This window comes from Pseudomonas sp. BT76 TE3572 (assembly GCF_050435365.1).
Lineage (GTDB): Bacteria > Pseudomonadota > Gammaproteobacteria > Pseudomonadales > Pseudomonadaceae > Aquipseudomonas > Aquipseudomonas fluorescens_W.
Genome location: NZ_JBNDKE010000001.1, coordinates 569347 through 682585 on the forward strand (window position 1 = coordinate 569347; position 113239 = coordinate 682585).

Annotated in this window: 104 protein-coding genes and 4 pseudogenes (1 of these 108 cut by a window edge); 41 read left to right on the plus strand and 67 right to left on the minus strand. The window is 57.3% G+C overall.

Annotated features, from left to right (window positions below; all coding sequences use genetic code 11):
• Positions 1-118 precede the first annotated feature (118 nt).
• Complete coding sequence (gene radC / locus ABH912_RS02635; RefSeq protein ID WP_429509524.1) at positions 119-613, minus strand: RadC family protein; 495 nt, start codon at positions 611-613, stop codon at positions 119-121.
• Between the two features lie 524 nt (positions 614-1137).
• Here radC and ABH912_RS02640 point away from each other — a divergent pair.
• Together ABH912_RS02640 and ABH912_RS02645 are read left to right on the plus strand one after the other, a co-directional pair.
• Positions 1138-1326: a hypothetical protein gene (locus ABH912_RS02640; protein ID WP_429509525.1), complete on the plus strand. Its 189-nt coding sequence runs from the start codon at positions 1138-1140 to the stop codon at positions 1324-1326.
• A gap of 93 nt (positions 1327-1419) precedes the next feature.
• Entirely contained in the window at positions 1420-1683 is a 264-nt protein-coding gene (locus ABH912_RS02645; RefSeq protein ID WP_429509526.1) for an antitoxin Xre/MbcA/ParS toxin-binding domain-containing protein, read from the plus strand.
• Between the two features lie 92 nt (positions 1684-1775).
• On the opposite strand, the gene ABH912_RS02650 is transcribed toward ABH912_RS02645, so the two are convergent.
• From ABH912_RS02650 to ABH912_RS02690, 9 genes are all read right to left on the minus strand, one after another.
• On the minus strand, positions 1776-4625 hold the full coding sequence (locus tag ABH912_RS02650) for a conjugative transfer ATPase (RefSeq protein ID WP_429509527.1): 2850 nt from the start codon (positions 4623-4625) through the stop codon (positions 1776-1778).
• Positions 4625-5050 carry a TIGR03751 family conjugal transfer lipoprotein gene (locus tag ABH912_RS02655; protein WP_429509528.1) on the minus strand — a complete coding sequence of 142 codons (426 nt, stop codon included), beginning with the start codon at positions 5048-5050 and terminating at the stop codon, positions 4625-4627. Before ABH912_RS02655 ends, ABH912_RS02650 begins: the two co-directional genes overlap by 1 nt.
• Positions 5028-6461, minus strand: a complete 1434-nt coding sequence (locus tag ABH912_RS02660) for a TIGR03752 family integrating conjugative element protein (RefSeq protein ID WP_429509529.1) — start codon at positions 6459-6461, stop codon at positions 5028-5030. The genes ABH912_RS02655 and ABH912_RS02660 overlap by 23 nt, the downstream gene beginning before the upstream one ends.
• Positions 6451-7344, minus strand: coding sequence for a TIGR03749 family integrating conjugative element protein (locus ABH912_RS02665; protein ID WP_429509530.1), 894 nt, complete (start codon positions 7342-7344; stop codon positions 6451-6453). Before ABH912_RS02665 ends, ABH912_RS02660 begins: the two co-directional genes overlap by 11 nt.
• Positions 7341-8024, minus strand: coding sequence for a PFL_4703 family integrating conjugative element protein (locus ABH912_RS02670; protein ID WP_429509531.1), 684 nt, complete (start codon positions 8022-8024; stop codon positions 7341-7343). Before ABH912_RS02670 ends, ABH912_RS02665 begins: the two co-directional genes overlap by 4 nt.
• Positions 8021-8419 carry a TIGR03750 family conjugal transfer protein gene (locus ABH912_RS02675; RefSeq protein ID WP_429509532.1) on the minus strand — a complete coding sequence of 133 codons (399 nt, stop codon included), beginning with the start codon at positions 8417-8419 and terminating at the stop codon, positions 8021-8023. The genes ABH912_RS02670 and ABH912_RS02675 overlap by 4 nt, the downstream gene beginning before the upstream one ends.
• A 12-nt stretch (positions 8420-8431) precedes the next feature.
• Positions 8432-8731, minus strand: coding sequence for a TIGR03745 family integrating conjugative element membrane protein (locus ABH912_RS02680; RefSeq protein ID WP_429513012.1), 300 nt, complete (start codon positions 8729-8731; stop codon positions 8432-8434).
• A gap of 75 nt (positions 8732-8806) precedes the next feature.
• Entirely contained in the window at positions 8807-9040 is a 234-nt protein-coding gene (locus ABH912_RS02685; RefSeq protein WP_429509533.1) for a TIGR03758 family integrating conjugative element protein, read from the minus strand.
• On the minus strand, positions 9037-9372 hold the full coding sequence (locus ABH912_RS02690) for an RAQPRD family integrative conjugative element protein (RefSeq protein ID WP_429509534.1): 336 nt from the start codon (positions 9370-9372) through the stop codon (positions 9037-9039). The genes ABH912_RS02685 and ABH912_RS02690 overlap by 4 nt, the downstream gene beginning before the upstream one ends.
• A gap of 209 nt (positions 9373-9581) precedes the next feature.
• Here ABH912_RS02690 and ABH912_RS02695 point away from each other — a divergent pair, with 209 nt between their 5' ends.
• Positions 9582-9947 (plus strand): histone-like nucleoid-structuring protein, MvaT/MvaU family, encoded by a 366-nt coding sequence (locus ABH912_RS02695; protein ID WP_429509535.1) that lies wholly within the window; start codon positions 9582-9584, stop codon positions 9945-9947.
• 77 nt (positions 9948-10024) lie between these two features.
• On the opposite strand, the gene ABH912_RS02700 is transcribed toward ABH912_RS02695, so the two are convergent.
• The 23 genes and pseudogenes from ABH912_RS02700 to ABH912_RS02810 all read right to left on the minus strand — a co-directional run bounded on the left by ABH912_RS02700 (position 10025) and on the right by ABH912_RS02810 (position 29590).
• Positions 10025-10774: a TIGR03747 family integrating conjugative element membrane protein gene (locus ABH912_RS02700; protein WP_429509536.1), complete on the minus strand. Its 750-nt coding sequence runs from the start codon at positions 10772-10774 to the stop codon at positions 10025-10027.
• Positions 10771-12909, minus strand: coding sequence for a type IV conjugative transfer system coupling protein TraD (traD, locus tag ABH912_RS02705; RefSeq protein WP_429509537.1), 2139 nt, complete (start codon positions 12907-12909; stop codon positions 10771-10773). Before traD ends, ABH912_RS02700 begins: the two co-directional genes overlap by 4 nt.
• A 2-nt stretch (positions 12910-12911) precedes the next feature.
• Complete coding sequence (locus ABH912_RS02710) at positions 12912-13340, minus strand: integrating conjugative element protein (RefSeq protein ID WP_429509538.1); 429 nt, start codon at positions 13338-13340, stop codon at positions 12912-12914.
• On the minus strand, positions 13337-13852 hold the full coding sequence (locus ABH912_RS02715) for a transglycosylase SLT domain-containing protein (protein ID WP_429509539.1): 516 nt from the start codon (positions 13850-13852) through the stop codon (positions 13337-13339). Before ABH912_RS02715 ends, ABH912_RS02710 begins: the two co-directional genes overlap by 4 nt.
• Before the next feature lie 44 nt (positions 13853-13896).
• A complete protein-coding gene (locus tag ABH912_RS02720) occupies positions 13897-14616 on the minus strand; it encodes a TIGR03759 family integrating conjugative element protein (protein ID WP_429509540.1) in 720 nt (239 codons plus the stop codon).
• A gap of 9 nt (positions 14617-14625) precedes the next feature.
• The gene (locus ABH912_RS02725) at positions 14626-15270 is read right to left on the minus strand and encodes a hypothetical protein (protein WP_429509541.1); all 645 of its coding nucleotides are present in this window, start codon (positions 15268-15270) and stop codon (positions 14626-14628) included.
• The gene (locus ABH912_RS02730; protein WP_429509542.1) at positions 15267-15794 is read right to left on the minus strand and encodes a PilL N-terminal domain-containing protein; all 528 of its coding nucleotides are present in this window, start codon (positions 15792-15794) and stop codon (positions 15267-15269) included. Before ABH912_RS02730 ends, ABH912_RS02725 begins: the two co-directional genes overlap by 4 nt.
• Positions 15795-15978: 184 nt before the next feature.
• On the minus strand, positions 15979-16281 hold the full coding sequence (locus tag ABH912_RS02735) for a hypothetical protein (RefSeq protein WP_429509543.1): 303 nt from the start codon (positions 16279-16281) through the stop codon (positions 15979-15981).
• 135 nt (positions 16282-16416) lie between these two features.
• Positions 16417-16926, minus strand: a complete 510-nt coding sequence (locus ABH912_RS02740; RefSeq protein ID WP_429509544.1) for an STY4534 family ICE replication protein — start codon at positions 16924-16926, stop codon at positions 16417-16419.
• 133 nt (positions 16927-17059) lie between these two features.
• Positions 17060-17473, minus strand: a complete 414-nt coding sequence (locus ABH912_RS02745; RefSeq protein ID WP_429509545.1) for a hypothetical protein — start codon at positions 17471-17473, stop codon at positions 17060-17062.
• Between the two features lie 249 nt (positions 17474-17722).
• Positions 17723-18940 (minus strand): DNA cytosine methyltransferase, encoded by a 1218-nt coding sequence (locus ABH912_RS02750; protein ID WP_429509546.1) that lies wholly within the window; start codon positions 18938-18940, stop codon positions 17723-17725.
• Between the two features lie 463 nt (positions 18941-19403).
• On the minus strand, positions 19404-21419 hold the full coding sequence (locus tag ABH912_RS02755; protein ID WP_429509547.1) for a DNA topoisomerase III: 2016 nt from the start codon (positions 21417-21419) through the stop codon (positions 19404-19406).
• 282 nt (positions 21420-21701) lie between these two features.
• Positions 21702-22100 carry a single-stranded DNA-binding protein gene (locus tag ABH912_RS02760; protein WP_429509548.1) on the minus strand — a complete coding sequence of 133 codons (399 nt, stop codon included), beginning with the start codon at positions 22098-22100 and terminating at the stop codon, positions 21702-21704.
• Positions 22097-22609, minus strand: coding sequence for a DUF3158 family protein (locus ABH912_RS02765; RefSeq protein WP_429509549.1), 513 nt, complete (start codon positions 22607-22609; stop codon positions 22097-22099). Before ABH912_RS02765 ends, ABH912_RS02760 begins: the two co-directional genes overlap by 4 nt.
• On the minus strand, positions 22606-23403 hold the full coding sequence (locus ABH912_RS02770; RefSeq protein WP_429509550.1) for a PFL_4669 family integrating conjugative element protein: 798 nt from the start codon (positions 23401-23403) through the stop codon (positions 22606-22608). Before ABH912_RS02770 ends, ABH912_RS02765 begins: the two co-directional genes overlap by 4 nt.
• Before the next feature lie 159 nt (positions 23404-23562).
• Positions 23563-24705: an STY4528 family pathogenicity island replication protein gene (locus ABH912_RS02775; protein ID WP_429509551.1), complete on the minus strand. Its 1143-nt coding sequence runs from the start codon at positions 24703-24705 to the stop codon at positions 23563-23565.
• A 4-nt stretch (positions 24706-24709) separates the two neighbouring features.
• Positions 24710-25272: pseudogene (locus ABH912_RS02780) on the minus strand (DUF2857 domain-containing protein).
• Between the two features lie 12 nt (positions 25273-25284).
• Positions 25285-26844, minus strand: coding sequence for a ParB family protein (locus ABH912_RS02785; RefSeq protein WP_429509552.1), 1560 nt, complete (start codon positions 26842-26844; stop codon positions 25285-25287).
• Positions 26844-27059: pseudogene (locus tag ABH912_RS02790) on the minus strand (ParA family protein); the annotation flags it as partial. The gene ABH912_RS02785 and the pseudogene ABH912_RS02790, both read right to left, overlap by 1 nt.
• 11 nt (positions 27060-27070) lie before the next feature.
• Entirely contained in the window at positions 27071-27286 is a 216-nt protein-coding gene (locus ABH912_RS02795) for an AlpA family transcriptional regulator (RefSeq protein WP_429509553.1), read from the minus strand.
• Positions 27287-27398: 112 nt separating this feature from the next.
• A complete protein-coding gene (locus ABH912_RS02800; RefSeq protein WP_429509554.1) occupies positions 27399-28103 on the minus strand; it encodes a hypothetical protein in 705 nt (234 codons plus the stop codon).
• Between the two features lie 255 nt (positions 28104-28358).
• A complete protein-coding gene (locus ABH912_RS02805; RefSeq protein ID WP_429509555.1) occupies positions 28359-29249 on the minus strand; it encodes a LysR family transcriptional regulator in 891 nt (296 codons plus the stop codon).
• Between the two features lie 77 nt (positions 29250-29326).
• The gene (locus ABH912_RS02810) at positions 29327-29590 is read right to left on the minus strand and encodes a hypothetical protein (protein ID WP_429509556.1); all 264 of its coding nucleotides are present in this window, start codon (positions 29588-29590) and stop codon (positions 29327-29329) included.
• Positions 29591-29913: 323 nt separating this feature from the next.
• Between ABH912_RS02810 and ABH912_RS02815 the strand changes: the two genes are divergently transcribed.
• On the plus strand, positions 29914-30732 hold the full coding sequence (locus ABH912_RS02815; RefSeq protein WP_429509557.1) for a helix-turn-helix domain-containing protein: 819 nt from the start codon (positions 29914-29916) through the stop codon (positions 30730-30732).
• Positions 30733-30931: 199 nt separating this feature from the next.
• On the opposite strand, the pseudogene ABH912_RS02820 reads toward ABH912_RS02815, so the two are convergent.
• Positions 30932-31084, minus strand: a pseudogene (locus ABH912_RS02820) (IS5/IS1182 family transposase); the annotation flags it as partial.
• 9 nt (positions 31085-31093) lie between these two features.
• The gene (locus ABH912_RS02825) at positions 31094-32563 is read right to left on the minus strand and encodes an efflux transporter outer membrane subunit (protein ID WP_429509558.1); all 1470 of its coding nucleotides are present in this window, start codon (positions 32561-32563) and stop codon (positions 31094-31096) included.
• A gap of 87 nt (positions 32564-32650) precedes the next feature.
• On the opposite strand from ABH912_RS02825, the gene ABH912_RS02830 reads away from it, so the two are divergent.
• From ABH912_RS02830 to ABH912_RS02850, 5 genes and pseudogenes are all read left to right on the plus strand, one after another.
• Positions 32651-33271 carry a TetR/AcrR family transcriptional regulator gene (locus ABH912_RS02830; RefSeq protein WP_033060762.1) on the plus strand — a complete coding sequence of 207 codons (621 nt, stop codon included), beginning with the start codon at positions 32651-32653 and terminating at the stop codon, positions 33269-33271.
• Positions 33272-33449: 178 nt separating this feature from the next.
• Positions 33450-34571 (plus strand): efflux RND transporter periplasmic adaptor subunit, encoded by a 1122-nt coding sequence (locus ABH912_RS02835; RefSeq protein WP_429509559.1) that lies wholly within the window; start codon positions 33450-33452, stop codon positions 34569-34571.
• Positions 34568-37654 carry an efflux RND transporter permease subunit gene (locus tag ABH912_RS02840; RefSeq protein WP_429509560.1) on the plus strand — a complete coding sequence of 1029 codons (3087 nt, stop codon included), beginning with the start codon at positions 34568-34570 and terminating at the stop codon, positions 37652-37654. The genes ABH912_RS02835 and ABH912_RS02840 overlap by 4 nt, the downstream gene beginning before the upstream one ends.
• Positions 37655-37698: 44 nt before the next feature.
• A complete protein-coding gene (locus tag ABH912_RS02845) occupies positions 37699-38478 on the plus strand; it encodes a thioesterase family protein (RefSeq protein WP_429509561.1) in 780 nt (259 codons plus the stop codon).
• Between the two features lie 81 nt (positions 38479-38559).
• A pseudogene (locus tag ABH912_RS02850) lies at positions 38560-38868 on the plus strand (OmpP1/FadL family transporter); the annotation flags it as partial.
• Between the two features lie 212 nt (positions 38869-39080).
• On the opposite strand, the gene ABH912_RS02855 reads toward ABH912_RS02850, so the two are convergent.
• Positions 39081-39686 carry a TetR family transcriptional regulator gene (locus ABH912_RS02855; RefSeq protein ID WP_033060767.1) on the minus strand — a complete coding sequence of 202 codons (606 nt, stop codon included), beginning with the start codon at positions 39684-39686 and terminating at the stop codon, positions 39081-39083.
• 131 nt (positions 39687-39817) lie between these two features.
• Between ABH912_RS02855 and ABH912_RS02860 the strand changes: the two genes are divergently transcribed.
• The 4 genes from ABH912_RS02860 (at position 39818) to ABH912_RS02875 (ending at position 43768) form a co-directional block, all read left to right on the plus strand.
• Entirely contained in the window at positions 39818-40900 is a 1083-nt protein-coding gene (locus ABH912_RS02860) for an alkene reductase (RefSeq protein WP_429509562.1), read from the plus strand.
• A gap of 51 nt (positions 40901-40951) precedes the next feature.
• Positions 40952-41740, plus strand: a complete 789-nt coding sequence (locus ABH912_RS02865; RefSeq protein WP_033060770.1) for an SDR family NAD(P)-dependent oxidoreductase — start codon at positions 40952-40954, stop codon at positions 41738-41740.
• A gap of 38 nt (positions 41741-41778) precedes the next feature.
• Positions 41779-42639, plus strand: a complete 861-nt coding sequence (locus tag ABH912_RS02870) for an alpha/beta fold hydrolase (protein ID WP_429509563.1) — start codon at positions 41779-41781, stop codon at positions 42637-42639.
• A 127-nt stretch (positions 42640-42766) separates the two neighbouring features.
• Complete coding sequence (locus ABH912_RS02875) at positions 42767-43768, plus strand: NADP-dependent oxidoreductase (RefSeq protein WP_429509564.1); 1002 nt, start codon at positions 42767-42769, stop codon at positions 43766-43768.
• Positions 43769-44092: 324 nt separating this feature from the next.
• On the opposite strand, the gene ABH912_RS02880 is transcribed toward ABH912_RS02875, so the two are convergent.
• A complete protein-coding gene (locus ABH912_RS02880; RefSeq protein WP_429513014.1) occupies positions 44093-45226 on the minus strand; it encodes a lactonase family protein in 1134 nt (377 codons plus the stop codon).
• Between the two features lie 240 nt (positions 45227-45466).
• Between ABH912_RS02880 and ABH912_RS02885 the strand changes: the two genes are divergently transcribed.
• Positions 45467-46768, plus strand: coding sequence for an Nramp family divalent metal transporter (locus tag ABH912_RS02885; protein WP_429509565.1), 1302 nt, complete (start codon positions 45467-45469; stop codon positions 46766-46768).
• A gap of 45 nt (positions 46769-46813) precedes the next feature.
• Here the strand turns inward: ABH912_RS02885 and ABH912_RS02890 are convergent, their stop codons facing one another.
• From ABH912_RS02890 to ABH912_RS02905, 4 genes are all read right to left on the minus strand, one after another.
• Positions 46814-47770, minus strand: coding sequence for a 2-hydroxyacid dehydrogenase (locus tag ABH912_RS02890; RefSeq protein WP_429509566.1), 957 nt, complete (start codon positions 47768-47770; stop codon positions 46814-46816).
• A gap of 33 nt (positions 47771-47803) precedes the next feature.
• The gene (locus ABH912_RS02895; RefSeq protein WP_429509567.1) at positions 47804-48568 is read right to left on the minus strand and encodes an SDR family oxidoreductase; all 765 of its coding nucleotides are present in this window, start codon (positions 48566-48568) and stop codon (positions 47804-47806) included.
• Positions 48569-48609: 41 nt separating this feature from the next.
• Positions 48610-49302, minus strand: a complete 693-nt coding sequence (locus ABH912_RS02900) for a fumarylacetoacetate hydrolase family protein (protein ID WP_429509568.1) — start codon at positions 49300-49302, stop codon at positions 48610-48612.
• Between the two features lie 98 nt (positions 49303-49400).
• Positions 49401-50750 carry an MFS transporter gene (locus ABH912_RS02905; protein WP_429509569.1) on the minus strand — a complete coding sequence of 450 codons (1350 nt, stop codon included), beginning with the start codon at positions 50748-50750 and terminating at the stop codon, positions 49401-49403.
• 585 nt (positions 50751-51335) lie between these two features.
• On the opposite strand from ABH912_RS02905, the gene ABH912_RS02910 reads away from it, so the two are divergent.
• Positions 51336-52268 (plus strand): helix-turn-helix transcriptional regulator, encoded by a 933-nt coding sequence (locus ABH912_RS02910; protein WP_033060783.1) that lies wholly within the window; start codon positions 51336-51338, stop codon positions 52266-52268.
• 4 nt (positions 52269-52272) lie between these two features.
• On the opposite strand, the gene ABH912_RS02915 is transcribed toward ABH912_RS02910, so the two are convergent.
• Positions 52273-52638, minus strand: coding sequence for a response regulator transcription factor (locus ABH912_RS02915; protein ID WP_429513016.1), 366 nt, complete (start codon positions 52636-52638; stop codon positions 52273-52275).
• Positions 52639-52682: 44 nt separating this feature from the next.
• A complete protein-coding gene (locus ABH912_RS02920; protein WP_429509570.1) occupies positions 52683-53675 on the minus strand; it encodes a response regulator in 993 nt (330 codons plus the stop codon).
• A gap of 353 nt (positions 53676-54028) precedes the next feature.
• Between ABH912_RS02920 and ABH912_RS02925 the strand changes: the two genes are divergently transcribed.
• Positions 54029-59083, plus strand: coding sequence for a trifunctional serine/threonine-protein kinase/ATP-binding protein/sensor histidine kinase (locus tag ABH912_RS02925; protein ID WP_429513017.1), 5055 nt, complete (start codon positions 54029-54031; stop codon positions 59081-59083).
• A 55-nt stretch (positions 59084-59138) separates the two neighbouring features.
• On the opposite strand, the gene ABH912_RS02930 is transcribed toward ABH912_RS02925, so the two are convergent.
• From ABH912_RS02930 to ABH912_RS02950, 5 genes are all read right to left on the minus strand, one after another.
• Complete coding sequence (locus ABH912_RS02930) at positions 59139-59639, minus strand: helix-turn-helix transcriptional regulator (RefSeq protein WP_033060789.1); 501 nt, start codon at positions 59637-59639, stop codon at positions 59139-59141.
• Positions 59640-59861: 222 nt separating this feature from the next.
• Positions 59862-60974 (minus strand): alkene reductase, encoded by a 1113-nt coding sequence (locus ABH912_RS02935; RefSeq protein ID WP_429509571.1) that lies wholly within the window; start codon positions 60972-60974, stop codon positions 59862-59864.
• Between the two features lie 150 nt (positions 60975-61124).
• Positions 61125-63362 carry a molybdopterin cofactor-binding domain-containing protein gene (locus ABH912_RS02940; RefSeq protein WP_429509572.1) on the minus strand — a complete coding sequence of 746 codons (2238 nt, stop codon included), beginning with the start codon at positions 63360-63362 and terminating at the stop codon, positions 61125-61127.
• Positions 63359-63832 (minus strand): (2Fe-2S)-binding protein, encoded by a 474-nt coding sequence (locus ABH912_RS02945; protein WP_429509573.1) that lies wholly within the window; start codon positions 63830-63832, stop codon positions 63359-63361. The genes ABH912_RS02940 and ABH912_RS02945 overlap by 4 nt, the downstream gene beginning before the upstream one ends.
• A complete protein-coding gene (locus tag ABH912_RS02950; RefSeq protein WP_231670577.1) occupies positions 63829-65028 on the minus strand; it encodes a c-type cytochrome in 1200 nt (399 codons plus the stop codon). Before ABH912_RS02950 ends, ABH912_RS02945 begins: the two co-directional genes overlap by 4 nt.
• A 377-nt stretch (positions 65029-65405) precedes the next feature.
• On the opposite strand from ABH912_RS02950, the gene ABH912_RS02955 reads away from it, so the two are divergent.
• Both ABH912_RS02955 and ABH912_RS02960 read left to right on the plus strand, forming a co-directional pair.
• On the plus strand, positions 65406-66605 hold the full coding sequence (locus ABH912_RS02955; RefSeq protein ID WP_429513019.1) for an MFS transporter: 1200 nt from the start codon (positions 65406-65408) through the stop codon (positions 66603-66605).
• 100 nt (positions 66606-66705) lie between these two features.
• A complete protein-coding gene (locus ABH912_RS02960) occupies positions 66706-67623 on the plus strand; it encodes a LysR family transcriptional regulator (RefSeq protein ID WP_033060795.1) in 918 nt (305 codons plus the stop codon).
• Positions 67624-67794: 171 nt separating this feature from the next.
• Here ABH912_RS02960 and ABH912_RS02965 read toward each other — a convergent pair whose 3' ends face one another.
• From ABH912_RS02965 to ABH912_RS02975, 3 genes are all read right to left on the minus strand, one after another.
• A complete protein-coding gene (locus ABH912_RS02965; RefSeq protein WP_033060796.1) occupies positions 67795-69210 on the minus strand; it encodes an amino acid permease in 1416 nt (471 codons plus the stop codon).
• A gap of 172 nt (positions 69211-69382) precedes the next feature.
• Positions 69383-70435 carry an ornithine cyclodeaminase gene (locus ABH912_RS02970; RefSeq protein ID WP_429509574.1) on the minus strand — a complete coding sequence of 351 codons (1053 nt, stop codon included), beginning with the start codon at positions 70433-70435 and terminating at the stop codon, positions 69383-69385.
• 51 nt (positions 70436-70486) lie between these two features.
• A complete protein-coding gene (locus tag ABH912_RS02975) occupies positions 70487-71521 on the minus strand; it encodes a histone deacetylase family protein (protein ID WP_429509575.1) in 1035 nt (344 codons plus the stop codon).
• A gap of 119 nt (positions 71522-71640) precedes the next feature.
• On the opposite strand from ABH912_RS02975, the gene ABH912_RS02980 reads away from it, so the two are divergent.
• The 8 genes from ABH912_RS02980 (at position 71641) to ABH912_RS03015 (ending at position 80698) form a co-directional block, all read left to right on the plus strand.
• The gene (locus tag ABH912_RS02980) at positions 71641-72141 is read left to right on the plus strand and encodes an Lrp/AsnC family transcriptional regulator (RefSeq protein WP_033060801.1); all 501 of its coding nucleotides are present in this window, start codon (positions 71641-71643) and stop codon (positions 72139-72141) included.
• A 247-nt stretch (positions 72142-72388) separates the two neighbouring features.
• Complete coding sequence (locus tag ABH912_RS02985) at positions 72389-73666, plus strand: cystathionine gamma-synthase family protein (RefSeq protein ID WP_429509576.1); 1278 nt, start codon at positions 72389-72391, stop codon at positions 73664-73666.
• Positions 73667-73816: 150 nt separating this feature from the next.
• Complete coding sequence (locus tag ABH912_RS02990) at positions 73817-75247, plus strand: amino acid permease (protein ID WP_033060804.1); 1431 nt, start codon at positions 73817-73819, stop codon at positions 75245-75247.
• 60 nt (positions 75248-75307) lie between these two features.
• On the plus strand, positions 75308-76198 hold the full coding sequence (locus ABH912_RS02995; protein WP_033060806.1) for a LysR substrate-binding domain-containing protein: 891 nt from the start codon (positions 75308-75310) through the stop codon (positions 76196-76198).
• 16 nt (positions 76199-76214) lie between these two features.
• Positions 76215-77594, plus strand: coding sequence for a threonine synthase (thrC, locus tag ABH912_RS03000; RefSeq protein ID WP_429509577.1), 1380 nt, complete (start codon positions 76215-76217; stop codon positions 77592-77594).
• Between the two features lie 22 nt (positions 77595-77616).
• A complete protein-coding gene (locus ABH912_RS03005; RefSeq protein ID WP_046053060.1) occupies positions 77617-78054 on the plus strand; it encodes an Lrp/AsnC family transcriptional regulator in 438 nt (145 codons plus the stop codon).
• 177 nt (positions 78055-78231) lie between these two features.
• A complete protein-coding gene (locus tag ABH912_RS03010; RefSeq protein WP_429509578.1) occupies positions 78232-79275 on the plus strand; it encodes a homoserine dehydrogenase in 1044 nt (347 codons plus the stop codon).
• A 10-nt stretch (positions 79276-79285) separates the two neighbouring features.
• Entirely contained in the window at positions 79286-80698 is a 1413-nt protein-coding gene (locus ABH912_RS03015) for an aldehyde dehydrogenase family protein (protein WP_429509579.1), read from the plus strand.
• 108 nt (positions 80699-80806) lie between these two features.
• On the opposite strand, the gene ABH912_RS03020 is transcribed toward ABH912_RS03015, so the two are convergent.
• From ABH912_RS03020 to ABH912_RS03075, 12 genes are all read right to left on the minus strand, one after another.
• The gene (locus ABH912_RS03020; protein WP_429509580.1) at positions 80807-81622 is read right to left on the minus strand and encodes an HpcH/HpaI aldolase/citrate lyase family protein; all 816 of its coding nucleotides are present in this window, start codon (positions 81620-81622) and stop codon (positions 80807-80809) included.
• The gene (locus ABH912_RS03025) at positions 81619-82461 is read right to left on the minus strand and encodes an FAS1-like dehydratase domain-containing protein (RefSeq protein WP_429509581.1); all 843 of its coding nucleotides are present in this window, start codon (positions 82459-82461) and stop codon (positions 81619-81621) included. Before ABH912_RS03025 ends, ABH912_RS03020 begins: the two co-directional genes overlap by 4 nt.
• A 25-nt stretch (positions 82462-82486) precedes the next feature.
• Positions 82487-83443, minus strand: coding sequence for an electron transfer flavoprotein subunit alpha/FixB family protein (locus ABH912_RS03030; RefSeq protein WP_429509582.1), 957 nt, complete (start codon positions 83441-83443; stop codon positions 82487-82489).
• A complete protein-coding gene (locus ABH912_RS03035) occupies positions 83444-84193 on the minus strand; it encodes an electron transfer flavoprotein subunit beta/FixA family protein (RefSeq protein WP_033061955.1) in 750 nt (249 codons plus the stop codon).
• Between the two features lie 63 nt (positions 84194-84256).
• Positions 84257-85459, minus strand: coding sequence for a CaiB/BaiF CoA transferase family protein (locus ABH912_RS03040; protein ID WP_429509583.1), 1203 nt, complete (start codon positions 85457-85459; stop codon positions 84257-84259).
• A gap of 19 nt (positions 85460-85478) precedes the next feature.
• Positions 85479-86642: an acyl-CoA dehydrogenase family protein gene (locus ABH912_RS03045; protein WP_429509584.1), complete on the minus strand. Its 1164-nt coding sequence runs from the start codon at positions 86640-86642 to the stop codon at positions 85479-85481.
• 66 nt (positions 86643-86708) lie between these two features.
• On the minus strand, positions 86709-87305 hold the full coding sequence (locus tag ABH912_RS03050) for a thiamine pyrophosphate-dependent enzyme (RefSeq protein ID WP_008146637.1): 597 nt from the start codon (positions 87303-87305) through the stop codon (positions 86709-86711).
• Positions 87293-87832, minus strand: a complete 540-nt coding sequence (locus ABH912_RS03055) for a thiamine pyrophosphate-binding protein (RefSeq protein ID WP_003442221.1) — start codon at positions 87830-87832, stop codon at positions 87293-87295. The genes ABH912_RS03050 and ABH912_RS03055 overlap by 13 nt, the downstream gene beginning before the upstream one ends.
• Before the next feature lie 172 nt (positions 87833-88004).
• Positions 88005-89219 (minus strand): pyridoxal phosphate-dependent aminotransferase, encoded by a 1215-nt coding sequence (locus ABH912_RS03060; RefSeq protein WP_429509585.1) that lies wholly within the window; start codon positions 89217-89219, stop codon positions 88005-88007.
• Positions 89216-89854: an RraA family protein gene (locus ABH912_RS03065; protein WP_429509586.1), complete on the minus strand. Its 639-nt coding sequence runs from the start codon at positions 89852-89854 to the stop codon at positions 89216-89218. Before ABH912_RS03065 ends, ABH912_RS03060 begins: the two co-directional genes overlap by 4 nt.
• Positions 89854-90516 (minus strand): RraA family protein, encoded by a 663-nt coding sequence (locus ABH912_RS03070; protein ID WP_429509587.1) that lies wholly within the window; start codon positions 90514-90516, stop codon positions 89854-89856. Before ABH912_RS03070 ends, ABH912_RS03065 begins: the two co-directional genes overlap by 1 nt.
• Positions 90516-91181: an RraA family protein gene (locus ABH912_RS03075; protein ID WP_429509588.1), complete on the minus strand. Its 666-nt coding sequence runs from the start codon at positions 91179-91181 to the stop codon at positions 90516-90518. The genes ABH912_RS03070 and ABH912_RS03075 overlap by 1 nt, the downstream gene beginning before the upstream one ends.
• Positions 91182-91286: 105 nt before the next feature.
• On the opposite strand from ABH912_RS03075, the gene ABH912_RS03080 reads away from it, so the two are divergent.
• Together ABH912_RS03080 and ABH912_RS03085 are read left to right on the plus strand one after the other, a co-directional pair.
• Positions 91287-92180 carry a LysR family transcriptional regulator gene (locus ABH912_RS03080; RefSeq protein ID WP_046053074.1) on the plus strand — a complete coding sequence of 298 codons (894 nt, stop codon included), beginning with the start codon at positions 91287-91289 and terminating at the stop codon, positions 92178-92180.
• Positions 92181-92316: 136 nt separating this feature from the next.
• Positions 92317-93132, plus strand: a complete 816-nt coding sequence (locus ABH912_RS03085) for an alpha/beta fold hydrolase (protein ID WP_429509589.1) — start codon at positions 92317-92319, stop codon at positions 93130-93132.
• A 44-nt stretch (positions 93133-93176) separates the two neighbouring features.
• Here ABH912_RS03085 and ABH912_RS03090 read toward each other — a convergent pair whose 3' ends face one another.
• A complete protein-coding gene (locus ABH912_RS03090; protein WP_429509590.1) occupies positions 93177-94553 on the minus strand; it encodes an MFS family transporter in 1377 nt (458 codons plus the stop codon).
• 505 nt (positions 94554-95058) lie between these two features.
• On the opposite strand from ABH912_RS03090, the gene ABH912_RS03095 reads away from it, so the two are divergent.
• A complete protein-coding gene (locus tag ABH912_RS03095) occupies positions 95059-95982 on the plus strand; it encodes a LysR family transcriptional regulator (protein ID WP_046053078.1) in 924 nt (307 codons plus the stop codon).
• A gap of 176 nt (positions 95983-96158) precedes the next feature.
• Complete coding sequence (locus tag ABH912_RS03100; protein ID WP_429513021.1) at positions 96159-97268, plus strand: MFS transporter; 1110 nt, start codon at positions 96159-96161, stop codon at positions 97266-97268.
• 90 nt (positions 97269-97358) lie between these two features.
• Here ABH912_RS03100 and ABH912_RS03105 read toward each other — a convergent pair whose 3' ends face one another.
• The gene (locus ABH912_RS03105; RefSeq protein ID WP_429509591.1) at positions 97359-98237 is read right to left on the minus strand and encodes a LysR family transcriptional regulator; all 879 of its coding nucleotides are present in this window, start codon (positions 98235-98237) and stop codon (positions 97359-97361) included.
• A 147-nt stretch (positions 98238-98384) separates the two neighbouring features.
• Here ABH912_RS03105 and ripC point away from each other — a divergent pair, with 147 nt between their 5' ends.
• Positions 98385-99221, plus strand: coding sequence for an itaconate degradation C-C-lyase RipC (gene ripC / locus ABH912_RS03110; protein ID WP_429509592.1), 837 nt, complete (start codon positions 98385-98387; stop codon positions 99219-99221).
• 18 nt (positions 99222-99239) lie between these two features.
• Here the strand turns inward: ripC and ABH912_RS03115 are convergent, their stop codons facing one another.
• Complete coding sequence (locus ABH912_RS03115; RefSeq protein WP_033062199.1) at positions 99240-100142, minus strand: LysR substrate-binding domain-containing protein; 903 nt, start codon at positions 100140-100142, stop codon at positions 99240-99242.
• Positions 100143-100304: 162 nt separating this feature from the next.
• Between ABH912_RS03115 and ABH912_RS03120 the strand changes: the two genes are divergently transcribed.
• The 3 genes from ABH912_RS03120 to ABH912_RS03130 all read left to right on the plus strand — a co-directional run bounded on the left by ABH912_RS03120 (position 100305) and on the right by ABH912_RS03130 (position 103890).
• Entirely contained in the window at positions 100305-101471 is a 1167-nt protein-coding gene (locus ABH912_RS03120) for a CaiB/BaiF CoA transferase family protein (protein WP_429509593.1), read from the plus strand.
• On the plus strand, positions 101468-102307 hold the full coding sequence (locus ABH912_RS03125; RefSeq protein ID WP_429509594.1) for an FAS1-like dehydratase domain-containing protein: 840 nt from the start codon (positions 101468-101470) through the stop codon (positions 102305-102307). Before ABH912_RS03120 ends, ABH912_RS03125 begins: the two co-directional genes overlap by 4 nt.
• 212 nt (positions 102308-102519) lie before the next feature.
• The gene (locus tag ABH912_RS03130) at positions 102520-103890 is read left to right on the plus strand and encodes an MFS family transporter (protein ID WP_033061972.1); all 1371 of its coding nucleotides are present in this window, start codon (positions 102520-102522) and stop codon (positions 103888-103890) included.
• Positions 103891-104017: 127 nt separating this feature from the next.
• On the opposite strand, the gene ABH912_RS03135 is transcribed toward ABH912_RS03130, so the two are convergent.
• Complete coding sequence (locus ABH912_RS03135; protein WP_429509595.1) at positions 104018-104920, minus strand: LysR family transcriptional regulator; 903 nt, start codon at positions 104918-104920, stop codon at positions 104018-104020.
• A 117-nt stretch (positions 104921-105037) separates the two neighbouring features.
• Here ABH912_RS03135 and ABH912_RS03140 point away from each other — a divergent pair, with 117 nt between their 5' ends.
• From ABH912_RS03140 to ABH912_RS03170, 7 genes are all read left to right on the plus strand, one after another.
• Positions 105038-106228, plus strand: coding sequence for a CaiB/BaiF CoA transferase family protein (locus tag ABH912_RS03140; protein ID WP_429509596.1), 1191 nt, complete (start codon positions 105038-105040; stop codon positions 106226-106228).
• A 14-nt stretch (positions 106229-106242) separates the two neighbouring features.
• The gene (locus ABH912_RS03145) at positions 106243-107211 is read left to right on the plus strand and encodes a hydroxymethylglutaryl-CoA lyase (protein ID WP_429509597.1); all 969 of its coding nucleotides are present in this window, start codon (positions 106243-106245) and stop codon (positions 107209-107211) included.
• On the plus strand, positions 107208-107603 hold the full coding sequence (locus ABH912_RS03150) for a VOC family protein (protein ID WP_033061977.1): 396 nt from the start codon (positions 107208-107210) through the stop codon (positions 107601-107603). The genes ABH912_RS03145 and ABH912_RS03150 overlap by 4 nt, the downstream gene beginning before the upstream one ends.
• Complete coding sequence (locus ABH912_RS03155; protein WP_033061978.1) at positions 107600-108541, plus strand: D-2-hydroxyacid dehydrogenase; 942 nt, start codon at positions 107600-107602, stop codon at positions 108539-108541. The genes ABH912_RS03150 and ABH912_RS03155 overlap by 4 nt, the downstream gene beginning before the upstream one ends.
• Positions 108542-108763: 222 nt before the next feature.
• Entirely contained in the window at positions 108764-110095 is a 1332-nt protein-coding gene (locus ABH912_RS03160; protein ID WP_429509598.1) for a dicarboxylate/amino acid:cation symporter, read from the plus strand.
• Positions 110096-110380: 285 nt separating this feature from the next.
• Entirely contained in the window at positions 110381-111880 is a 1500-nt protein-coding gene (locus ABH912_RS03165) for an ATPase domain-containing protein (RefSeq protein WP_033061979.1), read from the plus strand.
• A protein-coding gene (locus ABH912_RS03170) for an ATP-binding protein (RefSeq protein WP_429509599.1) crosses the window boundary here: on the plus strand, positions 111870-113239 show its 5' portion. Its footprint extends 745 nt past the window's final position; 1370 of the gene's 2115 nt are visible here — the first part of the coding sequence; it begins with the start codon at positions 111870-111872; its stop codon lies beyond the right edge, outside the window. The genes ABH912_RS03165 and ABH912_RS03170 overlap by 11 nt, the downstream gene beginning before the upstream one ends.

Consider the following 113239-nt stretch of genomic DNA (forward strand, 5'->3'; position numbering starts at 1 on the left):
CTTAAACTCGTGAGGAAGGTTCCCGCCTTCACTCATCCATTCGTCCTTGAGTGCAAAAAAAAAGCGCCCTGAGGGCGCTTTTGAGCGAGGTTCTAGCCCCTTCAGCTGTATCAACAACCTAGATGAGGCCGGCTTCTGCAAAGGAGTAGGGTTCGCCTTCGCCTATGATGAAGTGATCGACAAGTCGAATGTCCATTCGGGGGAGCCAATCTTTCAGGAGGGCAGTGATGTTTTTATCCTGTTGAGTCGGTTCTGTGTCTCCAGAAGGGTGATTGTGAGCGACGATAATCGCGGCGCTGTTGAGCTCTAATGCCCGCTGCAAGATCCTCCTCGGATACACGCTAACGGCATCTATGGTGCCGCGGAACATTGGCTCGTATGCCATCACCTGTAGACGAGCATCAAGGAAACAGACAGAGAAAACCTCTTGGGTTTCGCCAGCGAGTTTAAGTCGCAGGTACCGACGTACTTCTTGCGGGTTGTCCAGGCAAGGCCCACGTTTGAACATTCGATGCTCCAGAACTGCGATGGCCTGCTCAATCAGCAGGTCTTCCTGGTGTCTGGTATTGTCCTGTGCGACACGCGTATCAGCATTAGGAAACTGTTTAGTCATAGGAACCTCAGAGACGAATAAGAGGTTCCTGCCCCAAGGGGCAGTAACCCCAAGGGAAAATTGATGTCGGTCGGCTCAAGTTGAGCTTGGGAGAAATGGCATCCACCATCGCGCTTGCGATGGCCACTCGCGTAAAAATGGATGCGAGGCGAGTGGTGTTGATCAGCTCAGCAAAGCTAAGCCGTAGCCTTGAAGATCGGGGCTACCTGGGCATGTCGCTGACGGGGCAGCAGGCAAACTTTTGATGCGGTGGATTGTTGAGCACACGGTGGCGCCCGTCGGTATTCAAAGCGAAACACGGTGTTCCCACTTTTTTGAATCAGCCGCTTTCTCAGAGGTGCATCAGGTAGAAACGCTTTCTAGCGCCCGGCTATTCGATACGAATTGGCCTTACGGGCCAGAGATTTGGATGCTTTCTGTTACCTATTGGTGTTGGCTGCTGTAGGCCACCCCACACATAATTCACTTCATGGTTTTTTCGTCAGTAGATGCCCAGAGCGGTGCATCCAGGAGGAGGCGGGCACATGTCAGCCAAGAACATTTGTCGTAAGGAAATCCGGGCGCCTGTCGCTCGAGCCATGGACGTCACAATGATTGCAACGACAGTGGGTGGTGCAGCGATCGCGAATATGATTTTTCCAAGTATCACCAGCGCAATAATTGGTGCAGTCCTCGGTGCAGTCATTGGTTATCGAGCTACAGAATCAGCCTGATGTATTCTGTTTTGGCGGTGTTCCGTGTCTCAGTAACACGAATGCTCCGCCTGAACTGTGATCTTAAGCAGCGAAGCGTGTACCCGCGCCTTAATGCATAGATTGCTAACCTCAAAAGGTGCCTGCGTGACAAAACAAAACCTCAGACCTGCTCCGACTGAACGTCTGAATCGAATTGCTGCAGTTAAACACTTAGCCGAAGAAGTCTTCGAGAGTCGAGAGAGTGCTGTGATTTGGATGTCCTGGCCGAATAAGGCGCTCGGCGGGATTGCACCGGCCAGGTACTGTGAGACTGAGCGTGGCGCCAAGCAAGTCCGCCGTATTCTTAAGGCTTTTGAGTGGAGAGCCGCGGTCTGAGACGACAAGGAGAGCACAGCAGAACCGCGAATCTTGTGGTTCAGTGCATGAGCTCCTCATGCACCAATGGATGTGTCATCGCAAAGTAGATGCTAATCGCTGTCGCTGAACCGTAACGGTTCAATTCCCCGCGCCCGATCGATGTCTTCAGCCACACGTATCGCGGCATCCAGTTCACTGATGCCGTGCTCCTGCATCAGCTTGAAACGGGCTGCTTTTTCTTCTGGCTCAGTCATGGCCATGGCCAGGTACAAGCTCGGTGGCACTGCGCGAAACAGCGCCTCCATTGATTTCGAAAGCACGACACCTTCGCAGTATTTTCCGGCTTCTTTGCGCGCCGACATCATCAGCGTTTTTTGAGCAGGACTGAGCTCTCTGAACCGAGAGATTTTCTCCACTTCGTCTGGCGGCATACTGAGACAGATCCACCACTCGATCATGTTCAGCATGGGTTCGGCAGCCTTGGGCAGGTCGTCGATGTTCTGCGTGGCCAGCCAGAACCAGGCCCCCAGTTTTCGCCACATCTTGGTGATTTTCACCACGTAGGGAGCGAGCAGAGGGTTCTTGGTGATGATGTGACCTTCGTCGGTGACATTGATAATCGGCCGCCCAAGGAACTGGTCCCGCTCAGCAATGTTGTTGACGGTGTTGAGCAGTGACAGGTAGGCGATGGAGAGTTGAGCGTTGTAGCCCTCACGAGCGAAAGTCGCCAAGTCGACAATGGTGATATCGGCTTCCGGCCAAGGCGTGCCAGGCCTATTGAACAGTTCTCCGTCCAATCCCTGGCAGAAGAGGTCCATGGCCTCGGCCATTTCCAGCAGCCGCGTGCGTCTAGCTTCCGGTAGCGCATGGTCACTGCCTCGTTTGTGCAACGCATCACGTACATCCTGAGTCAGCACAGGCCGATGCTCATCGTTGCAACATTGCGCCGCGTCCAGAATGCTTTGCCGAATCAGGCTGCGGTCAGCACGGGTTAGCCGTGCCTCTTCTTTTTCTTCGCCTCCGGTGATCATCAATCGAGCGGTGATTTCGAGTTCACCCAAGATATCTCGTTGCTCGTCACCCTCGTATTGAGTCTTGGGTTCGTCGAGTTGGTCTGCGTCCAGTGTCTCAATCTCGTCCGGTGTTTCCACCAGCCGCCGGGCATCTGCAAACGGCGCCAGGCTGACGCCGGCACCTGGTGAAAGTTTGATGTGGTGCACGCTCAAACCGAGACGTTTGGCAAAGTCGCCAAAGAGGCCGAAGGAGTTACCTGCCTCGACGATGAAGATCCTTGGACGGTAGATCGCGGTGATCTGGTTCATCAGGTTGTTGAGGGTTGCAGATTTGCCCGAACCAGTAGGACCGAACAGAAACAGATGCGCATTCATCTGACGGTCGAGCCTGTTCAAAGGATCGAAGGAGAGGGTGCCTCCACCTCGGTTGAAGAAGGTAATGCCCGGATGTCCCGTACCCTGACTACGCCCCCACACGGGCGCGAGGTTGGCTGCATGCTGAGCAAACATCAGTTGGCTGTACCACTGACGTTTGTCTTTAGAGGGGTCAAACACGCATGGCAGCCAGCGCAAGTAACTGTTGAGGGGGGCAACTTCATCGTCTTCTCGCACCGGCTGCAAACCCGCATTGAGCATGACGTTGGCCAGTTGCATCCCCTTGGCGTCCAGTTCAGTGATGTCTTTGCCCCGCAGGTAGAAGGCAATCGCTCCGCGGTAGAGCTTGTGGGAGCTCCCGATAATTGATCGGGCTTGATGGACGTCTTGTCGGGTCTGTTCAGAGGACAGTGTTTCACCCACAGATTTCTTGCTCAGGTGATTGAGGTGCGCTTCCAGCACGTCCTGGGGAGTGGCGACAAGCGTCAGGCACATCATCGTGTCTTCGGGCATTTGATCGAAGTAGGTATTGACCGCATCGCCTTTGCGCGTCTCACCGGTCAGGTGACCCGTATTCGGCACATTGCGCAGCCGGTCCATCAACATGACTCGATGGGGCATGCCATCGAAGTACCACGCGCCTTGCGCAACGTCGGAACGGGGTTGGCTGAAGAACAGGCGTTGTGAGAAATCTGTACCGCTGGCCAGCTCTATTTCACCTGACTCAGTCTCCTTTGGGTAACTGGTCAACTGATAAAAACGCTCGCGATCCTGCGCTGTAGGGCCCAGCAACGTGGGGCAGGGATTAAACCAGCGTAGTAACCAGTCGTGGACGTCAGAAGCACTCAGGCGTCGGGTTTTGATTCCTGCGCTGGCAAGGCCGCCTGTGAGTCGCTCACACACATTTGTCAGCGCCTGTTCTGCGGACAATCCTCGTTGTGAGGCCGAGTTACTCGTTGAACGCCGGTAGACCACCATCCGCACACGCCGACTTTGCCCGCGCCAGGGCAAGCGAGTGAGTTTGGTGTCTTCGAATAGCCCGCCGGGTTTGGCGATCGCTTTCAGGTGGTGGGCAAAGAAGCGCTGATAGAATTCGCTGAAGGCTGTGTCGCGGGCCCGCGGTTGCACATACTGGTGCAGCGTTCGCAAATAGCTGTCCCAGTTGGTTTCATCCTGAGCATAGAGCTGGACCACCCACGGGTTATCGTCCAGTTCGTCAAAGCTGTCTTGCAGGACGTTTTCCAGTGTGTCGCGAGCTTGGAGCAGCCAAGCGGTTTCTCGGCCTTCAGTACCCAGTGGCGTCAGTTCAAAGAAGGCTGCGACAGAGGTGCCGTCTTCCAACAAAAGGCTTTGCGAGTGAGGCAAAAACTCAACCCAGGGAAGCCTGTCTACGAAGGAGGGAGCGGCATCGTAGAAGGCGTGGTCGTCGCCTTGAGTGATGGGTTTGCCTTGTTTCAGACCAGGTTCCGGAATGCCATTAGCCGCCAAATGGGCAATATGGTGTTCCCATGCGTCGGGCTCTTGCGTTACCCCTGAGTCGATGTTGCGTTTCCATGAGGCAGGCCACTTCATCAGTAGTCCTCCAGGCGTTCGCCGGGCATGGCGTACTGCACGCGCTGGTACAGGGGAAATACGGTGCTGTAACCCGGTACTGGTACCGGATCTGTACCAGCCCAATGAGGGAAGACGTACATCACCAGGTCTGGGTTAGGCAGACGATGGAACTGCCGATGAATCTCGTTTTGCGCATCACGTGTATAGGGTGTACTTGACGATGGCACCAGGGCTTCGGTGAGAGGACGCCTCAATGCCTGACGTGCGTCCAGGAGTTCTTGGCCGGCTTGTCCATTTTGTGCGCCTCCGGTTTGCTTGTTCCAGACATCCAGCATGGTGCTATCGTCATGGCTAAGTAGCTGCTCGGTGTTCGTTGCACAACCTGCCACAGCCGCAGCTATCAGTATCATCGTCATCGCTTTAATCCAGTTCCGGTGCGACATGGCCACCTCCAAGCGTGTGATTAACCTTTCGCCCATTGGCGTCGTAATCAAGAAAGAGCGGTTGCTCGATATGAACAGCCACCTGCGCGCCAGGCTTGACGTATACCGCCGCAAAAGCTTGGCCATAGAGTTTGTTGACCCATTGCGACATGTCCTGCACGCCACTGGCGAGGATTCGGCTCATGGCCTCGTTCCCAGAGATGCCCGTGGTGCCCTGTGATCCAATGCCACCGGTGACATAGGTGGTGCCATCGGACTTGATCAGGGACGCTGCACCGGCACCCGCCGCAGTGATCAGTGCCTGGGAGCCCAGGAACTGCTGAGCGTTACTTCGGCGTTCGCCACTGACACAGGGAATGCCGTGTCGATCACTGATCCAGCCCAGACCTTCTTGAGTTGCTCCGTTGTTTGCAGAACGTTGAGCGTTGTTGCCCGAATCGGAGCCGCTTTCACCCGGTACTGTTCGAATGGTGCCGTCCTGAAACACGAAGGTGATCGTGCGGATGTGCCCGCGAACACACGACAGTGTCCAGTCACCGGAGGCTGTGCCGCTCACCACAGCACCGGCGACTTCGGGTAGGTCAATGCCATTGGCAACAAGGTTCTCGGCCCCGATTAACACTTTGAACGGGTAGGGGTCATTCACTGTGCCATCGATGGGGACTCGACCAATGAGTGCGGTCATCGCTACCGACCCCATCAGCGTTGAGTTTGGGGGCACGGTGTACATCGGCTTGGTAACCGAAAAACCAGAGCTAGTGGAAACCGTGGTCGCAATGGAATCAGTGACGCTTTCCAGAGTTCGTTGAGCAGGGCCAAAACGTGTAGGAAAACTAAAGCCTGGTTCAGTGGAGGAGCCGGAGCTTTCCTTAGGCTTCGCATCGTCTGGTTCAATCCAGCGTGTACCGGCTCCGAAGCTTTGCCCGACGCCCTCCTGTAAGCCAAGTCCCACTGGCAAATCCAGGTCGTTGCCCCTCTGGTTCAGGTTATCGAGTTGCCGCTGTAGTTCCAGGAGCAAATCGTGAGTCTCGCTTGTGCCGCTATCAGCGCCAGCGCGTTCTACCTGTAAGCGCTCACGCTCTTTTTCCAATGCCTCCTGGATGCGCAGTTCAAAGGTGCTTTCGAATTGGCGCAGTTGCTCGCTTTCACTAACATGTGGCTGGGGATCTGCGAGCGACTTTTTCAGTTCTCCGCGCAGTTGCTTGACTTGCGCCACCAAGGTGGCAACGGTGTCGCTGGGCGTGTCTCCTTCGATGCCGAGCGCTTTCATCTCTTCTGGCGTCAGCTGGCTCTCGTTGTCATCCGGTCCTGTTGCCGTGGTCCTGTTGCTGGGCAGGAGTTTCAGTAGAACCAGGACAAGTAGCAGCGCCATCGGGATCATCAACCATTTGAGCAGACCGTTACTCTTCATCGGGAGCCTCCATGGGTGCCGTTAATTCAGAGGTGTGCGTCAGATTGAGGGTTGCATCGACTGGGCTGATGGTGGGTAGAAGCGATTGGGCGATGCCATGGCCGCGGGTCGACAGGTATAGGACGGTGGTATCCAGAGCACTGCCTTTCGGTCCCAGGTTGTGATGCTGGAACGTGGCCGTCGCAAAATCTCCCTGTAACAGACGCGGGTCCAGATTGACTGTCCGGGTTGCCTGATTCGTCAGTCGAATGGCAGTCACCCAGTAATCATCCAGACGCCAGGCTGACAGTGCCTTGGCATACACAGGCAAGCTGGGTAGCAGCAAGTCGAGCGATAGATCTGGCGGCAAGTTGACGCGCCGAACGCCAGGCAAGCGTTCGACAGTGCGCAGAGGGGCATACAGGTTTTGAGCTGCATAACGGGTCAATACGACCGGTAGGGGAGTTTGCGGAGCAGGGAGGGCAGGTTGCTGACCGTTAGAGGAACTGCCAACACCAGCAGCTTGTTGCGACGCGTGTTGCTCCGCGATTCTGATAGGTTCCAATGTCGACTGACCGCTCTTGGATGCTTCGGCAACGATGTCCAAAAGAATCAGCTCGCCGGTGGTCGCGTCTTGAAGCTGCAATCGAGTGGGCTCAATAGGCTCATTGGCGCGCAGGTACACGGTGCCTGCGGCACTTTGCACTCGCAGCCGATCGCCCAACTTGGCCGGCACACCAACGCGAACATTTCGCTCAACAAACACAACTCGCTCTTGCCCAACGATCAGTGGGACGGCCAATGGCAGGCGCTCCCATCGCATCACCTCTACAGCGTGGCTTGTGGAAACGGCCCCCAGGGTGAACGCCAGCCCCAGCGGCGCAGAAAACAGAACAGATTTCATGACGCATCTCCTAAAGGGCGATCCGACGTTCGGGTTGCAGGTGAGGTACCCGCAGGCACGGCAATTCGCTGAGGTGCGCCGTTGTAGCAGTCCAGTGCGAGACCGAAGGGGTTGAGTTCAGGGTCGATATCCTGTCGCACCACTTTGATGGGGTAGCGTACGAGCGCTCGCTTGACTTGCTCTGTGCCGTGATACTCGTCCGCGTTGACGTCCAAGGTGACAACCCAGTCGCTGTTCGAGACGACTTTCACGCGCATATCGGGGTCGTCGCCGTAACCTCGTCCGGGAATTTCGTACAGCCCCCGCACACGTTTACGTAGCTCGCCGGAGCGCCGACGCTGCTCATAATCCGTTTGCAAAAACGACTGGCATCCTTGAGTCAGGTAGGCCGATAGAGACTGAATATTGAGGCTGTAGTCTTCCTCTCCATCAGTAGGCCAGCGGTTGAGTTGCTGGAAGATGTAGAAGGTGAATGCGTAGACGGACTCGGGCGGCACGTCCCACCACTTACGGGTACTGCCCGATCGCAGGTCGGGTGGAACATGGATCGTCAGGTCGCGTGGTGCATTCCACCAGCCAGCCCCCATCAGCAGCACCACGATGAGTAACGCTAGAGAGCAAAGCCGCAACGTCTTCACATGGGCTTGCAGGTGCATTACTTCGTTCTTGAAGCGACTCATGCACCACCTCGATGTGTCGTCCAGCATCCAGAACGGGTTATCAGTTGCTGTGCCCCGAGCAGATGCCCCAGGGCTGGATACCGGCGGGCTAGCCACCACTGCATGTGCCGATAGAGCCAAGTCTCTGGACGGCCGCGTTTTTGTCGACGCAGCAATCCGCCGCCGATGAAGAGACCTGCGACAATCACCAGGACGATTGAGGTGGGGATCATGGCGACGCTGCTCGTCAGGTACGCTAACGGGATGCCCAGTCCGACGCCGGTGAGCGCTGACAATCCGGTACAGATCCAGAGCTCGTCCGCGGTTAGACCTCGAACGACGATCGGCTGACGGTTCAGGCGATGGGGCAGAAACGTCACTGCGCCATCAGGTGCACTATCTTGATTGGATTCCATGGCGTCTTAACCTCACAGAATCCCGGTGGCTTTGGTGAGCAGCCAGATTCCGACAACCAACATGATGGCTCCAACAGCTACGCTGAGCCCGAATTGGCCCCAGGTAGATCGTCCAGTGTGAATCTCCGAATATCGCGTGTAAGCGTGGTAGCAGACACCAATGAACATGGAGGAAACCACCAGCAAAGCGACCAGCAAGACAATGTCGTAGCCGTAGTTTTGCATCGTCTCCATGATGCCTTTACCGGCTCCACGAGACGGGTCTTCCATCGTCGGTAATTTGCCTTTGGCCAGTGCCAGAGTCGGCAGCATTGCGGTGAGTGATGTGGAGGTCGTAGTCAGCAGTTGAAAGCGAAGTGAGTGCCAGTTCATACGGGTATTCCATGTTCAGGAAAGAAGGAAGAAGGACAGTGCGAGGTACATCGCGGCGAATCGGATAACCACGCCCACAAACTGGCGCTGGTTGAGTCGCTGTTCGGCCCAGCCGGTGTAGGCCGTGCGCATTGCCCAAGCCCCCCAAAGCAGGAGCACCGCAAAGACAGCGCAAATCAGCACAGAGGCCGTGATGGATGGGGCAAAGCCGCCATTTGCCTTGAAGGCATTCATCTGGGCGCTGGTCATGGCGCGACTACCGTTTCATTGCGGTAATCGCCGTGCAGAGCGACGGGATCGCGCGGCTGGGCACGCTCTGGAGACAGGAAGTCCTGAACACCGACGCGAACGCGGTGGATGTCTGCTCGAAGGCGCTCGTGATTGAAGTGATAACGGCTTTGATCGGCACGGGGCTGTGCGGCAAGTTGGGAAGTCAAACGGTCGATAACATCGAGTTGACGCAGCATCAGCGCGTAATCATCCCGATCCAGCGAGGCGTGTGATGGAGCAGTCAGTCCTGTGAGGAGCGCAGTCAGCGTGATTGCCGGAATATGCTGAATGCAACCAGTTGCTCTGATCATTTGAGCTCACCATGGTTGTTAGAGGTGGGCAAATGTTAGAGCGCGCTAAAGTTGTTGCTTGAATCAATAAGAAACGGAGGCTCCCCGTTTGTTTTTGTCCGGCTACTTTTTTTTTCTATACTGTCTCAGGGTTTAAGGGTGTGTCTGATTATTGCTTTTGCCGGCACGTCCCCTCATGATGAAACAGTATTTACAATATGAGGTGTTACATGTCCCGTCTTGCTGAATTTCGTTTGTTGGAGCAACAACTGGCCAGTCAAATGGCCGAGCTGGAGCAGATGAAAAATGATTCTGGTCTGAAGAAAGAGATCGAGTTTGAGAAGAAGCTGCGTGCCTTGTTGGCAGAGTACGGCTACAGCCTCAAAAACGTCGTCAATTTGCTTGATCCGCATGCAAGCCGCCGCGCGCCAGCGGCAGTCGCTCAGAAGGGAACGAGGAAAGCACGCGAGGTGAAGGTCTACAAGAACCCTAAAACGGGTGAGACGATCGAGACCAAAGGTGGTAATCATCGCCAGTTGAAAGAGTGGAAAACTCAGTTTGGCGCAGACGTTGTTGAGTCTTGGCGCAGTCAGTAATTTGTTGTTCCTAAAAAGGCCCGTCAGGGCCTTTTTTTATGAGGTGGTGACACGATTCGCAATACCTTGCCTAGTCACTAAATGTATTTTTTAAAGCTTCGCGCCGTTATGTCTACAGCCAGCGCAAGAAGCGCAGCACATGGCAGCAATATTAAGTAGGGGCTAATGCTGATAGGTACCGTCAGATAAATAACCCAAGGAAGCACGAAAAGTACGCTTAGACTGGCTTTGGCGCGGTGATAGACATACCCCGACTCACGTCCTGCTCCAAAGCGCCTAAGGTCCCGGCCCACCAACCCGTCAACTAGTCCCACAAAGGCTGCGACCGCAAACAGCGGTATTGTTAGCGTAAGCACCAACAGCCGAATCAAAAAGATCAATGCAGTGTATGCCGCAGCGACGAGGCAGCCTTCTACATGTGCGTACACCGTAGCGATGTAGTAGCGGGTGTCATGCGCCGTATCGCGTTGAGCCGCTTTCATGTTTTCAGAGGCCTGCTGAGTCCATTTGTCGATCCCGGTTTTAACCAATGCTGCGTCGTAAGCCAATGCGACCAGCTCTTGGGCGGTTCGACCTGGCTCCTGCACCAGTACACTGCGAGTGAAATTCTCGGAGAGCTGGTCCAGCTCAAATTCAAACATGCGCTGAGAGTGTCGCCAGCTTTCATGCGGCCAGACGAAGAACATGCCGGCGCACTCGATGATGATGCTGAGCAACAAAGACCCAAAGAGCACGCCGATAAATCGAAAAGGCAATGTCACAAGGCCTATCAGCAAACCTTGCTGCTGTTCCTGCTGACGTCGAGCGGTTGCCGCTGGATCGCTCATGAGTTGGCTGGCTCAGTCTGACCCAAAGGACTTGTGTCACTGCGCAGATCATCGGGCAAATCCTCTTCTTGATCTTGTACGGTCAACGGACTCCACCACTCATCTGCCGGCACATAACACTTGCGCATATACCCAGCCATTGTCTGCAAATCCTTGGGCATGACTTCGTCCGGATCTGGAGCGGGCAGGGGCATGCGTATTTTCCAGAGTTGTCCACCTTCGATGAGTCCAAAGGCTTGGCCTTTGGGCAAGGCCACCACATGAGCTGGTTCAATCATGGGCACACTGGTTGTCGTGATTCGGTCCTGGGTGTTAGACGTGAATGCTGTATTGCCCTGCGGATCGGAGCTGTCCGTCGCTGCGCTCATCACTGACGTTGAGTAGACATCGACGTTGGGCAACTGTTTGGTCAGTAGCTCAGCGGTAGCCGTTTCCCGTACGCGCAGCATGAACAGATTGTTGAAGTTGCCGATGACCTGGCCTGCTTTGGCACGGTTGCCGATCCGAGCCTCAATGTCGCTGAGGGTCTGCGTGTAGGCCGTCACTTGAATGCCGGCGCCACCCCCTTTGTTGATCATGGGGATGAACTCATCACCCATCAGTTCGTTGAACTCGTCGGCATGCACATTGATGGGGATCTTTTTGTCGGGCAAAGCCCCCGGCAGACCATCGTCCACGCCGAACTTGTAGATATGCCCGGCAACCGACACCAAGTCGGAGAACATTGAGTTGCCTACGGCAGATGCAACTTCGGAGTCTGACAGCGCATCGAGACCCACATAAACCACGGCGCGTTTGCGGATGACCTGCATCCAGTCAAAAATTTGCCGAGGATCTTCCAGGTCCATGTAGTCGGGAGCCAATAATTGCGCGATGTCCCCAGTGGTTAGCTTCTCCAGCAGTGGTAGCAGCGATGCGACGATCTTGTCGAAGTAAGTGCGGTCATAGCGCACGGCGGAACGCAGGCCGTCGAGAACAGGGTCATACAGTCGTGCTTGGGACAGGTATTGCTCGATCGCAACCACGCGCTTCTCACGTCCCATCATGTGTCGCGGAATGTTCTTCTCGTTTAGTTTGGCCTCGATCTGGACGATGACATCCCAAGCCTTGGGTTCGTTTTGAGCAAAATAGTAGGCGGCGTATTCGATGAACAGCGCATCGATGTTGATGACGTGACGTTGAATCAGTAGGTAATCCGGACGCTGTCCCAGTTCGACCAGCGCTCGGGCAATGATGTTGACGAAACGCCAGGCAAACTCTCTGAAGGCGGCTGAGTTCCCTTCACCGGACAGTTGCCCCGCAATGCGAGACGCCACTTCTGTGATTCGCCCGAATCTACCAATGGCGTTGTAGCGGGCCGAAATAGAAGGCTGCCCCAAGTGAAAGACGTAGAATTCGCCGTCGCGCCCCGCGCGTTTGGCTTCGACGTACATTCGTTTGAGCAGCTCAGCATCGCCTTTTGGGTCGAGTACGATGCAAACCTCGCCACGGCGAATGTCCTGAGTGATAAACAGCTCGGCCAGGCGAGTCTTTCCTACACGTGTGGTGCCCAGCACCAGGGTATGGCCAACTCGTTCAGCCAAGGGCAGGGTGACATCAATTTCCTGAGGGTCGACGCCGTGCAATCGAGGAAGACCACCTACTGGCGGTAAGGGCCTTACAGGATTAAGCGGACTGTCCCAGTTAAGGAGGCGAGGCAATTGGCTCAGCGGATGAGGCGCAAACTCGAGCCGTTTTTCCAGACTGCGTGCCATCTGATACAACGGCGATGGCTCGACGTACTGTCTGAACTCAGGTCGGTAGGTCTGCATCAATCGATGGGTATGACGCTGATCCCATCGAAACCCTCTGCCCACAAACAGCCGATGATTGCTGACAGGGATTTCACGGCTGGTCATCACGTAACGGGGCAGACGTCTCATTTGCCGCCGGTAGCGCAGCACTGTGCAGGCTTGCTTCAGTCGAATGGCTCCGAAAGCAGTACAAGCGAGTGCAGCCCCTGCACCCATGGATGAGTCCAGCGCCAGTGACCATGGCGCCACGAGGCTCAGGATCGCAGCCGAGCCACACGCCGCGACGCTATACAGTTCAACCGCTGGCCGGAGCAGGGTTTCCACGGCGTGAGATTGCGCCATAGCTACTGCTCCACACTGCTGGACGTGATCAGTACGGGGTAATGATGCAGGTTGAGTCGTTGAGCCAGATCATCAACTGAGACAGGGGTCAGTGTGAGACCTGCCGCAGCCTGACGAAGACTGTCGAGTGCAGCTTTGGATTCGACGTTGACCACCAGTCCTACTGCTTTCAATTTCATTAACGCGGGTAAGCGCTGCCTGAGCCAGTTCCGGGAACGTGCGTCTTCGCCTATCAGGAAGAATGACGGCAATCCTGTTGCGTTCAGTACGCGACGTTCGACTATCCCGGGAGACAGTGAAGTCGAACGAACCGGTAACATATCTTCTTCGCTGTAGCGTTCCTCTGCGTACTGCGATTTCAGTACGTCTGCAACGCACAGGTTGATGCTCAATGTGCTAATCACCAACGTAAGTGCGATCCCTGGTTTCATGGCTGTGTGCTCCTTGCTGCAGTGTGTTGATTCATGTGTTTGCTGACACGGCGTCGATAGCTCGCGGCTAAAGAACCTCCGGCGGGACGGTGATAGCGGCCGACTGCCTCCAGCCAGTCCTCACCGGTTCGGTACTGTTCACGCAAGATTTTTCCGGCGATGGCCAGGTTGTTGTGGGGAATAAGAAGTTCGCATGGATGCCGATAAAAACGCTTTTGATAGCCCAGATTAATTTGTGCCAAACCGGCGTCAATACGTGTTGCTGGGAGCTGCTTCAAAGCCTGCACAAGTGTTAGGCATGCCTCAGTCCGGTTTGCGAAGTAGTGAGCTGCACCAGCAATGTTCAACGTCCAGGGCCAAGGTAATCGTTGGCCGCGCAATGTAACGCCGCTTTCTTGCAGCGCAACCGCAAACAACACCTCAGATGGAACACCTGCTTGCCGAGCGGCAATGCCATAGGCCGGTGGAGGCGCCTGGATTGGATGGGCGAGAGTGGCAGGGGCAATGTCCATCAGGATCCCGTAACTGAGCAAGCGCAGTATTGCGCTGCAGGGGTTTACTGACGTACCCATTTACCATTCACCTCATGCATGACAGCAGGTAATTCACCTTGAGCGCCGATCGATGACCAGCGCCCGTTGTCATGATTGATCGTGATGGATCCGTCACGGATTTTGGTGAAGTTGATTCGAGCTTTTTTGGCCCACTCGCGGATGCGCTTGTCGTCCTGCTGGCTCCCGACAACGTAGAGATCAAACGACGTACCTGAGGCGTGCAACTGTTTGACTGTCCCCTCACAGTCTGGGCAATCAAATTGAACGAAAACAGCCTTTCTTTGCGCGGGCTTGATCATCAGCGGGCTGCTCATTGGTGGTAGATTGACTAACGCCATTTTGGGATAACGGTCTTTCCAAACTTGGTCGTAGGCACGTTGATAGGCCAATAACTTCTCGACTCGTGCTGCCTCAGCTTGTACTTGAAGCTCGGCATATCGCTGCCTTTCCGTCTCTGATTGGGCCTCAATTCCTAACGCGCTCAGAGGATCGAGGTTAGGGGAGTAGGTCCCTAGTGGACCCTGCATCAGCGCTTGATAGCGATCCAGTTCCTCTTCCTGTAAGCCCCATTGCTGAGCCAGCATTGCCTTGTCGATGGTCCTGGGTGCATCCAGTCGGGACTTGCTTGTGGTTTCTGCGGAAATTTTTGAGGTGGGCTCCTGTGCCTGCACATCCGTAATCAAGGACGCGAGGAGCGAGGGCAGTAGCAATAAACGGTACATGTGCGCCCCCTAGCGAATGTTCAGCCGACGTATCTCACCGTCTACGACAAACTCTGCTGCCTGCGCATCGAAACTCCGAAGTCTCCATCCTGCGTAGGTTTCACCAATGCGCATAACCTGGCTCTGCTCCAGCGATTGACTGCCGAGAGGGTTAATCGACAAGAAGCGTTCACCGCCGCGCAACTCACGTCCAATAATTTGGAAGGTGGGCTCAGGGGGCTTGTTTGGCTTGCGGGATTTGAGTTTGAGCGGGGCTGGAGCCGGCGATGGGGCCGTCTGTAGATGTTTTGATTCGAGTGCCTGTAATTGGCCCTGCAATACTTGCAGATCTGCAATTGCTGCGGTGCCAGCAAGCTCCGTGCGCAGGTCGGCTATACGGCGAGAGAGGGTGTCGTTGTGCAGATTGAATTCGGTTTGGGTGACTGTATTTGGATTCTCTGGCGTGTCCAAATTGGACTGCTCCAACTCAATAATCCGTTCTTCAAGCAACTGGAGTTTTACTGAGTCAGTTTGTTCTTGGACGCTTTCTCCCAGTCTCGAGAGCGATACCTGGTGGGAGATCAGCACGACGCTTGCCAGCGACAGCCAGAGCGGAGTGGACCACAGTAATAGCTGCGCACGAAGCTTCGAGTTTGAGGAGGTTGTGTAGATCATGGTTTCACCCGCGCATTTGCCGTTTTTGTTGCAGCGCCCGGCTCGGAGTAAGTGCTACCTGCCACGGTGAAACAGACTTTTCGAAGCTGTTCATTGCTTTGTAGCGTCCATGCAGGCCCGGCAAGTATTTGCAGCGCGTCACGCAGCACTATCGGTCCAAGGCTCAGGTGGGCAGCGGGCAGTGGCAGACCAAACAGCACTGCGGTTTCAGGTGTGCTGTCGCAAAGTCCATAGCCTGACCGCAACAGAACATAGTGAAGAGCATCGCCGACAGAGATGGCCCATGCAGGAGGAAGGTCGATATCAACAACTTGCAGCAAGAGGTTTTGCTGGGCGGCCTCCGGTGCAAGCTCGACCAAGGTGTAACGGCCGTAGCGCTGCACGGGAATATAGTTTTCTGAAGGCTGGGCAATCGTTTTCTCAACGGTTTGGGCAACTGGTGGCACCTGGGGGCTTTTACAGCCCGTGAGTGTCAGACCATTCAATAAAATTAGGGGCATAAGACAGGTATTGAGCGATGGCATAGATCAGCTTCCTGGATGAGAGCTAAGGAACATCGCAGCCTGTACAGTTGGAGGCAGCCATCAATGAGAAACAGTGAGCGCTCCTATTAACATCGGAATAGAAAAACGGCCTCCGAGGAGGCCGTTGAGAAGAAAAGTTGGAGTGTTCAACTGAGTGTGTAAGTAGCTCTACGTGTAACGGGCTTCAATACTCTTCAGGTAGAAGAATGGTGGTCACGCTTCGGTCTGCTTCAGTGATGATCCAGATCGTCAGACCTGGTTTGACCTTATAGACAGACATTAGACGCTCATTTGAGATTAATGCTTCTTCATTGACGCAGCGATCTGCATCGCATACGTCGCCCCAGTCGCCCTGTAAATGACGGCCGAAGTACAGAAATGGATCTAATCGTTCCGATCGAACCAATGCATCCACGCCTTTGGTCAATACCAAGGCCCCGAGCTCGGAAAAAGGATTAAGCGACGAGCCGAATTTGAGAATCATCATGGTCTGTTTCCTATTCAAAGATGGGCCATGACACTCCCTCGGGAGGCATGGCTCACGAGGGTTGGTTGGAAGACGAAACGTCTTCTAATGGTTAGTACAAAAAAGAAAACCCACGACCCGCTAAGGGATCAGTAATCAAAATGCTGGCTCTGGCTCTGGCTCTGGCTCTGGCTCTGGCTCTGGAATAGTTGCTGCAGAGGAGCTAGCTACGACCGTTGAATCAACTGCGCTATCGCTGTCTTGAGCCGTCGGCTCACGTTTGTGTACTAGAACGCCATTAATCTTGATCCAGTTCACAAGAAGCAGTCGGGCTTTAAAGCTGACGCCCAGTTGCCCAACGTTCAGGCCTTTGGTGTACGTAAAGGTATCCACCCACGGGTCTCCAAGGCGAAAACCGATCAGCACCTTTTGCTCTGATGCAACAGCTGACATACAGCGACGGACCAGGTTTTGCGCCTCTTCGCCCGTGACACGAACATCGAAGCGGCGGTATTCCGGTGAATCAATAGGACCATTGAGCGCTGCGATGTCACAGGCTAAAAAAGATTCACCTTTCCTGAGTTTCACTTCGCGTATGCGGTTGAGATAGCCCAGTCCGGTGATATGAAGATCAAAGTATGCTGTTTCGGAATTAGCACTGTTCATGCGCGCCTCCAGGCTAGGAAAATAGATGGAGGCGCGCCAACCCAATGCGGGAGGTTTGCCCCCGAAAAGGTGAGTGAGTTGAATGACCCACTAGAGAATGTGACTACCGTACTGATGAACTGCGACGGCTGAATTACCAGCTGTGGAAATGCATAATCAACGATGCGATAACATCACGCCGTGCCTGGTCTAAGGGTCCCAAATTGGCAAACCCTAGAAAACCTACATGCTTGAAAAGTGCACTTCCTTCATACGTATCGTAAAAGCTGACCATGGCCGCCAAAAAAATGCGTTCATTGGTGCTAAGTACATGAAAGGAGTGGTTGATCATCAGCAGGTCAGGACGTAGGTCCCACCTGCATTTGGCGTTTTCCACACTGTTTTTGGTGCAGTCGCCAAAATAGGTTGGGCCCGCTAATGCAACGCCTTGTTTCCAAGCGTACAGAAAGGCTGCGGAGGTGCTCTCGAAATCTACCTGCGCTTGATCGGTCTGTTTGAAGCCCGACGCAGGTAACGAAGAAAGCTGAGAAACAGGGGAAGTTTTCATAAGGTGCTCCTTGGTATCTGTATAAACGCTGCATCCAATTGGAAGAGCGCGAAGAGTGGTAGGCATCAACGCCGTTCAGGGCGTGCGTCCGCAGAATTGATGCTTGGCGGACTGGCATGGTCAACGTGAGTATTCACGCCGCAGCCCTGAAGACCTCGGCTGCCTGGGCAGGCACTGATCAGTGACCAGTGATGCGAACCCTGAGACTGAGCTTCGAGCCCCGACCTGTCAGCGATGAATACCGCGACCCTATGAACCCGATTGAGAGAGCGTCGCCAGAAGTCTTTTTCCGATCCAGGTGAGGCAGGGCACGGCCATGCTGTTGCCAATGGCCTTGTACCGTGGACCATCAGCTGCCATCAGCATCCAGCCTGTTTCCGTGGGCTCCCAAAGATCATTTGGGCGGCTACGACTGATTCGCTTGGTCGCGTAATTGCGCCTCGGAATTCTGGTGTAACCACTGGGTAGGCCTTGAAGACGCTCGCATTCATTCGGAAGCAGGCGTCGGGCCTTGTGGCTTGATTCTGGTGTGACTGGATAGGCTCGAACCAGTCCATCCTCACGTGGGGCCGAGTGCTCAACGGGTTCGTCTTGTGTCAGGTCACCCGGCTCGTAAACGACGAATGCCACGTCGTGATTACAGGTCAGCGTAGGGCAGCACTCCAGTGAAGCTTCTGCACCACCTTGGCCGTTGGCCATCCCGTACGTGTTTGTAAAGACATGAAGTCGTTCTAAGCCATCATCTGCATCAGTGCTCGTTCCATGATGGGCGGTAGCAATCTGCCCCGGCGAGCGGTCCGGCGGACGATCCCGGCGCATGCCTTCGGACTCAAAAAGTACCGCGGCGGGATCAAACCCAGGTCGAGCACTTGCGACAAGGAACACACGACGGCGTCGTTGGGCCACGCCGAAATATTGGGCATCCAGGATTCGCCACGCGATTGTTCTTTGGGGGCCAAGCACAATACCTGCGTGCGACCACACCTTCCTTGGCGGCTCCAGCACCTTTTCTTCTCCAGCAAGTGCTGCGAGAAAACAGCCGAAGGCGTTGCCTTTGTCGCTGAGCACGCCAGGTACGTTCTCCCAGACAATGATTGATTCAGGTTCATTTCGACTGCAGCGGACTTGGTCGATGGCATTGGCGAGTTCCACGTATTTGAGGCTGAGCACACCGCGCGGATCAGCCAGACCAGCGCGAAATCCAGCAATACTGAAGGCTTGGCAAGGTGTGCCTCCAATCAGGATCGGAGGGGCAGGAATGTGTTTACTGAGCACTTGCTCAGTCAGTAACGTCATGTCACCTAGATTGGGCACCTCGGGGTAGTGATGGGCTAGTACTGCACATGGAAACGGCTCGATCTCGGAAAACCATGCGGGCATTATTCCAAGCGGTTGCCAGGCGACACTGACGGCTTCAATTCCGCTACAGACACTGGCGTACTTGAGACCGGTAAAGGGTTGGTTCATAAGGTAAGTCCTTCGCTGTGGCACGCCCCTTTCGCCAGAACAAATTCTGGAGAGGCGCGGTAGGGGGAAGGGACTAAGGTGCCGAAGGCGCAACCTTCGGCTGAAACAAGAAAGCCACCGGTGGGCTACGCAGGATCATGGCGCTCGTTATTGCCAGGCCCTGTTGCAGCATTTACACCCGACCCGTGTCGTGGCGTGGGTCGGAATCGTGAGGCACACATCCGTGTACAAAAGGAGCCCGTTGTTTGACCGGTGGGTGCCGGTACTGATTACGCCCACCCCGAAGGGTTTCCTGATCGCTTTGATCAAAGTGATCAGGAAACCCTTCGGGGGTGAACTTCTAAATGAGTGTGGCGCGCCGTGAGCGCATCAATGACAAACAAGTCCTTCTCGTCAGCGATCATAGGATCGGGCTGTACGCGCACGCTGTTTCAGAAGGAGAAACATGCTTGGGCAAACCCACTCAGCTCCTTTTTGGCGTTGAGCGGCGCGGCTTTCGGGATGTCGATGCAGGGCCCGCCTTGGCCTCGACAGGCAAGACACCTTTGCACTCGGGGTAACGGGTGCAAGACCAGAAGGCGCCGTGCTTGCCGTGTCGTTGACGCATAGATGCACCACACACCGGACAGCCAGGCCCTTCAGGAATGTGAATAGACAGGGTGGTCGTTCGGTAATGCTCAACCAGTTGCGTGATCCACGCAGCTTGTTTGGCTATGAAGCTGTCCAGCGTCATCTGACCGGTCTCGATCATGTCAAAAGCCTGTTCCCAGATCGCGGTGGTGCCAGGGTCAGCGATGGCTGCCGGCACTGCATCAATCAAGGTGAAGGCTGCATCAGAGGCTCGAACCGATCGACCCTTTTTGAACAAATACCCCCGACTTAAAAGACCGTTGATGATGTTGGCACGGGTTGCTTCTGTACCAATGCCCGATGTGTCCTTCAGAGTCTGCTTCAGCCGCGGGTCGTTGATGATCTTGGCGACACCTTTCATGGCCTTGATCAGTTCGCCTTGGGTGAATGCCTTGGGCGCAAGCGTCTTGAGCGACTTCAACTCGACGTGTTGCACGCTGCAACAGCTGCCTGACATAAGGGGTGGCAAAACCTGACTCCGTTGTGTGGACTCATCCTCGGTTGTCTCCTGTGCATTCGCCAATACCTGACGCCAACCCAACACAACGATTTGCTTGCCTGTGGCTTGAAGAGATTGCCCCTCACAGTTGAATTGCGCGCAGGTTCGGTCGAACTCGTGATGCGGCAGAAACTGCGCCAGATAGTGAGCGCGTATCAGTTCGTAAACAGCCCGCTCGTTCTCGTTCAGGGCTCCCATCTTGAAAGGCTCAAGCGTTGGAATAATGCCGTGGTGAGCACTGACCTTGTTGTCATTCCAGGCTCGCGAACGTTGGGTGCGATCAACTGACTGAATCAGCGAGGCAAGGTTAGGATCACTGACCATCAATGCGTCTAGAACGGTTTGTGCTTCGCCAAACATGCTTTCGGGCAGATAGCCGGAGTCAGAACGAGGGTAGGTTGTGGCTTTGTGGGTTTCGTACAGCGATTGTGCGATGTCCAAAGTCTCTTGCACGTCCAGCCCGAAGCGCCTTGAGCACACTTCCTGGAGTGTGCTGAGATCAAAGGGCAGTGGTGGGGCTTCACGCAGTCGCTCCGTATCCACCGAGGTGACTTGGGCTTGCGAAGCGCCCTGAAGGCACCGAAGCGATTGATGTGCGGCCGCTTGCCGAATGCAGCGTCCGGCGTCATCCACCGTGCCAGGCGGAGGCACCCATTGCGCGTTGAACGGCTGCCCTCCAAGCGTCAGCACCACATCGACAGCCCAGTAGGGGACCGATATGAAGCGAGCTATATCGCGATCACGATCAACGACCAAACGTAACGTCGGCGTTTGAACGCGACCGACGGACAGCACACCGCCGTGACCCGACTGACGTCCAAGCAATGTGAATAGCCGACTCAGATTCATACCGATCAACCAGTCAGATCGGGAGCGGGCGAGGGCTGAGTGATACAGCAATACGGTGTCATTGGATGATCGCAAGGTTGCCAGCGCTTTGCGAATTGAGGCGTCGTTGAGAGCAGACAGCCACAGTCGCTGAATCGAACCCTGGTATCGGCACAGCTCAAGAATCTCGCGAGCGATCATTTCACCTTCACGATCAGCGTCGGTGGCGATCACAAGCTCAGTAGCCTGGGTCAACAAATGTTTGACGACGTTGTACTGCGAGGCTGTGTTTGCTTTGACTTCGACCTGCCACGATTGCGGAATGATAGGCAGTTGGTCCAATGACCAGCGTTTCAGGTGCTCGCCATAGGCCTCAGGTGGAGCCGCCTCAACCAGGTGGCCGATGCACCAGGTGACGGTTACTCCAGAGCCGTTGTAGCAACCGGAGCCACGTTGGTTTGCTCCAAGCACTCGAGCAATGTCTTTGCCTTGAGAGGGTTTTTCACAGAGGAAGAGTCGCATGTCATTGCCCTGAGTAGGTCTGAGATGCGTGTGACGATGACGCAGCAGCCCCCGCAATCGCGACCCGAAAAGCGATACTGAGTTTGGCTTATTGAGTTTGCGCAGATTCTCTTCGAGTGAGGTACCGCTGGGGAGTCGGCAGGTTTTGGTTCAGAAGATTCGCAATGTGCCGCCGGCTGGACCGTAGTGGCCGTCAGTGGAACTTGCCGTCCGGCGCCACGCACCTTCATTGGTGCAGCGTGAGCGGCTGACCGTCGCGACAGCCGCTCATGGATTTGTGAATTATTGTTGATCCCCATCGTTATCTGGTGCGGACTGTTTTGTGCCCAGCACTACGGTCTCGATCCGGAAGGGCAGAATGCCCACCCGACGAGCCTCGATCTTGAACGTCACACGGGCTTTTTCATCTGCGTCTTCCCATTCCTCTTTCACGGTGCGTCCCTCCACTAATACCCGCATGCCCTTCTGGTACAAGACGCTCCATCGTTGGGCATCGCGGTGCCAAATTTCGACAGGAGCCCAATAACCTCCGCGATCTTCAAAACCGTCTTTGCTAGGTACAGGGTTATCGAAGTAGATATTGAGCCGCAGCAGACGCCGCGGCTCATCGTTGCCGTTGGCAAACTCCCGATACTCGGGCGTCGAACCGATATTGCCTTCACCAAAAAAATGGGTGCTCATGATGTACTCTCTTGAGGTGTGTCGCGTCCGATGACGCGTTGATAGATCCCTTCCGCCCGGGCGATTTTGCTGGCGCAGTTGCCGGCTTGGCGGGTAAGGCTGTGGGTCAGGCTGATCTGCATGTTGAGCACTATTCGCTGCTGCTCCAGGGCGAAAAGGTCATTGATCAGTACGTTCGGTGTTGCCTTGCTCTCGATGCACCGCTCCCACAGCGCCACCCCCATCGATGTACGGTCTAGGTTGCGCCAGCGCAAAAAGGTCGTCCCTGCACCAGTGACTTGCTGGGCCAGTTGGATGGGGAGTAGGTTGAATGGGTAGCTCCGGGCCTGGGTAAGGATTCGCTCCTCGGCCAAGGTAATGAGGTCGTCGCGAAGCGCAGAGCATTGGCTGGCCCAGACCTCAAGCTCCCCCTTACCTTTAAAAGGGTTTAAAAGGCCTTTTAGGTAGCCTGCGTGTGCCAGCTGCTGGAAGTCTGCCGGCGCCAAAGAGGTGAAGTAGTTCTGGCTCATCGGGGCTCTTCCTCTTCTGAAGGTGAGTACCCTGCATTTGTGTCGTCTGCTTCGGGGGTGTCTGCGCTCTCGATATCCGGTTCATCTGTAGCGGTATTGTTTTTGCTCTGCTGCTCGTTGATGGTCATGCGTCGAATCATGGGTGGCGCGAAGCGCGACCGGCGCGAGCCCTCGAGTACGTCTTGCGGTAACTCGCCGAACCTTTCCCTTGCGATCTGCGCGGCAACGTTATTGGCCGCAATATCTTCACGATGGGCACCCGAATGCTTGTATTGCTGGGCCAAGCTAAACAGGCTGCGAAGGGCATGAGCGCCTTCATTCAGACAATGTTCCAACGTGCTTCGGTCGATCAATGCGGTGTGATGCGCCAGGATCAGCCGCCTCGCCAGGTCGTCATACTCAGCCAGAAGGTACACCGCCATGAATCCGAGCTGAGCATTGACGAACAACGGTAGTCTGACCGGTTGGACATTGAGGTTTTCACCCAGACTCAAGGCGGAGGGAACCTCTGACAGTACCTGGTCGACCTGCTCACGCAGGACTCTCAGGCTCTCCTTGGTGTCATTCAGCTTGTCTTCGATACGCAGCATCCAAGCGTCTGAGTAAGGATCGTCCTGTTCAGCTCCGCGTTTCATCTTGTTCATGACTGACATGAAACCGTTCAGACCGATGATGGTAGCTCGTCCTTCCGAGGCTGATCGGCCATGCCAAATGCGAGAAGCATGATGGGTGTGCAAGGTGAGTTGCATGGTGCTGCGTAACGCACCAAGGTTAAGTTGCAGATCGTTTGCCATGGGGTCGCACTCATAGAGGAATGAGTGGTCAGCATTGAGGTAGAGGGGGAAGGCTGTCAGTGAACAAAGCGCAGGGGGTGGCAGCCTGATTTCACGCAATTGTTAAGCGGGCGTTCAGGGCTATCCCCAGGGGATAACCAAATCCGTGGAAGTGTACATTCAGCGCAGAAAACGACCTTTCAACTCTGCAAGGTAGGCTTGAGCAACCGTTGGATCTCGTTCTGCTTTATCTACTTGCCGGGGCGTTGGTTTGGAGTGCATCGACTCGTATGCGTCTGTCTTCGCAGCCCACGCGGTGAAGTGTCCCTGCACGGCTTTCTGGATGATGCCGAACAGGTAGCCGGCAGGATTGCGAACTTGTGTATCTCGACACCGTGCCGCCCACTCATCAAGCACAGCTTGGCGCAATTGAGGGTTCACTTGAAGTAGAGCTACTTTGGCACCTGCTTGTTGAGCCGGCTTGAGCAAGCCGAACCGAGGGGGGAATTTCATTTCGGACGCATCACACACCTGAGTTTCTGTACGTATTTCTTTTAACGGTTTTGTATTTAAAGTACTCGCTGTCTTCGGATTCCGAAGCTTGTCGCAGCCAGTGCCTTTGAGACCTGGTTCGGATTCCGAAGCAGGCGTTTTTTCGTTCCGAAGAGCGGGTGAGTGGGGCTCTTCGGATTGGCAGGTGGGCTCATCGCAGGTCGCTTTTTGCTCAAGCAAACGTTGTATCAACACATGCAGATGGCTAGGCAACAACTGGGTCTGCAGATTCGGGTCTTGGCTGATTTCTTCGAGCACTGTCAAACCGACTCTCTGAATACCCTTGTTGGCGTGTTCAAGTGTCTGACTGACCAACACCATGTAGGCCGGATCAAGTTGCATGGCTTCAAAGGGGCTTAGCGGCCTGTCGTGGAGGACGTACAAGTTGCCAAGCACTCGGCCGGTACTCTTATCGCGGCGACGTCTGACCAGGCTGAGCCAGCGTGTCAGGCGCAGCAGCGTCAGGGTTTTGGCCACGGTTTCGTGGGAGGCCACCGCCCCGCACGGAACCGATGTCAGATAACGACGAAGTTGATCGTAGGTGGGAAAGGCGGTGACACCATCATCATTGAGCAGCAGCCTAAATACCTGCCAGGCATTGCGCTCGAGCGGTGTCAGCCGAACATCGAGCAGGAGCGCTCTGGGTACGGTTTCGTGGCGATTACCACTGAAGAGAAAGCCGTCACCGTGGGGTTGCCTGTCTTGTGGTTGCAGGCGCTCCAATGCGTTATCTAGCAACGAGGACAACGAAGCAGGGGCTGCGCGATTCATGGTGTCAGACCAACCCCTGATCGATCCAATTGTGCAACGCTGCCCAAATTACTGACACGGGAAACGTGAGCTCTTGCGCCAGATCCAGGGTGAGCGACAACATGGCCATATCATCGTCCACCGCGAACCCCCGAGCTTTGAATTGCGGGTACCAACGTTTCCATAACAAGGTGTCCTGTTCCTCACTGAGCACCGGATGCCGTCCTTTTCGCTTGGGCAGACCCAGTATGTCTCGACGCAGAGCGACCTCTTGGTGTGTCAGGCCGTAGAATTTGCTGACCATCTCCGTACTCGCGCCCAGGCGCAACATCCGGTCGACCGTGGCAATTTCCTGCTCCACATCATCCACCTGATGAAGAATCCGCTGCAGGACTTCACGATTGATTTGAACGGTGCACCAAGGCACCCGGGCATTGAGCAAAACACTGAGCAAGGCAGGCACTTTGAGTGCGCCGCCAATTCTTGGTCACCAAATCCCATCGTTTTGCAGCGACGCAGTTGGCCGTTGCGCAGATCGTGTAGGGCTTGTGCAATTACAGCTTGGTTTAGTGGGTGTGGTGCCGTCATGAAGACCTCCTGTCATCGCGTTATGGTGTCTGGGTAAAAGTCGGACTTGAGGTCGATCAGGCGACGGGCCAAGCGAATCAACCGGAACAACTTGACCAGATTGGCGTCACTCAATCTGTTGGCGTTGTCACAAGGCTCGGTAGAGCCCAGGAGCAGGGAACCAATTTCTAACGGCACGGCTTGTTTCGTGCTTGCAGTCAACGTGTCAAGCAAGGACAGCAAGGTGGACGTCGGTTGATTTTCTGGTGTCGATCCAGTGCTGCAACGAAAACCAATACCTTCATCGACTTCAGTGATGAAGTCGGCTTGCGCTTGATCCTGAGCGATCTCCCGGGCGAACTGGCTGATGTGGACTCGCAATCGATCCGGTGCGTCGAGGCCTGGCTCAATGTTCCAAATGTCCGAGATCGGGAAGAGACTGCCCTGCGAAGGAGGAAGGCAGTCTGATTTCAATTGAGGCTCGTCCCCAGCGTGCTCAGCCACCATTTGCTGTATCGACTGAAGGCGATCGGTAACGGGGGAGGTGAGTACCGCATTGTCCTGAGTGTCAGCAGCACTCTGCTCAGCGCTACAAACTGTTTTAGCGGGCGCAGAATTGGACCGCTCAGGTGCGTGAGGAGGAGGGGGAGGCAGGAACATTGAGGGTTCTGACGTTGGGTGTTGTTGTGGCTCACCTCCCAATGCTCGCTGACGCCTCTCCCCGGTCTCCGACTCCAAGGTCAATGTGTCGTAGTCGACGCCGAGCCATTGCGCCATCTGACCAATCAGTTCGTCTTGTACTCGCGGTAAAGAAAACGCGGCAGCTTCTCCATCAAACATCACCAGCGCTTCCTGAAACAAGGTCGGGAAATCGATGCCCATCACTTTGCCATGAGCGTGCTCCTCCCAAATTCTTTCACCTGATCGGCGCATCACAGCCAAGCGCTCAACCTGATGCCGACCCAGACCGCCGTACAGAACGTTAGGGATGGCCGGCAAGAGGAACTGCACTGCATCGCGCATGCGGCTGATGTGCGATTGTTGAATGGGGTAACCATCAGCGCTCAGTCGTCGCGACAATTCCGATTGCGAAAGGGGTAAACCGCACTCCAGTTCGTAAAGCTCCCTGGCTTTCTCGACACCCAGTGCTCGTTCAATAAAGGTCAGTCCACCGCGAAGTTCGTTCTCGGCCAGGTGGCCAGTTAACGCGACGATCTCACCTCGCTGGGGCCAGGGGCGAAATAGACACGAAATACGAAAGAACTTTTCGTCTTTGGTCTCCGACCACAGCTCGTTCAGTATTGATAACCGGGTATTGCCACCATTACGAATTCGGAAGTGAGGCTCACCCGGACGCCGGGTGATGGCCGGCGGGGCATCCAACCCTCGATGGCGAATCGACGCCTTGATCTCATCATATCGCGGGTTGCGGGTTACCCGCGGGTCCAGGTCGTAAGCTTTCAGCCGGTCCAATGTTATGACCATTGGCGTGTCGATGATCGGGTCACACAGCGCCTCCATTGCCGGTCCTGATCGGGCGAAATTTTCTGCCAATAAATGATTGGCCGTGGTTTCCAATCGCCTGTCGGTCATTGCTGCAACCCCCGGGGAGGAGGAACCAACAACCCGTGGACGCCTACCGGCGCCCGCTCGTCAAGTTCAAGGATGCCCGACAGGTTGGGTTGAATATCCAGATCCATGAGCAAACCGCTCAAGCCCGCATTGGTTGCCAACACCCCAATATTGGCGGCGGTGGTGGTGGGTTTGCCAACACCATCCTTGGTAGAAACAATTGATACCACACGCATGGTGTTGCTCCTCAGGTGCGGTGCTGTAAGCGTTCAGCAATCCACTGGTCAACTTCGCCGGCGTCCCAGCCCACGGCTCGCACTCCAAGTCGCACGGATTTCGGGAATTGGCCTTGGCTCATCAGGTTGTAGATGTGGGCGCGCTTGAAACCGCTTTTCTGCTCGACCTCAGAAAGCCGCAAGATGCGAGCCTCCCTCGGCGCCGTTGTTTCGTTCTGCTGAGACACGGTGGACTCTCCTTGACGCCCTGTAGCGCCTGGTGGGAAGTGTTGGCTATTGAATGCCGCTAAGAGACTCAAAACACTGCAGTTGCAGAATGAGCGACTGCAATTGCAACGCTTACGAATCACCGGAAAGTTGACGTTTAGCTTCAGCAAATTTCGCCGATAACGTGCGTTCGGTTATTCCAGGTCGGCCGTTGTGGTAAGCGATCAGTGCGCTGATGACTGATTCGAGGGTGTTGAAAGATGAGTAGCGCACACCGCTCGGTGACTGCCCCAAGAGCAGTGTCAGTAGACCGCCGATGATGTTTAGGTACGTGGTTTCAGCCCTGGTGTGAAGTTGAGCCTTACTCTCAGCAGATTTGGGCTGTTGAGGTTGTGCCCGTGCGCTCAATTGAGCTTTGAGCGTTTTGATCTGCAGCAGCAATTCCTGGACGGAGTCGAGATCAATGGCCGAATGTAGCTGTCTTTCCATTTCGTCGAACAGAAAACCAGGTTTTTGATCCGGGTAGGTCTTCGCCATCCAGCGTTTGAGATCCACGTGCCGGATAGTGAGCTGTGGAGCATCAAGCAGCGCCGGATCATTGGAAGTTATCCCGGCTTTTCCGAACGCAAGCTCGCTGTTGCGCATAGCATCGTAAAGACGCTCGATGTTCAGTCCTAATAAAGGCCAGAACGGAAGAGCTTGCGCGGTCGTGGGAGCTGTCAACGATGTCACAGAGAGTATGTCGGTTTCTTGCTCAAGCAAGCTGCTCCAGCGGACCGCTGCTTCGATGGGGCTGTAAAAGACTTTGGTGCCGTACTGCTCGTGTTTCTCATTCATTGGTCGTTCCATGGATGGCAATGTCCATCTATAGAAACGTCAGCGTGATTCAAGGGAAAGACGAAATACGTCTTGGGGGATACTCATTTATCAATGGTGATGGTTGAGACTTTCTGGGTTACGGCTCAGTGGTGACTTGGTGCTTGTGTTATGGGCTCTCCCAAGCTTCGTGCTGAGCAAATTGGGAGAGTATTGATGTTCTGAGGGTCTGGTGCAGGACCTATTCAGTCCTGCCTTCTTGGAGTGTTTATCTGTTCAAACGACCGAATCCATATTGGTGACGCGGGTTATGAATCGCTTCAGTTGTTCGCTGGGATCATTTGATGAACGAAGCAGGTAACTGGTCAGCACAGCCGGATCACCCGCCAAAGGACGAGTCACGATCTCGGCGCTTTGGCACAGCGCCATGTGCGCTTCACAAGTGAGTCCAATACCGTACCCGGCAGCGACCAGGCTAAGCATTACTTCCTGGCTGGAGACTTGTTCAGCTACTTTCGCAGGTGATGGTATCTGGCGCAGCAGGGTGTCAATTTGTTGATGAAGTCCGGTATGCGTTTGAGGATCGAACAGCACCAACGGGTAGTTCAGCACCTGATCCAATGGGATGTGCTTAAGGGCAAGAAGCGGATGTCGTGCTGGCACGACTACTGTCAATGGCGTTTGCCAAACTGGTTGAGCGTTCAAGCCGTCACCTACGTCCTTTGAGCGAGCGAAACCAACATCGAACTGGTCCTCGCGAAGCCCCCTCAATTGCTGGGATAACGAAACCTCAAATAACCGTATTTCCACCTCCGGTTCTTCCTCTCGACATTGGGCCAAAATCGCTGACAAACGTTGAGGCAGAACACCGTCGGATAAGGCAACTCTGAGGAATCCCCGGTATCCAGCTGCTGCTGCCCGAACATTGCAACGTGCTTGTTCCACCGCTTGAAATATACGGTGGACGGCCTCAGCGAAAACCTCTCCAGGCCAAGTCAGTCGTGTGCCTCGAGAGGTTCGGTCAAACAGCTGTGCGCCTATGTCTGATTCCAGCTCTTTGATCGTCCTGGAAAGTGGGGATTGTTCTATGTGTAGCCGCTCCGCGGCACGGGCGAAATGAAGTTCTTCTGCAACAGCGATGAAGCCGCGCAAATGGCGAAGTTCCAAAATAGTTCCTTAGCCATCACCCTTTAAAAGAAAACAGGGCGACAGCGAGTTTTATGAATTATCTGCCAAGGCGTGACTTATTTTTTTGAGGATTTTGAATGAAATTGCTCTAGAAGTTCCAAGCCCTCTTGGAGTGGTACGTAAGCTGACGATATCAAACGATGGAAGTCAGCTTCACCTACGTTTTGTAACGTTACGGATGTCAGGGCTTCCAATAGTCCAGTGCCGGTTCCAATCCGAAATAGAGCGTTTTCTAGTAGTTGTGAGGCTTCTACATTGGTGTCTATCAGCATTACCGAGGTTGAGGTGGCGTTTGTTTTCAACGGGCGATAACGATCCATGTTTAGCTCCTGAGAGTGCTGATATGCGGTTTAAAAAACAGATGACAAGGAGTGAGCGTTTAGTGACAAGTCACCTCGTAATGCGGTAGGCCTATCAGAGTGCTTCCTGGGAAGGAGTCGTTTATGACTTCAAGCCTGTAGTATTCCTTACTATCCGTTGTAGTCGCAGGGCCGCGGGGACGAAGGAGTTTTGAGCTCGCTGCCCCGGCGGTAATATTTAGTCATTATCGGTTCGTGTGCAATTGCGTGAGTTGTTCGATAGTGGCGCGAGTTGCGGCTAACTTGAAGCCGTCTAGCGCCTTCGCGAATAAGTACTGATTAAAATGCGTGAGTTTTTTCCTGCTAATTTGAAACAACTGTGTCATCACTACCGATCCACTGCAGAGGTCTGCCGGAGGCTGAAAATCAGCCGTGGTCAGTTCAACAAGTATTTGAGTGGACGTAGCCTGCCTACAGCATTCAATCTCAAACGTATCTGTGATTTTTTTGGTGTGGAGGAATACGAGATTGGCCTACCGACAGAGCAGTTCGTCAACCTAATAGGCGCCCGGTCCAAACGGTCAAGCACGTCTCTGGAACTGACTCCAACGCAGCGAGCGATTGAACATCTTCAACAGCAATCATCACCACATATGCGGGCGTTACTGGGGTACTACCACGAGTACTACTACGCAATGTCGGATCCGGGTTTCATCGCGTGCTCGCTGGTGCATATGCAAAAGAGTGACGACTGTTACATTTATGAACGTCATGAACGTTTACAGTCCAGTATTCCTGGTGTCGCAGATCTTGATCGCTCTCGGTACAAAGGCCTTGCGTACTACCTACAGGACAGGCTGTTCCTCATCGACTACGAATCGCTGACGTCTAATGAGGTCAGTCAAACCATCCTCATCCCTAGCTTCAAAAGTCGAGTGACTCGTCTCAACGGGCTGAAGATGGGCGTTTCAGCATGTGATTCCCGTAAACCGGTTTGTTCGAGGGTGGTGTGGCACTTTTTAGGCGTAGACATAGATCGTCATGAGGCCTACCGCAGGGTTGGGCTTTATCGCGTGGATACCGAGGAAATAGACGGCGATTTGAAGGCGAGGCTTGGGCGGGCACAAATAGTTGATGGTCTGTTCCAAATTGCCTGCTGTTGACGGGGATATGTACCGGCGAGCTACGTTTGGCGACGCCCGACCAGTTTGATCTGGAGCAGCGATTGTGGATCATTTCGCAAGAAGTGGTGAAGCAGCTTCAGATGGGGCCTGATCAAGGGCACGATGCCTTACTGATGAGCTAAACCGGTCCGGCAACGCTCCAGATCATTGGGGTGAGTAAAAAACAGGCCGGTTTGTATGCCGTTAACGCCGTCATCAAGTGATGGGTGCCGAAGATTTTCATGAACCGTTTCAGGTTGTAGACGAGAACGTTCAAGCTCATTTCTGCGCTTACCCCGGCAAGCTTTCGGGTCAAGAAGTACGTCGCGCCCACCCATAGTTTGAGCATCCCTAAGGATGCTCATTGTGCACTGGAGATCAAACGGCCATTTGAGTCTTCGCGCTGCCAACCACCACCCAACGCTTTGAATGTGGCCACTGCAGCACGAGCCGATTCAGTTTGTGCTTGGGCTCTACCATCAGATGCCGCTAAAAGGTTTTCATCCGCGTCCAATACTTCTATCAGACTGACCACGCCTTTCTCATACGCGGTAAACGACGTCGCTCGTGCTTTCGCAAAAGCAGACTCGCCCTGGGCTAGCTTTTCGGATTGCTGCTCGCGGTTGATCAGTGCCGAAAAAGCGGTTTCGACATCCTCGCAGGCCCGTAGAACTGACTGGCGGTAAACGGCTATCGCTTCGGCTTCTTGACCCTTCGCCAAGTCAATTTGGGCGTTGATGCGGCCAAAATCGAATAGCCTCCAGCGTAGTCCCAGGACCGCCGAGGCCTGACTGGCACCGTTGCTGAAAAGATTCCCGCTGGATACCGATGTAGCGCTGCCTAGCAGCGCACCCACAGAAAACTTGGGGTAGTACTCGGAGATGGCTTCGCCGATGCGAGCATTCGATGCCGCCAGTCGGCGCTCAGCGACGATCAAATCTGGACGCCGACGCAGCAGATCGGCCGGAGAGCCTAGTTTGGCGAGACTTGGCACATCAGGGATGCGCGCCGACTTAATCAATTGCGCGCTGTAAGTACCCGGCGGTTTGCCTAACATGACATCCAGCGCATTCATCGCAGCTGCAAGGCCCGCCTGCAGTACCGGCACGGTGGCCTGTGCTTGATTCAGCGACCCTTGGGTCTGGTTCAACTGTAGTTCAGCAGCTATTCCTTTTGCATACAGGTGCTCGATGGTGGTGAGCAGTTGTTGTCGTGTGTCTACTTGCTTTCGGGCAATTTCCAGGCGTGCTTGCAGGCCACGGATGCTGATGTAAAGGTCTGCAGTCTGCGCTACCACCGCGAGGCGTGTGGCAACCGCTCCGGCTTGGGAGGCCTGATAATCGGCGAAGGCTGCCTCTTTGCCTCGGCGTAGTCCGCCAAATACGTCCAGTTCCCAACCTGCATTCAGATTCGCCTCATAGGCGCTCCCGTAGCGATTAAAGGATGGGTCTGAACTCAGTACTTGGCCCAACGGTGTCTCCACGGACTGACGGGCTCTGGCCGCTTGCCCATTGACTGTAGCCGATGGCAAAAGCGCTGCGTTAGCTGCCCCCAAACCCGCGTGAGCCTGCTCGATCCTTGCTGTTGCTTGAGCTAAATCGAGATTTTGTTCAAGTGCACGATTGATCAGCTGACTGAGCACGGGGTCATTGAACGAGTTCCACCAAGCGGTGAGATCAGTTGGTGCTGCATCAACTTGGTGTGCTTTAGGTGTTTGCGCTAAAAAAAAATGCTCAGGCAATTCCACATTGGGCTCTGAATAGTCAGGGCCCACTGCGCAACCCGCAACCATGCCGAACCACAGCAAGACCGCAAAACGAGGAGGGTGCATGTGATACCTTCGGAATGATCGATTTGTGACGATATTACAATTTGGTCACAAGTTGTCAACCACCTTCAGGGTGCGTAAGCTGCTCGCATGAACCAGCCATCAGTTTCTTCGCCAAGCGCCCGCGGCCCAGCCGATCACGACATCCGAGACCAGATTGTCGCGGCGGCCAACGAACACTTCAGTCAATACGGTTACAGCAAGACAACAGTCTCCGACCTGGCCAAAGCCATCGGTTTTTCCAAGGCTTACATCTACAAGTTCTTCGATTCCAAGCAGGCGATTGGTGAGGCTATTTGTAGAAATTGTCTGTCAGAAATCGTCGCGGCTGTTGAGCAGGCCACCAATGTTGAGGGCATCTCCCCGACCGAGCGCTTTCGGCGGTTGGTCAAAACCTTGATCGCCAAGGGTGTAGACCTGTTTTTTAACGACCGAAAACTTTATGACATCGCGGCGTTCGCCGCTTCGGAAAGCTGGCCCAGCTCACGAGTTTATGACGCGCGTATCAAGAGCTTCGTGCTGCAGATCGTGCGAGAGGGGCGGGAACTCGGTGAGTTTGAGCGCAAGACACCGTTGGACGAGACAGTGGAATCGATTCATCTCGCTCTACGGCCCTTCATCAATCCTTTGCTGTTGCAGTACAACCTCGATGTTGTTGAAGAGGCTCCTGGGCTCATTTCCAACCTCATTCTACGCGGCCTGATGCCTTAAAAGGCTTGGCTGATGGATCCGTTGCGCATCCGCAGCAGCATGCGTATCTAAATAATCAGATCTCAAACCCCTCTGTGTTGCCCTGATCATCAGGGCAACTTTCATTTGTCTGAATGGTGACCATTGACATAATTGGTCACTTGAATAAGCATGGTGCATCCGCTTCCAAGAGGTCTCTATGATCCAGCGCCGCCACATGCCATTCATTTTCATTGGCTTATTGCCGTTTGCCTTAGCCGCATGCAACGAGGCCATACCTTCAGATCCTCGCCTCCAAACGCCCTTGGTGCGCATCGCGGTGGTTCAACCTTCCGTGCCTGCAGATCGCGTATTCACCGGTATCGTCGCAGCTCGAGTTCAGAGCGATCTCGGATTTCGAGTTCCTGGGAAAGTGCTGGAACGTTTGGTGGACGCTGGGCAGAGCGTCAAGCGCGGGCAGCCACTCATGCGAATCGATGCTAATGATTTGGCGCTGACCGCGCGGGCGCAGCAGGAAGCGGTGCTGGCCGCCATGGCCCGATCCCGGCAGGCCTCCGATGACGAGCTTCGCTACCGTGATTTGGTGTCTGTTGGTGCTGTTTCTGCTTCTGCTTACGCAGGGTTCAAAGCGGCTGCCGAGTCGGCGAAAGCGCAGCTTAACGCGGCCAAAGCCCAGGCTGATGTGGCGAGAAACTCTACCGGCTATTCGACCTTGCTGGCTGATGCTGACGGGGTTGTTGTGGACACCTTGGCAGAGCCGGGGCAGGTGATAGGCGCAGGTCAGGTAGTGGTCCGTGTTGCCCATTCCGGGCAGCGCGAGGCGGTGATCCAGTTGCCTGAAACGCTACGTCCTGCATTAGGGTCGTCGGCGACGGTTGAACTTTATGGGCAAAACCAACGTGCAGGCACCGCGCGTTTACGCCAGTTGTCCGATTCGGCTGACCGGCAAACCCGTACATTTGAGGCGCGCTATGTGTTGGAGGGCGCGCTTGCTGATGCCATCCTGGGTTCGACCATCTCAGTTGCTATAGACGGTACGCCAGTCGCCAATTCCAATGAATTACAAGTGCCTATCGCTGCCCTCTACGACGCGGGTAAAGGTCCTGGTGTCTGGGCCGTTGGGGGCGAGCCTGAGCAGGTGACGTGGCGCCCTGTCACGGTGCTCAGCCTAAGCAATGCAGAAACTGCTCGAGTTACGGGCAACCTCCAGATCGACGATCGTATCGTTGCGCTGGGGGCGCATCTGTTAAGTGAAGGGGAACGGGTCAGGTCTCAAATGGCAGTCAGCGCCCAAGCACCGGTGGCCGAGGTGCGCCGATGATCGGGTTCAATTTGTCCGCACTGGCGGTGCGTGAGCGTTCGATCACGCTGTTTTTGATCCTGCTGATTTCCGTAGGTGGGCTGTATGCCTTCTTCAAACTGGGGCGCGCGGAAGACCCAGCCTTCACCATCAAACAAATGACGGTGGTTACTGCCTGGCCTGGGGCGACTGCTCAGGAGATGCAGGACCAGGTGGTTGAAAAGCTGGAAAAGCGCATGCAGGAACTGCGTTGGTACGACCGGACCGAGACCTTTACCCGACCAGGCTTGGCTTTCACCACAGTTTATCTGCTCGACGGCACGCCGCCCTCCGCCGTCCCGGAGGAGTTTTACCAGGCACGCAAGAAAATCCTTGATGAGGAGAAGGGGTTGCCGTCCGGGGTGATCGGCCCGATGGTCAATGATGAGTATGCCGATGTCACTTTCGCTTTATATGCGCTAAAGGCCAAGGGCGAACCGCAACGCTTGCTGGTGCGCGAGGCCGAGGTCTTGCGCCAGCGTCTGCTGCATGTGGCGGGAGTGAAGAAGGTCAATATCATCGGTGAGCAGTCCGAGCGCATTTTTGTCGAATTTTCATACGAGCGTCTGGCGACACTGGGTGTTTCCGCACGAGATATCTTCAGTGCGATGAACGCGCAGAACATGATGACTCCGGCCGGTTCGGTTGAGGCGAAGGGCCCACAGGTTTTCATCCGACTGGATGGTGCGTTTGATGACTTGCAGAAGATTCGAGATACGCCGCTGGTAGTGCAGGGCAGAACCCTCAAATTATCCGATGTGGCTGAGGTCAAGCGTGGTTATGAGGATCCTTCTACGTTCTCGGTGCGCAACAACGGAGAGCCGGCATTGTTGCTCGGCGTAGTGATGCGCGATGGCTGGAACGGCCTTGATTTAGGTAAGGCGCTCGACGACGAGACAACGTCGATCAATGAGCAAATGCCTTTAGGCATGACGCTGACCAAGGTCACCGATCAGGCGGTGAATATTGGCGGGTCCGTCAACGAGTTCATGGTCAAGTTTTTCGCGGCGCTGGGGGTGGTGTTGCTGGTGTGCTTCCTCAGCATGGGCTGGCGAGTCGGTATCGTCGTCGCTGCGGCGGTGCCGTTGACTCTGGCTGCGGTGTTCATTGTCATGGCCGCCACAGGTAAAGACTTTGACCGGATAACGCTGGGATCGTTGATTCTGGCGCTGGGGCTGCTTGTGGACGATGCAATCATTGCCATTGAAATGATGGTGGTGAAGATGGAGGAGGGCTACGACCGAATCAAAGCCTCCGCCTATGCCTGGAGCCATACTGCTGCCCCCATGTTGTCCGGCACGCTGGTCACTGCCATTGGCTTTATGCCCAACGGTTTTGCCAAATCTACGGCCGGTGAATACACCGCCAATATGTTCTGGATCGTCGGCATTGCGCTCATTACCTCTTGGGTGGTGGCAGTGGTGTTCACACCTTACCTGGGCGTCAAACTGCTGCCGCAGATCAAGGTGCCCGAGGGGGGGCATGCAGCGATTTACGGTACACCGAATTACCTGCGTTTCAGGCGTCTGTTGGGGGCGGTTATTCGCCGTAAAGGCCTCGTAGCGATATCCGTCGTGGCCTTGTTCATTGTGGCGATTCTTGGCATGGGCGTGGTGAAGAAACAGTTCTTCCCTACATCAGACCGGCCCGAGGTGCTGGTTGAGGTGCAGATGCCGTACGGGACGTCGATCGAGCAAACCGATTCGGCGTCGGCCAAAGTCGAGGCGTGGTTGGCAAAACAACCGGAGGCTCGGATAGTTACCGCCTACATTGGTCAGGGCGCGCCACGCTTCTATCTGGCGATGGCACCTGAGTTGCCCGATCCTTCGTTTGCAAAAATCGTCGTGCTGACGGCGAGCCAGGAAGAGCGCGAGGCGCTCAAAATCCGGCTCCGGCAAGCCGTGGCTGATGGCTTGGCGCCTGAAGCACGGGTGCGTGTAACACAGTTGGTGTTCGGTCCTTATTCGCCGTACCCGGTGGCCTTTCGGGTTATGGGCGCGGACCGGACAGTGTTGCGCGATATCGCCGCACAGGTGCGCGAGGTCATGGCTGCCAGTCCCATGATGAGAACCGTCAACACCGACATGGGCGAGCGCGCTCCGGCACTCCATCTCACACTGGATCAGGACCGTTTGCAGGCCTTTGGCTTGACCTCCACTGATGTTGCTCAGCAGCTGCAGTTCCTGTTGACCGGAGCGCCTGTCACCCAAGTGCGTGAAGACATCCGTTCGGTCCAGGTGGTCGCTCGCTCTGCGGGAAATACACGTCTGGATCCTTCAAAAATTGACGCCTTCACGCTGACTGGTGCTCAGGGTCAACGGGTGTCGCTGTCTCAGGTCGGGACGGTGGATGCGCGCATGGAGGAGCCCATTCTGCGGCGCCGTGACCGTACACCGACCATCACCGTACGCGGTGATGTGGCTGAAGGTCTGCAGCCACCAGATGTCTCCAGCGCCGTGATGAAGCAACTGCAACCGGTCATTGAACAGTTGCCTGTGGGCTACCGGATTGAGTTGGCAGGCGCGATCGAGGAGTCGGGTAAAGCAAACAAGGCTTTGCTGCCGTTGTTCCCGATCATGATCGCGCTGATGTTGCTGACCATCATTATTCAGGTGCGCTCGATGTCGGCGATGATGATGGTGTTCGCCACCGCGCCTCTGGGACTGATTGGTGTGGTGCCGATTCTTCTGCTGTTCCAACAGCCGTTCGGGATCAACGCCTTGGTGGGACTGATTGCGTTGTCAGGGATTCTGATGCGCAACGCGCTGATCCTTATCGGTCAGATTCATTCCAATAAGAAAGCCGGCCTGACGCCTTATGACGCATTGGTCGAAGCCACTGTGCAGCGGGCGCGGCCGGTGATCCTCACGGCGATGGCAGCGATGCTGGCTTTCATTCCGCTGACCCATTCGGTGTTCTGGGGCACGCTGGCGTACACGCTGATTGGCGGTACGTTTGCTGGCACAGTGCTGACATTGGTGTTCCTGCCAGCGATGTACTCCCTCTGGTTCAGGATCAGACTTGAGTCTGCAAGTGATGTGGATGCGCGTACTCAATCTGCATGAGCAATGCGAGCCAGGACCGTTTCGAGACGCAGAGGAGAACTGAGATGACTTCGTTGGCCCGGCTGGTGGAACAATTTGATCCTGGTGAGCCATTTGAGACTCCTGCTTATTGGTTGCAGGGTGGAACGGTATTTAACGGGCTATCTGCGGCGCTATCGCTGCAAGCAATCTTGCACCGAAGTGCAGGGGGGCTGCCGCCCCTCAAGTCCGCTCAGGTTACTTTTATAAGCCCTGTGACACAGGCGCAGACGTTCAACAGCCGCGTGTTCCGACATCGCCGATCGGAGGTTTCGGTAACAGTGGATTGCATGTCTGGCGATGATTTGGCACTGCGCACCACCATGCTGTTCGCCGAGCCGCGTGTCAGGCAAGCGACTCTTGAGCCATTGGAGTGTCGGTCATACAAAGTACCTTCGCATTGCCAAGTGCAGGAGGTGGATAGGCAGGTTGTAACCGCTTGCGGATGCCACTTCGAAATGCGTCCAGCGGGAGGGTCGCTGCCAGTGTCAGGTGCTGAAAATTCAGAACTCCTGATGTGGGTGCGTCATCAGGACGCGCAGGGTGTTGACCCCGCTGTCGCATTGATCGCGCTGGTAGACAGTTTACTGCTGGCTGACACGAATGCCTTTATCGACCCCGCTGGCATTACCTCAGCGTCTTGGACCATTGACTTGCTGCAGCCTGCTGCTGGCGGCCAATGGTTTCTGATCAACGCATTCAATCAACAGGCCCGCGACGGCTACTCCATGCAAGATATGGAGATCTGGAATGAGAGCGGTCAACGGGTGCTTTGGGCGCGTCAGATTGTGGCAATGCTTACTTAGTATCGAGAGAGTCGAGTTGTCGGGGGCTGTTGTTTCTCGGTCCTACGTTCATTGATCACTGTAGAGTTCCAGTAATAAAAAATAGTCCTCAAGACCCCGCTCGGCCTCGCTGTCGCGCTGGCATCTTCGCAGTTGTTCGCCAGTGGCTTCGCGTTCAACGAGCAGAGTGTCAGCGGGATGGGAACCAGGTTCGCAGGTCGATCTTCTTCTGCAGATGATGCAAGTACAGTTTTTGGTAATCCGGCCGGCATGTCTCGATTGAAGCGTGAACAGGTCAGTGTGGGCGCTGCGACTCTTGTCACAAAAACAGACATTCGTCGAACCCGGAGTACCTTCGGCGGCCAGCAAGACGGCGATAGGGTTCCTGTTACCACCGTGCCCATGGGTTACTGCGCTCAGACCGCTGCCACGTCTCACCATTCCACCTGTACCTGACGTTGCGGCATGGGAAGCTTTCGAGCGCTGACGCGGCTTCTTGGCACAAGGATTCAGCAACTCCCAACCGGCTGCACGCTACCGCTTTTGAAGACAGTGGTGACGTCTGACGAAGGTGCGTTGGCATTGCTTTGCCAATGGTGCGCGTTGAGACTCAAATCGTTTTGTTAACGTGCATTGAGTTCGGGCAAGGGCGCATCCGCCTCAGTGCTAGATGGCATCAACGACGCGAGGATGGCGTCGCGGCACGCCGAGAGAATCTCATCGGCAAGCAGCGAGTCGTCAGGGCAGGCGCGCGACAGAGCGATTGCGCCGACTGCGTGAGCCATTAAAGCGAGGCGCTTGGCACGTGTCTGAGCTGAATCCGCACTGTCCGGTTCGTCTTGTAACACCGCGAGTTGGGCCTCGATGCCGGCAGCAAACGTGGCTCGGACTTCTTCCTCTTTACGGGCCGCATCCCCGCACAACGCGGCCATCGTGCAGCCCGCGGCGCGATTGTCGCGATGCTCGCGAGAGAGGTAAACCTTAACGAATTCAGACGCTGAAGCACCCACTGTCAGCGCAGCGGATTGCATCATGCCGCAGTTTGCCGATTCCGCCATCAGGTCGGCTTTGGAGCGGAAGTGCTTGTAGAAGCCCCCCTGAGTGAAGCCAGCCGCCGCCATCAGATCGGCAATACCCACCCCGTCATAGCCACGCTCGCGAAAAAGCGCTGACGCGGTTTCAACAATATGCGCCCGATTGGCCCGCGCCTGTTCTTTAGTGACTTTCATCGCTCATCCAACAACGTTTATCCAGCTGTGATCGCGCCACTATACATTGATGTTGATCGACATCAAACCCTTGACATTTTAGAGTTCGATCGTAATTATTGCGGGCATCCCAACACCAGAAGCTAATCAAAATGTCCGAGAAAACGCTTTTCGAACCCTACGTCCTTGGCGACCTGACACTCGCTAATCGCGTGGTGATGGCGCCGTTGACCCGCAACCGTGCAGGCGCCGGACTGGTCCCCAGTGAACTGACCGCGACCTACTATGCCCAACGTGCTTCGGCCGGATTCATCATCACCGAGGCTACCCAAGTTTCAGCCAACGCTCAGGGCTATCAGGACACACCCGGTCTTTACACGCCCGAGCAAATGGCTGGCTGGCGCAAGGTCACGGATGCCGTGCATGCCAAGGGTGGACGCATCTTTGTACAGCTCTGGCATGTCGGCCGCGTTTCTCACGTTGACGTGCAACCGGGCGGCGCAGCACCGGTCGCGCCCTCGGCAATCCGGGCGCAGACGAAGACCTTCGTCAATAACGGATTTATCGACGTTTCCGAGCCACGCGCCTTGGCGCTGGGCGAACTGCCAGGCATCGTGAACGACTTTCGCCAAGCGGCGGCCAATGCCATTGCCTCAGGCTTCGACGGTGTGGAGATTCACGGGGCGAACGGCTATCTGCTGGAGCAGTTCATCAAGGATGGCGCCAACCAGCGCACGGATGCCTACGGCGGCTCGATAGAGAACCGCGCACGCCTGCTAATTGACGTTGTCAGCGCCGTGGTGAAAGAGATCGGTGCCAGTCGCACCGGAGTGCGTATCTCACCGGTCTCACCTGCCAACGGAATTTCCTGCAGCGATCCGCAACCGCAATACGACTACATTGCCGAGCAACTCGATGTTCTGAACATAGCCTTTCTGCATGTAGTGGAAGGTGCGACCGGCGGCCCGCGCGATGTGGCCGAGTTCGACTACGACGCACTACGCCAGCGGTTCAAGCAGGCCTACCTGGCCAACAACGGCTACAACCTGGAACTTGCCACGACCCGTCTCAACGCTGGCAAGGCAGACCTCTTCGCCTTCGGCCGCCCGTTCATCAGTAACCCCGATCTGGTTGAGCGCTTGAAAACCGGGGCGCCGCTGGCGCAGCCCAACCCGGCCACGCTCTATGGTGGCGGCGCTGTCGGCTATACCGACTACCCGACAATCTCCGGCTGAAGCGCTTATCTGCTTAGTTCACGTCAGAACAATTTGCGAAGGAATTACCTCATGACAAAGCTTGCGACCGTACTCATCACCGGCGCTTCCTCAGGTATAGGCGCCGTCTACGCTGAACGCTTCGCCCGCCGTGGCCATGACCTCGTGCTGGTCGCACGAGACATGGCACGCCTTCATGTCCTGGCCGGACGCCTGCGAGAAGACAGCGGTGTTGCTGTTGAAGTGCTGCAGGCCGACTTGACCAAGCCCGCTGATCTTGCCGCGCTCGAAACGCGTCTGCGCGACGACGCTCGCATTGGCATCTTGATAAACAATGCCGGGATGGCTCAGTCCGGCGGTTTCGCCCAGCAGAGCGCTGAGTCCATTGAACGGCTTATCACGCTCAACATCACGGCCTTGACCCGCCTTGCGGCAGCGGTCGCTCCACGCTTTGCGCAATCTGGTACAGGTTCAATTGTCAATCTTGGATCAGTGGTGGGTTTCGCGCCCGAATTCGGCATGACGATCTATGGCGCCACCAAGGCCTTCGTGCTGTTCCTGTCCCAAGGACTGAATCTGGAATTGTCGCCCAAAGGCGTATACGTCCAGGCAGTTCTGCCGGCGGCAACCCGCACTGAAATCTGGGAGCGCGCAGGGATCGACCTCAACACGATCTCCGAGGTGATGGAGGTTGAAGAATTGGTAGACGCCGCATTGGTGGGGTTCGACCGCCGCGAACTCGTCACAATCCCGCCGCTGCACGCGGCTAGCCGTTGGGATGCGCTGGACCAGGCGCGCCAAGGCTTGCTGTCCGACATTCGACAAGCCCATGCCGCCGAGCGTTATCGACCGCAAGCATGACCCTCATCACGTGCTTGCCCGAATCCGAGGAGTTACTGATGAGCAGTTCGACGCCGTTTACCCAATTGACAACCTCTTATGTCCAGGCACCCAACAACCTGATCATCGTGGGGGAGACTGCTTTCGCGTACCGCGAGTTGGGTTTGAACACCGGCATCCCTGTTTTTCTACTCAATCATTGGGGTGCCGTACTGGATAACGTCGATCCGCGCATTGCCGATGGTCTTGCCCGTAAACACCGAGTCATCGCTATTGATTATCGAGGAATCGGGTTATCGGGCGGCATTGCACCGGTGACCGTAGATGAGATGGCCCGCGACACTCTCGCGCTGATTCGCACGATGGGTTTTGATCAGGTCGACTTACTGGGCTTTTCGCTGGGCGGTTTCGTGGCGCAGGACCTGGCTCTGAAGGCGCCAGGTCTGGTGCGCAAGCTCATTCTCGCTGGCACGGGCCCTGCGGGAGGACAAGGAATTGACCGCGTCGGTGCGTTGTCCTGGCCACTGATGCTCAAGGGTTTGTTGACGCTGCGCGATCCCAAGACTTATCTGTTCTTTACCTCCACGAAGAGTGGCCGGCAAGCAGCCAGTGCCTTCCTGAAAAGGCTGAAGGAGCGCGAATCGGACCGCGACAAAGGGCCGACTCCTCGCGCGCTATTTCGCCAACTCAACGCTATCAAGGCCTGGGGCAGGCAGGCGGCGCAAGACCTTGGCCGCTTACGCATGCCTGTCCTGGTCGTCAACGGAGACAGCGACATCATGGTGCCGACTGAACTGAGTTACGACATAGCCCGCCGCATACCCCACGCGCAACTCGTGATCTACCCGGACGCAGGGCACGGCGGCGTTTTCCAGCACCACGCAGAGTTCGTGCCCAAGGTTCTGGAATTTCTTGCGTAAAGATTCGTTTGGGTTCCATTGAAAAAACCACTTTTCCGTAGCCCCCGTAGAGCAGGGGCCTGGAGCGGATCTTGTCGAAGCCCAAGCCTTCCCCACATACCACAGGACCCTTCGGAATCAGAGCACTATGAAAGCGCTTACTTTCAAACGCTATGGCAAATCGCCTGAAATCGGATTTGCTCAAGTTCCTTGCCCAGAGTTGAAGCCCAACGAAATTCTGGTCGAGGTGCATGCCGCTGGAATAAACCCCATCGACAACATGATCACCACAGGAGTATTCAAGCCTATCTTGAGGTTTAAATTGCCAGCCATTATGGGCAGCGATCTGGCTGGCGTCGTTACCGACGTTGGAAGCAGCGTAACCCGCTTCAAGATAGGTGATGCCATCTTTGCCAATGTGTTCGACCTCGGCACAGGGTCAATCGCCGAATTTGCGGTCGTACCTGAGAATGTTGCTGCACCAAAGCCAGCCAACCTGGACTTTGTGCAAGCGGCTTCAATTCCGATGGTAGGGCTCACCTCGTGGCAAGCACTAAAGGAGCGTGCTGATCTTCAACCAGGCCAGAAAGTATTTATCCCTGCGGGATCCGGGGGCATTGGTACCTTTGCGATCCAGTTTGCCAAATACCTGGGGGCCAAGGTGGCAACCAACACCAGTACAGCCAATGTCCAGATGGTGAACAGCCTGGGTGCAGATGAGGTGATCGATTACAAGAAGCAAGCGTTCGAGAAAGTGCTGTGCGGCTACGATTTGGTGCTCGGCACGATCAAAGGGGACGCGATCGAGAAGTCCGTCGACATCCTCAAGCCTGGTGGCAAGATCGTTTCCCTCGTTGGGCCGTTGGATAAAGCGTTCGCTCGCGCTCGCCGGTTGAACGTCTTCCTCGGGTTTGTCTTCGGGCTGATGAGTCGCAAGATCGTGCGGCTGGCGAGAAAAAAAGACGTGGAGTATTCATTTCTCTTCGCTCGCCCCGAGGGTACCCAACTCTACGAAATTGGCAAACTGCTCGAGTCTGAGCGCATTCGGCCGGTGATCGACAAGGTATTTGCGTTCGAGCAAGCGAAGGAGGCGCTCGAATATTTAGCCCAAGGCCGGGCCAAAGGTAAGGTCGTGATCAAGATCAAATAAAAAACGGCAGTCCAGTATGGCTCGTGGTGGTTTTCGGTGTGACGCTTTAGGCGGGATTACCGGATAGGGATCATCCTATTATGAAGAGTGAACTCCGCTGTCGGGCGAAAGCGAACCCACCGGATTGGCTACTCTCGACTGATTACTGCCCGTCGCACCCGGTAAATAACGGATAAAAACCAGCAGTCGAATGTGCCCGGAGAAACCCACGGCGATTCAAGGCAAACACCTTGCGCCGCGTTTTATGGATGACCGCCAAACCATGGAGGTCGGAATGAGCCAACTCCCGACCTCCAGGTGTCGCGTCTTTTTTCCGCCCGAAGACTACTCCACCGACGTTTGCAGTACCTCAATCCATAACGCACCTTTGCCCGACGCCGCTTCACCGACACGTTTCAAGGCGCCGTTTTTGCTGACCGCGTAAGTGCCGATTTTTTCGCTTTTCTCGCCCGTCACGAGCAACCAGCGCCCGTTGGGTGAAAATGCGATATTGCGTGGCTGCTTCTCTTCCACCGGATAGTTCTCGAGAAAACTCAAGCCGCCTGTTGAAGGGTCAACCGCGAATGCCGATACAGAACTGCTGGTGCGCTCGCTCATCAACAGCAACGTGCCATCGGGCGAGATCCGCAGGTCCGCCGCCCATATGCGTGGTGTGGGGTCGTCCTTCAAGTCGTTGTTATGTGCATCACGCACTTCGCCGTGAGCCAGTTTCAAACGCTCGGGAATGCCATTGGCAACGGCAATCTGAGTCAATGCGCCGGTGCTGTCATTGATTGAAAATACTGTGACCGTGCCGCTCATTTCACCGACCACATACAGGTATTTGCCATTCGGGGAAAAGGCCAGGTGTCGAGGCCCGGTATTGTCCGGGACACTGATGTAGCCGCTGCCGATGGGGGTGAGCGCGCCGGTTTTGGCATCAAGGCGATATTGCAGGACCTGGTCCGCGCCAAGATTGCCCGCGTAGGCAAAACGGTTGCTCGGGTCGGTTCGAACCGAATGCGCATGCGGGCCAGTCTTGTAGCTCAGGATGCTGGCAGAAGGCTGATAGGCCTTGTCGATGGCCTGAACGCTGACGGTGTCGGCACCATAGGATGCGCCAAGCAGATAGTGTCCTTTTCTGTCGGTAGACAGGTAAGCCATGCTTTCAGCCAGTGGCGCTTTGGACAGCGGCGTCAAATGTCCGCTCTTGGGATTTATGCGGTAGCCCAGCACCTGAAACGGCTTGACCCGCAAGGCGGCAAACAACACGTTGCCGTCAGGGGTGATGGCCATGGGGTTGACCTGATCACCGGCGTTGACCTGTTCAATCAGGCTCAGCGCGCCGTTGTTCTGATCAAGGCGATACTGGGAAATCAGGCCGTCTCCCGGGCTCGAGATATAGGCAAAGGTGGCGGCATTGGCTTGCAGGCTGAGACCGTAGACAACGGCAGCGGCCAAGAAGAGGGGGTTTCTCACAGGTGATCCCTTATTTTTATGGTTGTGGTCGGTCATCCTATGACTGTAGTTGAATGGCATCAATACCTGTTTTGCTCGGACAGCCGTGATTCTCTGGGAGTTTGCGATTAACGCCATAGGGACAGACCCCAGAGTGGAAACATTTCAACATACTCTTGCCTAAGAATAGTTATACGACGTCTTATCTGTTGTGTTCGACTGCGCTCGTTCTCACAAAAAAAATAAATGGAGATACCCTCTATGACGAGCATTCCTACCGTCGAAGGCCAGGCTGCGGCGCCCGTACAAAATCGATTTTCCCGAATACTCAAGCTGCTGGGCCCCGGAATCATCGCCGTGCTGTCCTGGCTGGGCGCAGGCGACCTGATCACATCGTCCGTGGCCGGTGCCAATTACGGTTACGCAATGATGTGGGTGCTGGCAGTCTCTCTGCTCTTGAGATACCTGATCGTCAACATCATTGCTCGCTTCCAGCTGTGCAATAACCAGGGCATGACCATCCTGCAAGGCTATGCGCAGCTCAATCCCTTTTTCGCCTGGTTCATGCTCGTCTACGCCCTGCTGATGGGGCACCTGATGAACGCCTACATGATCAAGGGGGCGGGTGAGTCGCTGGCGATGCTGTTGAAAATCGACCAGCCGCTGCTGTGTTCACTGGCGGTGGTACTCGCGGTGTGGATGCTGGTGGGTCGTAATATTTATTCGATGATCGAAGGCGTAATGAAGGTGTTGCTGGCGATCATGACCCTGGCCTTTATTGCCTTGGCCGTGATGTCCGGACCCGATGTCGTCGGCATTGTCAAAGGCACCATCGGCTTCAGTATCCCGCCGGATGAAGGCGTGCATGGCGCGCTGCTGGTGGCGGTATCGGTTATCGGCGCGGTGGCAGGCTCCATCGCCAACTTCGTGCATCCGTATGTCATGCGCCAAAAGGGCTGGGTAGGACCGCAGCACAAGCGTGTTCAACGTAACGATTTGCTGTTTGCAGTGTTCGTCGGGATCGTCATCAACCTGGCCATCTGGATCGTCGGCGCGGAAATCCTGCGGCCCAACGGCATTGAAGTGAAGACCTTGGGCGACCTGGGCAAGGCGCTGGAAATTTTCTTCGGCCCGATTGGTTGGTATGTGTTCTTCATCGGCGTGTTCGCGACACTGTTTGCCAGTATTTCAGGCAAGACCACCGCGTTCCCGATGCTGATTACCGATGCCTTCCAACACGTTCGTCCTGAACGTCGCGAAAAGTACGGCAAGGAGTTTCATCATGATCCGATGCACAAATGGTTCATGCTGTTCATCCTCGTGACGCCGTTGGTTTGGTCGCTGCCAGGCATGCCGGATTTCGTGACCCTGACCATTGGTGTCAGCGCGTTGAACATCATTGGCTTGCCGGTCATTTCCCTTGGCCTGCTGATCATGTCCAACCAGAAGTCGCTGCTGGACAAGAAGTATCGCAACAACCTGTTTGAAAACATCGCGCTGCTCTTTGCTACAGGCCTCGCGCTGTGGGTCGCCTTCCAACTGGGCGTCGATCTGTTTACCTGACACCGAGCCGCCGAGGGGACGCAACGTCTCCTCGGCGGCCAATGTTCAGTCAGTCACAGACCCTTGCGGTATTCTCCCGGCGAAACTGTCCACCAGGCTCGCCACCACCATCTCGCCCATCCGCGTGCGAGTCTGCAGCGTCGCACTCGCGCGATGGGGTTGCAGCACCACGTTCTCGTTACCAAACAGTGCTTCGGGCACGTTCGGTTCATCGACAAACACATCCAGCGCCGCGCCTGCGATCTCTCCAGCGGCCAGTGCCGTCACCAGATCGACCTCGTTGACCAGCTTGCCGCGCGCCACGTTGATCAGATACCCGTCCTTGCCCAGCGCCTGCAGCACCTCGGCATTGATGATGGCTTCAGCCTTGTCGGCGGCGGCCGCGAGAATCAGCGCATCACTGTTGCTGGCCAGCTGCTTCAGATCGGCAATGAACGTGTGGTTCACATCGCTCATCGGCTGCAGATCGGTGTAACTGATCGGGCAGCCGAACGCGGCGGCCCGGGTCGCCACTGCACGGCCGACCCGGCCCATGCCGACGATCCCGATGCGCATGCCCGACACCTGACGCGCCAATGGCAACGGGGCCAACGGCGTTGGGCTATGGGGCCATTGCCCCGAACGCACATAACGATCACTGGTGCACAGACCCCGGCACACGGCAATCAACAATCCGATGGCCAGGTCGGCGACGTCTTCGGTCAGCGCGCCGATGGTTGCGGTCACGCGAATTCCGCGATCCCGGGCGTACGCCAGATCCACCGCATCGGTACCCACGCCGTTGACCGCCACCACTTCCAGTTTGGGCAGTTGCGCCATCAGTGCCTGGCTGATCCCGGTATGCCCGCCGGTGATCACCCCGCGAATGTTCGCGCCGTATTCCTGCAAATAAGCCTGCTTGTCGGCCTGCTGGAAGTAACGTCTGACGGTAAACAGCTCATCGAGCCGCGCGTTGATTTCAGGGATCAGGATCGGGCTGAGCTGCAAGACTTCTGGCTTCATGTAGACCTCACGTAACGGAATAAAAAGGCCGGTTTAACCGCGACCGGCAAACGGCATGGCACTGGCCATGACGGTCATGTTCAGGACGTTCGCCTCCAACGGCAGGCCGGCGATGTAACGCACGGCATCGGCCACATGCTTGACGTCCACCATCGGCTCCACGGCGATGGTGCCGTTGGCCTGGCGCACGCCTTTGGTCATGCGCACCGACATTTCGGTCAGGGCGTTGCCGATGTCGATCTGGCTGCAGGCGATGTTGAATTCGCGCCCGTCCAGGGCCAGGGATTTGGTCAGTCCCAGCACCGCGTGTTTGCTGGCGGTGTAGGCGCTGCTGAAGGGGCGTGGGGTATGCGCCGAGATCGAGCCGTTATTGATGATGCGTCCGCCCTGTGGCTGTTGCCGGCGCATCAGTGCGAAGGCACCACGAGCGCAGAGGAAAACGCCGTTGAGGTTGGTGTCGATCACGTTTCGCCACTGCTCGAACGTCAGCTCATCAAGCGGCACGGCAGGGGCGTTGACCCCGGCGTTGTTGAACACCACGTCGAGGCGTCCGTATACCTCGGTGATGGTGGCAAACAGCGCATCGACACTGGTCGGGTCGCGCACATCAGTGGGCACCGCCAGCGCTTCGTGTCCTTCGCTGAGCGCCAATTCCACCAAGGCCTGCAACGGCTCCGGCCGACGTCCGGCCAATACCAGGGTGAATCCGTCGGCCATCAGAGCCAGCGCCACGGCGCGGCCGATTCCGCTACCGGCGCCGGTGACCAAGGCTACTTTTAAAGGAAGAGTGTTAGACATGTTGTTATCTCCTTTTCAATTCACGAGGGTGTATGCCGTGTTCAAGGTCGCTGACCGACGCGCATTTCCAGTTGGCCGATGCCGTCGATCCCCGCGTTAATGATGTCGCCCGGTTGCAGCACATCGACGCCTGCCGGGCTGCCGGTCATGATCAAGTCACCGGCCCGCAGCGCTACCGATTGCGAGATGCGGCTGATGATTTCACTGACTGACCAGATCTGGCTGTCGAGGCTGTCGCGTTGGCGTTCTTCGCCGTTGACGTTCAGCCACAACTCGCCGTCCGGGTGTCCGGCGCGAGTCACTGGCACGATGGCGGTCATCGGCGCGGCGCCGTCGAACACCTTGGCACCTTCCCACGGCAAGCCATTGCTTTTGGCCGCGCGCTGGACATCACGACGGGTCAGGTCAAGACCGACGGCATAGCCCCAGACATAGGCCAGCGCCTGACTCTCCGGAATATTGGCGCCGCCTTCACCGATGGCCACGACCAATTCGATTTCGTGGACAAACTCTTCGGTCAACGGCGGGAAAGTCACTTCACCCGCCGCATCCACCACGTTGCTCGCCGGTTTCATGAAGAACACTGGCGGCTGGCGAGACTGGCCTTGGGTGTCTGGCCAAGGGTAATTGCGGCCGACGCAAAATACCCGGCCAACGGGAAAGCGCTGCTGGCTGCCGGCAACCGGCAAGGTCACGGGTAGATCCGGGGTAAACACATACTCAGTCATCGTCATTTTTGTAGTCGTCCTGTTAGAAGCGTCAGCGTACGGCGGCAATCTTTTGCGAAGTTGGACGAATGCCGCCTCGTGTTGGAGAAAAACGGTTTCTTGGCTCAGCGCACCTTGAGTTCGATGCGATACAAGCGACCGAGCAGCAACGAATAGGACAAGGTGCCCATGAGCGCTACGCCCCCAATGAACCAGAAGGCGTAGGCAAACGAGCCTGTCGCGTGGACGATGCCGCCAATCACAATCGGGGTGACGATCCCGCCGATGTTTGCGGCCAGGCTGGTGACCCCGCCGGTCAGGCCGATCAGTTCCTTGGGCGCGACTTCCGATACGGCCGCCCACGACGACGAAGCGATTCCCTGGGCGAAGAAGGCTATGGTCAGTACGGCGATGCAGATCACGTTCGAGTCGGTGAAATTCACCAGCACAATCGACATGCCCAGCATCGACCCGACCACCAATGGCAACTTGCGAGCGAAGGACATTGAGTAACCACGGCGTATCAGCAAGTCAGAGACGATGCCAGCGAGCAAAATGCCGACCGTTGCGCCCACGAACGGCAGCACCGCGAAGATCCCGGCCTTGATCATGGTCAGCTTGCGTTCTTCGATCAGGTAGGTCGGGAACCAGGTCAGGAAGAAGTACAACGCCGAGGTGCTGGCGAACTTGCCAATGCAAATCGCCCAGATCTGCCGATAGCTGAACAGCTCGGCGATCTGCCGCCAGTTGAACCGGGTGCGCTCCTGACTGCTCTTGACCAGGCCACCCCCGGCTTCGATGTACTTCAGTTCTTCCTGGCTGACGTTCTTGCAGCTCAGCGGATCGCGGTACAGGTACAGCCAGATCACACCGAATACAATCCCGAGAATCCCGGTGCTGTAGAAAACATGGCGCCAGTCATAGGTCGTCGCCAGCCATAACAGCGCGCCGGTAAACAGTGCCGTGCCCAGATATTGGCCGCACACGTAAATGCTGCTGGCCAGGCCTCGTTCGCGGGCCGGGAACCACACCGTGACCGCGCGGCTGTTGGCCGGAAACGCAGGAGCTTCCATGGCACCGACGGCCAGTCGCAGCCCGAACAGCGAAGCGAATCCTGTGGCAAAGCCTTGGCACACGGTGACCGTCGACCAACTGATCAGCGACACCCCGTAAGTGAACCGGGAACCGAAGCGATCGGCAATGAACCCGGCCGGGACCAAGGCAAGTGCGTAGGTCCAGGCAAACGCGGAAAAGATCAGGCCCATTTCGATCTTGTCCAGGCCCAGGTCCTTGGCCATGAACGGTGCGGCAATCGAGATGTTCACGCGGTCGATGTAGTTGATGATGGTCGCAATCAGCAGCAACGACAGCATGAACCAGCGCCGACGCGTCGGCAGTCGCTGTGGCAACAGGGCGTCCCGGGCGCCGGCGCTCACCGACGGCGCGGTGGACGGAGAGGTTTGCGAGTTCGACATGAGTAGACCTTTTTATTGTTAGAAGAATCGAGATGTTCGCGCGCAGCCGAAGCCGATGCCCCGAGTGTCGGGGCAGAGCAATCGCTACTTGAATGAGAGGCGCGGACAGTCGCTGTCAGGCGCTCAGATACGCCTTTGGATCGGCTCGATCGGGGGAGGGTTGGCGAGGGGGAAAAACAGGTTCATCACGTGCGCACCTTTTGATTGTTTTTGGGAGGGGCGGGCTGCATTGGTTGTTACAGTGGTCGTACAACCTCTCAAAATCAACGGAGGCGTTAGATCGTTTTTTCTTCTGGAAAAGGCGATTAATGCAGGTGTCCAAGAAAAACCAATTCAGCTAATTTCCTTCGTTATGCTTTATTTGTTTCGTAAGTAGATGTTTTTAATGGATTAATTATTTTTTGGTGCTCGTTGTTTTTTGGACAGACGACACATCGCACACGGATACAATTAATTCTCTGTATTTCGTTGTCATCCTATGACGTGTTGAAGCCAACGGTGTCTGCCTTCACAATCACCGCGGTCGCCGCTTGCATCCCGGCGCGACGACAACCTGTCCATGTACCAGTCGAGGAATCCCAGGCGATGTCGTCACCCGATCGAGTGCCCACTTACGTCATGCAGCAACGCAGCGAATTGACGGACTTTTACATCCGCGACAAAAAGGGGCGGCGCGCCGAAACCAGCCCGCATCGCCATGAGTATTTCCAGATCCAGGTCAACCTCGGTGGCGATACCGTGCAGCACATCGGCAACGTCGAACGTCCGTTTCCGCGCAATACGCTGGCCTTCATCCTGCCGCATCGCGTGCACGTGATTCCGCATCCGGCCGACAGCAATTTCATGGTGATCAATTTTTCCCAGACCTTCCTGCTGCCGCATTTGCAGTGCGACCCAATGGATCTGGAGGAAGTCTCGATTCTCCTGGCCCCGGAGTTATCGCCGTTCCGTTTTCAGGAGCATCTGGATTTCATTCTGGCCGATGAAGATTTCAGCAAAGTCTGTGCCCTGATCGAACAGATGCGTGTGCTCGATGAAAACCGTCAGTTCGGCACTCGCGAGATGCTCAAGGGGTTGTTGCTGCAACTGGTGGGGAGCGTTTGTGCCTTGTATGCCGAGCCGCTCAAACGGTTGGCCGAAGAGAATGCCGCCGAAGTCAGCCGACGCGATGCGCTGAGCAGGATGTCGGAATACTTGCGCAAGAACATCGCCGACCCCGACCTCAACCTGATCAAGGTGGCTGCTGCGACTTACTTGTCACCGACGTATCTGACGCACTGGTTGCGCAAGGAAATCGGCAAGACCTTCACTGAGCTGGTGCTCGAGCGCAGGATGCACGCGGCACGCAATTATTTGCTCAATGGGACACGACCGGTGGGGGAGGTGGCGCGGTTGTGCGGTTTCGCTGACGAGGCTTATTTCTCCCGGCGCTTTCGCCAGATCCATGGCCAGCCACCTGGGCAATTCAGGCGTCAGCAACTCAATCCTGATACGCCGCAATCGCCGTCCAATGCGTGATTGTTCATCGCTCACATTGCAGCGCAAACTCGACGGCGCTCAGCAAGACATCGCCGCTGAAGGGTTTACGCAAGCATTCGATGGGCTCATAGCGGCTGGATTCGGCCAGTGTGGCTTCATCCCAGTGTGCCGACATGCAAATCACTGGAAATTTTCTGCCCTTGAGCGTCAGCGCGCGCATGACGTCCAGCCCTGAGAGGCCGTTCATTTTCAGATCCAACAGCAGGCAGGCAACATCATCGAAGTTTTCGAGGGCCAGGAATTCCTCGCCCGAGGCGAACACCCGAGAACGGTATCCGGCCGACCGGAGCAGGTTGGCCAGGCTTTTGCGTACGGACGAATCGTCGTCCACGATGCAGACGATGATCATGGCGCTACGGGATGATTCAGGGGGGGCGCAGCCAGTCTCCATAGTCATGAAGAGCCCTGCATGCCAAACGCTGGCTCCGTGCTGATCAAGCCATACAGCTTGACCAGATTGACCAGCGAGCGCGTCTGCATCTTCTCCATGATGTGTTTGCGATGGACCTTGGCGGTGACTTCACTGGTGCCCAGCTGGTTGGCGATGTGCTTGTTGGACAGACCCGCGACGATCAGCGGCAGCACTTCACGCTCACGGGGGGTCAACAGGGCGGCCCTTTGACGGGCGCTTTGTATGCGTTGCCATTGCTCGAACGCCGTCGCTGCACGTTGACGGGTGGCGCGCAGGGTGTCCAACAACTGGTCGTCGTTGAATGGTTTGGTAAGGAATTCGACCGCCCCTGCTTTCATGGCCTGCACCGACATCGAGATGGTGCCGAAACCGGTCATGAAAATGACCGGCCACGGATGCCCGCGCTGTCCGAGCGCCGATTGCAGTTCCAGGCCTGTCGCCTCGGGCAGACTGACGTCAAGCAACAGGCAAGCGGGGCCGACGTCGAGGTCCGCGTTGAGCAATTCTTCGGCCGAGGCGAATATCCGGTGCGCGATGCCTTCGGCCCGCAGCAGTCGGCTGAGTGCTGTACGTACGGACGCTTCATCGTCGACGATGAACACCGGCACGCTGTCAGGATTGATCGTCTCCTGATCCTCGGACGCCAAAGGGCCCAGTGCCACCGGATGGAACAGGGGCAGGGGCGGTTCACGTTCTTTCAATAGTCGGTAACCTCGGCGCGGGACCGTCTGGATGAGTTCTTTTTCTCCGAACAACTTGCGCAGTGAGGAGATCTGCACCTGCAGATTGTTTTCCTCGACGACGGTGTCGGGCCAGACCTGTGTGATCAATTCATCTTTACTGACAATCCGGCCATCGGCCCGCATCAGCACCGAGAGGATTTCGAACGCGCGGCCCCCGACTCGCAGCGGCCGTCCATCAAGAAAGGCTTCGCGCCGCTCCAGGGAAATAGTGGCTTGGCCGAGTCGGATCATGCGTTCCTCTGCACTGCGTGGACGGAGAGTGACGCCGGAGCATCGATTCATCAGGGCTACACGCTAGGGGACGGCCTCGCATAATGCAATTATCCCGAGGGATAACACACCGTGATTTCAGTGCGAAAAAACCATCGGCTACGGGGCATTACGACAGCCATCATGGTGCTGATGACGGACAGGATTGCCCGCATGCAGCCGTCGGGCCAGAGCCTTGCGTATACTCCAGGGCCCAGCCCGAAACGAATCTTCAGCGGTGATTGCTCATGTCCAGCCGTCCTCTCTCAACATCCGGTGCCCGCAGTCTTGATGTCGTCCACGATGAAGCCTGGCTGGAACGCTGCACCTTCTCCATGCTGCGCCGGGAAAACGACCTGACCTGGTTCACGCTTCAGGACCCGCCGTCGGGCACACACTGGCTTGCCGCCCGGGCACCGATTCAACTGCCCGCCACGTGCCAGCGGCTGGAGCGCGATTTTCATCTGCGCCTGGATCCGGCCTGGGCGATTGCCCCTGTCGCGTTCATCCGCTCGGCCGAGGGGCCCTTGTTGATCTATCCCGCATCGGGGACGCCGCTGATGGACCTGGTCGGTGACACCACGCTGCCGCTGGAGCGCTTGCTGGCCATCGCCGTGGCGGCGGCCAACGCGCTGGCCAGCGCCCAGAAAACGGGTTTGCGACATGCCAGCCTGCTGCCCCACCACTTGATGGTGGAAACCGCCGATTCGGTCAGACTCCTGGGTTTTCACAGTCATACCGCAGAGACGCTCACCGTTGAGTTGCCCGGCCTGGAACAATGGCCGTACCTGGCGCCCGAACAGGTACGGCGTGATGCCGCCAGTTTTGACGCGCGCAGCGATATTTACACCCTGAGCGTCATCCTCTATCAAGCGCTGACCGGCCGACTGCCGCTCACCGCCCGCGACCCCTCGCAATGGCTGCACGTGCACGCCGCCGTGCAACCGCAATCACCGGCAATCCATGTTGCCGATCTGCCGGAAGGCATCTGCCAAGTGCTGCTCAAAGGCTTGGCGAAGGAACCGGGTGCCCGCTATCAGCGCGCAGAGTCGATGGCCGCGGATCTGGCCTGGTGCCAACAGCAGTGGCGGGAACACGAGCGCATCGATGGGTTTCGGCTGGGTGCCTTCGATGCGTTGCCTTCTGTGGCCCGCGGCGATGTTCTGTTTGGTCGAGAGGCCGAACGCACGCAGTTGATCGAGCAGATAAGTCAGGTGCGCAGCGATGGCATCGCCCGGGTCCTGCTGGTCGGTGGCGCGCCGGGTGCCGGCAAGTCGACGCTGATCCACCAGGGTGTCCGGCCTCTGGCGCCCGGCTACTGGGCCAGCGGCAAGAGCAATCTGCTGCAGCAAGAAATTCCCTACGCGCCCTTGGCGGAGATCTTCAAGTCGCTGATGACCCAATTGCTGGGCAAGCCGGCTCTGGAACTGGAGACGCTGGGCGAGCAATTGATTGAACGCCTCAAGGGGCGGGGCAAACTCCTGGCGGAGCTGGCGCCCGAGGCCGAACTGGTCATCGGTGTCGCGCCTGAACTGCCGAACATGCCGGCCCGGCACGCGCTTGATCGCGCCAATCAAACGCTACTCGATGTTTTGGAAGTCTTCGCTCAGCCGGGACGACCCCTGGTGCTATTCGTCGATGACGTTCAGTGGGCCGACGATTCGACGCTGTCGTTCTTGCAAGCCTTCATCGCCCGGCCACCCCGGCATCTGGCGCTCATTCTGGCGTACCGTGAGGCCGAATCGCAGTCCCTCCAGCGTGAGGGTGGGTTGCTGCAGGTGTTGGAGCATGGGCAATCGTTACCCTGTGCAAGCATCATGCTGGGTCCACTGTCGGTGCCAGCAGTCGCGGAGCTGATTGCCGCTGAACTGGACACCGACCCCGAGGCTATCGAGTCGCTCGCGCCAGTCGTGCACTACAAGACGGCCGGCAACCCTCTTTTCGTCAGCCAGGTGTTGCGCGCGTTGATCGATGAACGTCTGGTGTGCTTCGACGTGCACGGTCGCCGCTGGGTCTGGAACCAGGGGGAGGTGGACGGTTATCGCTACGCCGATAACGTCGCGGACTTAATGGTGCAGCGACTCGAACGGCTGACGCCGATGGAACGCGAGGTGTTGCGCACGGCCGGATACATCGGCGGGCGCTGTGATGAGTCGCTGCTGCACCGGCTGTTGCCATGTGATCCGCAACAGATCAACCGTGATGTGCAAAGCCTGGTCGATGCCGGATTTCTGTTACGCGAGCGCGAGCAACTGGTGTTTCCCCACGACCGTGTACTTGAGGCCGCCTGTCAGCTGGCTGCACCAGTGGGACGCGCCGCCGAGCATGCCCGTATTGCCGCCGCCATGCTTGATCAGTGGGGCGCGCAGAGCCATGAGCGAGTATTTGAAGTCGCCAGCCAGATTCAGCGCATTGACGCCGATGAACCGGAGGCGCATCGCCGCGCCGCGTTCGTCGAGCTGTTGGTCGAAGCCGCCGAACGCGCCAGGGACACCGCCGCAGTCGAGCAGGCCGTGGGCTATCTGAGCACGGCCGAGCGTCTGCTCGGGCAGACGGGGTGGTCGAGCCTTTACACTCAGGCGTTCGCCACCCAATGGCTGGCTGCCGAATGCGACATGTTGCTGGCCGATCTGGCCAACGCCCAACACCGCCTCGACGACTGCCTGAATCACGCCACCACAGCGCTCGACCGCGCGAAAACCTATCGGTTACGGGCCACCTTGCGCACGTTGCACTCCGATTACGAGGGCGCGATAACCGAGGCGCTGACCGGGCTGGCCCTGCTGGATATTCCCCTGCAGCGCAAGCCATCGCACGAACAGCTGAGCCTCGCGTTTGCCCAGGTACGCACACTTGTGGGCGCGCGCCGCATCGCCGATCTGGTGCATTTGCCCAAGGCCGATGACCCGCCTGTCGAAGTGGCCATGGAGTTGCTCAGCACGTTGATTTCCTCGTTCTTCGTCGACGACGACATTCGTTTTCTGCATTTGGCGAAAATGGTCGAACTTACGTTGATGCATGGCACCACGCCGAGCAGCGGTTACGGGTTTGCCTGGTTTGGCGTGATGATTGCCGAGCGCTATGGCGAGTATGTGGACGGGCAGTCCTTCGCCGAAGTGGCCCTTGAACTCACTGACAAACACGGCTACGAAGCCGGACGAACAGGTACGCTGGTGGCGCTTGATCAAGTCAGCCCGTGGACCCGACCGATGGCGTACGCCCGACAGAAGGCGTTCGCAGCATTCGAGTGCGGTCAGGCCGGCGGCGACCTGGGTATGTCCTGTTATGCCTGCAACCACATCGGCTCCGACCTGTTGTTCATGGGCGAACCCTTGCAAGGAGTGTTGAACGAGCTGGAGCATGGCCTGGCCTGGGTGCGTCAGTTTCACTACATCGACATCGAACGCATCCTGCTGGCGCAACAGGCGTACGCCAGCGATCTGCGCGATGGGCGTCAGCACCGGCCGCTGACCGAACTGGACGGCACTGAACATGACCGTTTCGGCCCCATCGACCGCACCAGCGTGTCACAGCCGACGCTGTTCTGGACGTGGCTGTATTCAGGCATGTCTGCGTTTCATTTCGGCGATATCCCTTACGCATTGCGGCGTTTCGAAGAGGCGGCCGCGCTGGCCTGGTCCATTCCGGCGCACATCAATCTCGCCGATTACTACCTGTTCTACAGCCTGGCGCTGGGCAGTGCGCAGGCACCGGGGGAGGTGGCCGAAAAACTGGAACAACTCGAGCGGCAACGTCTGCGGTTTCTGCCATGGGTCGAGCTCAACCCGACAACCTTCCGCAACAAATTGCTACTGATCGAAGGGGTCATCGCCCGTTTGCGCGGTCAGGAACTGGTTGCTATCCGCTGCTTTGATCAGTCCCAGATCGCTGCGGCGGCGGCCGGTTTCATCCACGAGCAGGCGCTGGCCCATGAACAGCTGGCTGAGATCTGCTTACCAAACGGACTGGTGTCGGGTGCCAATCACCACCTGCGCGTCGCGCGCGACGGTTACAACCTCTGGGGGGCCAAAGGCAAGGCCCGCCAGCTGGAAGCCTTGCACCCGTTTCTGAGCGCAGAGTCGTCGTTCGAACCTGTCCGGCCTGTGACCCAGGTCCGCCTTGATCTTGAAGTGGGAATCGAGGCGGCGCGCGCACTTTCACAAGAGGTATTGCTGGAACGACTGGTCGAAACCCTGATGAACCACCTGATGATTCAGGCGGGTGCTGATCATGGCGCTCTGATGATCGTCAGCGGCGCCGAGCTGCAACTCGCGGCAACCGCTTCTGTCGAGGCCGGAAACGTGCGGGTCGCGCTGGACAGCGGGCAGCCGCTCGAACAGATGGCGCCGACCTCGGTGCTCAACACCAGCATGCGCACCCGCAACACTCTGGTGCTCGACGATGCCCGGGCAGATTGCCCCGAGGCCTACAGCGCCGACCTTCTACAGCGCCAGACGCGTTCCATGTTGTGCCTGCCGTTGCTCAGACAAGGCACATTGATCGGTCTGGTCTACCTCGAAAACAGCCTGGTCCCCAAGCTGTTCAGCGCCGAGCGCCTGACCATGCTGGAAATTCTAGCCTCCCAGGCCGCCGTATCACTGCAAACCGCCCGGCTGTACGCGCGGCTGGTCGAGGACACCCAGCTGCGAGCGCAAATGGAAGCGGACCTGCGCAGTTCCCGGGCAGAACTGGCGCGTAGCTCGCACCTTAAAGTCATGGGCGAACTGTCTGCTTCGATTGCCCATGAAATCAGCCAGCCGCTGCTGGGCATCTTGTCAAACGCCTCGGCGAGCCTGCGCTGGCTTAAACGCGACCAGCCCGATCTGGAAGAGGCGATTCAGGGGCTGGAAGACATTCGCTCAGACAGCGCCCGTGCTGCCGACATTGTTCAAGCGCTTCGCGCGCTCGCCAAACAAGCGCCGTTGCAACGGCTTCCGGTGCAGATCGACGAGCTGATCGGTGAGGTCGTGCGCCTGACCGCCACCGATCTGGCAAACCGCAACGTACAACTGCAAACCCGGCTTGATGCGCAATGCCCGGTTTGGGTCGATGCGGTGCAGATCCAGCAAGTGGTGTTCAACCTGATCACCAATGCGCTGGATGCCATCGCCGGAGCCGGGTTGCCAGAAGGACGCATCATCATCGGCTCAGCGGTCAAGGACGATCATGTTCAAGTCTGCTTCCAGGACAACGGGCCGGGAATTGGCGCACAACAGCGCGAGCAAATCTTCGATGCGTTCTACACCACCAAAGGCAGCGGCATGGGAATGGGGCTGGCTATCTGCAAGTCGGTGATCGGCGCGCACGGCGGGACGCTGGTGGTCCAGGACAGCGAGCAGGGTGCCAGGATCTGTTTCAATCTGCCGGTCTCGGCCGCCAGCGTTGGATAAAAAAAGGCCGCATGAGCGGCCAAAAGGGAGGAGTTCGTTCTATCAGTCGATCAGTTCACGCGTGCAGCGCCTGCGCGCGAGGTTGTCTCAATCCGTTGACCACGCTATCGGGAATTCTCCTGTCGGATATGTCCCGATCAATCATGGGCGTGTTGGGACGTCGGTTTGTGATCACGTGATCAACGGCCCGCCGCCAGGCCTTGGGTGTCATCCCTTCCAGGCGGCTAAAGGTGTGGGTGAAATGCGAGTGGTCCGCGAAACCGCATTCATAGACGACGTCGGTGATCGGCATCGAGGTGATCAGCAGGTTTTTGGCTTTTTCGATTTTCATCCTCATCAGCCAGCCTTGTGGCGAGTGGCCGGTACCCTTTTTGAACGCCCGGGAAAAATGGCTGCGCGACAGGTTGCAGTGTTCGGCAATCTCGCTGATCCGAACGCAGCTGCCCATATCACGCAGCATCAGTTCCTTGGCGCGGCGCTCTTGCCAGCTGGACAGGGCGCCCAGCGGTCGCGCAAGTTCACATGAATGGTCTGAATTCACCGATTGCGGGTTCATGGCAGCTCTCCTGATCGTTAGGGAAAGTCTGTCCGCCGGCGACCTTTAAAGTCCTTAAGCAAGCCTTAAGAATTATGAAACCCATGGCCACACCGCTTTAGCGTGTGTTCATGTGCGATGGCCAGGACTAAGCGTCAGATCCGCGAACTTTGCGGGCCGAGATGAAGTTAGCCGCCACGGTGACGGCCAACTTGCAGCCCGGTCAATGTCATTGAACCCAAGTCAGGAATGAACCGGGTAATCCACGTATCCACGCTGATCGCCACCAAAAAAGGTGCTCGGATCCGGCGTATTGAGCGACAACCCGTCGCGAATTCGCCGTGGCAGATCAGGGTTTGCCAGAAACGGTCTGCCGAAAGCAATGATGTCCGCGCGGCCGTCGATCAGGGCCTGTTCCGCCGTCTCAGGGTCGTAGCCACCGGCGATCATCAACACGCCGTCCCACGCCGCACGCAATTGGCCGATGATTTCATCCCAGCGCGGATCGAAGTTCTCGTCCTTGACGGTGCCGACGACGGCTGGCTCGACGAGGTGCAAGTAGGCCAGCGTCCATTGGTTCAACGAGTGCACGATGTGGCCGAACGTCGCTTGCGGTGTCTCATCGCCCATGCCCATGAAGCGTCCCATCGGCGTGAGGCGCACGCCCACGCGCTCTGCGCCTACTTCATCGACTACGGCCGCCACCACTTCCAATAACAGGCGTGCACGGTTTTCCAGGCTGCCGCCGTAAGCATCCTCGCGCTGGTTACTGTTGCTGTTGATGAACTGGTCCAGCAGATAACCGTTGCCCGCATGAATTTCCACGCCATCCATTCCGGCGTTCAGCGCATTGCGAGCGGCCCGGCGGTAATCGCTGATGATGTCCGCGATCTCTGAGGTCTGCAGTGCTCGCGGCACCGGCACATCACCCCAGACACCGTTGCCATCCGTGTCGACGATGAACGTCTTGCCCGGCACGGGTAATGCGCTCGGGGCAACCGGGAGTGCGTTGTCAGGTTGAAAACTGGGGTGCGACACGCGGCCCACGTGCCAGAGTTGCATGAAGATCAGACCGCCGGCCTCGTGCACTTGGGTGCTGACTTCACGCCAGGCTTGTACCTGCTCATCGCTGTAGATTCCCGGCGTCCAGGCATAGCCCTGGCCCTGCCGGGAAATCTGCGTCGCCTCGGTAATGATCAACGCGGCGCTCGCACGCTGGCGGTAATACTCGGCATTCATCGCCGTTGGAATATCGCCCGGTTGCCCGGCGCGAGAGCGTGTCAACGGGGCCATCGCTACTCGGTGCGCAAGCGTGTAGGGGCCTAATGCGATGGGTTGGAACAGGTGCTGCGTCATGAGGTGTTCTCCAGTATTCGAAAAGAGGAAGCAGGGCGGCGTCGGACGTTTGGTCAGGCATCGGATGGCCGTAAGTTAATCCGCGGGATGCCGCTTGATAATCCGTAAAAACCAGCACACTGCATTGCGTAAAGCGCAACGCTGCGCAGGTCAGGACGGTTGCTCCGAGCGGGTCAGAGGAAGGTTCAACCAGCGCCGGCCGGTGGCGCTCGCCACGGCATTGCCGATGGCCGCGGCCATTGGTCCCTGGACGATTTCGGCGGCGCCGAGAAACGGTTGTCCCGGTTGGTCGAGCAGATGAACGTCGACCTTTTCAGGCAGCTGCGAAAAGCGCAGGATCGGGTAGCCACTCCAGTCGTAGCTGCGAATACCCCCGGCGTCATAGGCGACTTTTTCATACAGCGTCCAACTGGTGGACTGAACGATCCCGCCTTCCACCTGGTTGCGCAGGCCATCGGGATTGACGATCTGCCCGACATCCACCGCCGTGACAACATGATCGATCTGCACTTCGCCAGTCTGCGGATGTACCTGAAGACGCACCGCAATCGCGCAATAGCCCATGATGTTTTTGTAGCGGGCAAACGCGAAGCCGATGCCCGCGCCAGGCTCGCTGCTTTTTTGCGGCCAGTTAATGGTGTCGCGAACCCGCTCCACCACGGCCCGTGCCCGGGGATCCGCCAGATGGGCAAGGCGCAAGGCAACCGGATCGACCTCGGCCTTGGCGGCAAGCTCATCGATGCAAGCTTCGATCGCGAAGATATTGATATGCGCACCCAGCGAGCGCATGGCTGAGGTGCGAAACGGCATCTCAGTGACGAAGTTCATGTCGATGCGAGTGGAGGCCAACGTGTACAGCGGCACGGCATTGCGATCACCGTCGCCTTCAGGTTGAGCGATGGGCACCGAAGGCGCGGAGGTGAACGGTCGGGCCAGTAGTCGCGCAGGCAGCAACCGGCCCGCATTGACGATGCGTTCGTTATGCGGCGTGGTCCACAGTTCATAGCTCCAGTCCTGCAATCGACCTTGCGCATCAAGATTGGCTTGCACTTCGGTCACCATCGCCGAGCTGTAGGGCTCCCAGAGATTTTCCTGCTCGCGCATCCACTGCACCCGCACTGGCGTGCCCGGTATTCGTATGGCAATCAACGCCGCGTCGGCCGCCGCATCGTCTGCGCCGTTGTGGCCATAACAACCGGAGCCTTCGGTGTGGATGCAGCGAACGCGGTCTGGAGGTAGCTGCAGCATTTCGGCGATCCCGGCGCGCAGCGGATACACGCCTTGGGTGTGGGTCCAGACGGTGAGGGTGCCGTCCTTGAACCAGGCCACGGCGCAGGATGGGCCGATGGATCCGTGCATCAAATATTGCTTGGTAATGCGCGCTCGATAGCTGCTGTCGGTCGCGACCTGTGGCGTGCCCTCATGGCTGATCGGATAGCGGCGCGAAGGGAGGCGTTCGAGCAATCCGTGAATGTTCCGTGACTCGGGTATGGCTTGTCCGCCGCTCCAGCGCGCTGTTTCATATCCGCTGCGCATGGCTTTGATTGCTTGCCATTCATCATGTGCTAATACGGCAAGGTAATTGCCGTCGCGAATCACCTGCACAACCCCAGGCAACGTTTTGATCAACTCCACGTCGAAGGCTTCCAGCGTGCAGCCGGGACGAGGAGGGCGAATGACCCGAGCGTGCAGCATGCCCGGCAGCCGAATGTCTTGAACAAACGCGGGGCCGCCGCTGACTTTTGCCGGAATATCCAGCCGTTGCAGCGAATGGCCGATCAGCTTGAATTGCGTCGCAGGCATCATCGGCGATTCGGACTTGGCGAAGAGGTGCAGGTCGACTTTTTTGACGGCGTCGGCGTAGGACATTTGTTGTCCGGTGGGGCCGTGAATGATGCCCTCCTGAGTCGTCAACAGTGCCGGCGCAACCTCCCAGCTGCGCCCGGCTGACTGAAGCAGTAACTCGCGCACCTGCGCCGCCGCGTTGAACAACGCGGTGCCGCTGTCGAAAATACTGTGACTGCCGGCGGTGTAGCCTTCGTTGGGCGTCAGCGCCGTGTCGGCGGTGAGCAAGTTGATCGCTGTCGGGGAAACCTCCAGACGTTCAGCGGCAATTTGCAGCAAGGCAGTTTTGACGCCGGTGCCCAATTCGACCTTGCCGGTGTAGACGGTGATGCCTTCAGGACCCACGCGGATCCACGCATCGAGGTAGGGATTGGTGCGCAGACTGCCGGGTAGATCCGGCGCCAGCACCACTGTGCCAAGCGTATCGACTTCGGTGTCCGCCCATGCACGCCGCGCTACCGGCACCAGGGTAAACGCCACCAGCAAGGCGCCTCCACGCAAGAAAGCGCGGCGACTGTGATCGACCTCTTTAACCACCGTCATAGCGCGCTCCCGTGTTGCCTGGCCACCAGGCTGATTGCCTCGATAATCCGCAGGTGCGTGCCGCAACGACACAGGTTGCCTGCCATGTACTCGCGAATGGTCTGTTCGTCCGGGTGCGGATTGCTTTCCAGCAATGACTGCGCGCGCATCAACATGCCGGCGATGCAGTAGCCGCACTGGGCCGCCTGTTTGTCGATAAAAGCTTTTTGCAAAGGGCCGGGACGCTCGGCGGTACCGAGGCTTTCAACCGTTCGAACCTTTTTGCCTTCAAGGCCCGCGCAGGGCGTCACGCACGAAAAGACAGGCTTGTCATCGACGATGACCGTACAGGCGCCGCACTGCCCCAAACCACACCCGTACTTGGCGCCGTTCAGCCCCAGATGATTGCGCAGCGCATAGAGCAGCGGCATGTCAGGTTCCAGCTCCAAGGCTTGGGCCGAGCCGTTGACGTTGAGCGTAACGGGGGTCATTTCTTCTCCTGACGTATCGCTTCAATAGTGGAAGAAAGGCCTGTCCAGGGTTGGTCAGGTCTGGCTTGCTGGCGCAGGTATGACGCCAGGGCTGTGAGTTGAACGTTGTCCAGGCTGGCGGCAAACGGCGGCATGATCGGTCCGGGCACGCCCGGAGTTGCCGGCACGCCTTCGAGCACCGTTTTAAGAAAATTGCGCGCGCTCGGGGCTTGCAGCGCCGACGTGCGATCCAGCGCCGGACGCCCGTCGATTTCGCGCATCGGCGCTGCCGGGGCATGACAACCGGCGCAGGCGCTGGCGAACAGCTGGGCGCCACTGGCCGGATCTGAGGGCTCAACGCTCGCAGCGCCGGGTTGGTTTTCGGTGATCGCAGCTTTGGTTTGCAGGCTCAGCAAATACTCAGCAATCGCTTCTGCGTCACTGACTGGCAAGCGAGCCAGACTGAGGCTGACCGGGCGCATCGGGCCAGCAGCGGTGCCGTGTCCGTCCACCACTTCCGCTCGCAGGTAGCTCACCAACTGATCGCTACTCCACGCGTTTGCGCGACGGGCCATGCCGAGCAACGAAGGCGCTTCCCAGCCATCCACGGCACCGCCCGCCAGGCTTTTACCGGACTTCTCGGCACCGATCAGGTTCAGCGGTGAATGGCAGCCCGCGCAGTGGCCAGGCCCTTCAACCAGATAACGCCCGCGATTCCACGCCTCAGATTGCTGCGCCACAGGCGTCAGCGGCTTTGCATGCAGGAACAGCAGATTCCAGAACGACACCAACGGCCGGATGTTCATCGGGAAATTCATGCGGTTTTGCATGGCCGGCGAGTCGACGGCAGGGCCGCTCATCAAGTACGCATACGCGTCGGCAATGTCACCCGCGGTCATGCGACGGTAGTGAACGTACGGGAAGGCGGGGTACAGGAAATGGCCATCGCGGGAGACCCCTTCACGCATCGCGCGCTCGAACGCCGGCAGTGACCATTGGCCAATACCGGTCTGCGGATCGGGCGTGAGGTTGGTGCTGTAGAGCGTGCCGAACGGCGTCACCAGCGCCAGCCCGCCCGCCATGTATTGACCGCCGGGACGCGTATGGCACACCGCACAATCGCCAGCCTCGACAACCCGCGCACCGCGCTGCAATTGCGCGGAATCGAACGCTCGCGGGCGCTCAATGGACGCTATCGCCGGGCGCCACATCAGCATCGCCCCGCCGATTGCGCCTATCGAAGCGAGGACGGCCGCGCTGATCCATAGGGGCCTGGATCTCAGGAAGTTGCCCTTCATGAGGATTGGAAGCGCGAGAGACTCGCGGTGGGCATTGATGATGGATTCGAGGTCATGAACAGCTCCTTGAGCAGCCTGGGAAGGGCGCTGATGGAGAGCCCTGCGCCAAGTGCCCAAGGGTAGAGAAGGCGCAAGCACCGCAGTATTGCCAAGTCGCGCAATAGCGCATTGCGCCAACAGCAACACCGGAATCGTTGCGGATGGCGCATCACTCCATTGCCTGGGGGATGGATTCTCTGCGTCGACCCGTGCCCTTAGCCTTGCCACCACTTTCCCGAACTCAACGAGGTGTCATGATGCTCACGGGTAACCCCGCAGCAGCGGCCAAGGCCGAACAGCCTGCTTCACTCTCCGGCCTGATGGTCGCGTTCCTGGCGTTCTGCTGCGGCGCGGTCGTGGCCAACCTCTATTACGCCCAGCCGATTGTCGAATTGATCGCGCCGCAGATCGGCCTGTCCAGCGCCAATGCCAGCCTGATCGTTTCACTCACACAGTTTGGTTATGCGTTGGGCCTGCTGTTGCTGGTGCCGCTGGCCGACCTGATGGAAAACCGGCGTCTGGTCGTGGGCTTCACCCTCGCGGCGAGCGTTACGCTGTTGTGTGCCGGGTTGACGCACTCGCCGTCCATGTTCCTCGTTTTTTCATTGCTGATCGGCCTGACTTCAGTCGCGGTGCAGATTCTGGTGCCACTGGCAGCGCACCTGACGCCTGAAGCAACGCGTGGCCGCGTGGTGGGAAATATCATGAGCGGGCTGCTGCTGGGCATTCTGTTGTCGCGTCCGCTGTCCAGCCTGCTGGTGGACGTGTTCGGCTGGCGCGGCGTGTTTTTCAGCGCAGCGGCACTCATGGCCGTCATAGCCCTGATCACCGCGATTGCGCTGCCGCGCCGCGTGCCGACTCATCAGGCGACTTACGTCGCGTTGATCGGCTCGGTGTTTGCCCTTGCCCGTCGCCACCCGGTGCTGCGTCAACGTTCGATGTATCAGGGGTTGTTGTTCGCCAGCTTCAGCCTGTTCTGGACCCTCGCGCCGATTGAGCTGATGCGTCACCACGGTTTCAGCCAGGCGCAGGTGGCGATTTTTGCTCTGGTCGGAGCAGTAGGTGCAGTCGCTGCGCCGATTGCCGGACGCTTGGCCGACGCCGGTCACAGCCGCCGCGGAACACTGGTCGCACTGCTGCTGGCACCAGTTTCATTGTTGATCGCTGCGCTGCCCGGCAGCAGCTACCTGTGGCTGGTGGTGTGTGCGGTGCTGCTGGATTTCGCCGTGCAACTGAACATGGTGCTGGGACAACGCGAGGTGTACGCCATCGACCCGCATAGCCGGGCACGACTCAATGCCGTGTACATGACCAGCATATTCGTTGGCGGTGCCTTGGGATCGCTGGTGGCGAGCCCGCTCTACGAACACTTCGGCTGGAGCCTGTCTGCTGTGTCGGTGGCATTGCTCCCGGCTCTGGCCCTGACGATGTTCCTGGGTCGCAAGGCCAATGCCTGAGCGCCAGGCGCAGGGGAGTCCGGTGAAGCACGGTCGTACAAGACGGCTGGCGAACGGTGATGCACAATCATCACCGTTCCTTTTCGACCGGGCTCCGCTTATGGACAAGTTGCTGGCACTGAAGATGTTTGTTGAAACCGTACGTTGCGGCGGTTACTCCTCCGCGGCGCGCAAACTCGGCATCTCGACGTCTTCGGTCACTCGCCAGGTGGCGGGACTGGAAAACGAGCTGGGCGCCAGTCTGCTCAACCGCACGACACGCAACACCAGCGTGACCGTCGCCGGGCAAACCTATTTCGAAAAGGCCGTGGCCATCCTCGAGGCCATCGATGAAGCCGATGCCGTGGTCGCCGACCGCGGCAGCGAGGTGCAAGGACGCCTGCGGATCAGCGTCCCCGTCGAGTTTGGTCGGCGGATCATCGCGCCGCATCTAGGCCGATTGCTTGAGCGTCATCCTGGACTGGAAATAAGCGTGTCGTTGAGCGATCAGGTCAGTGACCTGTTGAGCGAGCAGATTGATGTGTCCGTGCGTCTCGGATCGTCGGTGGTCAGTGAGGACATCGTCAGTAAACGGGTAGGGGCCTTCCAGCGCTGGGTGGTGGCCAGCCCGGATTACCTGAGCCGTCACGCGGCGCCGTGTCATCCCCGTGACTTGCTCGAGCACCAATGCCTGCGCTTCGATTACGGTGGTTCGCATCATCACTGGACGTTCCAGGGCGACGAGCAAACTATCCAGCTCAACGTGCACGGCCGCCTGCAAAGTAACAATGCCGACATCCTGCGCGAAGCGGCAATCGCTGGGGGCGGGGTGACCCTTCTGGCCGACTGGCTGGTGCGCGACGATGTCGCCGCAGGCCGGCTGACACGTTTGTTGGAGCATTACGAAGTCAATCCCGGCAGTGCGAGTAGTTGCATCAATGCGCTGTATTTGCCCAATCACCGGGGTTCCAGTCGCATCAATGTGTTCATCGATTTTCTTGAGGAGATCCTCACTTCTGGTCGATTGAGTAACGGATAGCCCCTTCGCAACGCAGCGCGCTGTACTGAGCGAATTGTTCATCCGCAGAGTGGGCCGTCAGTAAAATCTGACGGCCTTCGCTTGCCGCTCTTCAACCTGCAGGCGCCCCACAAACGCCACGTTGCTCAAGCGCGTTTCACTGCATCGGCACCTGGAGGCGGCAGATGAACATCAGCTGTACTGATTTGCCGAACCCGCAGCGGATTTCAGCTTTCTGGAATGGGTCAGCTGATAAGCAATTGCCAACCAGATAAACCACCCTGGCATGACCAGCAAGGCAATACGAGTGTCAGGTCTTAATGCCAGCAGGCAGAGAACAAATCCCAGGAACGCCAGGGAGAACCAGGCCATCGGCACGCCGCCAGGCATCTTGTAGGTCGATTGCGCATGCAGGTCGGGTCGGCTTTTGCGATAGGCAATGTACGACGCGAGGATGGTCGACCAAGTGAAAATCACCAGGATCGCCGACACGGTAGAGACGATGGTAAACGCTGTCATGACCTCCGGAACGATGAACAGCAGCAGTACACCCACCAGCATCAACAGTGTGGTAAACGCCAGGCTTAGCAGAGGCACGCTATTACCCGACAAACGCCGAAAAATCCCAGGCGCATTGTCGTGACTGGCCAGTCCAAACAGCATGCGACTGGATGAAAATACGCCACTGTTGGCCGATGAGGCGGCAGACGTCAGCACCACAAAGTTGACGATACCTGCTGCTGCGGGAAACCCTGCAACCAGGAACAGTTCGACGAAAGGGCTTTTGTTGGGCGAAACCTGTTGCCAGGAAGTCACTGCAATAATGCAGGCCAGTGCCAGCACATAAAACAGGATGATTCGCAGCGGAATCGAGTTGATGGCTTTTGGCAGGGTCTTCTCGGGGGAACGGGTTTCGGCGGCTGCGGTACCGATCAGCTCAGTGCCGGCAAAGGAGAAGATTGCCATCTGGAATCCGGCAAAGAAACCAAACAGGCCGTTGGGGAAGGCTGCCTGTTTATCCAGCAGGTGGTTCAGGGATGCAGTAACGCCACTAGGTGATACAAAGGAGCTGGCAATCATCACGATGCTGACGCCAATCAGGGTGACGACGGCAATGATCTTGATGATTGCGAACCAGAACTCCACTTCACCGAAAAGCCTGACGGTCAGCACGTTTAGTGCGAACAGCGTCATCAGCATACCGATGGCCGGGATCCAGGCGGGTACATCGGGGAACCAGTACTGAAAGAATCCGCCGACCACCACGGCATCGCCCACCACCGCGACGCTCCAGCTCAGCCAGTACGACCAGCCGAGGAAAAATGCCGCTCGCGGGCCAAGGTAGGCACCGGCAAAATCCGCGAAGGTTTTGAAGTTCAAGTTGGACAGCAACAGTTCGCCCATGGCGCGCATGACGAAGTAGACGAACATCCCGATGATCATATAAATGAGGATGATCGACGTGCCTGAGAGGGCAATGATCTTCCCGGAGCCCATGAACAGGCCTGTACCGATGGCACCTCCCATGGCCATTAATTGAATGTGACGATTGCTGAGCGTGCGCTGCAGCGCGGGCTGTTCAACCCGCTCGGACGGAGTCGATTTCATTACAAAACCTCTTGATTTTATGTTTTTGAGTTTTGGCAGAAAGTGGGTCTTGCGTTCTTGTTAGAGATGCAACGGCTACTGACGGTGGAGGTTTGCAGGCCTCGGAGTTTCTCCTCAACGAACAAGGTGCGTGGTCCGTTGGCACCTTGTTCCGGGGCATCAGCTATGGCTATCAGCTGACTGTGCGCAGGCGCGAGAGAACTGCTGGTTGCTGCCCAAGCAGTTGGTAGAGATTTTTTATGTTGGCAGGCGTCGGCACCAGATGGATGCGCTCACCGATGGCATGCTCTAGCGCCAGGTCGTGCACGTAGCGCAGTGACGAAAAGTCTTCCAGGGCAAAGCCCACCGAATCGAAAACGGTGACCTGTGCGTCGTTCTCGCGGCCCAGTGCCTCGCCCAGAACAATCCGAAAGAACTCTACGACCGGAAAGTCAGGCTCCAGTTGTTGAATATCGCCTTCAATCCGGGTTTGAGGCTCAAACTCAACGATGACTCGGGCATTGCGCAGGATCTCGGCGTGCAGTTCGGTTTTCCCCGGGCAGTCACCGCCGACGGCATTGATATGCATGCCGGGCTCGATCATCTCGGGCGTCAGAATCGTTGCATAGGCTTTGTCTGCGGTAACGGTGGTGACGATGTGCGCGCCCTTGACCGCTTCCTGTACCGAGTTGGCCAGAATCACCTCGATATCCGGAAATGCGGACAGGTTGTGCTTCAACTTGAGTGAAGCGTCGCGATCAATGTCGAAAATGCGGATTTGCTTGATGGACAGCATTTCGTGGAAGGCGAGGGCCTGAAATTCGCTCTGGGCGCCATTGCCGATGATTGCCATTGAGCTTGCACCGGGGCGCGCCAGGGACTTCGCGACCAAGGCAGAGGTTGCGGCAGTGCGCACGGCGGTGGTCAGCGTCAGTTCACTGAGCAAGGTTGGATAGCCACTGTGGACATCGGCCAGGACACCGAAGGCCATGACCGTCAGCAAATTCCTTTGACCGTTGTCCGGGTGACCATTCACGTATTTGAACGAGTACTGCTGGCCATCGTCGGTCGGCATCAACTCGATCACACCGTCGGCCGAATGATTGGCGGTACGGGGAGACTTATCAAACTGCGCCCAGCGTGAATAGTCCGCTTCGATGTAAGCCGCCATTTCGCGGATAGCCCGGCGGATTCCCACCTTGGCGAACAGGCGTGCGGCATGATCGACGTCTATAAAAAGAGTCATGTTTTTATTCTCCGATTTAATAGTTCAAGCGCTGCGATTCAAGGGGATGACTCAGGCACGCTTGCTCTCGTAGCCATGCAGCACGTTGACTGCATTGATCCCGATTTCATCGACCATGTAGCCGCCTTCCATCACAAACAGGGTGGGGCAGCCCACGCCCGCTATCAGCTCGCCGATGCCGATGAAGTCTTCGCTTTCCAGCAAGAAGTGGCTGATGGGGTCGTCCTTGAACGTGTCGACGCCCAGTGAAATAACCAGCACTTCAGGGGCAAATTGCTGGAGTTTCTTGCAGGCGTGGAGCAAGGCGTTGCGGTAGCTTTCCCAAGTGGTGTTCTTCGCCAGTGGATAGTTCAGGTTGTAACCTTCGCCGTGGCCAGCGCCGACTTCGTGGCTGTAGCCTGAGTAGTAGGGATAAGACACCGTCGGTTCGCCGTGCAGCGAGGCAAACATGACGTCACTGCGCCCGTAGAAAATGTTCTGGGTACCGTTGCCATGATGAAAGTCGACGTCCAGTACGGCGACTCGTTTGGCGCCTTGGGTAATGGCCTGCTGTGCGGCAATGGCTGCGTTGTTCAGATAGCAATAGCCGCCCATGTATTCACGCGCGGCGTGATGGCCGGGCGGACGGCACAGGGCAAAGGCACTGTCGTGGCCTTCATCGATCAGCGCCAGTGCAGTCAGCGCGATATCGGCACTGGTTTTTACTGCTTGCCAAGTGGTGGCGGTAATGGGGGAGCCGGCATCCATGGCGTAGTAACCCAGCTTGCCGTCGATGAAAGTCGGCACTTGCTCGTTGGCCAGATCGCGCACCGGCCATACCAGCGGCAAGGCATCGTGGGTGCGTCCGGTTGCGCTCCATTCAGACCAGGCGTTTTCCAGAAAGGCTACATAGCGCTCGCTGTGCGCGTTGACATAACACGACCTGTCGAATGCTCGCGGCTCGATGACCTGGCCAAGTCCTACCTGTTTGACCCGATGATGGACGGTATCGGCTCGGCTGGGCTGTTCGAAGGACGGCTTGAGTACGCCGTCTTTCAATTCGGTGCCGTGGTGCAAACGGTGAGAATCACTGAAAACTGTAAACATTGTGCGCATCCGTTGATGTGAGCCAGTGCAAATATTCTGTTCCGGCTGGGAGGCACTTTCTTTGCTTTGTTTTCGTGGTTTACTAGATTATTCGGGAATTCTTACTCAGGAATTGCGTAATGCAGAAAAAATCATCCAAGCGCATCAGTCTCGACGACACCGACCTGGCGATTCTCGCGTTGCTGCAGGAGGACGCGAGTATTTCCAATGCCGAGCTCAGTGAGCGGCTGTCGTTGAGCCTGACGCCTTGCTGGCGGCGGCGTAAGCGAATGGAGGAGGCGGGCGTAATCAAGGGCTATCAGGCGAACCTTGATCGACGAATGCTGGGGCTCGATATCATGGCGTTCGTGCACATCCGTTTTTCCACCCACGCCGATCACGCTCCGGACGCCTTCGAGGCGGTGATTGCGCAATTGCCCGAAGTGTTGTCCTGTCACAAGATCACCGGGGATGCCGATTACGTGCTGCAAGTGCTGGCAGAGGATCTAGATAGCTACAGCGACTTTATCGAGCAGGTACTCAGGCGTCAGGTGGGTATTGCCTCCATCCAGTCCAGTTTGTCGTTACGCGAGGTCAAGACCAGTAGCCGTATAGCGATACCCCAATCGAGCAAGGGGTAAAACCATTGAGGTAGTCCGCAGCCCCGACGATGGCCCAGGCGACATTGGGCGATAGCCGCCGAACAATCATTTCCTCCTGAAAAACAGATCAGAAGGTCTAAACCTGTTTCAGGACTACACAGCCATTAAAAAAAGCGGCCCTTTGGCACCGATAACATCGTTTCTCGGGCGCACCGCTTTTCAATATATTGGCCGCCAGATCTGGTGAATGACTCAACACTCACCACCCTCAGTGCGAGTAGTCTTAATGAACAATAAACCTGACAACGCAGGGCTTGATAACGCCGGAGCGGGGACCCGAGCGGTCTGGGGCGGGGAGCAAGTCAGGCACCCCTACAACGCCACTCAAACACCGATCGTGCTTAGCGCCGCTTACGGTTACGACGACATCGACGTCTGGTACGACGTTGCGTTGGGCAAGACGCCGGGCTTTATCTACAGCCGCATGAGCAACCCGACGGTCGAGACGCTCGAAGCAAAAATTCGCGAGTTGGAAATGGCCGAGTCCGCCGTGGCCTTCAGCAGCGGCATGGCGGCGATCAGCAGTGTGCTTTTCACCTTCCTGGCCAATGGCGATCGCGTGGTGTCGACCAAGGACAGTTACGGTGGCACCAACAAGATTTTCGAAGAGTTCCTGCCGCGTACGGGTGTGGCGGTGACCTTGTGCGAGACGTTCGATCATGAGGAGATCGAGCGTGAAATCGCCAAAGGCTGCCAGTTGGTGTACCTGGAAACGCCGACTAACCCGACCCTGAAAGTACTCGATATCCAGCGTCTGGTGGCTGCGGCCAAGCGCGTCGGTGCCGTGGTGGTGGCGGACAACACCTTTGCCACGCCGCTGAATCAGAACCCCCTGGCGTTAGGGGTGGACGTGGTCATCCACAGCGCGACCAAGTTCCTCAGCGGTCATGGCGATGTGCTCGGTGGTCTGGTGTGCGGCAGCGAATCCTTGATGGCCAAGGTTCGTCATTACCGGGAAATCAACGGTGCGACGCTCGACCCGTTCTCGGCCTACATGATCATCCGGGGCATGAAAACGCTGGTGCTGCGCATGCGTCAACAGCAACGCAGTGCCCGTGCCCTGGCGGATTTCCTCTGCACCGAACCGTTGGTGGAGTCGGTCAATTATCCCGGCTTGCCTGGTCATCCGAACCACGCGGTGGCGTGCACGCAAATGTCCGGCTTCGGCGCCATCGTCAGTTTTGTTCTGGTCGGTGGGATGGACACAGTCAAGGTGCTCTTGCCACGTCTGCGATTCGCCCATTGCGCGGGCAATCTCGGTGCAGTGGAAACCATTTACGGCCCGGCCCGGACCACCAGCCATGTCGAAAACACGCTGGAAGAACGACTGGCTCTGGGTATCTCCGAAGGACTGGTGCGGGTCTCGGTCGGCATTGAAGACACTGACGATCTGCTCGACGATTTGAAGCAGGCGTTCGCTTTTGTCAGGTGTTCGCGCAATGAGCGGGCACAGGCGAACACACTGCACGCAAACAACAAAACAAGCATCGAGGCAGCAAGCTGAAGTTTAAACGTTAGTACCTCACGACAAGGCCGTTAGTGAGGGGTTCATGAAGTGGAATAATAATAAAACTTAGTGGCGACCTTTTTTACTCTGCCCCGTAACTCATCGCAGACGTTAATGCGCGCCCTAACAACTTTCATGAGAACAACCATGTCCATAAAAGAAGAACAACTCACTACGCGTGCCGGTTTTAAACAGGAAATGCAGACGCGCCATATTGTCATGTTGGCATTGGGTGGCGTCATTGGTACCGGGCTGTTTCTCACGTCCGGGTACACCGTTAACCAGGCCGGTCCGTTGGGTGCGGTCATCGCTTACATCATCGGCGCACTCATGGTTTACATGGTCATGATGTGTTTGGGCGAATTGGCGGTGCAGATGCCGGAAACCGGTTCGTTCAGCACTTATGCCACGCGTTTTCTCGGACCCGGCACCGGCTATACCGTGGCGTGGCTGTATTGGCTGACCTGGACTGTGGCAATCGGCTCTGAATTCACCGCCGCCGGGATTTTGATGGCGCGTTGGTTTCCGGACACACCGGTATGGATTTGGAGCGCGCTGTTCGCAGGCTTGGTGTTTCTGACCAACGTGATATCGGTGCGCTTGTTTGCTGAGACCGAATTCTGGTTGTCATTGGTCAAAGTGGTGACCGTGGTGGTGTTTCTGCTAATCGGTGGTGGCGCGATTATCGGTCTGCTGCATATCGATCAGGCTCACAGTATCGGGCTGAGCAACTTCACTCGCGAGGGGCTTTTTCCTACCGGTTTCATGCCGATTGCCATGACGTTACTGGCGGTCTCCTTTGCGTTCTCCGGCACTGAACTGATCGGCATCGCCGCGGGTGAAACCAAGGACCCCCAGCGTAACGTGCCGCGCGCCATTCGCACTACAGTGCTACGCTTGGCAATCTTTTTCGTGGGGACCATTTTCGTCCTGGCGACCTTGTTGCCCCGTGAACAGGCCGGGCTCGTAGAGAGTCCATTCGTCACCGTGTTCACCTACATCGGGATTCCGTACTCCGCAGACATCATGAACTTCGTGATCATCAGCGCCTTGTTGTCGGCCGCCAACTCCGGTTTGTACGCTGCCTCACGGATGCTCTGGACCCTGAGTGACCAAGGTCACCTGCCCAAACAGTTCTCGGCCCTGACCCGCATGGGCACACCACTCAACGCCATTATCGTCAGCATGGCCGGTGGCGCCGCCTCGTTGCTCAGCAGTGTGTTTGCCGCCAACACCATCTATCTGGCGCTGGTGTCGATCTCCGGTTTGGCAGTAGTGGTGGTGTGGATGAGCATCGCCGCGAGCCAGATTGCTTTCCGCCGTCACTATGTGGCCAATGGCGGCGATGTCCGCGACCTTAAGTTCCGCGTCCGGGGGTATCCGTGGGTGCCGCTGGGAGCGCTGGTCTGCTGCAGCCTGGCGTGTGTCGGGATTGCTTTCGACCCTGAACAGCGGGTGGCTCTGTACTTCGGTTTGCCATTCATCGCCTGGTGCTATTTCGTGTATTACATTACCCGCAAAAGCCGCGAGCGACGCTTGTCGGTTACCCCCTTGGCACAACCGTCCGATGCGTTCTAGCGACCGTCGACGGGGGTGGGCAGTGTGCTCGGTGGAGGGGGTGTCAACGAGGTTCAGACCATGAAGCAAAAGACGTTACCCCCATTGAACTGGTTGCGGGCATTCGAGGTGTCCGCCCGTTGCCTGAACTTCACCCACGCTGCAGACGAACTGTTTTTGACCCAGGGTGCGGTAAGCCAGCAGATCCGCCAATTGGAAAGCCATCTAGGGGTGGCGCTGTTCAAGCGCTTGCCCCGTGGCTTGGGGCTGACCGAGGAAGGACAGGCCTATCTGCCGGTTGTGCAGGATGCAATCACTCGACTGGCGGTGGGGACCAACGAGATTTTTGGCCAGCACAAACGCCGGCCGATCAAGGTGCGCGGCAGCCTGGCGTTTTTTGTGCACTGGCTGGCGCCCAAACTGGTGGATTTTCGCCAGGCGCACCCACAGGTCGACATCCGCTACATCAGCAACATCTGGGTCAAGGAGCTGGACGGTGAGGACGACATGGAAATTCGCTGGGGCCATGGTCAATGGCCCGGCCTGGTGTCGCAGCGCCTGACTTGGGACACCTTGTTTCCGGTCTGCTCGCCAGCCCTGATGGCGAGCTCGCCGCTGACGGTGCCGGCGGACGTGGCGAACCACCCGTTGTTGCATGTCCTGGGTTACGAAGAGGGTTGGGGTTACTGGTTGAACATGGTCGGTGCGGACACCGTCGACTCGTCGACCGGCATGCAGTTCGACACACTGATTTCCACCTTGCGCATGGCCGAGTTGGGACAGGGGATTGCCCTGGCCCGGTCCTCGATGGTTGATGAAATGCTTGAGGACGGGCGACTGGTCGAACCCTTCGACCAGCGCATCGAAGCCAGCGAGTCGTTTTACCTCGTACGCGGTTCCGGTGCCGACCAGCACCCTGACGCGGTCAAGTTTTCCACCTGGCTGGTCGAGCAGGCACATCGTTTCAAATGAATGGCCGGAGCCAACCATGCACTATGTGAGTACCCGAAATTCGGCCGTGCAGGTCAATTTCGAAAAGGTCGTGTTGTCTGGAATTGCCGAGGACGGTGGGCTGTACGTACCGCTCGAACTGCCACTGTTTGAACCACAGGACATTGCCAACTGGTCGACCTTGCCCTATGACGAATTGGCCTATCGGGTGATCAGTCCGTTTGTGGGTGAGGCGATCCCTGAGGCTGACCTCAAACGTCTGCTGAAGGAGGCTGGTAGCGACTTCAGCCATCGTTCCCTGGCGCCTTTGCATCAGGTCGATCGTAACGAATGGGTGCTGGAGCTGTTCCATGGGCCAACCCGATCCTCGAAAGATTTTGCCGCCCAGTTGCAGGCACGGCTGGTGCAATACTTTCTGCGCAAACGCGGGCGTCGCGCGGTGGTGCTCGGTGCCACCAATGGCGATACCGGACTTGCCGCCATCGAGGCGTTCAAGCACTGCGACGAAACGGACGTGGTGGTGTTTTACCCGCAGGCCGGTGTACCGCAAGACCAGCTCCAGCATTTGCAAGCGGTGGCGCATCCCAAGGTTCATCAGTTCGCAGTCAATGGCAGCTTCGACGAGTGCCAGACCATCGTCACCCGGCTGTTCCGTCAGTGGCCGTGCATGCGGCACGAGGCGATCAGTTTCAACTCCAGCAACTGGGTCAGTGTGTTGGCGCAACTGGTGTTTTATTTCCACGCCGTGCTGCAACTGGGGGGCGGTCAGCGTCCGATCGGTTTCAGCGTGCCAGCCGCGAGTTTTGCCGAGGTCTATGCCGGATACATCGCGCAGAAAATGGGCTTGCCGATCACTCAGATAATCGTTGCAACCAACCAGAATGACGCGTTGCATCAGTTGTTTCTGAAGAACCACTACTCCAGGTTGCGAGCGAACAAGACCTTGTCGCCGGCCATGGACCTGTCGATCTTTTCTAACCTGGAACGTTTTCTCTGGGAGCTCTACGGGCATGACGATCAGGCCGTTAGCGCACTGATGGCAGCGTTCGAATCCAGCGGCGAGATGACCATCGCCAACGAGTTCTGGTTGCAGGCACGGATGATCATCGACTCTTACGCGGTCAGTGATGAGGAAACACTGAAGGAAATGACCTCGCTGTATCGTGACACCGGTTACGTCATCGACCCGCATACCGCCACCGGCGTCCTCGCGGCCAGGTTGTACCGCCGAAGCCTGGTGGCGCCGATGGTTACCCTGGGGGAAATCTCGCCAGCCAAATCGGCGGTGCTGCTTGGCGAGCTGGGGATCAGCACGCCGGCGCAACACAGCCCGGTCGCGAAGCACGGGCCGGCGCAGCTGTACCGGATTCAACCGGACGACCTCGACACCATCCATCAGCTGCTCGGCGCGCTGTAAAGGCGCGGTAACAGGAGGCCAAGTGAAGCGAATTCTGGACCCTCTCGATGAACGCATCATCGCGGAACTGCGGCTCAATGCCCGGGCTGCCCATGCCGAGCTGGCGGCGAAGGTCAACCTGTCGCGCAATGCCGTGCGCCAGCGCATTGAACGGCTTGAGCGCGACGGGGCAATACAGGGCTATACCGTACGCACGGGGGAGGGGCGACAAGCTTCTTCGAACATCAATGCGGTGATTTTCGTCTACCGCTACGACCGCATGCGCGGCGCGGAAGTGCTGCAGGCCCTGCGGGCAATACCGGAAGTCATTCAGTGCGATGTGATGAGTGGCGAGTTCGATCTGATGCTGCGGGTCGGCGCTGCCAGTCCGGAGCGGGTGCATAAAGTCTGGAATGAAATCTCCGCGTTGCCCGGGGTGGAAAACACCGTGACCTCATTCGTTCTGTCGTCCGTCGTCTAACCCCTTTGTCGTTCTTGAAAAAGCCAACCTGTGTTGGCTTTTTTTATGCCTGGCGTTTTGCCTGGGTGCTGGTCAAAACGCCCACAAAATAGAGCAAATTGGCCTATTTCACTGCCCTGGCCGCGCCCCTAACCTAGAACCCGACAACCCATCACCCGGATCAAGGGCATAAAAAAAATGACTGAATACAAACTGGCGCTGGTTGGCTTCGGCGGTGTGAACCGGGCATTGGCTCAGCTGATTGCCGAACGTAACGAAAACTGGAAAACCGAACTGGGTTTTACCCTGAAAATCGTTGGCGTGACCGACCTGTTTCTTGGTTCGGTGATTGGCCGCGAAGGGCTGGACGCCGCGTTGCTGGCCAGGCTGCCGGCCGTCAAAGGTGCATTGGCGCAGTTGCCGGGTGGTGCAGCAGAGGCCCTGAACGAAGCGGTGATCAAGGACTCCGGCGCAGACATCATCGTCGAAGCCACCTTCACCAATCCGGTGGATGGCGAGCCGGCCACCTCGTTCTGCCGTTGGGCGCTGGAACGCGGCAAACATGTAGTCACCACTAACAAGGGACCCATTGCCTTGCACGGCGCCGAGCTGAAAGCGCTGGCCCGACGCAATAACGTCGCCTTTGAATACGAAGGTTCGGTGATGAGTGGCACGCCGGTTATTCGCGTAGCCAAACAGTCGCTGGCAGGCAGTTCGATTGTCGGTTTCGAGGGGATTCTCAACGGCACGTCCAACTTCGTTCTGACCTGTATGGAAGGTGGATTGGGGTTTGCCGAAGCGGTCAGTAAAGCTCAGGAGTTGGGGTACGCCGAAGCCGATCCGACGGCGGATGTCGAGGGGCATGACGTGCGCCTCAAAGTAGTGATCCTGGCCAACGAACTGCTGGACGCCAAGCTGAAGGTCAGCGATGTCACTTGCAGCGGTATTTCCTCACTCGCTCTTGGCGACATTGAAAAAGCCCGGCAGGACGGGGCTCGCTGGAAGCTGATCGGTGCAGCCATGCGTCATGCCGACGGGGCGATCAGTGCGAGTGTCGAACCGCGTCTGTTGAAACACGATCATCCGCTGGCCGGTATTTCCGGCGCCACCAATGCCGTGTCGTTTACTTGCGAATTGCTCGGTGCGGTGACGGTTTCGGGGCCGGGGGCCGGGCGCATGGAAACAGCGTTTGCGTTGCTGTCGGACATCATCAGCATCCATCAGTCTGTTGCACACAACTAGGAGAATGCCTGTGAACCTTTCGCGTCTGGCCCTGGCTGTTGTGGAGCCGCAAATCGAAGTCTTTAACCCCTTTGACGGTAGCGTCATCGGGACCGTGGCGGATGTCTGTGCGTCGCAAGTGCCCCAGTTGCTGGAGACCGGGCGCAGCGGAGCACGAGCTTGCGCCGGGTTACCGCGTCATCGTCGGGCACGCATTCTCGAACAGGCCGCATTGAACATCGAGCGTGATGCCCAGGCGTTCGCCCGGTTGATCGTCGACGAAGCCGGCAAGACCCTCAAGCAGGCAGAAAAAGAAGTCAAACGCTGCGTCAACACCCTCAAGCTTTCTGCCGAGGAGGCCAAGCGTAATGCCGGGGAAGTGGTGCCTTTCGACGCCTATGAGGGCTCCGAGTCGCGCCAAGGCTGGTTTTCCCGCGAACCCTTGGGCCTGATTGTCGCGATCACCCCGTACAACGATCCGCTGAATCTGGTGGCGCACAAGCTCGGCCCCGCCATTGCCGGCGGCAACGCAGTGATTCTCAAACCGTCTGAGCTGGCGCCGTTGTCGGCCATCAAATTGGTGTCGTATCTGGTCATGGCCGGGTTGCCCGAATCGGTGGTCACGGTCGCGACCGGGGGCGCGGAACTGGGCAAGGCCTTAGTGGCCGCCCGTGAGGTGCGGATGATCTCTTTTACTGGCGGCTTCCTGACCGGGGAGCAGATTGCACGCACGGCCGGCCTGAAGAAACTCGCCATGGACCTGGGCGGGAATGCGCCGGTGATCGTCATGGGCGACTGCGACCTTGAGGCCGCCGTCGAGAGTTGCTTGTCAGGGGCCTTCTGGGCGGCGGGACAGAACTGCATAGGCACTCAGCGCTTGCTGATTCAGGCGCCGATCTATGAAGCGTTCCGTGAGCGTTTTGTCAGCCAGGCCAAGGCGCTTGTGAACGGCGACCCTATGCGTGCCGACACAGATATCGGTCCGATGATTACCCCGCAAGCCGCGCAGAATGCCGAGCAAGTAGTGAACGACGCGTTGCAAGAGGGCGCCACATTGCTCTGCGGCCATCGGCGCCAAGGCTCGTGCTACGCCGCTACGGTATTGGAAAACGTCGATCATTGCAGTCGGCTGTGGCGCACCGAAGTCTTCGCGCCGGTGGTGGTGTTGCAGCTTTTCGAAACGTTCGATGAGGCCATCGCATTGGCCAACGAGCCCGAATACAGCTTGCATGCGGGGATCTTCACCAATGACCTGGCAACGGCCATGAGCGCCGCACGAAGAATTGAAGCCGGTGGTGTGATGATCAACGACTCCTCCGACTACCGCTTCGATGCGATGCCGTTTGGCGGCTCCAAGTACGGCAGCCTGGGCCGGGAAGGGGTGCGCTTCGCCTATGAGGAAATGACCCAACCCAAGGTGGTGTGCCTGAACACGCTGGGTTAATCAATTCGAGGAACATCTAATCAGGTCGTTTTGCATTGGGAAGGTCTGGTCACCCGCCCAATGCATTTTTTTTCTGGCGATAGCTGCATTTATTGCCACGAGAACTGGCTAGTTCGCGTGCGACAAAATGGCTTGTGCACGACCAATGACCGGCGCATCGACCATTTGCCCATCCATTACGAATACACCTTCTCCCGAGCTTGCGGCATCCATGATGCGGTGCGCCCAGTGCAATTCTTCAGGGCTGGGTTTTAGCGCTTGATGGATGATTGCGACCTGGTTCGGATGGATGCACAACGCGCCACCAAACCCCATGTCGCGGGCAAATTGGACGGTATTGTGCAGGCCTGTGGTGTCCGCGATTGAGGGAAAAACACCGTCCAGCGCCGGGGCCAGGCCGGCCACCCGAGTGCTGAGCAATACGGCATAGCGGGCGTGGCTGAGGATTTCTTCGGCGGCAGGACTGCCGGTGGTCAGGTTCAAGTCCAGGCCCAGATCGAGGCTACCGAACGACAAGCGTTCAACGCCTTGGGCACTGGCAATCTCATTAAGCGCAGCCAAGCCCTTGGCGCTTTCGATGATTGGCCAGATGGGCTTTTCGGTGGCTGCAGCCGTGAGTACTTGCGCTGCGCTTTCGGCTTTGGGTAGCAAAATTCCGATCACGCCGGCATGGCGTCGGCAAAGTTCCAGATCCGCAGCGTGCGCCCAGTGATCCGGGGCATTCACCCGAACCAGAATCTGAGCCTGCGGGTTTTCACTCAAGAAGCGCTCAAGATTGTCCCTGGCCTGTTCCTTGAGGTTTTCTTGCACGGCATCTTCCAGGTCGACAATGACCCGGTCCGCGCCGGTGGCGATGGCTTTGGGGATGCGCTCCGGGCGAGTAGCCGGGACAAACAGGGCGGTACGAACAATCGATGGACTCATGGTGTTTCTCCCTCGCTGAATTCGATTTCACCGATCTGTGCGGTGCCGTCCTGATTGCCAGCCCAGACCTGCGCCTTGCCGCTATCGATCAAGCGTCCACCAACCTCGAAGGGTTGGGGTGAAATCAGCGGTCGGACGCCACGGAAGGTGAAGCGCTTCAAGCACGCGGTCGGGTGCGCGTTGGTAAAGGCGCGCAGGTTCAATGTGGCGATCAATGGACCATGCACCACCAGCCCCGGATAGCCTTCGGTCTCGGTGACGTAGGGCCAGTCATAGTGAATTCGATGGCCATTGAAGGTGACCGCGGAGTAGCGGAACAGCAGGGTCGGGGAAGGCTCGACCTGTTCCTGCCATTGGCCTTCAGGGAGTGCTTCTGTGCCGCTCAGTTTCGGTGGGGAGGGTTCGCGGTAGACGATGTCCTGTTCATCTTGCAGGGCGCGTTGGCCGTCCTGGAAATACTCATGGCGTACAGTGACAAACAACAAGGAACCCGTGCGCCCGTGCTTTTCTTCGACATTCAGGATCGTCGATACGCAGGACACGTCGGCCTCCACCTTCAACGGCTGGTAGAACTCAATTCGGCTGCCGGCCCACATGCGATTGCGGTTATGGGCAGGCGGCAGGAAACCGCCGAGCGCTGGGTGACCATCGGGGCCCAGTTCGCTGGCCGCAACCGGATCTTGAAAGAATGCCCAATGCCACAGCGGCGGCAGAGGTTCGCCAGGCTGCGGTGCTACTTCGCTCAATGTCGCGGCAATGCGTTTAACCAGGTTGAAGCTGATCCGGTCCTGGCTTTCCTGGCGACGTCCAATCCAGGCTGAAAGATCGATAGTGTTCATAAACTTGGCTCCTGTCGGTCGGTGATCAGGCCAGGGCGGCCATTTCGGGTATGGCTTCGAACAGGTCTGCCACCAGGCCGTAATCGGCCACCTGGAAGATCGGCGCTTCTTCGTCCTTGTTGATCGCGACGATCACTTTGGAGTCTTTCATGCCGGCCAGGTGCTGGATCGCGCCGGAGATACCGACGGCGATGTACAGCTGTGGCGCAACGATCTTGCCGGTCTGACCGACCTGCATGTCGTTGGGGACGAAACCGGCGTCGACCGCGGCGCGGGAAGCACCGACGGCAGCGCCCAGCTTGTCGGCCAGGGCGTACAGGTGTTTGAAGTTGTCGCCGTTCTGCATGCCGCGCCCGCCCGAAACAACGATCTTGGCAGCGGTCAGTTCCGGACGATCGGACTTGGCCAGTTCTTCGCCGACGAAGCTGGAAATACCCGCATCGTGAGCAGCGGCAACGGCTTCAACAGCCGCCGAACCACCTTCAGCAGAAACCGGGTCGAAACCGGTGGCACGCACGGTGATCACTTTGACCGCAGCGTTCGATTGAACGGTGGCGATGGCGTTACCGGCGTAGATCGGGCGCTTGAACGTGTCAGCGCTTTCGACCGAGATGATCTCGGAAATCTGGTCAACGTCCAGCTGAGCGGCAACGCGCGGCAGGATGTTTTTGCCGTTGGAAGTGGCGGAGGCCAGGACATGGCTGTAAATCGTTTGCTGCTCAATCACCAGGCTGGCGACTAAAGGGGCGACATTTTCGGGAAGCAGATTGGCGTATGCAGCGTTGTCGGCCACCAGCACTTTCGCCACGCCAGCGATTTTCGACGCGGCTTCAGCCACGGCACCCACGAATGTGCCAGCCACAAGCACGTGGATGTCACCACCGATTTTGGCGGCGGCAGCCACAGTGTTCAGCGTGGCCTGGGCCAGCACTTTGTTGTCCTGCTGGTCGGTTGAGTAGTCAGCAATAACCAGGATCGTCATTCAGATCACCTTCGCTTCGTTTTTCAGTTTCTCGACCAGTTCAGCCACCGACTTGACCTTGATACCCGCGCTGCGTGCAGCCGGCGCTTCGACTTTCACGGTCGAGTGGGTGGAGGCGGTGGAAACGCCCAAAGCGTGCGCAGTCACTACTTCGAGAGGCTTCTTCTTGGCTTTCATGATGTTCGGCAGGGACGCGTAGCGCGGCTCGTTCAAACGCAGGTCGGTGGTGACGATGGCCGGCAGTTTCAGGGAAACTGTCTGCGCGCCGCCGTCGACTTCGCGCGTCACGGCAACGCTGTCGCCACTGATGTCGACTTTGGACGCGAACGTGCCCTGACCGTAGCCACTCAATGCCGCGAGCATCTGGCCCGTCTGGTTGTTGTCGCTGTCGATGGCTTGTTTGCCAAGGATCACCAGCTGAGGCTGTTCCTTGTCGACAACAGCCTTGAGCAGCTTGGCAACGGCCAGCGACGTCAGGTCTTCAGCGGATTCGACGAGGATGGCGCGGTCGGCACCCAGCGCCAGCGCGGTGCGCAGTTGCTCTTGAGCGGTGGACGGGCCGATGGAGACGACGACGATTTCAGTCGCAACACCTTTCTCTTTCAGGCGTACGGCTTCTTCCACTGCGATTTCGCAGAACGGGTTCATCGACATCTTGACGTTGGCGAGGTCGACGCCGGAATTGTCCGCCTTGACGCGAACTTTCACGTTGTAGTCGACCACACGTTTCACAGCTACCAGGATTTTCATTGGGCAGTGTTCTCTCGAAAAACTTTGATCGTTGCAGGCAGGTTTTTTGTTTTCAGATCAAGGCTAAATCGCCCCGGCTGCGCGCATTTGTTCGATGCGGTCCGTTCCCAGCCCGAGTTCCCTGAGTACCTGTTCGGTGTGTTGACCAAGACCCGGGACGGCATCCATACGTGGCTCGAACGCGCTGTTGCTGCCGGGAGGTATCAAGCTGGGGACGGTACCGGCAGAGGTTTCCACTTCCCGCCAGCGACCACGGGCCTGAAGTTGCGGATGGTCCCAGACACCTTGCATATCGTTCACCCGAGCGTTAGCGATTTGCGCGTGGTCGAGGCGATCAATGACGGCATCGAAGTTGAGCGTGGAGAACGATTCAACGATCAGCTCGCGCAGCGCCTGACGGTTTTCCACGCGTTTGAAATTGGCCGAGAAGCGCTGGTCTTTCGCCAGTTCGGGTTTGAGCAGCACCTTGTCGCAAAACAACTGCCATTCACGCTCGTTCTGCAAACCCAGCATCACGGTGGTGCCGTCACCGATGGGGAAGGGGCCGTAGGGGTAAATGGTGGCGTGCGCGGCACCGGCCCGAGGTGGCGGAGGTGCACCGTCGTAGGCGTAGTACATCGGGTAGTTCATCCACTCGACCAGGCTTTCCAGCATCGACACATCGAGGTGGCTGCCTTCACCGGTGCGCCCACGCAACAGCAGCGCGGACAGGATGCCGGTGTAGGCATACATGCCAGCTGCAATGTCGGCGATCGAACAACCGGCCTTGGCCATTTCTTCTTCGCCCGAGCCACCGGTCACCGACAGAAATCCACCTTCGCTCTGGATCAACAGGTCGTAGGCTTTTTTCTTTTCATAGGGGCCACCGGCGCCATAGCCTGAAATGTCACACACAATGAGCTGCGGAAATCGCTGATGAAGCATCTCGAACGACAGGCCCATTCGCGCGGCAGCACCGGGTGCGAGGTTTTGCACGAGCACATCGGCGGTGGCCAGCAAACTGTCCAGCACCTCGGTGGCCGAATCCTGCTTCAAGTCGAGGGTCAGGCTTTCTTTCGAGCGGTTAGTCCAGACGAAGTGCGAGGCCAGGCCTTTGACGCGCTGGTCATAACCTCGAGCGAAATCACCTGTGCCCGGACGTTCGACCTTGATCACCCGGGCGCCCAGATCGGCCAGTTGTCGGGTGCAGAAAGGGGCAGCAATGGCATGTTCAAGGCTGACGACGGTAATGCCATCGAGAGGACGGATGCCGTTGGACTGGATCATGATCTTTTCTCTCTTGTTTTTAGAAAGAGCGCGGCAGTTCGAGCAGGTGTTCGGCGACGTACGACAGGATCAGGTTGGTGGAGATGGGCGCTACCTGGTACAGGCGGGTTTCGCGGAATTTGCGCTCGACGTCGTACTCGCAGGCGAAACCGAAACCGCCGTGGGTCTGCAAGCAGGCATTAGCCGCTTCCCAGGAGGCTTTCGCCGCCAGGTACTTGGCCATGTTGGCGCTGGCCCCGGCGTTGAGGCCGCTGTCGTATTCCTCGCAGGCACGCCAGCGCATCAGGTCGGCCGCTTCGATCTCGATGTGCGCTTCGGCGATGGGGAATTGCACGCCCTGGTTCTGCCCGATCGGGCGCCCAAACACCACGCGGTCGCGAGCGTAGGCACTGGCCTTTTCGATAAACCAACGACCGTCACCGATGCACTCGGCGGCGATCAGGGTGCGTTCGGCATTCAGTCCATCGAGGATGTAGCGGAAGCCTTTACCTTCCTCGCCAATCAGGCTGTCAGCGGGGATTTCCAGGTTGTCGAAGAACAACTCGTTGGTTTCGTGATTGACCATGTTGGCGATCGGCTGCACGGTCATGCCGTTGCCGATGGCTTCACGCAGATCGACGAGGAAGATCGACATGCCTTCGGACTTCTTCTTCACGTCGGCCAACGGCGTGGTCCGCGCCAGCAGGATCATCAGGTCGGAATGCTGAACGCGTGAGATCCACACCTTCTGCCCGTTGATCACGTACTTGTCACCTTTGCGCACGGCGGTTGTCTTTATCTTTGTGGTGTCGGTACCGGTGGTGGGCTCGGTGACGCCCATCGATTGCAGGCGCAATTCGCCGCTGGCCAGTTTCGGCAGGTAGTAGCTTTTCTGCGACTCGCTGCCGTGACGCAGCAGGGTGAACATGTTGTACATCTGCCCGTGAACGGTGCCGGAGTTGCCGCCGCAGCGGTTCACTTCCTCCAGGATCACCGAGGCCTCGGCCAGCCCAAGGCCGGAGCCGCCATATTCGACAGGAATCATCGCTGCCAGCCAACCTGCGTCAGTCAGCGCCTTGACGAAGGTTTCCGGAAAGCCTTTTTCTTCGTCGACTTTGCGCCAGTAAGCCGCATCGAATTCAGCGCACAGAGCACGTACGCCCTCGCGGATGGCATTGAGTTCTTCAGAGTTACGGTCAGTCATTATTATTCTCCTCAACGCGTCACGCACGGCATCAGCCCTGCGTGACCGGGTCCGGGCAAAGAGCAATCAGATCGGGTTGAAACCCAAGGCGGCACGAAAGCGATTCTTGACGTAGTGACCATCGCGCGGTGGCAGCACCCGTGGCGGGTTTTCTGCTTTGATCTTGATCGTCGCGAGCTTGACGCCATCGCGGGTCGCAAAGCGCTCGCGCAGGTCATGTACGCCTTCCATGTCGCGGATTTCATCGGTCCAGCTGAAGCCACAAGTCTTCGCCACCTGATCCAGGGAAATACCAAAACCGGCGTGGCTGACTTGCATGCCGGTTTCACCAAAGTGACCGTTATCCAGCACAGCGATGGTCAGGTTGGCGGGCTTTTGCAGTGCCACCGTGGCCAGCGCGCCGAAGCCCATGAGCAACTCGCCGTCACCGGTGACCACCACCACCGACTTGTCTGGCTGCGCATTCGCCAGGCCCAAACCCACAGTGATTGCGCTGCCCATGGCAGCCCACAGGTAATAATTCAGATCATTGTCACCGGCAGCCATGACGTCGTAGGACGCCGAACCGAGACCCGTCACGACCAGCACGTCTTTGCGGTCGGCCAGCAAGGCCTTGACCACTTCGCGGCGGCACAGGGTGTGGTTTGCGCTTACTTGACCCATTTCTTTTCTCCAATCAGGCGCTGACCGAGCAGCAGGGCAGTGGACGAATCACCGTTGAAGGCCATGGTCGCGGCACCGTGCAGCAGGGGGGCGACGTCTTCAGGGACGTCCGCGCGCCAGGTCATCACTTTCATCAGGTTCAGGGAGGCTTCGGTGGCCTGGCCCATCGGGTTCTGCCACGCGTTGAACTCGGCCCAGTCGCCGCGCATGGTGACCACCATCAGCAGGGGGAAGCCGGCACAGACTTGAAGTGCCAGGGTGTTGATGCAGTTGCCGACGCCACTGGACTGCATCAAGAGGGCGCCGCGCTCACCGCCCAGCCATGCGCCGGCTAGGTAGCCGATGCCTTCTTCTTCGGTGGTGAGGACCACCGCTTTGATGTCCGGGTCTGCATAGGACATACGGATCGCCGCCGAGTGGCCCGCATCCGGTACGAAGACCACGTGTTTGACGTCGTGGGCCTTGAGCACGCGGAATACGTCCTCCTGCCAATCCTGTCCCACGGTGTGTTCAGCTTCTGTTGACATGCCAATCTCCCAAGCAGTGCTGCTTTTGTGTTTTCACACATTCTGGGAGGGATGGAGGAGAAGGACGACTACCGTTTTTGTCTTTGAGATATGCCCATTTTGTATAGCTGGGAGGTGATTGCGTGGCCTGCCGGACAACGGCGATAGCCACGCATTATGGGAAGGGAAATGATTAACGCAGAGAGTTGCAGAATGTACGGATCGCCTCGCAAGCCCGGCGCAATGAAGCGTCATCCAGGGCATAGGCAATGCGAATGTAAGGGCCAAGGCCAAAAGCGCTGCCATGCACCACGGCCACATTCGCTTCGTCGAGCAGCGCATGCGCGACATCTTCGTCGGTGTGCAGTACTCGGCCACCCGGTGAGGTACGGCCAATCAATCCGGCACAGGAAGCGAACGCGTAGAACGCACCGGCCGGACTGATGCATTCAAGGCCTGGGGTGTCGTTCAGCAACGCCACCATCAAATCGCGACGACTCTGGAATGCAACGCGGCTTTCACGGATGAAATCCTTGGGACCTTCCAGTGCCGCGAGCGCAGCCTGTTGCGACACAGAGCTGGCGCCGGAGGTTTGCTGACCTTGCAGTTTTTCCATGGCGTCCAGCAACCAGCGTGGCCCTGTGGCAAAACCGATGCGCCAGCCGGTCATGGCATAGGCCTTGGACACCCCGTTCATGGTCAGGGTGCGCGGTGCCAGTCGTGGTTCAACCTGGGCCAGGGTGTAGAACACTTGATCGTCGAAGATCAGGTGTTCATAGATGTCATCGGCCAGAATCAGCACATGAGGATGAGCCAACAACACCTCAGCCAGGGCGTGCAGTTCTTCCCGGCTGTACACCGCGCCGGTCGGGTTGGACGGCGAATTGAGGATCAACCAGCGGGTCTGCGGAGTGATCGCCGCGGCCAGCGCCGAGGGCGTCAGCTTGAAACCGGTGTCGGCATCGCAGGTAACGATTCGGGCTTCACCACCGCACAGTTGAACCATCTCCGGGTAACTGACCCAGTACGGCGCCGGCACGATGACTTCGTCACCTTCATTGAGGGTTGCGGCCAGGGCGTTGTAGATCACCTGCTTGCCACCGTTGCAGACCAGGGTGTCTTGCCAGGTGACGTCCAGGCCGTTCTCGCGGCGGAACTTGGCGGCCACCGCTTCTCGCAGTGAACGTACCCCGGCGATCTGGGTGTAGCGGGTGTGCCCGTGTTCAATGGCGTGAATGGCCGCTTCGCGCACATGCTTGGGCGTATCGAAATCTGGCTCGCCGGCGCACAGCGAAATAATCTTCGCACCTTGCGACCGGCGCTCTGCTACCCGGTCCATGATTCGGTAAGTCGCGGAAGGCTGGGCACCGGCCAGACGCTGATTCAGCCGCTGGATATCGGCGCTCATGCGCGGGTTCTCCATTCAGTCAGGTTCATCAGTTCCAGGGTCGAGCGGCCTTCGGTCAACGCCTGCATCATCTGCGCTTCCTTGCTCGCGCGCGCCTCGCCTTCGGCCAGGGTGCGTGCCGCATCCGCCTTGGGAATGATGATCACACCGTCATCGTCGGCCACCACCCAGTCACCCTGTGCCACGAAGGCCCCGTTGAAATTGAACGGTTGCCCCACTGAAGGCGCACTGGCCTTGACCGTGCCTTTCACCGAGATGCCGCGAGCAAACACCGGGAATTGGCGTTTCTTCAGCGCAGCGATGTCGCGCACGCCACCATCGATCACCAGTCCGACCACGCCAGCCGCTTCCGCCGCCACAGTGAGCACTTCGCCCCAGTAACCGGCGATGAAGCCACCCGTACCCACGACCAGCACGCTGCCACGGGGTACACGTTCCATCGCCAGGTGCAGGGCGAGGTTGTCGCCCGGCGAACATTCCAGCGGGTAGGCGGGGGCGGAGATGAAGGCGCCGTCCCAGATCGGGCGGATGGCACTGTCGACCGCGCAAGGCAGATGGGACGCTTCATACAGCGTCGAGCTGCCCAGCACTTTTGCCCGTGCATGAAAATCCAGGGGGAGGGGGAGCATGGTCATCAGACTTTCCTCTGCAGGCTGTGGTAACCCAGTGCGGCCCGGGCTTCTTTAAGGGTTTTGCCTTGGCTGATCAGGGCGCGAATGTCGGCTTCGATCGATTCGATCTGGCGGGCACATGCCGCCACTTCAGCTGCACGGGCGCGGGGGACGATCACCACGCCGTTGGCGTCAGCCACCACGATGTCGCGGGCACACACTCGGGCCGTACCGATGGATACCGGCTGGTTGACCGACTGAACCTGTACGCGATCTTTGCCGGTGCGCATGAAGCGGCCTTTACTGAAAATCGGGTAGCCATCGCCCAGTGCTTTGTTCACGTCACGGCAAACGCCGTCGATGACCGTGGCAGCGATCTGCCGAGTACCGGCGTACTGGGTCATGATGTCGCCCCAAACCGTGCAGTCGGTGCGGCCGCCGTTGTCGATGACCACCACATCGCCAGGTGCCACGTCTTCGATGAAATCGCCCACGGTGCCGGGAGGGACGCTGGCCGAGGCGTACTGCACGGTGAACGCCGGGCCGACGATGACCTTGCTGTAGTTGTCCAGTGGCGCCACGCCCAGGCATTGGCCGGGCAGGCCGAGTTTGTCTAGCGCATCGGAAACGCCCGGGGTGTCCAGGCCTTCAAACAAGGCGACCAGTTCTTTGTCTTCGATGTTCATCAGGCGTGCTCCACGTGGATCGCTTCGAATTGGGTGTCATGCATCACCTCGGCGACCGAGCGGCCGCTACGAACAGCCTCGACCATGCCCTCCTGGCGGCGGGTGATGCGCTCGCCAAGGTCGAGCACTTTCTCGATATAGGCTGAGGGCACGAACACAGTTCCGCAGGTATCGGCAATGACATAGTCGTTCTCGCTGACGTCGACGCCGGCCACGTTGATGGTTACGGCGGCATCGATCTGCACCACCCGATTACGGGCACTGATCATGGTCACGCCGCGGCCATAGACCGGGTAGCCAATCGACTCGCTGCCGTCGATGTCGCGGCTGAAACCGTCGATGACCGTGCCGCGCACTTTCTTGCTGGTCGCTGCATTGGCGAGGATATCGCCCCAGCAGGAGATGCCTTCGATTCCACCGGCGATCACCAGCACACGATCATCGCTGTCGATCTGTTCCACCACGGGGGTAATCAGGTGCACAGTGGGGACGTTGTCGGATTTAGGAGCCAGCAGCACGGTGCTGGCGCGGCCGACAATCTTTGGGCAGTTCCACAACGGGCGCAGCCCAACGGTGGCACCCGGCAAGCCGAGGAAGTCGAGCGCATCGGAAACCGTGTTGGTATCCAGCGCCGCCAAGCGATCCAGCAAACTCTTATTGATCATGGGAAAGCCCCAGTGGTGACGGAGGCGCCCAGTGTCAGCGAGACAATTTGATAGGTATATTACTAATCACAGATGCGTTAGATACGTTAAACCTATGGATTAATCATGATCAATTTCCGACTGATTCGTCATCTCTGGTTGTTCCTGGCGGTGGCCGAAGAACAGAATTTCGGCCGAGCGGCGAAGCGGTTGGGCATGTCCCAGCCACCGCTGAGCGAGCAGATCCAGGTGCTGGAGCAGGCGCTCAAGGTCAAGCTGTTTGATCGCTCGCGCCGCGGTGCGAAGCTGACCCCGGTGGGGGCGGCGATTCTGCCGGCCGTGCGCAAGTTCGCCGACCAATTGGAGCGCCTGGAACTCGCCGTGGAGGAGGCGGTGGCGGGGCAGTCGGGGATGTTGACCATCGGCGCGATTTCCACGGCCATGTTTGATGTCTTGCCCGGTTTGATCGAGCAACTGAAGAGCGATTATCCGCACCTCACCGTGTCCGTGCGGGAGATCGACAGCGTCGAAGCCGTGCCGGCGCTGGAAGCCGGCGACATCGACCTGGCCTTCGCCCGGTTGGACGGTGATCTGGGGGCGTCGATCAAATCACTGCCGCTGACTCAGGACCGCCTGGTGGTGGCCCTGCCCAGCGATCACCCCTTGGCTGCACGCACGCGAATCAGCCTGTCCAGCCTGGCTACTGAACCCTTGGTGATGTTTTCCCGAAAGGTCAGCCCGGTCTACTTCGACAATCTGATCGCGACCTGCCGCGCCAGCGGTTTTTCCCCGCGCGTGCTGCATGAAGTGCGCTCGGTCGCGTCGCAAATTGCATTTGTCAGCTGCGGCCAGGGCATCGCACTGGTACCGGCGTCGCTGAAAAAACTGGCGCCCGACAACGTGGTGTTTCGAGCGCTGAGCCAGAAGCTCAATGTCGTGACAACAGCGCTGGCCTGGAATGCAGATCGGCCCAATCCGCTGGTGGAAGAGCTGGTCACCCGACTCCAGTCCCGGGCGTGAACAGCAATGATAGGTTTGGCATATGAAAACCTTCCCGTATTAGGAATTTACAGAAGGCTCGATTCCCTTGAAATTGCGAGCCTGGCTGCCGGCAACCCAGGTTCGGCGCTACCTTTTCGTTCAAGGAGTCAACAACGTGCCTTCTCCAGAAACGTTCAATCATGTGCAACTCCCTCTGACGGTGGAGGGTGTCCAACTGAACGTGGCCGCCATCCATCGCGACGGCGACCTTGCGCCGATCGTGTTCCTGCATGGCTTTGGTTCGACCAAGGAGGACTATGCCGACATCGTGCAGCAGTGCGCATTCGCCGGTCACCCTTTCGTGGCTTACGACGCACCGGGTTGCGGCGACAGCCAGTGCAGTGATCTTTCCAGGATTTCCATTCCCTTTCTGCTGCAGACTGCGTTGCAGGTGCTCGAGCATTTTGGCATCGAGCGCTTCCATCTGGTCGGCCACTCCATGGGCGGTCTGACCGCATTGATGCTGGCGCATCAGTTCCCGGATCGGGTGCTGAGCTTCGTCGATATCGAGGGCAATATCGCCCCGGAAGACTGCTTCCTCAGCCGGCAGATCATTGATTACCCGAGCAACGATCCCGAGGTCTTTTTCGCGGCCTTCATCGAACGTGCCCGACACGCTCCGGCGTATGCCAGTGCGCTGTATTCCGCGAGCTTGCGGCACAAAGTGCGTGCCGGTGCGGTGCGAGGGATTTTCCAGTCGATGGTCGATCTTTCCGATAATGCCGATCTGATGAGCAAATTCCTCGGCTTGAAATGCCCGCGGATGTTCATGTACGGCGAACAAAACGCGTCACTGTCCTATCTGCCGCATATCCAGGCCGAAGGTGTCCGGCTGGCCCCCATTCCTGATTGCGGGCATTTCCCGATGTATTCCAACCCCATCGCGATGTGGCAACAGATCGCCGATTTCCAGGCAAGTACTGCGCAGTAATGCAAAAAGGGCCCATCGGGCCCTTTTTCGTGTCGCTGTAATGGTCAGACCCTGGCAGCGCTCGACTTCCAACAACCTTTGAGCCCGGTGCGCTCTTCGACCTCACCGGAACCGCTGATGTACCCGTATCGGGACAGATTTGGCATCAACATCGCGGCGATGAACGTGATGGTCACGACGGCCGCGACATAGAAGAAGAAATACTCCTCAATGCCTTGGGACCGAAGCGACAAGGCGACGTATTCGGCGGTACCGCCGAATGCCGCATTGCCAACGGCATACGGAAAGCCCACGCCCAATGCGCGTACCGCAGGCGGGAACAGTTCCGCTTTGACGATCCCGGCAATCGGCGTGTAGAGCGACGCAATGGCCAGGCCACCAAATACCAACAGGAACGCTGTAAACGGGCTGCTGACCGATTGCAGTGAATAGAGCAGGGGAATCACCAGCACCATGGCCAACCCGGAAAACATCAGCATGTGCGCCTTGATCCCGATACGGTCCGCCAGCAAGCCAAACAGTGGCTGGCAGAACATGAAGCCGACCAGGGCCGCGGTCATGATGAAACTGACCGTTTCCGGGCTGAAACCGGCGGAGATCACCAGGAACTTCTGCATATAGGTGGTGAAGGTGTAGAAGTACAAAGAACCACCGATGGTGAACGCTACCACCAGCGCGACCGCCCGTTTGTGCTTGAACATGCCGCGCAGCGAGCCGGCATCTTTGCGATTCATGTCTTTCTTGGTGGCGGTCTCATGCATGGCGCGGCGCAGATACACCACCACGATTGAGCTTAGCGCGCCGATGAAGAACGGAATCCTCCAGCCCCATTCGCGCAATTCTTCGCCGGTGAGGGTTTGCTGGAGAATGACCACCGTCATCAATGCCATGAGCTGGCCGGCGATGATGGTGAAGTACTGAAAGGAGCCATAAAAACAGCGGCGCCCAGGTGTCGCAATTTCACTGATGTAGGTGGCGCCGGTGCCGTACTCCGCGCCGACAGACAGCCCCTGAATCAACCGGGCGACGACAAGCAAAACCGGCGCCGCCACACCAATGGTGTCGTAAGTCGGCATGACAGCGATCAGCAAGGAGCCGGCGCACATCATGAACACCGAGATAATCATCGAGACCTTACGGCCGCGAGTATCGGCAATCCAGCCGAAAATCCAGCCGCCGAGAGGGCGCATGAAAAAGCCGACAGCGAAGACGCCGGCGGTTGCGAGCAACTGGCTGGTGGTATCGCCTTTGGGGAAAAACGAAGCCGCAAAGTAGATGGCGGTATAGGCATAAATGAAAAAGTCGTACCACTCCACCAGATTGCCCGAGCAGGCACCCATGATGGCTCTGACGCGATTCGGACTTTTCATCTGATCGGACTTTTCAGTGTGGAGTGTTGAGTCGCTGGTAGATGCAGACATTCTGTTCACCCTTTTTTCAAGGCGAGACGATACGAGGCGCACGCTGATGCGTGTCCGACGTTGCTAGCTCGATGGGTTGATGGGCTTAACGCAGTTGTTGTGACCTTTTGACGACCAAGGCACATGAAGAGGGGGGATGTATAGGAGAGGTCAGCTGTTCGCTGACTGTGTAAGGGGGGGCGGTCAGGTAACGAGAAAGGTAGTCAATCATGGCGCAAGCCCTCGAATCTTATTCTTGTAGTCAGTCGATCGCTCTTGACGTCGACGTTGATTGCACGCTACCGCAGAGTGAGGAGGGTAATAAGCCGTCAGCCAGGCCTAACTGATATACCGAAATTTTATAGCTTGCCTTGCAACCCCGGCGGGCTGGGGGATACAGCCGACTCGAAAGCCGCTAAGCCCCATGCGACGCGGGCCCTGTGGCATTCCAAGGAACGCTATTGCGTTTACACTCACACTACTTTCGACGCACTTCGCGCCGAGCCCGACTTTGACTGGCCTGGTAATGGATGTCGTTCAACTCAAAACCCTGATTCATGTGGCCGAGCTGGGCAGTCTCAGCAAGGCCTCAGATCGGCTTCACATCGCACAACCGGCACTTAGCCGGCAAATTCGATTGTTGGAAAAGGAACTCGGCACCTACCTGTTTGATCGGCATGGGCGAGGCATGGAGATTACCGATGCCGGCCGCGAAGTGCTGGCGCATGCCACCCGAATCATGGAAGAAATGGAGTCCATTCGAAGTTCGGTGGTGGGCGGGAAGACTTCATTTCGGGGAACGGTCGTCATCGGTACGACGCCGACGGTAGCGGAAATTGTCACCGTTCCTCTGGTCCGCAAAATCAAAGAGGCGCATCCGAATCTCGCCGTCAGGTTTTCCTCGGCGTTCAGCGGTTATTTGCTGGATTGGGTACAGCGTGGCGAACTGGAGCTGGCGATTTCTTACGATCCCCAACCCCTGCATACGCTGCGTATCGTGCCAGTGATGATGGAAAACTTGCTGCTGGTCGGCCCCGCCAGCGCCAACCTGCGTCTTGATACGCCGGTGTCATTCGCGTCTTTGGCTGAGCAGCCATTGGTGTTGCCAAGCGCTCGACATAGCCTTCGCGTGATTCTGGATGATTGTGCGCGTGAAGTCGGGATCAAGCTCAAGACCAGTGTCGAAGCGGATTCGTTTGGCGCGATGATTGCCTTGGTCTGCAATGGCTTCGGTTTAACCGCTCTGCCTTTGGCATCTATTTACACGCAAATCGAATCTGGCGTGCTCAGTGCGGCACCCTTGGTCGACCCCATTCCGATGCGCAAATTGGTTCAGGTCTTTCCTGCAGACAGAAGGGTCAGTCCGGCTGCCAAGTTCGTCGGGGATGCCTTTATTGAAATTGCTGCCGACCTGGTCAATCGCAAGATTTGGGCTGGGCACATGCTTTGAGCCAACGGCCAAAGCCCCTGCGTGGGAAAGCCCTCCATTCTTGACCCAACCTAAAGCGACTGCTTACCCGTAGTTGCGCCGCTACCCACGACTTCCGTTCTTTTCTCACCACTGATGACACTGCTTTGAACCATCAAACGCGACTGCCTGGCGTATTCGGCATTTTTATATTGGGGATGCTGCAAGTTCTGGTCTGGGGAGGTTCGTTCTTCCTCATGGCCGTCATGGCCGATCCGATCATGAGAGAGACCGGTTGGGCCAGCCAATGGGTGTATGGCGCGCTGTCGCTGAGCATTCTGGTTTCCGCGATGCTGGCGCCATTGACCAGCCGGCTTATCGCCCGCTACGGCGGCCGCCCCATCCTGGCCAGTAGCGGCCTGGGCGTCGCCATCGGGTTGTTTCTGATGGCCAGTTCGACCTCGTTACCGATGTTTCTTTTGTCCTGGGCAGTGATTGGCATCGGTATGGCGCTGGGGCTCTATGAAGCGCTATTCGCCACTTTAGGTTCTCTATACGGGGAGCGGGCGGGCGGTGTGATTACCGGCATCACCCTTATTTCCGGGTTTGCGACAACGCTGTCATGGCCTGCGGTTGCACTGGTCATCGAGCACGTTGGCTGGCGCACGACGTGCGTGGCTTATGGGGTGTTACTGGTCGTTGCCGTGGCACCGCTTTATCTCTGGGTGCTGGCGCAGGGTGCGGGGCCACTCGCAAAAAGCCATGCACTGAGTGATGAAAACCTCTCAATCGATCGGCGGATCTACCTGCTGCTCACGCTGATTTTTGCGCTGGGTGCGGTGATCATGACGGCGATGTCTGTCCAGCTGATTTCATTGTTGCAGGGGCAGGGCTACTCACTTGCAGCCGCCATCGGACTGAGCGCCTTGCTCGGTCCGAGTCAGGTAGGTTCACGTGTCCTGCAAGTGTTTTCGCGAAAGCGACACCCGATCTGGACGACATTGATCTCCGTGGTATTTGTGGCGATTGGTCTGTTGCTGGTGACCATAGCGCCGGCAATGACCGCGGTGGGTCTGGTGATCTACGGCGCGGGTAATGGTTTGCGGGCGATCGTTCGAGGACTACTGCCACTGGCCCTTATGTCGCCCACCCATTATGTGTTGCTGATGGGGCGCATGGCTCGGCCTTCGCTCATTGGACAAGCCTTGACCCCGCTTGCTGGCGGCTACCTGTTGCAGACGTGGGGCGCTGGCGGTGTGCTTGCGGGCTTGAGTTCGTTGGCCGTGTTGAATGTGCTGTTGGTGTTATTGCTCATTCGGTGGGTATGAAAAAACTGATCTCTTCACGACAATTTTTTAGCTCTTCACAATGGCCGCTTTCGAAAGCAGTCGGCTTCCATACCGGCGGAGAGTGTGTAGTTAACTGACTGCACAATTTACAAAGTTCTGCAGGAAAATCGAGTTGTCACTGCGACGCCAGGCGAGTGTAAGTCGGGCGATGGGGGATACATCATTTATCTCTTTGAAAACCACCCCTGCGGCATGCACTTGCTGCATCGAAGCCGGTACAAGCGAAACCCCCAGTTCTGCCGCTACCAAATGCACGACAGAGGCCAGTTGTGGAGCGCTTTGTCCCAGAATCGGGTCAAAACCAGCATCGTGGCAAGCAGCGATAACGGTGTCGAATAAGGTGGGTCCTACTTCTCTTGGATAGAGAATGAAGGGGTCCTGGCTGAGATCTTTCAAGCTCAATTTTTTCTGGCGTGCAGCTACATGATCTTTTGGTAGAACCGCGAGCAACGGTTCCTCCGAGAGAGTTCGCATTGTCAAATGATCAGCTTCAGCTATCCCTGGGCGAATAAAGACCGCGTCCAGGTCACCTTCCTTAAGGCCAGCCATCAGTCGAATGGTATTGCTTTCCTCCAGGGTCAAATCAACGTCCGGGTATGCCCGCCGAAAATTGCGAATCGCCGCAGCCACGACCGGATTGAAACTTGCGGAGGCAGTGAAACCTATGCGCAGTGCCCCTAACTCGCCCCGAGCGGCTCGTTGAGCCGCATGCGTTGCTCGTTCTACCTGTGCTGGTATGTTTCGAACCAAGTCATGGAACGCCTGCCCAGCCGCAGTCAATTCTGCGCCTTGCGGAATTCGGTGAAACAACCGGGTGCCCACCTCACGCTCCAGGTCGCGGATCTGCAAGCTCAATGGCGGTTGTCCGATGCCGACTTTCTGAGCAGCACGGGTAAAACTCTGCTCTTGAGCGACGGCTAGAAAGTAGCGGATGTGGCGCAGCTCCATAGATGTTAGTTCCGCAGGTATTTGTAAAACATATGAAGATCGATAGCTCCATACAATAGTCCATTGAGGTATGTCTCGCTATGGTGGTATCCGTCGGCAAGGACCACAGCATGCCTTGCGGCAGGTTCATCAACTCTGGAGTAGAAAATGTCCGTACGTCTGCGCAGTGCTCTCTTCACGCCGGCAACACACCCTGAACGTTTCGCCAAAGCCGAGGAGGTGGGTGCTGATCTTTTGATTATTGATCTGGAAGACGCGATAGCGCCTAAAGACAAAAAAACTGCTCGTGCTACCGCTTTCAACACACTCAATGCGACCAAGGAAGCGCTGCTCCCTCGTATTATTCGTATCAATGGGCTGGATACGTCTGCGGGGCTTTCTGACGTGCTTGAACTGTTGGCAAGTCCGGTTCAGCCTGAATTTCTGCTACTTCCCAAAACCGAATCCGTTGCACATTTGCAGATAGTGGACCGTCTGCTCAGCGAAAAAGGCTTGAGCACTCAGTTGATCGGCTTGATCGAAAGTGCGGTAGGGCTCAAGGCGGTGGGAGACATCGCTCATGCGACGCCCCGACTCGCCGCACTCATGTTCGGGGCTGCGGATCTGGCGGCGGATCTAGGCTGTGGACCCTTTGCAGCGAATCTCACCTTCGCACGTGTATCGCTTGTGAGCGCGTGCGCGACAGCAGCTATCGCTGCTATCGATTCTCCATTTTTTGATATTCGCGACTTGGCCGGGCTTGAGCGGGCAGCCCTCCAGGCTGCCGACATGGGGTTTGCCGGTAAAGCGGCGATTCACCCGAGTCAGATTGCTGCCATCAATCAGGCGTTCACACCGACCGCCGATGAGATCACCGCAGCGCGGGCCATTCTGATTGAAAACTGTCGGGGCGTCGGGCAAGTGAACGGGGTCATGGTCGATGAGGCCGTCGCTCGCCAAGCCCGCCGGGTGCTGGCTCGCGCAGGCCTATCCGCTGAAGTGTAAAGACCGGGAAACCTGACCTCATGCACTATCGAGTATTCCTGGCTGACAAAGAATCTCGATCAGGTGATCTCGCAACACATTCTTTTCACGCGGGTTGCGCTGTACGCACACTCGTAAATCACGCTTGGCCCATCCCTCTACAAGATCGATAACCTGAAGGCGATCCAGGTCTGCTGGCTCTAACGCTGAGCGTGGGGCGATGCCGATACCCGCTCCCGATGAGACCAGGCGAGCAATCGCCCGAAATCCAGAGACCTGGACACGCACATCTAATCGCCCGCCAAGGGCGCTGGCGTGATTCATCAAAAAGGTATGCAGTGCCGCACCTGATTGAAGGCTGATAAATGGGAGCCCCAAGCATTCGGAAAAACTAACCGAATGCTGGTTGTCAAATCGACCGTCTAATGGTGCCAGCAGCACTAATTGGTCCTGCCGGTATGGCAGAAACTCAAGATCTGGATGGTCGGACTCCAGCGCAACCACTCCGATGTCGGCACGGCCTGAGGACACGGCTGAAATAATGTCATGGCTCAATCGCTCCTCAAGTGTGATGCGGACATTGGGATGCTTGGAGAAAAAGCGCGCCAGGTCATCCGGCAAATATGAACTGATTGCATTGTTGTTGGCGAAAAAAGTGACGTGACCTATCAAGCCATTGGCGAAGGGTTGCAAGTCAGTCGTCATCTGCTCCAACTGAGCCATGCAGCGTCTTGCATGTTCGACCAGCACATGACCCGCCGGGGTCAAACCCACGCCCCTGGGCTGACGCAGCAGCAAGGGTGTCCCGAGGCTGGCTTCCAGCCCTTTTATGCGCAAACTGACTGAGGAGGGAGCGAGATGACAGCGCTCGGCGCCCCGCGACAGATTGCTTTCCTCGGCGACGGCCAAGAAGACCTTCAGGTCGATCAAGTCGTACATCATTGCGTTAGTCTCCGGCGAAATCATGAGGATCTTGTCTAATTTAACCTCTCGTAAGTCCCGCAGTGTTTGTATTTTACAAACGTTATCTTCGTAAAAGCTCGCTGCTCCCCTGACCGTGATTTGCACATACTTGTGTACGCAAACTGTCAATGGGAGAACCTGATGTCCACTACAAAACCTTTAAATGGCATTACCGTCGTTTCCATCGAACAGGCGTTAGCTGCGCCTTTATGTACCTGTCGTTTGGCGGAAATGGGTGCAAGGGTCATCAAGGTCGAGCGCGCAGAAGGGGACTTTGCCCGGGGCTATGACGACGCCGCCAAAGGTCACTCTTCGTATTTTTTGTGGACCAACCGAGGCAAGGAATCGCTGGTACTGGATTTCAAAAATGCCGACGACGCGACGCTGCTGAAACGGATCATTGCCAGCGCCGATGTCTTTGTTCAAAACCTGGCGCCCGGTGCCCTTGCTCGCGCAGGGTTTGACAGCTCGGAACTGCGCGCACTGAATCCACAATTGATCACCTGCGATATCAGTGGCTACGGTACTGAGGGGCCCGCCAGTGGTTTGAAGGCGTATGACCTGTTGGTCCAATGCGAAAGCGGTCTGGCCGGCATCAGCGGTTCACCTGAAGGCTATGGCCGGATCGGCGTTTCGATTTGCGATATCGGGGCAGGTTTGAATGCTGCGATTGGCGTGCTTTCGGCGTTGCAGTTACGAGAACGAACCGGGCAAGGCACTGGGATTTCCGTTTCGTTGTTCGATGGTGCTGCGGACTGGATGACTATTCCCTACCTGCACGAGATTTATGGCAATGGCGCTCCAACACGTCAGGGGCTGCGCCACCCTTCAATTGCTCCATACGGTGCTTATACCACTGGCGATCAGCGAGACATCGTGATCAGCATTCAGAACGAACGCGAATGGCAGCAGTTCTCTAACCTGTTCCTTGAAGGCACCGGCGCATCTACTGATCCTCGTTTTGCATCCAACACAGAACGCGTCCGTAACCGAGACGCGCTGGACGCGCTCATCAGTGCGTCTTTCACCACCCTGAGTGCCGAGCAGGCGATCCACAAACTGGGTCAGGCCAATACCGCTTTTGGTCAGGTGCGCTCCGTCGCCGAGATGGCAGAACATCCAGGCCTTCGGAAATGGCCGATGGCAGTAGAGACCGGTGAAGTCGAGATGATTGCTCCTCCGGTACGCGCTCCTTGGGACGATCAACGATTCGAAAAGGCCCCTCTCCTGGGCGAACACAGTGATCGCTTGCGCGAAGAATTCCGGGCGACAGCAATGCAGAACAAACAAGAGGGGATCCCTGCATGAGCACTATTGATCTTCAACACCTTCGTCAATGGGTCGGCAAGACCCATGTCGACCACGATGTCCTGTCTTCACGCCATGCGCGTTTGATGGCTGCAACGCTGGGCATCCCACAAAGCGATTTGGTCTCGGGTTATCCATTGCCGCCATTGTGGCACTGGTTGTACTTTCTTGACGGGCTGCCGCCTGAAGAGTTGGGGCGTGATGGCCACCCGGCGCGAGGTGGCTTCTTGCCTCCCGTGCCGCTGCCGAATCGTATGTGGGCCGGCGGACAGCTTGAATTCAAGAAAGCGTTGCCGTTGGATGGCAGCGTCGAGAAACGCTCCAGTGTTGTTTCGATCGAGCACAAGAAAGGTCGAAGTGGCGAGCTGGTGTTTGTCACCGTATTGCATGAGATTGTACATGCCGGCGAAGTTGCCATTTCCGAACATCACGACATTGTCTACAAGGAGTCAACTCCAGTCGACTCAAACAAACCTTTCGCCGCTATGCCGCAAGCCACTCATTCCTATGAATGGCTGCCTACCTCGATCACGTTGTTTCGCTATTCAGCACTGACTTTCAATGGTCATCGTATTCATTATGACGCTGATTACTGTCGAGAGGTTGAAAGTTACGCGAGTCAAGTAATACATGGTCCACTGAACGCGACTCTGCTGGCAGGCTATGCCGAACGTATCGCGGGAAAGCCAGTAAAGCTGTTTAATTATCGAGGCGTGCGTCCTGCCTTGCTGGGAGTGACGCTAACATTAAATGCTGTCCATGAAGGTAATGATTTGCTGTTATGGGTCAGTTTGCCTGACGGCGCAGTTTCAATGCAGGCGCGCGCCAGTTTTTGAGTCTGCATTGCAGTGAGAAATGCACTATGAAGACACATCAATACGTTTGTCGTTTCGGTTGAAGTGACCTTTTTCTTTAGTGATTTTATTAATTGATTAGATGATCGACTGACAGTCTGTGCGAGTGGCATTTGTCTTCGTGTGGACTGTTGTTGGGTTGGTGGTTTAGCGCATAACGCGTCAACAGATTATTTCTGCTTGTGGAGATTGAAATGATAATAATAAGTAATGCTGATAGCAGCGCTGTCAAGCGTCCTCCAATTACAAATAAGGCACGGGTTCGAGCGATACTTGGAGCCTGTTCGGGTAATTTAGTTGAATGGTATGATTTTTTCATCTATGCCTATACATCTATCTATTTTGCTTCGCTGTTTTTTCCGGCAGGAGATCAAAACAGTCAACTGTTAGCGACAGCGGGGATTTTTGCTGTCGGCTTTTTTATGCGCCCCCTCGGCGGTTGGATATTTGGTTACATTGCAGATACGCGCGGTCGAAAAATATCAATGATCATTTCAATTTTCATGATGTGCGGTGGGTCTTTGATGATTGCGATCATGCCCACTTATGAGACGATTGGTGTCGCGGCACCCGTCCTGTTGGTTGTAGCCAGGCTGATGCAGGGACTTTCAGTGGGCGCTGAGTACGGAACAGGTGCCACTTACATCAGTGAAATGTCGACTGCCGGGCGCCGATCATTTTTTGGTTCATTCCAATATTCCACAATTATTGCAGGTCAGCTACTTGCGCTGCTGACGGTTGCTGTTCTTCAGCACGTATTGCTTCCGGAAGATTTGAAAGCCTGGGGTTGGAGAATTCCATTTTTCATCGGGGCAATTAGCGCCATTGTGGTCGTATTTCTACGTCGATCCATGACCGAAACGGCTTCAGTCAAAGAAATGAAGAGTAAGGAGGCCGGATCTATTCGTGCGTTGTTAAAGCATAAGCGGGCCGTAATTTTAACTGTAGCTATCACCATGGGGTGTTCGCTGTACTACTATACGTTTACATCGTATATGCAGAAATATCTGGTACTGTCTGTGGGGATGGATGCAGGGACGGTAAGTTTTATCATGACGTCTGCCTTGGTGTGCTTCATGGTTTGTCAGCCATTTTTCGGCATGCTGGCAGACCGTATTGGCGTGAAAAAAAGCATGATGATATTTGGTGGTTTGGCAACAGTGTTGGTTGTACCAATTTTAACCACGTTAAAGACTGTGTCGAGCCCGTATGCGGCCTTTGCGCTAATTATGTCTGGTCTTCTTGTTGCTGCATTTTATACGCCCGTCACAGGTGTACTTAAAGCGGATCTTTATCCTGCCTCTGTCAGGGCGTTGGGCGTTGGTCTGCCTTATGCGATCGGCAATGCATTGTGTGGCGGTACCGCGGAGTATGTGGCGTTGATGCTTAAGTCGATGGGGGTTGAAAGTTACTTTTTTTATTACGTAGCTGCATTGGTATGCGTGACATTCATTGCTTCGATATTAATGCCGGATTTGCGTAAGCACGGGTATCTGGATGGCACTGGAACTGTCGAGGATAATTTCGCGAGGTCGCCCGGGTACGGTCGTAGTGTGCACTCGTAAATTAGACGTGAGGTGACTATTGCGCTTTTGCCACTGTCGCATGTGCCACGCACACATGAGGCAGTGGCTTTTTAGATGATTGGCCACCCGTCACCCAAGTGCGCGGACAGGGACATTTACGCCGCTGTCAGCCATGCACGCTGCTTAGATACTCAAACAACTTGGCCGCTTCCGGCGCCAGTTGCGTCTGACTTGCAACCCCAACAAACAAGGTGCGATCAGCCCAGTCATCAATCAAGTCGACAGCCATCAGACGGGAACCAAGCAATTCGGCACGCACAGACGACAACGGCAAAATCCCGATACCCAAGCCTGCTTCTATCATGCGACAGATGCCGTCGAAGCTGCTGACCTGGATCCGGACCTTGAGGACCTTGCCCGCACTGACGGCGGCATCGGTAATTCTGCGCAGCAACGAGCTGCCTTGGTTGAGCCCCACATAATCAAAGCCAAGCGTATCGGCAAAGGACACGCGGCGCTCATTGGCCAGTTCATGGCCGACCGGGACCAATAGCACGAGTCGGTCATCACGGTAGGGCAGTTTGTACAGTCCTTCAGCCGGTACGTTATCGGCAAAGATGCCGATATCGGCACGCCCGTTTTCCACGGCTTGAATAATCGGTTCGCTGAGTGCTTCTTCCAGTCCGATACGCACGTTCGGGTTGGCGCGCAGGAACGACGCGAGGTCATCCGGCAGAAACTGGACGACGGCGGATGTGTTGGCGAACAACCGTACATGCCCGCGCACACCAACAGCGTAATCACTGGCGTCGCACGCCATACGGTTCACGCCTTCCAGAATCATTCGTGCATGTTCAACGATCCCTTGTCCCGCCGCGGTCAGTTCGAGCCCCCTTGGCAGGCGCACGAACAGCGGGCACTGGGTCGTTCGTTCCAGCTCGGCTAACCGTTTGCTGGCCGCCGAAACCGTCATGTTGGCCTTTTCGGCGGCACGGGTCAGGTTGCCGGATTCGGCGGCGAAGATCAGCAGGCGCAAGGACAGCAGATCGAAATGCAGGGGATTAATCATCAAGAGGATCCGAGGTTTTCCATTCTGGAAAGAGTAGTGGCGAAATATGAAATTTTCATCTGCCGCATTTGTGTCGATTATCCATGCCACAAGTACTCAACAAGAACGGGAAACGTCATGAGGTTACCTCTGCAAGGTGTCAAGGTCGTGGAGCTCGGTCAACTGATTGCCGGGCCATTTGCGGCGAAAATGCTCGGTGAGTTTGGCGCCGATGTGATCAAGATCGAGCCGCCGGTCACCGGTGACCCATTGCGCAAATGGCGCTTGCTGCACGACGGTACTTCCGTCTGGTGGGCCGCGCAATCTCGCAATAAGCGCTCGCTGACCCTCGATTTACGCCAGAGTGAAGGCCAGCAGGTCGTGCGCCAGTTGCTGGCCGATGCGGATGTACTGATAGAGAATTTCCGTCCTGGGACCCTGGAAAGCTGGGGGCTGGGTTGGGACACGCTGCACGCCCTGAATCCAAAACTGATCATGCTCCGGGTCTCGGGTTACGGCCAGACCGGGCCATACCGTGACCGCCCTGGATTCGGCGTGATTGGTGAAGCGATGGGCGGGCTGCGGCATCTTTCCGGCGAGCCCGGGCGCACGCCGGTCAGGGTTGGCGTTTCCATTGGCGACTCGTTGTCGGCCTTGCACGGGGTCATCGGGATTCTGCTTGCCCTGCGCCATCGCGAGCAGAACGGCGGTGACGGCCAGCAGATCGACGTGGCCCTGTACGAGTCGGTGTTCAACATGATGGAAAGTCTGTTGCCCGAATACTCGGTGTTCAACGTCGTTCGAGAGCCCGCCGGCAGCAGTTTGCCGGGTATCGCGCCGACCAATGCCTATCGCTGCCGTGATGGTGGTTTTGCCTTGATCGCCGGCAATGGCGACAGCATCTATCAACGCCTGATGGAAGTCATTGGTCGCCGTGATCTGGGGGCTGATCCAGCGCTCGCGCAGAACCACGGTCGAGTGCTGCAGGTTGAGCGCATCGATGCCGCTATCTCCGAATGGACCGCGCGACTCAGCCTCGACGAAGTCTTGTCGATCCTGACCGAGGCGCGCATTCCGGCCGGCAAGATTTACAACGCAGCCGACATTGCCCAGGACCCGCATTACCGGGCGCGCGACATGCTGCTCGACAGCCAGCTGGACGACGGCACGCCGGTGACCTTGCCCGGCATCGTCCCCAAGCTGGGCACCACGCCTGGCAGCGTGACTCGCTCGGCGCCGACCCTTGGCCAGCACACCGCCGAGATTCTTGGCGAGCTCGGCATCGACGCTGCGCAGCAAGCCGACTGGCGCCATCGCGGCATCATTTGAACCGGAGAATCAACATGCAACGTCTTTTCTTGCAGGAAGTCGCGACCCGTGACGGCTTCCAGAATGAAGCGCGCTTTATCGAAACCGTCGACAAGATCGCCATGATCGACGCCCTCAGCCAATGTGGTTTCGCCAAGATCGAGGTCACCTCGTTCACCTCGCCCAAGGCTATTACTGCGCTGCGGGACGCCGAGGCGGTGATGCAGGGCATCCGGCGCAACCCGGCGGTGGAATACACCGTGCTGGTGCCCAATGTGCGAGGGGCCGAACGAGCCCTGGCGTGCAACATCGATGAAGCCAACCTGGTGATGTCGGTCAGCGAACCGCACAACCGTTCCAATCTGCGCATGAGTCGCGAGCAATCATTTGCCCAGCTCAGCGAAGTGGTCAGCGTGATCGGCCAGGGGCCGGTGGCGATCAACGTGTCGTTGTCGACGGTGTTCGGTTGCCCGATGCAGGGCGATGTACCGGTGGGGGAGGTGTTGCATTGGGTCGAGCGCTTTGCCGACCTGGGTGCTCGCGGCGTGACCTTGTGCGACACCACTGGCATGGCGTACCCGAGTCAGGTTGAGACGCTATCCCGGGCAGTACGTGAGCGTTTTCCGGCGCTGCAATTGACCCTGCATTTCCACAATACCCGCGGCATGGCCCTGGCCAACGCACTGGCGGCTATCGAAGCCGGAGTCGACCGTTTCGATTCGTCCCTTGGCGGCCTGGGCGGTTGCCCTTATGCGCCGGGGGCCAGCGGCAATGTGTGCACCGAAGACCTGTTGCACATGCTGCAATTGATGGGTTTCAACACCGGGGTTGATCTGGACCGGGTGCTGGCGGTCGCCGCGCAGTTGCCAGGTCTGATCGGCCACGAGATTCCGAGCCAGATCCTCAAGGCCGGCAAACGCCTGGACCTGCACCCGATACCCGCCCATGTGACCAACCTGGAAAAACAGGTGCCGTCGGCCCGAACCCAGGAGCTGCACCCATGATCGATCATCTCGACCATCTGGTGCTGACTACCATCGACCCAGTGGCTGCCGAGGATTTTTACGTGCGGGTCCTGGGCATGCAGATGCAAACCTTCGCCGGTGGGCGCAAGGCGTTCGCTTTCGGTCAGCAGAAAATCAACCTGCACGTGCGTGGCCACGAGTTCGAGCCCAAGGCGCATTTGCCGGTGCCGGGGTCGCTGGACCTGTGTTTTATCGCCTCGATCCCCCTGGACCAAGTGATTGCCCGCCTGGCCCGTGTCGACTGGCCAATCATCGAAGGCCCGGTGTTGCGCACCGGTGCCACCGGGCCGATCCGCTCGGTGTATGTGCGTGACCCGGACCTGAACCTGATCGAGATTTCTGAACCCGTCCAGCCGGAGCGTGCAGCATGAAAGTGGTGTTTCTTGATAGCGATAGCCTGCCCGTGAGTATTACTCGTCCGGCCTGGGTCACGGATTGGCAGGACCGCCCCGACACAGCGCCGGACCAGGTGGTGGACGCTGCCCGGGATGCCGATGCGGTGATCACCAACAAGGTGCGCATCGGTCGGGCTGAACTTGAGCAATTGCCAAACCTGCGATTCATCTGCGTCGCGGCCACCGGTTACGACTGCATTGATCTGGCGGCTTGCCGTGATTTTGCCGTGACGGTGTGTAACGTCCCGGCTTACTCGGCGCAAAGCGTCGCCGAGTCGGTGATTGCGTCAATCTTTGCCCTGCGTCGACAGCTGTTCGTCTATCAGGCCGCCGCGCTGCGGGATTGGCCGGACTCGCGACATTTTTGTGTGCATCGCGCGCCGATTCAGGATGTTCAGGGCAGCGTGCTGGGCATCGTCGGCCGGGGCGGCATCGGCTTGGCTACCGCGCGTCTGGCGAGCGCCCTGGGCATGCAATTGCTCTTTGCCGAACACCGTGGCGTGGTCCCGGTGCGCAAGGGTTACCAGGCCTTTGAAACGGTGTTGGCGCAAAGCGACGTGATTTCTCTGCACTGTCCATTGACCGCGCACACCCGACACTTGATCGGGGCTCCGGAACTGGCACAGATGAAACCCGGTGCCTTGCTGATCAATACCGCTCGCGGACCATTGGTGGATGAGGCGGCGGTGCTCGATGCACTGGACAGCGGTCGCCTCGGTGGTGCGGCCCTTGATGTGCTGTGCCAGGAACCACCTCCGGCCGACCACCCATTGCTCAACAGCCGCCATGCCAACCTGATCGTCACCCCCCATGTGGCCTGGGCCAGCCAGAGCAGCCTGCAACGGCTGGCCGACGGCATCCTTGGCAACCTGCAGGGCTACCACTCGGGGAACCTGATCAACCTCGTGTCGTAAATGCTTCACCACCTAATAAGAAGGTCCACTTATGAAAACAATAACAATCAACCGAGGCGATGGGCATGTACCTGGAGCACCTGCGTGATCCCGACCTCAACCTGATCGAGATTTCCGAGTACATCCAGAAGTAACCATCCCCCCGAAACAATCTTTCCCGGGCGATCGGTCATGCACCGTCCGTTGCTCGGGGAAATGCATCACGCCTGCGAGGAAGCCATCATGACAACAACAATTACACCCTCGATTGCCGAAAAACCACCGAGCCATTCACGTCTGCGCCGAGTGTTCCGCCACCTGTATGTGCAGGTGCTGCTGGCGATTGTGCTGGGCATTATCTTCGGTCATTTCTACCCCAGCCTCGGCGAAGAAATGAAGCCGCTGGGCGACACGTTCATCAAACTGATCAAGATGCTGATTGCACCGATCATCTTCTGCACCGTGGTCAGCGGTATTGCCAGCATGCAGAGTCTCAAGCGCATCGGCCGGGTCGGCTTCAAGTCGCTGCTGTACTTTGAAGTGCTGACCACCCTGGCGCTGGTGATCGGGCTGGTCGGGGTCAACCTGATGCAACCCGGCTCAGGTATGCACATCAACCCGGCGACCCTCGACGGCCATGCCATCGACAGTTACAGCAAGCTGGCCCATGAACAGAGTGTGGTGGGTTTTCTGACCCATATCGTGCCCAGTACCGTGTTCGGCGCCTTTGCCGAGGGCGATATCCTCCAGGTCCTGTTCATTTCCATCCTGTTTGCCTTCGCCTTGCAGATGCTTGGTGCGGCCGGCAAGCCGCTGCTGAACCTGATCGACCTGGTGGCCCAGGCGTTTTTCCGGATGGTCAAAATCGTGATGTATGTCTCGCCGCTGGGGGCCTTTGGTGGCATGGCCTTTACCATTGGCAAGTACGGCGTGGGTTCGTTGGGGGCGTATGGCAACTTGCTGATTTGCTACTACGTCACGGCGCTGTTTTTTGTGTTCGTGGTTCTCAATCTGGTCGCGCGCCTGGCCGGTTTCAGCCTGTGGCAGTTTCTCAAGTACATCCGCGATGAGCTGTTTTTGGTGTTGGGTACCTCGTCTTCGGAGTCGGCATTGCCTCGGTTGATGGGCAAACTTGAGCGCCTGGGATGCGAGAAGTCGGTGGTGGGGTTGGTGGTGCCTTCGGGTTACTGTTTCAACCTCGATGGCAGCTGCATCAACATGACGGTACTGGCGATTTTCATCGCCCAGGCGCTGGATATCCCCCTCGACCTGTGGCACCAGATCACCTTGTTGTTGATTTTGCTGCTGACCTCCAAAGGTGCGGCCAGTGTCACCGGCGGTGCGTTCATTACTCTCGCGGCGACTCTCGGCAGCCTGGATGTGATTCCGGCAGCAGGGCTGGTGTTGGTACTTGGGGTCTACCGGTTTATTTCCGAGGGCGGAGCATTGATCAACGTCATCGGCAATGGTGTCGCTACGCTATTCATTGCCAAGTGGGAAGGGGCGCTGGACGAAGAGACGCTAGCGGCCGAATTGCACAAGGGGTGTGTCCGTGAGTTAGAAGCGCAGCCCTGAACGAGTTGTCGCAAGACAGCCCCAAGACCGCCCGGTCCACGAAAGCCGGGCGGTTTTGGGTTTCTAAATCAGGAAGGCGTGTTTGCCGGACGCTTACGAATGGCGGCAGACGCCGCTAAGGCTGCTGGGCTTCCCCAAAAACTCGTCATATCTGTTCGCAGAGGACATTAATGTTCAATTAACTGTGCCCGGTGCTGTCAATCTGATGGCGCAGCTACAGTGTCAGCCCCATACTGCCCCCCAGATTTGCCGCTCCTCTTAGCGTCTATCTTCCTCGAGGTTCAAATGATCCAGACCCGCCCTATAGTTTCGACTGGTAATGTCGGGTTTGACTCAGTCCTGAAAGGTGGATTGCCTAGCAATCGTCTCTATTTGCTGGAGGGGATGCCTGGGGCAGGCAAAACCACGCTGGGCCTCCAGTTCCTGCTCGACGGTGTGAACGCTGGTGAGCCGGTGCTGTACATCACCCTCTCAGAAACCAGTGAAGAGCTCGAAAGCGTCGCCCACTCGCACGGCTGGTCTCTGGACGGAATAGACCTGTTTGAGTTTTCCTCGACCGAGGGCGTCTTGGGGGATGAATACCAGCAGTCGATCCTTCACCCCTGGGAGGCGGAGCTTGGCGACACCATCACGCTCATTCAGCAACGGGTAGACAAACTCCGGCCCAAAAGGCTTGTGTTTGACAGTCTCTCGGAGATGCGGCTTCTTGCGCAGGATCCGTTACGTTACCGTCGACAGGTTTTGGCGCTCAAGCAATATTTCGCGGGCAGGGATATCACTGTCCTTCTGGTCGACGATCTCACAAGCTCCAATGGCGAGCGTGACAACCATCTCCATAGTCTTTGCCACGGCGTCATTACGCTTGAGCGACTGACCCTTGATTTTGGTGCGGCGCGTAGACGCCTTCAGATACAGAAGCTACGCGGTGTTGATTTCATCGCTGGTTTTCACGACTTCACTATCCGCAAGGGTGGCCTGGAGGTGTATCCAAGGTTGATTGCCGCGACCCACCATGTTGACTTCAAGGTGGAGACGGTGGCTAGCGGGGTACCTGAGCTAGACAACCTGATGGCCGGCGGGCCATTGAGAGGCACCAGCACGTTAGTCACAGGGCCTGCCGGATCGGGCAAGACCACCATCGCATTGGCGTATCTGGCCGCCGCCTGCGCCAGAGGTGAAAACTGCACAATCTATGAGTTCGATGAGCGGATCGGCACCCTGATCTCCCGTGGGGACAGCATGGGCATGAATTTGAGCCGTTATGTATCGAATGGTCAGTTGGTCATCCAACAAATAAATCCGGCGGAGATTTCCCCGGGTGAGTTTGCATGGCGTGTCCGCTCTGAAGTCGAAGAGCGTGGCAGCACCATGCTCGTCGTTGATAGCCTCAACGGCTACATGGCCGCGATGCCTCAGGAACAACAATTAGTCTTGCAGATGCATGAGCTTCTTTCGTATCTGAGCCAGCTGGGTGTCGTGACGTTTCTGATCAATCCGCAACACGGGCTGGTAGGCTCGATGTCTACCAGTCTCAACATTTCCTATGTGGCGGATTCAGTCATTCTCATCCGCTTCTTCGAAGCGCAGGGACGACTGCGCAAAGCAATCTCTGTGCTGAAACACCGAAGCGGCGCGCACGAGGATACGATTCGAGAGCTTCGGATTGATTCAAAAGGCGTACGAGTAGGCGAACCATTGATCAACTTCCGCGGTGTTTTGACGGGAACACCGGAATATCTGGGTGCCGATCTTCCCTTGATGGAAGAGCGAAAACGTGGAAGCTGAACAGCACTCTGAAAGCATTACGCTGCTGATTGTGGCGCCATTCAAGGGGGATGCACTCAGTCTGAGCAAGCTGTTCGGCGATACGTACCCCTTACAAATCCACAAGGACTTGTCTTCGCTATCAGCCGCATTGGGTGAGCACACGGGGCTGGTGATACTCACGGAGGAAAGTCTTTTCGGGGATGCGACGAGCCTCGGAAACTCTTTGGATAAACAACCCGGCTGGTCAGAGATACCCATCATCCTGCTCGCATCAAGCAACGGTCGCTCTGGGCGCGAGACTGAGTTGGCCAGGCACAGATTACCCAGATCGGCAGGCCATGTGATCGTCTTGGAGCGCCCACTCAGTTCTGCTTCGCTATTGAGCGCGGCCGCTGCTGCCTGGCGATCCCGTGAGCGTCAATTTGAGATGCGTGAAAGTGTCAGCCAGCTGGCTGAAGAGCGCAGCCGCTTGCAGACGCTGCTGGAAAACATCCCGGTCGGCATTTGCTTCATGGATTTAGACGGCGCGCCAGTCATCAGCAATCCCTTGTATCGCCAATATGTCTCAAGCGGCACTCTTCCTTCCAGGCCGCCAGAGGATGCCGATCGCTGGGTTGGCCTTGACGCGCAGGGCGGAAAGCTGGAGCCACACATGTTTCCAGGGGCCAGGGCCTTGAGAGGCGATTCGGCGACGGGCATAGAGTTCTATCACAGCCGTGAGGGCGCTCGAGATTCCTGGATGAGAGTCAGCGCCGTACCTTTATATGACGAAAGCCACCATATCATTGGCGCAGCGTCCGTCATTGTGGACATCAATGAAGAGAAGAAGGCTGAGTTAAAACTTCGCCGATTTAGTGAAGAACTTGAAGTTCAGGTCAGGGCACGGACACAAGAACTCATTGAAGCCGTTGAGCAACTGAAGGCCGAAAGCGAAGAAAGAGCTCGTGCCGAAGAACATCTGCGCCAGTCCTTGAAGATGGAGGCGGTTGGCCAACTGACTGGCGGCATTGCGCACGACTTCAATAACATGCTGACGGGCGTCATCAGCGCGCTTGACTTGATAAAGTTACGCATGGCCAAAGGACGAATGGAGGGTGTCGAGCGGTTCATGGATGCTGCGCGAACCTCCGCTGAGAGGGCGGCTTCATTAACACACCGATTGCTTGCGTTCTCTCGTCGACAGTCGCTCGATGCCAAAGCTGTATCCGTCAATCACCTCATCAACTCGCTCGCAGACTTGCTCCAAAGAACCGTGACAGAGCAAATCGTACTGAGGTTTGACTTGAGCGCCGATGAACCTTGGATTTTCGCTGACACCAACCAATTGGAGAATGCCATTCTCAACCTGGTGATTAATGCGAGAGATGCCATGCCGCA

What these genes read in the sequence shown, in the direction of transcription:
- ABH912_RS03050 (WP_008146637.1), bottom strand. Translation starts at nt 87,305, where the DNA reads ATGGGTCAAGTAAGCGCAAACCACACCCTGTGCCGCCGCGAAGTGGTC.
- ABH912_RS02940 (WP_429509572.1), bottom strand. Translation starts at nt 63,362, where the DNA reads ATGACGGTGGTTAAAGAGGTCGATCACAGTCGCCGCGCTTTCTTGCGT.
- ABH912_RS02970 (WP_429509574.1), bottom strand. Translation starts at nt 70,435, where the DNA reads ATGACTCTTTTTATAGACGTCGATCATGCCGCACGCCTGTTCGCCAAG.
- ABH912_RS02910 (WP_033060783.1), top strand. Translation starts at nt 51,336, where the DNA reads ATGTCGTCACCCGATCGAGTGCCCACTTACGTCATGCAGCAACGCAGC.
- ABH912_RS03055 (WP_003442221.1), bottom strand. Translation starts at nt 87,832, where the DNA reads ATGTCAACAGAAGCTGAACACACCGTGGGACAGGATTGGCAGGAGGAC.
- ABH912_RS03140 (WP_429509596.1), top strand. Translation starts at nt 105,038, where the DNA reads ATGAGGTTACCTCTGCAAGGTGTCAAGGTCGTGGAGCTCGGTCAACTG.
- ABH912_RS03040 (WP_429509583.1), bottom strand. Translation starts at nt 85,459, where the DNA reads ATGATCCAGTCCAACGGCATCCGTCCTCTCGATGGCATTACCGTCGTC.
- radC (WP_429509524.1), bottom strand. Translation starts at nt 613, where the DNA reads ATGACTAAACAGTTTCCTAATGCTGATACGCGTGTCGCACAGGACAAT.
- ABH912_RS02685 (WP_429509533.1), bottom strand. Translation starts at nt 9,040, where the DNA reads ATGACCAGCGCCCAGATGAATGCCTTCAAGGCAAATGGCGGCTTTGCC.
- ABH912_RS02715 (WP_429509539.1), bottom strand. Translation starts at nt 13,852, where the DNA reads ATGGACATTGCCCCTGCCACTCTCGCCCATCCAATCCAGGCGCCTCCA.
- ABH912_RS02770 (WP_429509550.1), bottom strand. Translation starts at nt 23,403, where the DNA reads ATGGCAAACGATCTGCAACTTAACCTTGGTGCGTTACGCAGCACCATG.
- ABH912_RS02700 (WP_429509536.1), bottom strand. Translation starts at nt 10,774, where the DNA reads ATGAGCGATCCAGCGGCAACCGCTCGACGTCAGCAGGAACAGCAGCAA.
- ABH912_RS02950 (WP_231670577.1), bottom strand. Translation starts at nt 65,028, where the DNA reads ATGCTGATGTGGCGCCCGGCGATAGCGTCCATTGAGCGCCCGCGAGCG.
- ABH912_RS03155 (WP_033061978.1), top strand. Translation starts at nt 107,600, where the DNA reads ATGAAAGTGGTGTTTCTTGATAGCGATAGCCTGCCCGTGAGTATTACT.
- ABH912_RS03010 (WP_429509578.1), top strand. Translation starts at nt 78,232, where the DNA reads ATGACTGAATACAAACTGGCGCTGGTTGGCTTCGGCGGTGTGAACCGG.
- ABH912_RS02980 (WP_033060801.1), top strand. Translation starts at nt 71,641, where the DNA reads ATGCAGAAAAAATCATCCAAGCGCATCAGTCTCGACGACACCGACCTG.
- ABH912_RS03020 (WP_429509580.1), bottom strand. Translation starts at nt 81,622, where the DNA reads ATGAGTCCATCGATTGTTCGTACCGCCCTGTTTGTCCCGGCTACTCGC.
- ABH912_RS03065 (WP_429509586.1), bottom strand. Translation starts at nt 89,854, where the DNA reads ATGACCATGCTCCCCCTCCCCCTGGATTTTCATGCACGGGCAAAAGTG.
- ABH912_RS03150 (WP_033061977.1), top strand. Translation starts at nt 107,208, where the DNA reads ATGATCGATCATCTCGACCATCTGGTGCTGACTACCATCGACCCAGTG.
- ABH912_RS02690 (WP_429509534.1), bottom strand. Translation starts at nt 9,372, where the DNA reads ATGATCAGAGCAACTGGTTGCATTCAGCATATTCCGGCAATCACGCTG.
- ABH912_RS02725 (WP_429509541.1), bottom strand. Translation starts at nt 15,270, where the DNA reads ATGATCTACACAACCTCCTCAAACTCGAAGCTTCGTGCGCAGCTATTA.
- ripC (WP_429509592.1), top strand. Translation starts at nt 98,385, where the DNA reads ATGTCCGTACGTCTGCGCAGTGCTCTCTTCACGCCGGCAACACACCCT.
- ABH912_RS02695 (WP_429509535.1), top strand. Translation starts at nt 9,582, where the DNA reads ATGTCCCGTCTTGCTGAATTTCGTTTGTTGGAGCAACAACTGGCCAGT.
- ABH912_RS02975 (WP_429509575.1), bottom strand. Translation starts at nt 71,521, where the DNA reads ATGTTTACAGTTTTCAGTGATTCTCACCGTTTGCACCACGGCACCGAA.
- thrC (WP_429509577.1), top strand. Translation starts at nt 76,215, where the DNA reads ATGCACTATGTGAGTACCCGAAATTCGGCCGTGCAGGTCAATTTCGAA.
- ABH912_RS02760 (WP_429509548.1), bottom strand. Translation starts at nt 22,100, where the DNA reads ATGAGCACCCATTTTTTTGGTGAAGGCAATATCGGTTCGACGCCCGAG.
- ABH912_RS03120 (WP_429509593.1), top strand. Translation starts at nt 100,305, where the DNA reads ATGTCCACTACAAAACCTTTAAATGGCATTACCGTCGTTTCCATCGAA.
- ABH912_RS02755 (WP_429509547.1), bottom strand. Translation starts at nt 21,419, where the DNA reads ATGCGACTCTTCCTCTGTGAAAAACCCTCTCAAGGCAAAGACATTGCT.
- ABH912_RS03090 (WP_429509590.1), bottom strand. Translation starts at nt 94,553, where the DNA reads ATGTCTGCATCTACCAGCGACTCAACACTCCACACTGAAAAGTCCGAT.
- ABH912_RS02750 (WP_429509546.1), bottom strand. Translation starts at nt 18,940, where the DNA reads ATGAACCAACCCTTTACCGGTCTCAAGTACGCCAGTGTCTGTAGCGGA.
- ABH912_RS02875 (WP_429509564.1), top strand. Translation starts at nt 42,767, where the DNA reads ATGAAAGCGCTTACTTTCAAACGCTATGGCAAATCGCCTGAAATCGGA.
- ABH912_RS03025 (WP_429509581.1), bottom strand. Translation starts at nt 82,461, where the DNA reads ATGAACACTATCGATCTTTCAGCCTGGATTGGACGTCGCCAGGAAAGC.
- ABH912_RS03100 (WP_429513021.1), top strand. Translation starts at nt 96,159, where the DNA reads ATGCTGCAAGTTCTGGTCTGGGGAGGTTCGTTCTTCCTCATGGCCGTC.
- ABH912_RS03045 (WP_429509584.1), bottom strand. Translation starts at nt 86,642, where the DNA reads ATGACTGACCGTAACTCTGAAGAACTCAATGCCATCCGCGAGGGCGTA.
- ABH912_RS02885 (WP_429509565.1), top strand. Translation starts at nt 45,467, where the DNA reads ATGACGAGCATTCCTACCGTCGAAGGCCAGGCTGCGGCGCCCGTACAA.
- ABH912_RS02720 (WP_429509540.1), bottom strand. Translation starts at nt 14,616, where the DNA reads ATGTACCGTTTATTGCTACTGCCCTCGCTCCTCGCGTCCTTGATTACG.
- ABH912_RS02810 (WP_429509556.1), bottom strand. Translation starts at nt 29,590, where the DNA reads ATGGATCGTTATCGCCCGTTGAAAACAAACGCCACCTCAACCTCGGTA.
- ABH912_RS03105 (WP_429509591.1), bottom strand. Translation starts at nt 98,237, where the DNA reads ATGGAGCTGCGCCACATCCGCTACTTTCTAGCCGTCGCTCAAGAGCAG.
- ABH912_RS02825 (WP_429509558.1), bottom strand. Translation starts at nt 32,563, where the DNA reads ATGCACCCTCCTCGTTTTGCGGTCTTGCTGTGGTTCGGCATGGTTGCG.
- ABH912_RS03030 (WP_429509582.1), bottom strand. Translation starts at nt 83,443, where the DNA reads ATGACGATCCTGGTTATTGCTGACTACTCAACCGACCAGCAGGACAAC.
- ABH912_RS02650 (WP_429509527.1), bottom strand. Translation starts at nt 4,625, where the DNA reads ATGAAGTGGCCTGCCTCATGGAAACGCAACATCGACTCAGGGGTAACG.
- ABH912_RS02860 (WP_429509562.1), top strand. Translation starts at nt 39,818, where the DNA reads ATGTCCGAGAAAACGCTTTTCGAACCCTACGTCCTTGGCGACCTGACA.
- ABH912_RS02995 (WP_033060806.1), top strand. Translation starts at nt 75,308, where the DNA reads ATGAAGCAAAAGACGTTACCCCCATTGAACTGGTTGCGGGCATTCGAG.
- ABH912_RS02945 (WP_429509573.1), bottom strand. Translation starts at nt 63,832, where the DNA reads ATGACCCCCGTTACGCTCAACGTCAACGGCTCGGCCCAAGCCTTGGAG.
- ABH912_RS02925 (WP_429513017.1), top strand. Translation starts at nt 54,029, where the DNA reads ATGCTGCGCCGGGAAAACGACCTGACCTGGTTCACGCTTCAGGACCCG.
- ABH912_RS03115 (WP_033062199.1), bottom strand. Translation starts at nt 100,142, where the DNA reads ATGATGTACGACTTGATCGACCTGAAGGTCTTCTTGGCCGTCGCCGAG.
- ABH912_RS02965 (WP_033060796.1), bottom strand. Translation starts at nt 69,210, where the DNA reads ATGAAATCGACTCCGTCCGAGCGGGTTGAACAGCCCGCGCTGCAGCGC.
- ABH912_RS03135 (WP_429509595.1), bottom strand. Translation starts at nt 104,920, where the DNA reads ATGATTAATCCCCTGCATTTCGATCTGCTGTCCTTGCGCCTGCTGATC.
- ABH912_RS02915 (WP_429513016.1), bottom strand. Translation starts at nt 52,638, where the DNA reads ATGATCATCGTCTGCATCGTGGACGACGATTCGTCCGTACGCAAAAGC.
- ABH912_RS02740 (WP_429509544.1), bottom strand. Translation starts at nt 16,926, where the DNA reads ATGAACAGTGCTAATTCCGAAACAGCATACTTTGATCTTCATATCACC.
- traD (WP_429509537.1), bottom strand. Translation starts at nt 12,909, where the DNA reads ATGGCGCAATCTCACGCCGTGGAAACCCTGCTCCGGCCAGCGGTTGAA.
- ABH912_RS03130 (WP_033061972.1), top strand. Translation starts at nt 102,520, where the DNA reads ATGATAATAATAAGTAATGCTGATAGCAGCGCTGTCAAGCGTCCTCCA.
- ABH912_RS03080 (WP_046053074.1), top strand. Translation starts at nt 91,287, where the DNA reads ATGATCAATTTCCGACTGATTCGTCATCTCTGGTTGTTCCTGGCGGTG.
- ABH912_RS02900 (WP_429509568.1), bottom strand. Translation starts at nt 49,302, where the DNA reads ATGACGATGACTGAGTATGTGTTTACCCCGGATCTACCCGTGACCTTG.
- ABH912_RS02865 (WP_033060770.1), top strand. Translation starts at nt 40,952, where the DNA reads ATGACAAAGCTTGCGACCGTACTCATCACCGGCGCTTCCTCAGGTATA.
- ABH912_RS02665 (WP_429509530.1), bottom strand. Translation starts at nt 7,344, where the DNA reads ATGAAATCTGTTCTGTTTTCTGCGCCGCTGGGGCTGGCGTTCACCCTG.
- ABH912_RS02830 (WP_033060762.1), top strand. Translation starts at nt 32,651, where the DNA reads ATGAACCAGCCATCAGTTTCTTCGCCAAGCGCCCGCGGCCCAGCCGAT.
- ABH912_RS02640 (WP_429509525.1), top strand. Translation starts at nt 1,138, where the DNA reads ATGTCAGCCAAGAACATTTGTCGTAAGGAAATCCGGGCGCCTGTCGCT.
- ABH912_RS02675 (WP_429509532.1), bottom strand. Translation starts at nt 8,419, where the DNA reads ATGGAATCCAATCAAGATAGTGCACCTGATGGCGCAGTGACGTTTCTG.
- ABH912_RS03125 (WP_429509594.1), top strand. Translation starts at nt 101,468, where the DNA reads ATGAGCACTATTGATCTTCAACACCTTCGTCAATGGGTCGGCAAGACC.
- ABH912_RS02985 (WP_429509576.1), top strand. Translation starts at nt 72,389, where the DNA reads ATGAACAATAAACCTGACAACGCAGGGCTTGATAACGCCGGAGCGGGG.
- ABH912_RS02845 (WP_429509561.1), top strand. Translation starts at nt 37,699, where the DNA reads ATGACTTCGTTGGCCCGGCTGGTGGAACAATTTGATCCTGGTGAGCCA.
- ABH912_RS02895 (WP_429509567.1), bottom strand. Translation starts at nt 48,568, where the DNA reads ATGTCTAACACTCTTCCTTTAAAAGTAGCCTTGGTCACCGGCGCCGGT.
- ABH912_RS02655 (WP_429509528.1), bottom strand. Translation starts at nt 5,050, where the DNA reads ATGTCGCACCGGAACTGGATTAAAGCGATGACGATGATACTGATAGCT.
- ABH912_RS03035 (WP_033061955.1), bottom strand. Translation starts at nt 84,193, where the DNA reads ATGAAAATCCTGGTAGCTGTGAAACGTGTGGTCGACTACAACGTGAAA.
- ABH912_RS02815 (WP_429509557.1), top strand. Translation starts at nt 29,914, where the DNA reads ATGCGTGAGTTTTTTCCTGCTAATTTGAAACAACTGTGTCATCACTAC.
- ABH912_RS02890 (WP_429509566.1), bottom strand. Translation starts at nt 47,770, where the DNA reads ATGAAGCCAGAAGTCTTGCAGCTCAGCCCGATCCTGATCCCTGAAATC.
- ABH912_RS02765 (WP_429509549.1), bottom strand. Translation starts at nt 22,609, where the DNA reads ATGAGCCAGAACTACTTCACCTCTTTGGCGCCGGCAGACTTCCAGCAG.
- ABH912_RS02955 (WP_429513019.1), top strand. Translation starts at nt 65,406, where the DNA reads ATGCTCACGGGTAACCCCGCAGCAGCGGCCAAGGCCGAACAGCCTGCT.
- ABH912_RS02835 (WP_429509559.1), top strand. Translation starts at nt 33,450, where the DNA reads ATGATCCAGCGCCGCCACATGCCATTCATTTTCATTGGCTTATTGCCG.
- ABH912_RS03165 (WP_033061979.1), top strand. Translation starts at nt 110,381, where the DNA reads ATGATCCAGACCCGCCCTATAGTTTCGACTGGTAATGTCGGGTTTGAC.
- ABH912_RS02870 (WP_429509563.1), top strand. Translation starts at nt 41,779, where the DNA reads ATGAGCAGTTCGACGCCGTTTACCCAATTGACAACCTCTTATGTCCAG.
- ABH912_RS02730 (WP_429509542.1), bottom strand. Translation starts at nt 15,794, where the DNA reads ATGCCATCGCTCAATACCTGTCTTATGCCCCTAATTTTATTGAATGGT.
- ABH912_RS02990 (WP_033060804.1), top strand. Translation starts at nt 73,817, where the DNA reads ATGTCCATAAAAGAAGAACAACTCACTACGCGTGCCGGTTTTAAACAG.
- ABH912_RS02680 (WP_429513012.1), bottom strand. Translation starts at nt 8,731, where the DNA reads ATGCTGCCGACTCTGGCACTGGCCAAAGGCAAATTACCGACGATGGAA.
- ABH912_RS02935 (WP_429509571.1), bottom strand. Translation starts at nt 60,974, where the DNA reads ATGACGCAGCACCTGTTCCAACCCATCGCATTAGGCCCCTACACGCTT.
- ABH912_RS02800 (WP_429509554.1), bottom strand. Translation starts at nt 28,103, where the DNA reads ATGAATGAGAAACACGAGCAGTACGGCACCAAAGTCTTTTACAGCCCC.
- ABH912_RS03070 (WP_429509587.1), bottom strand. Translation starts at nt 90,516, where the DNA reads ATGAACATCGAAGACAAAGAACTGGTCGCCTTGTTTGAAGGCCTGGAC.
- ABH912_RS02670 (WP_429509531.1), bottom strand. Translation starts at nt 8,024, where the DNA reads ATGAGTCGCTTCAAGAACGAAGTAATGCACCTGCAAGCCCATGTGAAG.
- ABH912_RS02905 (WP_429509569.1), bottom strand. Translation starts at nt 50,750, where the DNA reads ATGTCGAACTCGCAAACCTCTCCGTCCACCGCGCCGTCGGTGAGCGCC.
- ABH912_RS02745 (WP_429509545.1), bottom strand. Translation starts at nt 17,473, where the DNA reads ATGAAAACTTCCCCTGTTTCTCAGCTTTCTTCGTTACCTGCGTCGGGC.
- ABH912_RS02960 (WP_033060795.1), top strand. Translation starts at nt 66,706, where the DNA reads ATGGACAAGTTGCTGGCACTGAAGATGTTTGTTGAAACCGTACGTTGC.
- ABH912_RS03095 (WP_046053078.1), top strand. Translation starts at nt 95,059, where the DNA reads ATGGATGTCGTTCAACTCAAAACCCTGATTCATGTGGCCGAGCTGGGC.
- ABH912_RS02645 (WP_429509526.1), top strand. Translation starts at nt 1,420, where the DNA reads ATGCATAGATTGCTAACCTCAAAAGGTGCCTGCGTGACAAAACAAAAC.
- ABH912_RS02660 (WP_429509529.1), bottom strand. Translation starts at nt 6,461, where the DNA reads ATGAAGAGTAACGGTCTGCTCAAATGGTTGATGATCCCGATGGCGCTG.
- ABH912_RS02710 (WP_429509538.1), bottom strand. Translation starts at nt 13,340, where the DNA reads ATGAAACCAGGGATCGCACTTACGTTGGTGATTAGCACATTGAGCATC.
- ABH912_RS03060 (WP_429509585.1), bottom strand. Translation starts at nt 89,219, where the DNA reads ATGAGCGCCGATATCCAGCGGCTGAATCAGCGTCTGGCCGGTGCCCAG.
- ABH912_RS02840 (WP_429509560.1), top strand. Translation starts at nt 34,568, where the DNA reads ATGATCGGGTTCAATTTGTCCGCACTGGCGGTGCGTGAGCGTTCGATC.
- ABH912_RS02785 (WP_429509552.1), bottom strand. Translation starts at nt 26,844, where the DNA reads ATGACCGACAGGCGATTGGAAACCACGGCCAATCATTTATTGGCAGAA.
- ABH912_RS03160 (WP_429509598.1), top strand. Translation starts at nt 108,764, where the DNA reads ATGACAACAACAATTACACCCTCGATTGCCGAAAAACCACCGAGCCAT.
- ABH912_RS03145 (WP_429509597.1), top strand. Translation starts at nt 106,243, where the DNA reads ATGCAACGTCTTTTCTTGCAGGAAGTCGCGACCCGTGACGGCTTCCAG.
- ABH912_RS02920 (WP_429509570.1), bottom strand. Translation starts at nt 53,675, where the DNA reads ATGATCCGACTCGGCCAAGCCACTATTTCCCTGGAGCGGCGCGAAGCC.
- ABH912_RS02775 (WP_429509551.1), bottom strand. Translation starts at nt 24,705, where the DNA reads ATGAATCGCGCAGCCCCTGCTTCGTTGTCCTCGTTGCTAGATAACGCA.
- ABH912_RS03075 (WP_429509588.1), bottom strand. Translation starts at nt 91,181, where the DNA reads ATGATCAATAAGAGTTTGCTGGATCGCTTGGCGGCGCTGGATACCAAC.
- ABH912_RS02930 (WP_033060789.1), bottom strand. Translation starts at nt 59,639, where the DNA reads ATGAACCCGCAATCGGTGAATTCAGACCATTCATGTGAACTTGCGCGA.
- ABH912_RS02735 (WP_429509543.1), bottom strand. Translation starts at nt 16,281, where the DNA reads ATGATGATTCTCAAATTCGGCTCGTCGCTTAATCCTTTTTCCGAGCTC.
- ABH912_RS02855 (WP_033060767.1), bottom strand. Translation starts at nt 39,686, where the DNA reads ATGAAAGTCACTAAAGAACAGGCGCGGGCCAATCGGGCGCATATTGTT.